The 115,343-nt window shown below is 39.8% G+C and carries 114 protein-coding genes, 2 pseudogenes and 1 riboswitch (2 of these 117 cut by a window edge); of the genes and pseudogenes, 32 read left to right on the top strand and 84 right to left on the bottom strand.

Translation table 11 applies throughout. From position 1 onward, the window contains the following. Positions 1-112: the 3' end of an ATP-grasp domain-containing protein gene (locus tag LBYS11_RS08355; protein WP_103117835.1), read on the top strand. The gene continues 1,100 nt to the left of window position 1, outside the view; 112 of the gene's 1,212 nt are visible here — the last part of the coding sequence; its start codon lies off the left edge, out of view; the stop codon is at positions 110-112. Positions 113-188: 76 nt separating this feature from the next. On the opposite strand, the gene LBYS11_RS08350 is transcribed toward LBYS11_RS08355, so the two are convergent. The 11 genes and pseudogenes from LBYS11_RS08350 to LBYS11_RS08300 form a co-directional block, all read right to left on the bottom strand. Then, entirely contained in the window at positions 189-2,381 is a 2,193-nt protein-coding gene (locus LBYS11_RS08350; protein ID WP_103117834.1) for a YheC/YheD family protein, read from the bottom strand. Positions 2,382-2,460: 79 nt separating this feature from the next. After that, complete coding sequence (locus LBYS11_RS08345; RefSeq protein WP_066037421.1) at positions 2,461-2,892, bottom strand: hypothetical protein; 432 nt, start codon at positions 2,890-2,892, stop codon at positions 2,461-2,463. 149 nt (positions 2,893-3,041) lie between these two features. Beyond that, positions 3,042-3,692 carry an HAD family hydrolase gene (locus LBYS11_RS08340; protein WP_103117833.1) on the bottom strand — a complete coding sequence of 217 codons (651 nt, stop codon included), beginning with the start codon at positions 3,690-3,692 and terminating at the stop codon, positions 3,042-3,044. Positions 3,693-3,912: 220 nt separating this feature from the next. Next, positions 3,913-4,257 (bottom strand): DMT family transporter, encoded by a 345-nt coding sequence (locus tag LBYS11_RS08335; protein WP_103117832.1) that lies wholly within the window; start codon positions 4,255-4,257, stop codon positions 3,913-3,915. 13 nt (positions 4,258-4,270) lie between these two features. Beyond that, complete coding sequence (locus tag LBYS11_RS08330; RefSeq protein ID WP_048390263.1) at positions 4,271-4,594, bottom strand: DMT family transporter; 324 nt, start codon at positions 4,592-4,594, stop codon at positions 4,271-4,273. A gap of 25 nt (positions 4,595-4,619) precedes the next feature. Continuing rightward, positions 4,620-4,837 (bottom strand): annotated as a pseudogene (locus tag LBYS11_RS08325) (helix-turn-helix domain-containing protein). Between the two features lie 11 nt (positions 4,838-4,848). Continuing rightward, the gene (locus LBYS11_RS08320; RefSeq protein ID WP_103117831.1) at positions 4,849-5,487 is read right to left on the bottom strand and encodes a DUF2975 domain-containing protein; all 639 of its coding nucleotides are present in this window, start codon (positions 5,485-5,487) and stop codon (positions 4,849-4,851) included. A gap of 118 nt (positions 5,488-5,605) precedes the next feature. After that, positions 5,606-7,126 carry an osmoprotectant update ABC transporter permease/substrate-binding subunit OpuFB gene (gene opuFB, locus LBYS11_RS08315; RefSeq protein WP_103117830.1) on the bottom strand — a complete coding sequence of 507 codons (1,521 nt, stop codon included), beginning with the start codon at positions 7,124-7,126 and terminating at the stop codon, positions 5,606-5,608. Next, a complete protein-coding gene (locus LBYS11_RS08310) occupies positions 7,116-8,072 on the bottom strand; it encodes an ABC transporter ATP-binding protein (protein WP_103117829.1) in 957 nt (318 codons plus the stop codon). The genes opuFB and LBYS11_RS08310 overlap by 11 nt, the downstream gene beginning before the upstream one ends. A gap of 92 nt (positions 8,073-8,164) precedes the next feature. Next, positions 8,165-9,961, bottom strand: a complete 1,797-nt coding sequence (locus LBYS11_RS08305; RefSeq protein ID WP_103117828.1) for a vWA domain-containing protein — start codon at positions 9,959-9,961, stop codon at positions 8,165-8,167. 3 nt (positions 9,962-9,964) lie between these two features. Beyond that, entirely contained in the window at positions 9,965-11,023 is a 1,059-nt protein-coding gene (locus tag LBYS11_RS08300; protein ID WP_048390252.1) for an AAA family ATPase, read from the bottom strand. A 146-nt stretch (positions 11,024-11,169) separates the two neighbouring features. Here LBYS11_RS08300 and LBYS11_RS08295 point away from each other — a divergent pair, with 146 nt between their 5' ends. The 3 genes from LBYS11_RS08295 to LBYS11_RS08285 all read left to right on the top strand — a co-directional run bounded on the left by LBYS11_RS08295 (position 11,170) and on the right by LBYS11_RS08285 (position 13,970). Next, positions 11,170-12,558: a hypothetical protein gene (locus LBYS11_RS08295; RefSeq protein WP_048390250.1), complete on the top strand. Its 1,389-nt coding sequence runs from the start codon at positions 11,170-11,172 to the stop codon at positions 12,556-12,558. Between the two features lie 130 nt (positions 12,559-12,688). Beyond that, entirely contained in the window at positions 12,689-13,447 is a 759-nt protein-coding gene (locus LBYS11_RS08290) for a glucosaminidase domain-containing protein (RefSeq protein ID WP_048390248.1), read from the top strand. Positions 13,448-13,553: 106 nt separating this feature from the next. Next, the gene (locus LBYS11_RS08285) at positions 13,554-13,970 is read left to right on the top strand and encodes a hypothetical protein (protein WP_103117827.1); all 417 of its coding nucleotides are present in this window, start codon (positions 13,554-13,556) and stop codon (positions 13,968-13,970) included. Between the two features lie 8 nt (positions 13,971-13,978). Here LBYS11_RS08285 and LBYS11_RS08280 read toward each other — a convergent pair whose 3' ends face one another. From LBYS11_RS08280 to LBYS11_RS08225, 12 genes are all read right to left on the bottom strand, one after another. After that, the gene (locus tag LBYS11_RS08280; RefSeq protein WP_103117826.1) at positions 13,979-14,797 is read right to left on the bottom strand and encodes a C40 family peptidase; all 819 of its coding nucleotides are present in this window, start codon (positions 14,795-14,797) and stop codon (positions 13,979-13,981) included. Then, positions 14,766-15,578: a serine hydrolase gene (locus LBYS11_RS08275; protein ID WP_048390242.1), complete on the bottom strand. Its 813-nt coding sequence runs from the start codon at positions 15,576-15,578 to the stop codon at positions 14,766-14,768. Before LBYS11_RS08275 ends, LBYS11_RS08280 begins: the two co-directional genes overlap by 32 nt. 7 nt (positions 15,579-15,585) lie before the next feature. Further along, positions 15,586-16,518, bottom strand: coding sequence for a S66 peptidase family protein (locus tag LBYS11_RS08270; RefSeq protein ID WP_103117825.1), 933 nt, complete (start codon positions 16,516-16,518; stop codon positions 15,586-15,588). Beyond that, positions 16,515-17,462, bottom strand: coding sequence for an ATP-binding cassette domain-containing protein (locus tag LBYS11_RS08265; protein ID WP_103117824.1), 948 nt, complete (start codon positions 17,460-17,462; stop codon positions 16,515-16,517). Before LBYS11_RS08265 ends, LBYS11_RS08270 begins: the two co-directional genes overlap by 4 nt. Further along, positions 17,455-18,528 carry an ABC transporter ATP-binding protein gene (locus LBYS11_RS08260; protein WP_103117823.1) on the bottom strand — a complete coding sequence of 358 codons (1,074 nt, stop codon included), beginning with the start codon at positions 18,526-18,528 and terminating at the stop codon, positions 17,455-17,457. The genes LBYS11_RS08265 and LBYS11_RS08260 overlap by 8 nt, the downstream gene beginning before the upstream one ends. Beyond that, positions 18,521-19,495 (bottom strand): ABC transporter permease, encoded by a 975-nt coding sequence (locus tag LBYS11_RS08255; RefSeq protein WP_103117822.1) that lies wholly within the window; start codon positions 19,493-19,495, stop codon positions 18,521-18,523. Before LBYS11_RS08255 ends, LBYS11_RS08260 begins: the two co-directional genes overlap by 8 nt. Continuing rightward, positions 19,495-20,439 (bottom strand): ABC transporter permease, encoded by a 945-nt coding sequence (locus tag LBYS11_RS08250; protein ID WP_054550857.1) that lies wholly within the window; start codon positions 20,437-20,439, stop codon positions 19,495-19,497. The genes LBYS11_RS08255 and LBYS11_RS08250 overlap by 1 nt, the downstream gene beginning before the upstream one ends. Positions 20,440-20,521: 82 nt before the next feature. After that, positions 20,522-22,351, bottom strand: coding sequence for a peptide ABC transporter substrate-binding protein (locus LBYS11_RS08245; RefSeq protein ID WP_233732590.1), 1,830 nt, complete (start codon positions 22,349-22,351; stop codon positions 20,522-20,524). Positions 22,352-22,648: 297 nt separating this feature from the next. Beyond that, positions 22,649-23,443 (bottom strand): M55 family metallopeptidase, encoded by a 795-nt coding sequence (locus LBYS11_RS08240; protein WP_054550855.1) that lies wholly within the window; start codon positions 23,441-23,443, stop codon positions 22,649-22,651. Then, complete coding sequence (locus LBYS11_RS08235) at positions 23,440-24,171, bottom strand: M15 family metallopeptidase (protein WP_233732580.1); 732 nt, start codon at positions 24,169-24,171, stop codon at positions 23,440-23,442. The genes LBYS11_RS08240 and LBYS11_RS08235 overlap by 4 nt, the downstream gene beginning before the upstream one ends. Before the next feature lie 287 nt (positions 24,172-24,458). Further along, complete coding sequence (locus LBYS11_RS08230; RefSeq protein WP_048390224.1) at positions 24,459-25,517, bottom strand: DmpA family aminopeptidase; 1,059 nt, start codon at positions 25,515-25,517, stop codon at positions 24,459-24,461. Between the two features lies 1 nt (position 25,518). After that, a complete protein-coding gene (locus tag LBYS11_RS08225) occupies positions 25,519-26,217 on the bottom strand; it encodes an aspartate/glutamate racemase family protein (protein WP_103117821.1) in 699 nt (232 codons plus the stop codon). A 224-nt stretch (positions 26,218-26,441) separates the two neighbouring features. Here LBYS11_RS08225 and LBYS11_RS08220 point away from each other — a divergent pair, with 224 nt between their 5' ends. Further along, positions 26,442-27,839: an alanine/glycine:cation symporter family protein gene (locus LBYS11_RS08220; protein WP_048390221.1), complete on the top strand. Its 1,398-nt coding sequence runs from the start codon at positions 26,442-26,444 to the stop codon at positions 27,837-27,839. A 140-nt stretch (positions 27,840-27,979) separates the two neighbouring features. Here the strand turns inward: LBYS11_RS08220 and LBYS11_RS08215 are convergent, their stop codons facing one another. The 3 genes from LBYS11_RS08215 to LBYS11_RS08205 form a co-directional block, all read right to left on the bottom strand. Further along, positions 27,980-29,941, bottom strand: a complete 1,962-nt coding sequence (locus LBYS11_RS08215) for a methyl-accepting chemotaxis protein (RefSeq protein WP_048390218.1) — start codon at positions 29,939-29,941, stop codon at positions 27,980-27,982. Between the two features lie 174 nt (positions 29,942-30,115). Then, positions 30,116-31,795 (bottom strand): methyl-accepting chemotaxis protein, encoded by a 1,680-nt coding sequence (locus LBYS11_RS08210; RefSeq protein WP_054550852.1) that lies wholly within the window; start codon positions 31,793-31,795, stop codon positions 30,116-30,118. Between the two features lie 152 nt (positions 31,796-31,947). Further along, entirely contained in the window at positions 31,948-32,769 is an 822-nt protein-coding gene (locus LBYS11_RS08205; RefSeq protein ID WP_103117820.1) for a hypothetical protein, read from the bottom strand. 101 nt (positions 32,770-32,870) lie between these two features. On the opposite strand from LBYS11_RS08205, the gene LBYS11_RS08200 reads away from it, so the two are divergent. Beyond that, positions 32,871-33,437, top strand: coding sequence for a hypothetical protein (locus tag LBYS11_RS08200; protein ID WP_054550850.1), 567 nt, complete (start codon positions 32,871-32,873; stop codon positions 33,435-33,437). Positions 33,438-33,467: 30 nt separating this feature from the next. On the opposite strand, the gene LBYS11_RS08195 is transcribed toward LBYS11_RS08200, so the two are convergent. The 7 genes from LBYS11_RS08195 to LBYS11_RS08165 form a co-directional block, all read right to left on the bottom strand. Then, on the bottom strand, positions 33,468-34,004 hold the full coding sequence (locus LBYS11_RS08195; RefSeq protein ID WP_103117819.1) for a DUF1572 family protein: 537 nt from the start codon (positions 34,002-34,004) through the stop codon (positions 33,468-33,470). Positions 34,005-34,067: 63 nt separating this feature from the next. Then, positions 34,068-34,949 carry a hypothetical protein gene (locus LBYS11_RS08190; RefSeq protein WP_103117818.1) on the bottom strand — a complete coding sequence of 294 codons (882 nt, stop codon included), beginning with the start codon at positions 34,947-34,949 and terminating at the stop codon, positions 34,068-34,070. Then, positions 34,942-35,457 (bottom strand): RNA polymerase sigma factor, encoded by a 516-nt coding sequence (locus LBYS11_RS08185; RefSeq protein ID WP_081011064.1) that lies wholly within the window; start codon positions 35,455-35,457, stop codon positions 34,942-34,944. The genes LBYS11_RS08190 and LBYS11_RS08185 overlap by 8 nt, the downstream gene beginning before the upstream one ends. 115 nt (positions 35,458-35,572) lie before the next feature. Beyond that, complete coding sequence (locus LBYS11_RS08180) at positions 35,573-36,181, bottom strand: SCO family protein (RefSeq protein WP_103117817.1); 609 nt, start codon at positions 36,179-36,181, stop codon at positions 35,573-35,575. Between the two features lie 104 nt (positions 36,182-36,285). After that, a complete protein-coding gene (locus LBYS11_RS08175; protein WP_004229459.1) occupies positions 36,286-36,408 on the bottom strand; it encodes a YvrJ family protein in 123 nt (40 codons plus the stop codon). A gap of 65 nt (positions 36,409-36,473) precedes the next feature. Further along, the gene (locus tag LBYS11_RS08170; RefSeq protein WP_103117816.1) at positions 36,474-36,698 is read right to left on the bottom strand and encodes a DUF2922 domain-containing protein; all 225 of its coding nucleotides are present in this window, start codon (positions 36,696-36,698) and stop codon (positions 36,474-36,476) included. Positions 36,699-36,712: 14 nt separating this feature from the next. Beyond that, complete coding sequence (locus LBYS11_RS08165; protein WP_004229465.1) at positions 36,713-36,928, bottom strand: DUF1659 domain-containing protein; 216 nt, start codon at positions 36,926-36,928, stop codon at positions 36,713-36,715. 121 nt (positions 36,929-37,049) lie between these two features. Here LBYS11_RS08165 and LBYS11_RS08160 point away from each other — a divergent pair, with 121 nt between their 5' ends. Continuing rightward, positions 37,050-37,478 carry a DUF2621 domain-containing protein gene (locus tag LBYS11_RS08160; protein WP_004229468.1) on the top strand — a complete coding sequence of 143 codons (429 nt, stop codon included), beginning with the start codon at positions 37,050-37,052 and terminating at the stop codon, positions 37,476-37,478. A gap of 612 nt (positions 37,479-38,090) precedes the next feature. Here LBYS11_RS08160 and LBYS11_RS08155 read toward each other — a convergent pair. Genes LBYS11_RS08155 through LBYS11_RS08145 form a run of 3 tightly spaced genes read right to left on the bottom strand, consistent with a single transcriptional unit; the run spans position 38,091 to position 39,742 of the window. Next, a complete protein-coding gene (locus LBYS11_RS08155) occupies positions 38,091-38,585 on the bottom strand; it encodes a CcdC family protein (RefSeq protein ID WP_004229470.1) in 495 nt (164 codons plus the stop codon). A gap of 25 nt (positions 38,586-38,610) precedes the next feature. After that, complete coding sequence (locus LBYS11_RS08150; RefSeq protein WP_004229473.1) at positions 38,611-38,997, bottom strand: response regulator; 387 nt, start codon at positions 38,995-38,997, stop codon at positions 38,611-38,613. Between the two features lie 34 nt (positions 38,998-39,031). Next, positions 39,032-39,742, bottom strand: coding sequence for a cytochrome c biogenesis CcdA family protein (locus LBYS11_RS08145; RefSeq protein ID WP_016995208.1), 711 nt, complete (start codon positions 39,740-39,742; stop codon positions 39,032-39,034). Positions 39,743-40,254: 512 nt separating this feature from the next. On the opposite strand from LBYS11_RS08145, the gene LBYS11_RS08140 reads away from it, so the two are divergent. The 4 genes from LBYS11_RS08140 to LBYS11_RS08125 all read left to right on the top strand — a co-directional run bounded on the left by LBYS11_RS08140 (position 40,255) and on the right by LBYS11_RS08125 (position 44,001). Continuing rightward, the gene (locus tag LBYS11_RS08140; RefSeq protein ID WP_048390198.1) at positions 40,255-40,986 is read left to right on the top strand and encodes a FadR/GntR family transcriptional regulator; all 732 of its coding nucleotides are present in this window, start codon (positions 40,255-40,257) and stop codon (positions 40,984-40,986) included. A gap of 139 nt (positions 40,987-41,125) precedes the next feature. Further along, on the top strand, positions 41,126-41,842 hold the full coding sequence (locus LBYS11_RS08135; RefSeq protein ID WP_103117815.1) for a (Fe-S)-binding protein: 717 nt from the start codon (positions 41,126-41,128) through the stop codon (positions 41,840-41,842). 15 nt (positions 41,843-41,857) lie between these two features. Then, positions 41,858-43,285: a LutB/LldF family L-lactate oxidation iron-sulfur protein gene (locus LBYS11_RS08130; protein WP_103117814.1), complete on the top strand. Its 1,428-nt coding sequence runs from the start codon at positions 41,858-41,860 to the stop codon at positions 43,283-43,285. Further along, positions 43,285-44,001, top strand: coding sequence for a LutC/YkgG family protein (locus LBYS11_RS08125; RefSeq protein ID WP_103117813.1), 717 nt, complete (start codon positions 43,285-43,287; stop codon positions 43,999-44,001). The genes LBYS11_RS08130 and LBYS11_RS08125 overlap by 1 nt, the downstream gene beginning before the upstream one ends. A 36-nt stretch (positions 44,002-44,037) precedes the next feature. On the opposite strand, the gene LBYS11_RS08120 is transcribed toward LBYS11_RS08125, so the two are convergent. Then, positions 44,038-45,069, bottom strand: coding sequence for an MFS transporter (locus LBYS11_RS08120; RefSeq protein WP_233732575.1), 1,032 nt, complete (start codon positions 45,067-45,069; stop codon positions 44,038-44,040). 20 nt (positions 45,070-45,089) lie between these two features. Continuing rightward, the gene (locus tag LBYS11_RS23530; protein WP_233732571.1) at positions 45,090-45,332 is read right to left on the bottom strand and encodes a hypothetical protein; all 243 of its coding nucleotides are present in this window, start codon (positions 45,330-45,332) and stop codon (positions 45,090-45,092) included. A 121-nt stretch (positions 45,333-45,453) separates the two neighbouring features. Between LBYS11_RS23530 and LBYS11_RS08115 the strand changes: the two genes are divergently transcribed. Then, a complete protein-coding gene (locus LBYS11_RS08115; RefSeq protein WP_103117812.1) occupies positions 45,454-46,707 on the top strand; it encodes a helix-turn-helix domain-containing protein in 1,254 nt (417 codons plus the stop codon). Between the two features lie 40 nt (positions 46,708-46,747). Here the strand turns inward: LBYS11_RS08115 and LBYS11_RS08110 are convergent, their stop codons facing one another. Continuing rightward, positions 46,748-48,652, bottom strand: coding sequence for an endonuclease MutS2 (locus tag LBYS11_RS08110; RefSeq protein ID WP_103117811.1), 1,905 nt, complete (start codon positions 48,650-48,652; stop codon positions 46,748-46,750). A 482-nt stretch (positions 48,653-49,134) separates the two neighbouring features. Between LBYS11_RS08110 and LBYS11_RS08105 the strand changes: the two genes are divergently transcribed. Next, complete coding sequence (locus LBYS11_RS08105; protein WP_103117810.1) at positions 49,135-49,326, top strand: hypothetical protein; 192 nt, start codon at positions 49,135-49,137, stop codon at positions 49,324-49,326. A gap of 128 nt (positions 49,327-49,454) precedes the next feature. Here LBYS11_RS08105 and rarD read toward each other — a convergent pair whose 3' ends face one another. The 9 genes from rarD to LBYS11_RS08060 form a co-directional block, all read right to left on the bottom strand. After that, positions 49,455-50,363 (bottom strand): EamA family transporter RarD, encoded by a 909-nt coding sequence (rarD, locus tag LBYS11_RS08100; protein ID WP_048390187.1) that lies wholly within the window; start codon positions 50,361-50,363, stop codon positions 49,455-49,457. Positions 50,364-50,497: 134 nt separating this feature from the next. Then, complete coding sequence (locus tag LBYS11_RS08095; protein WP_048390186.1) at positions 50,498-51,034, bottom strand: hypothetical protein; 537 nt, start codon at positions 51,032-51,034, stop codon at positions 50,498-50,500. Between the two features lie 223 nt (positions 51,035-51,257). Beyond that, positions 51,258-52,427, bottom strand: a complete 1,170-nt coding sequence (locus tag LBYS11_RS08090; RefSeq protein WP_048390185.1) for a toxic anion resistance protein — start codon at positions 52,425-52,427, stop codon at positions 51,258-51,260. 66 nt (positions 52,428-52,493) lie between these two features. Then, positions 52,494-52,745 carry a hypothetical protein gene (locus LBYS11_RS08085; RefSeq protein WP_103117809.1) on the bottom strand — a complete coding sequence of 84 codons (252 nt, stop codon included), beginning with the start codon at positions 52,743-52,745 and terminating at the stop codon, positions 52,494-52,496. 139 nt (positions 52,746-52,884) lie between these two features. Further along, a complete protein-coding gene (locus tag LBYS11_RS08080) occupies positions 52,885-54,105 on the bottom strand; it encodes an ABC transporter permease (protein ID WP_233732565.1) in 1,221 nt (406 codons plus the stop codon). A 7-nt stretch (positions 54,106-54,112) separates the two neighbouring features. Next, positions 54,113-55,018, bottom strand: a complete 906-nt coding sequence (locus tag LBYS11_RS08075) for an ABC transporter ATP-binding protein (RefSeq protein WP_103117808.1) — start codon at positions 55,016-55,018, stop codon at positions 54,113-54,115. Positions 55,019-55,031: 13 nt separating this feature from the next. Further along, positions 55,032-55,562 (bottom strand): DUF2812 domain-containing protein, encoded by a 531-nt coding sequence (locus LBYS11_RS08070; RefSeq protein WP_066037731.1) that lies wholly within the window; start codon positions 55,560-55,562, stop codon positions 55,032-55,034. Between the two features lie 77 nt (positions 55,563-55,639). Further along, complete coding sequence (locus LBYS11_RS08065) at positions 55,640-56,176, bottom strand: DUF2812 domain-containing protein (RefSeq protein ID WP_103117807.1); 537 nt, start codon at positions 56,174-56,176, stop codon at positions 55,640-55,642. A 1-nt stretch (position 56,177) separates the two neighbouring features. Then, positions 56,178-56,492 (bottom strand): PadR family transcriptional regulator, encoded by a 315-nt coding sequence (locus LBYS11_RS08060; protein WP_103117806.1) that lies wholly within the window; start codon positions 56,490-56,492, stop codon positions 56,178-56,180. A 153-nt stretch (positions 56,493-56,645) separates the two neighbouring features. Here LBYS11_RS08060 and LBYS11_RS08055 point away from each other — a divergent pair, with 153 nt between their 5' ends. Together LBYS11_RS08055 and LBYS11_RS08050 are read left to right on the top strand one after the other, a co-directional pair. After that, a complete protein-coding gene (locus LBYS11_RS08055; RefSeq protein ID WP_227744833.1) occupies positions 56,646-57,233 on the top strand; it encodes a TetR/AcrR family transcriptional regulator in 588 nt (195 codons plus the stop codon). Between the two features lie 58 nt (positions 57,234-57,291). Further along, positions 57,292-58,464, top strand: coding sequence for a YhgE/Pip domain-containing protein (locus LBYS11_RS08050; RefSeq protein WP_103117805.1), 1,173 nt, complete (start codon positions 57,292-57,294; stop codon positions 58,462-58,464). Between the two features lie 751 nt (positions 58,465-59,215). On the opposite strand, the gene LBYS11_RS08045 is transcribed toward LBYS11_RS08050, so the two are convergent. Further along, positions 59,216-59,797 (bottom strand): TetR/AcrR family transcriptional regulator, encoded by a 582-nt coding sequence (locus LBYS11_RS08045; protein WP_103117804.1) that lies wholly within the window; start codon positions 59,795-59,797, stop codon positions 59,216-59,218. Between the two features lie 155 nt (positions 59,798-59,952). On the opposite strand from LBYS11_RS08045, the gene LBYS11_RS08040 reads away from it, so the two are divergent. Further along, positions 59,953-60,711, top strand: coding sequence for an SDR family oxidoreductase (locus LBYS11_RS08040; protein WP_048390161.1), 759 nt, complete (start codon positions 59,953-59,955; stop codon positions 60,709-60,711). A gap of 48 nt (positions 60,712-60,759) precedes the next feature. Here the strand turns inward: LBYS11_RS08040 and brnQ are convergent, their stop codons facing one another. Further along, a complete protein-coding gene (brnQ, locus tag LBYS11_RS08035) occupies positions 60,760-62,100 on the bottom strand; it encodes a branched-chain amino acid transport system II carrier protein (protein ID WP_054550837.1) in 1,341 nt (446 codons plus the stop codon). A gap of 166 nt (positions 62,101-62,266) precedes the next feature. Next, positions 62,267-63,019: an alpha/beta hydrolase gene (locus LBYS11_RS08030; protein WP_048390156.1), complete on the bottom strand. Its 753-nt coding sequence runs from the start codon at positions 63,017-63,019 to the stop codon at positions 62,267-62,269. A 284-nt stretch (positions 63,020-63,303) separates the two neighbouring features. Here LBYS11_RS08030 and LBYS11_RS08025 point away from each other — a divergent pair, with 284 nt between their 5' ends. After that, complete coding sequence (locus LBYS11_RS08025; RefSeq protein WP_048390154.1) at positions 63,304-64,185, top strand: LysR family transcriptional regulator; 882 nt, start codon at positions 63,304-63,306, stop codon at positions 64,183-64,185. A 43-nt stretch (positions 64,186-64,228) separates the two neighbouring features. On the opposite strand, the gene LBYS11_RS08020 is transcribed toward LBYS11_RS08025, so the two are convergent. Both LBYS11_RS08020 and LBYS11_RS08015 read right to left on the bottom strand, forming a co-directional pair. Next, entirely contained in the window at positions 64,229-65,017 is a 789-nt protein-coding gene (locus LBYS11_RS08020) for a DUF1835 domain-containing protein (RefSeq protein ID WP_054550835.1), read from the bottom strand. A gap of 12 nt (positions 65,018-65,029) precedes the next feature. Further along, positions 65,030-65,653 carry a LysE family translocator gene (locus tag LBYS11_RS08015; RefSeq protein WP_048390149.1) on the bottom strand — a complete coding sequence of 208 codons (624 nt, stop codon included), beginning with the start codon at positions 65,651-65,653 and terminating at the stop codon, positions 65,030-65,032. Positions 65,654-65,868: 215 nt separating this feature from the next. Here LBYS11_RS08015 and LBYS11_RS08010 point away from each other — a divergent pair, with 215 nt between their 5' ends. The 6 genes and pseudogenes from LBYS11_RS08010 to LBYS11_RS07985 all read left to right on the top strand — a co-directional run bounded on the left by LBYS11_RS08010 (position 65,869) and on the right by LBYS11_RS07985 (position 71,339). After that, entirely contained in the window at positions 65,869-66,252 is a 384-nt protein-coding gene (locus LBYS11_RS08010) for a hypothetical protein (RefSeq protein WP_004229554.1), read from the top strand. A 390-nt stretch (positions 66,253-66,642) separates the two neighbouring features. Continuing rightward, positions 66,643-67,737, top strand: a complete 1,095-nt coding sequence (gene proB / locus LBYS11_RS08005; RefSeq protein WP_048390146.1) for a glutamate 5-kinase — start codon at positions 66,643-66,645, stop codon at positions 67,735-67,737. A 13-nt stretch (positions 67,738-67,750) separates the two neighbouring features. Further along, positions 67,751-69,001 carry a glutamate-5-semialdehyde dehydrogenase gene (locus LBYS11_RS08000; protein ID WP_054550833.1) on the top strand — a complete coding sequence of 417 codons (1,251 nt, stop codon included), beginning with the start codon at positions 67,751-67,753 and terminating at the stop codon, positions 68,999-69,001. A 39-nt stretch (positions 69,002-69,040) separates the two neighbouring features. After that, positions 69,041-69,924, top strand: a pseudogene (locus tag LBYS11_RS07995) (DMT family transporter). Beyond that, complete coding sequence (locus tag LBYS11_RS07990; RefSeq protein ID WP_103117803.1) at positions 69,924-70,886, top strand: carbohydrate kinase family protein; 963 nt, start codon at positions 69,924-69,926, stop codon at positions 70,884-70,886. Before LBYS11_RS07995 ends, LBYS11_RS07990 begins: the two are co-directional and overlap by 1 nt. Positions 70,887-70,949: 63 nt before the next feature. Next, on the top strand, positions 70,950-71,339 hold the full coding sequence (locus LBYS11_RS07985) for an RDD family protein (protein ID WP_048390139.1): 390 nt from the start codon (positions 70,950-70,952) through the stop codon (positions 71,337-71,339). A 121-nt stretch (positions 71,340-71,460) separates the two neighbouring features. Here LBYS11_RS07985 and LBYS11_RS07980 read toward each other — a convergent pair whose 3' ends face one another. Continuing rightward, positions 71,461-72,144, bottom strand: a complete 684-nt coding sequence (locus LBYS11_RS07980; RefSeq protein WP_233732562.1) for a hypothetical protein — start codon at positions 72,142-72,144, stop codon at positions 71,461-71,463. A 94-nt stretch (positions 72,145-72,238) separates the two neighbouring features. Beyond that, the gene (locus LBYS11_RS07975) at positions 72,239-72,670 is read right to left on the bottom strand and encodes a GNAT family N-acetyltransferase (protein WP_103117801.1); all 432 of its coding nucleotides are present in this window, start codon (positions 72,668-72,670) and stop codon (positions 72,239-72,241) included. A 125-nt stretch (positions 72,671-72,795) separates the two neighbouring features. On the opposite strand from LBYS11_RS07975, the gene LBYS11_RS07970 reads away from it, so the two are divergent. After that, positions 72,796-73,248: a MarR family winged helix-turn-helix transcriptional regulator gene (locus LBYS11_RS07970; protein WP_004229576.1), complete on the top strand. Its 453-nt coding sequence runs from the start codon at positions 72,796-72,798 to the stop codon at positions 73,246-73,248. A 43-nt stretch (positions 73,249-73,291) separates the two neighbouring features. Here LBYS11_RS07970 and LBYS11_RS07965 read toward each other — a convergent pair whose 3' ends face one another. After that, positions 73,292-74,647 (bottom strand): aspartate aminotransferase family protein, encoded by a 1,356-nt coding sequence (locus tag LBYS11_RS07965; RefSeq protein WP_048390134.1) that lies wholly within the window; start codon positions 74,645-74,647, stop codon positions 73,292-73,294. Between the two features lie 140 nt (positions 74,648-74,787). On the opposite strand from LBYS11_RS07965, the gene LBYS11_RS07960 reads away from it, so the two are divergent. After that, the gene (locus LBYS11_RS07960) at positions 74,788-76,425 is read left to right on the top strand and encodes a PucR family transcriptional regulator (protein ID WP_004229580.1); all 1,638 of its coding nucleotides are present in this window, start codon (positions 74,788-74,790) and stop codon (positions 76,423-76,425) included. Here LBYS11_RS07960 and LBYS11_RS07955 read toward each other — a convergent pair. From LBYS11_RS07955 to LBYS11_RS07895, 13 genes are all read right to left on the bottom strand, one after another. Continuing rightward, on the bottom strand, positions 76,414-77,241 hold the full coding sequence (locus LBYS11_RS07955) for an ABC transporter permease (RefSeq protein ID WP_103117800.1): 828 nt from the start codon (positions 77,239-77,241) through the stop codon (positions 76,414-76,416). The two genes, LBYS11_RS07960 and LBYS11_RS07955, sit on opposite strands and share 12 nt — an antisense overlap. A 12-nt stretch (positions 77,242-77,253) precedes the next feature. Beyond that, positions 77,254-78,195, bottom strand: coding sequence for an ABC transporter permease (locus tag LBYS11_RS07950; RefSeq protein ID WP_009374228.1), 942 nt, complete (start codon positions 78,193-78,195; stop codon positions 77,254-77,256). A gap of 16 nt (positions 78,196-78,211) precedes the next feature. Then, positions 78,212-79,768, bottom strand: a complete 1,557-nt coding sequence (locus LBYS11_RS07945; protein WP_103117799.1) for an ABC transporter substrate-binding protein — start codon at positions 79,766-79,768, stop codon at positions 78,212-78,214. Between the two features lie 17 nt (positions 79,769-79,785). After that, a complete protein-coding gene (locus tag LBYS11_RS07940) occupies positions 79,786-80,757 on the bottom strand; it encodes a P1 family peptidase (protein WP_103117798.1) in 972 nt (323 codons plus the stop codon). Between the two features lie 3 nt (positions 80,758-80,760). Further along, a complete protein-coding gene (locus LBYS11_RS07935) occupies positions 80,761-81,774 on the bottom strand; it encodes an ABC transporter ATP-binding protein (RefSeq protein WP_066037719.1) in 1,014 nt (337 codons plus the stop codon). Beyond that, positions 81,743-82,777, bottom strand: a complete 1,035-nt coding sequence (locus LBYS11_RS07930; RefSeq protein WP_103117797.1) for an ABC transporter ATP-binding protein — start codon at positions 82,775-82,777, stop codon at positions 81,743-81,745. The genes LBYS11_RS07935 and LBYS11_RS07930 overlap by 32 nt, the downstream gene beginning before the upstream one ends. 15 nt (positions 82,778-82,792) lie before the next feature. Continuing rightward, on the bottom strand, positions 82,793-84,247 hold the full coding sequence (locus tag LBYS11_RS07925; RefSeq protein ID WP_103117796.1) for an aldehyde dehydrogenase family protein: 1,455 nt from the start codon (positions 84,245-84,247) through the stop codon (positions 82,793-82,795). A gap of 10 nt (positions 84,248-84,257) precedes the next feature. After that, the gene (locus LBYS11_RS07920) at positions 84,258-85,004 is read right to left on the bottom strand and encodes an SDR family NAD(P)-dependent oxidoreductase (RefSeq protein WP_054550825.1); all 747 of its coding nucleotides are present in this window, start codon (positions 85,002-85,004) and stop codon (positions 84,258-84,260) included. Position 85,005: 1 nt separating this feature from the next. Then, positions 85,006-86,094: a tartrate dehydrogenase gene (locus tag LBYS11_RS07915; RefSeq protein WP_103117795.1), complete on the bottom strand. Its 1,089-nt coding sequence runs from the start codon at positions 86,092-86,094 to the stop codon at positions 85,006-85,008. Continuing rightward, complete coding sequence (locus LBYS11_RS07910) at positions 86,091-87,323, bottom strand: M20 family metallopeptidase (protein WP_009374236.1); 1,233 nt, start codon at positions 87,321-87,323, stop codon at positions 86,091-86,093. Before LBYS11_RS07910 ends, LBYS11_RS07915 begins: the two co-directional genes overlap by 4 nt. A gap of 502 nt (positions 87,324-87,825) precedes the next feature. After that, positions 87,826-88,953, bottom strand: a complete 1,128-nt coding sequence (locus LBYS11_RS07905; RefSeq protein ID WP_048390119.1) for a conserved virulence factor C family protein — start codon at positions 88,951-88,953, stop codon at positions 87,826-87,828. A 12-nt stretch (positions 88,954-88,965) separates the two neighbouring features. Beyond that, positions 88,966-90,852, bottom strand: a complete 1,887-nt coding sequence (locus tag LBYS11_RS07900) for an ABC-F family ATP-binding cassette domain-containing protein (RefSeq protein ID WP_103117794.1) — start codon at positions 90,850-90,852, stop codon at positions 88,966-88,968. 124 nt (positions 90,853-90,976) lie between these two features. After that, complete coding sequence (locus tag LBYS11_RS07895; protein WP_103117793.1) at positions 90,977-92,440, bottom strand: MocR-like pyridoxine biosynthesis transcription factor PdxR; 1,464 nt, start codon at positions 92,438-92,440, stop codon at positions 90,977-90,979. 110 nt (positions 92,441-92,550) lie between these two features. Here LBYS11_RS07895 and LBYS11_RS07890 point away from each other — a divergent pair, with 110 nt between their 5' ends. Then, the gene (locus LBYS11_RS07890; RefSeq protein WP_233732556.1) at positions 92,551-93,948 is read left to right on the top strand and encodes a pyridoxal phosphate-dependent decarboxylase family protein; all 1,398 of its coding nucleotides are present in this window, start codon (positions 92,551-92,553) and stop codon (positions 93,946-93,948) included. A gap of 193 nt (positions 93,949-94,141) precedes the next feature. Here the strand turns inward: LBYS11_RS07890 and LBYS11_RS07885 are convergent, their stop codons facing one another. From LBYS11_RS07885 to LBYS11_RS07855, 7 genes are all read right to left on the bottom strand, one after another. Then, the gene (locus tag LBYS11_RS07885) at positions 94,142-94,756 is read right to left on the bottom strand and encodes an HD domain-containing protein (RefSeq protein WP_048390115.1); all 615 of its coding nucleotides are present in this window, start codon (positions 94,754-94,756) and stop codon (positions 94,142-94,144) included. A gap of 703 nt (positions 94,757-95,459) precedes the next feature. Then, on the bottom strand, positions 95,460-96,503 hold the full coding sequence (locus LBYS11_RS07880) for an S-methyl thiohydantoin desulfurase domain-containing protein (RefSeq protein ID WP_103117791.1): 1,044 nt from the start codon (positions 96,501-96,503) through the stop codon (positions 95,460-95,462). 16 nt (positions 96,504-96,519) lie between these two features. Beyond that, complete coding sequence (locus tag LBYS11_RS07875) at positions 96,520-98,094, bottom strand: OPT/YSL family transporter (RefSeq protein ID WP_048390111.1); 1,575 nt, start codon at positions 98,092-98,094, stop codon at positions 96,520-96,522. 22 nt (positions 98,095-98,116) lie between these two features. After that, positions 98,117-98,869 carry an IclR family transcriptional regulator gene (locus LBYS11_RS07870; protein WP_054550817.1) on the bottom strand — a complete coding sequence of 251 codons (753 nt, stop codon included), beginning with the start codon at positions 98,867-98,869 and terminating at the stop codon, positions 98,117-98,119. 12 nt (positions 98,870-98,881) lie between these two features. Beyond that, a complete protein-coding gene (locus tag LBYS11_RS07865) occupies positions 98,882-100,561 on the bottom strand; it encodes a hydantoinase B/oxoprolinase family protein (protein WP_103117790.1) in 1,680 nt (559 codons plus the stop codon). A 3-nt stretch (positions 100,562-100,564) separates the two neighbouring features. Beyond that, the gene (locus LBYS11_RS07860) at positions 100,565-102,601 is read right to left on the bottom strand and encodes a hydantoinase/oxoprolinase family protein (RefSeq protein ID WP_103117789.1); all 2,037 of its coding nucleotides are present in this window, start codon (positions 102,599-102,601) and stop codon (positions 100,565-100,567) included. Positions 102,602-103,051: 450 nt separating this feature from the next. Further along, positions 103,052-104,731: a formate--tetrahydrofolate ligase gene (locus LBYS11_RS07855; RefSeq protein ID WP_048390103.1), complete on the bottom strand. Its 1,680-nt coding sequence runs from the start codon at positions 104,729-104,731 to the stop codon at positions 103,052-103,054. A gap of 213 nt (positions 104,732-104,944) precedes the next feature. Here LBYS11_RS07855 and LBYS11_RS07850 point away from each other — a divergent pair, with 213 nt between their 5' ends. Further along, positions 104,945-105,145: a cold-shock protein gene (locus LBYS11_RS07850; RefSeq protein WP_004269397.1), complete on the top strand. Its 201-nt coding sequence runs from the start codon at positions 104,945-104,947 to the stop codon at positions 105,143-105,145. Positions 105,146-105,290: 145 nt separating this feature from the next. Continuing rightward, complete coding sequence (locus tag LBYS11_RS07845) at positions 105,291-105,569, top strand: amphi-Trp domain-containing protein (protein WP_103117788.1); 279 nt, start codon at positions 105,291-105,293, stop codon at positions 105,567-105,569. Positions 105,570-105,941: 372 nt separating this feature from the next. Here the strand turns inward: LBYS11_RS07845 and LBYS11_RS07840 are convergent, their stop codons facing one another. Then, positions 105,942-106,727 (bottom strand): VOC family protein, encoded by a 786-nt coding sequence (locus LBYS11_RS07840; protein WP_048390099.1) that lies wholly within the window; start codon positions 106,725-106,727, stop codon positions 105,942-105,944. A gap of 149 nt (positions 106,728-106,876) precedes the next feature. Between LBYS11_RS07840 and LBYS11_RS07835 the strand changes: the two genes are divergently transcribed. Next, entirely contained in the window at positions 106,877-107,362 is a 486-nt protein-coding gene (locus tag LBYS11_RS07835) for a flavin reductase family protein (protein ID WP_048390098.1), read from the top strand. 90 nt (positions 107,363-107,452) lie between these two features. On the opposite strand, the gene LBYS11_RS07830 is transcribed toward LBYS11_RS07835, so the two are convergent. The 5 genes from LBYS11_RS07830 to LBYS11_RS07810 form a co-directional block, all read right to left on the bottom strand. Beyond that, positions 107,453-107,644, bottom strand: a complete 192-nt coding sequence (locus LBYS11_RS07830) for a YezD family protein (protein WP_036218773.1) — start codon at positions 107,642-107,644, stop codon at positions 107,453-107,455. A gap of 34 nt (positions 107,645-107,678) precedes the next feature. After that, positions 107,679-107,774, bottom strand: a riboswitch (SAM riboswitch). Positions 107,775-107,944: 170 nt separating this feature from the next. Beyond that, entirely contained in the window at positions 107,945-109,039 is a 1,095-nt protein-coding gene (locus LBYS11_RS07825) for a DUF418 domain-containing protein (protein ID WP_103117787.1), read from the bottom strand. After that, on the bottom strand, positions 109,023-109,625 hold the full coding sequence (locus LBYS11_RS07820; RefSeq protein WP_066037708.1) for a TetR/AcrR family transcriptional regulator: 603 nt from the start codon (positions 109,623-109,625) through the stop codon (positions 109,023-109,025). The genes LBYS11_RS07825 and LBYS11_RS07820 overlap by 17 nt, the downstream gene beginning before the upstream one ends. Positions 109,626-109,728: 103 nt before the next feature. Further along, positions 109,729-110,403, bottom strand: a complete 675-nt coding sequence (locus tag LBYS11_RS07815) for a phosphopantothenoylcysteine decarboxylase domain-containing protein (RefSeq protein ID WP_103117786.1) — start codon at positions 110,401-110,403, stop codon at positions 109,729-109,731. A 71-nt stretch (positions 110,404-110,474) separates the two neighbouring features. Next, complete coding sequence (locus LBYS11_RS07810) at positions 110,475-111,356, bottom strand: LysR family transcriptional regulator (protein WP_048390089.1); 882 nt, start codon at positions 111,354-111,356, stop codon at positions 110,475-110,477. Positions 111,357-111,489: 133 nt separating this feature from the next. Here LBYS11_RS07810 and LBYS11_RS07805 point away from each other — a divergent pair, with 133 nt between their 5' ends. Beyond that, positions 111,490-112,389, top strand: a complete 900-nt coding sequence (locus tag LBYS11_RS07805) for a DMT family transporter (protein WP_004269389.1) — start codon at positions 111,490-111,492, stop codon at positions 112,387-112,389. Between the two features lie 134 nt (positions 112,390-112,523). Then, positions 112,524-112,880: a hypothetical protein gene (locus LBYS11_RS07800; RefSeq protein ID WP_048390086.1), complete on the top strand. Its 357-nt coding sequence runs from the start codon at positions 112,524-112,526 to the stop codon at positions 112,878-112,880. Positions 112,881-112,995: 115 nt separating this feature from the next. Here the strand turns inward: LBYS11_RS07800 and LBYS11_RS07795 are convergent, their stop codons facing one another. Further along, entirely contained in the window at positions 112,996-113,433 is a 438-nt protein-coding gene (locus LBYS11_RS07795; protein WP_048390084.1) for a general stress protein, read from the bottom strand. A gap of 190 nt (positions 113,434-113,623) precedes the next feature. After that, positions 113,624-114,064, bottom strand: coding sequence for a Dps family protein (locus tag LBYS11_RS07790; protein WP_054550810.1), 441 nt, complete (start codon positions 114,062-114,064; stop codon positions 113,624-113,626). Between the two features lie 217 nt (positions 114,065-114,281). On the opposite strand from LBYS11_RS07790, the gene pepF reads away from it, so the two are divergent. Beyond that, a protein-coding gene (gene pepF, locus LBYS11_RS07785; RefSeq protein WP_103117785.1) for an oligoendopeptidase F crosses the window boundary here: on the top strand, positions 114,282-115,343 show its 5' portion. Its footprint extends 753 nt past the window's final position; only the first 1,062 of its 1,815 coding nucleotides appear in the window; the start codon lies at positions 114,282-114,284; its stop codon lies beyond the right edge, outside the window.

Raw genomic sequence — 115,343 nt, 5'->3', positions numbered from 1 at the left:
ATCGATGGGTCATCGTTACGCCTATGTCATAGCAGAGGGAGCAACCTTGAAGGAAGCAAGAAATCACGCAATCACTGCAGCGAAGGAAATAAAATTCATTTTGAGAGTTTGAAAAAAATAACCCGAATAATTGCCGCTTGCCAGTGGACAGTTACTCGGGCTTTTTTATCTTCATAAGTCGTAAACAATTATTCTTCTTTAAACGTTTGATCTAAAAACTTCACGGTTTCAAACATATTGGTTTTACTTGCACCCTTCACAAGAATGGTATCATGGGGCTTAATGAGCTTTTCAAGGAGGGCATGCAATTGATCTTTATTAATAAAATGATGTACTCTGGATGGGTCCATGCCCTTCGCGATGGCAGCATTACTCATTTCATCTGTCCTAAAGCCATAGGTAATAAATTCATCGATGCCTATCTCATACACGTACTCTCCAACCTTACGATATTCCTCTTCCCTCAAGACACCAAGTTCTCGCATTTGCCCAATAATGGCTACCTTGCGATTTGTCGCGATATTCTTCAGTACATCGAGCGCAGCACGAACCCCCTGCGGATGAGAGTGTACTGTATCATCAATAACCGTTATATCATCACGGCAATTATAAATCGTTAAACGTCTTGGTGGTTTTTTAAAGTTGAGCCCTGCCTGAATATCAAGTGGACTAAATCCTAAAAGATCAGCCACTGCCACTGCATTCAATGCGTTGTATACATGATGTTCTCCTAAAATAGGAATATATAATTCTATTTCTTGCCCATGCAGCTTCATTTTAAAGGACATGCCGACATCTTTATATTGCAAATCATATGCACGGTAATCCGCTTCTTTTTTAATGCCTACCGTGATGATTTTCCCTTTAAATTGCTGTGTCTCTAAGTATCTTGAATTGTCATCATCTTGATTGACAATGAGTAATCCCTGTTGATCCATGCCGTGAATCAATTCCGATTTTGCCTTGGCAACACCCCTTACATCTCCATCAAAGTTCCCAACATGGGCTAAGCCTATATTCGTTACAATACTAATATTCGGCTGGATGATGCTACAGTGATTGGTAATAATGCCTGGGTAAGCCATACCATACTCTAATACAACGGCCTGATGTGTATCATTGATTTCTTCCTTATGCTTTTTCGTATGCTCCGTCGTATTCCAATAATCCTTTGATTCAAATACATTCCACTTTTTCGATAAGATCGAACCCACAAATGCCTTTGTTGTGGTTTTCCCTGCACTTCCTGTAATCGCAATAATAGGTAGGGTTTTCTTTGCCTCCACCTGCTTCGTTTTTTGTTGGACAATTTTCTTTTTCAGCGGTTTTTGATTTTTGGCAAGATACATCGCATAACGGATGGAATGGATGACCACATCTAATTCCAAGTAAAAGGCAGGAGGACAGCCTGGGCGCCAATTGACCTCATACATCCAAATTTTTTGATTTTGATCTAACCCTACATCAATGCCAATTTCATCAATAACTTCCCCAAATTTCGCCATTTGAATTTCATCCAGATGATGTGCCAGCGCCAGTGAAAAATGCTCAAGCATTCGCCGAATATTATAGGCCTCATCCTTAAACTCCTGCTCCAAAAAAGGATCTAAATAATTGGTATAGCCACCATTATTAATATTCGGTATGATGGAGCCATTCGGTGCAATGCGTGGATACACCGTTGTCACTACCCATTTACCTTCTCCATTTTTTTGAACATGCAGGCGGAAATCATAGACCTGACCAGATTTTGTAACAGATTGAATATACGGCTGCATAATAAAGGTGCCAGACGCAAGTTGCTCCTTTATCAATGCATCCAATTGTGGCTTTGTATAGGTTGTCGTGGTGCTATCCTTTCGCACCTCAAAATATTTGGCTCCCGCCTTCGTTATAAAATAAATACCCTTCCCTTTTCGTCCATCAATTGGCTTAAACACAACTCGTTTATAATAATTAACGAACTTATGAAATAAATCGGCATCCTTTACAATTTCAGAGGGAATCAAATACTGTTCAAATTCCTTCGCTTCCTTTAATCGTTTCATCACATTCCATTTGTTCCCGATTGAATGGGTTGTGAATGGAATCTCCTCTTTTAAACGGTCAATAATCTCCTTCGAGACAGATAATTTCTCAGGGCTTCCTGCATTATAGATAACATCAGGAAAGGGCATTGTTTTCTCTTGCCATTGTCCATTCTCATAGACCTTTGCTCGAATAGAACGTTTGGCAAAGTCCACACTTTTAGGTGTGAAGTAAAAAAATGTTGCGCCTTCAGCTTTCGCAACTGCTGCAAAGGCATAGGACTTGAGCACTGTTGTTGGATCAAGTCGATGATGCAGCATACCAATAATCGTCATAGCTAAACTTCCTTTCATTAGATTCTCTCTCTATTACATTCACTTTGTATCCCTTGCATATAGACAGATGCTCTAGCTTTAGTAGTTTAATATGGTACTACCATTTCGGCTCTATGATAAATTTCCCCTTCAACATGTCTGGCTTTAAGAGCTGAATGGCCGATATACCACTGAGTTCAATAGATTTCTTTGTACTTGTTTTTTCTAACCTCACCACATCTGCAATCGAATTTGTATCGTTTCCTTCATAATCAAAAGCACGCAACAATGATACTGTGCCACGGCAACGCTCTCTATCAACATCCTCAATGCGGAAAAACTCTGTCTCAAACTGTTTCACTGTATCCAATAAGCTTAAATGAGCACCACTATGTGTAATTAAAAAAAATGGAATCGTATCACTCCCGACAATTTTAATAAGTAGCTGACCAAAATATTTAGAATGAAAATTCATCATAATATCCTGAAGATCCTTTAAATCACTTAAAGCTTCACATAAAAAGTGATTTCTTTTCTTATCACTATTCAATTCGTAGCCCCCTCTCTTAGTTTGACTATACGATTTGATCCGTGTAAGTTGCCCTCTCGTTATCATATGTTGCGACAAAAAATATGGCGACTTCTTCCTAAAGAAACTAAAAAAACCTCCACCAATGAGGGGGAGGCTTTTGCAAAAGCTTATGTTGCAAGGAGATCATGTATTGTGTATTGTTCTAATGCAGTAACGGTATGGTGTTTTGTATTGAATGGTAATTGCTTGGTAATCTCGTTCGGAATGACCACTGTATAAAGTCCCGCTGCTACAGCGGCTTGTGCGCCATTCGGTGAATCCTCAATTGCCATGGCCTCATCAGCCTCTACTTCTAATTGTTCAAGCGCCTGCAAGTAAAGCTCTGGATCAGGCTTAACATTTGTCACCGTGTCAGCGCTACAAAAGCAATCAAAGTAATGTCGGATACCCAGCCGATCCATATACACATCAATCCATTGACGACTGGAGCTACTAGCAAGTCCAATCTTCAAACCCGCTTCCTTTGCCTGCTGTAGCAATGTTAAAATACCAGGTCTTAGCGTTTCCGTTTCCATCCATTGTGCATGGCGTTGCTGAATGGATGTTTGAAAAGCCTCCACATCCAGTTGTATGTGATGATGTGTAACAAGATATGTATAGGGATTAAAGGTTTGAAGATTGGTCCCAAGGCACTTAGCATAGGTTGCTAACGATAATTCAACACCATATTGTGCATAGGCATCCTTAAAAACGTTATACCATGCTGTTTCCGTATCAATGATTGTACCGTCAAAATCAAAAATTAGAGCTTTTATCATCAAATTCCCCCATTCTATTGGTTTGCGCTGAACTAAGCCTAGGTTTTGGCAGACCTCTCCATCGATTTTCTAATCCTATCCATTACTTTCGCATCTCTATCCGCCTATCCTAAAGCATCCAACTCTTTTGCAAAGCTATCCATCAATTTGCTAATCCTATCCATCAATTTAGACCCGCTATCCGCTACTTTCGGATCTCTATCCACCTATCCTCACAGATCTAACCCTTTTCCACCACTTCTTCACCTTTATCCCCCTGATTCAACAAGATAACGCCTCCTATAATGAGGACAATACCGATCGCAGAATAAACAGTAAAAATATCGTGCCAAATGACAATGCCTACCAGAACGGTTAAAGCTGTGCCGACACCTGACCAGATAGCGTAGGCCAAGCTTAAAGGCATGGTTTTTAAGCAGAGGGATAGGCTATAAAACGAAATACCATAGCCAATTGCTACCGCCAAGGATGGAACGAGAACAGTAAAGCCGTCTGAGAACTTCAGCATGGTTGTTGCAAAGACCTCGCTTATAATCGATAGTGTTAAAAATAAATAGCCTTTCATCCTGTTCAGCCTCCTAATGACCACCAGCAAGATTGAGTACCACAACACCCAAGATAATGCATAAAATCCCTAATACCTTCTTGCGATTAAATCGTTCCTTATAGAGGACAACTCCCACAATAGCGGTTAACGCTGTCCCTAAACCTGCCCAAATTGCATAGGCTGTGCCAATAGGAATCACTTTTAATGTTAAGGCTAAACAATAAAATGCCGTTCCATAGCCTACTACTACGCCAATTGATGGCCCAATTCGTGTGAAGCCCTCCGTACGCTTGAGCAAGGAACTGGCAAAAACCTCTGCTATGATAGCGAGCATTAAAAAACTAAAAGCCGTCATTCAAAAAATCCTTTCTGCTTTGCTTCTAGATGTCATCTTCTTCCTCTACATACTCCAAAATATCTCCTGGCTGGCAGCCCAAAGCTTTACAAATGGCATTTAATGTAGAAAAACGTACGGCTCTTACTTTGCCTGTTTTTAAATTAGAGAGATTGACAATCGAAACATCTACCCTCTCAGCAAGTTCACTCAGCTGCATTTACGATCCGCTAGCATACGATCTAATCGAATAATTATGGTCATGTTTTCACTTCCTAAGCTGTTGCATCATATTCATCCTGAAGGAATGCACCGTATCGGAAAATATGTGCAAAGGTCCAAATCACCACACCACATAGTAAAAGAGTCCAGTGAATGCCTATAAAATGATAGCTAATCCCCTTGATCAAACCCGTCTCTACAAATCGGGACTCCAATTGGAATTGTTGCATAATCAGATAGACGGTATATGTACGAAATGCATTTACTGTCAAGCTCAATACAATCACACAGTAGGCAATTCTCTCCATTTTTTTACTATTAGCGAGTGAAAATACAATACCTTTTGATAAGTTACTTAATATATTCCTCACTTGTACAATAATCATTAATAAAATAGCTATGTATATTGTAGCAGTAAATAGAAAGGTCATGACATCTTTTTTTGAATAGTGAATGTCCCTTGTCACATTTTCTGCCAGCTTCATTTCCAATCCTTCTAACTGAACGGCAGCGGTCACACTGCCCTTTGCTAATAAATGATTCACTTGTTGCTCTGATACCACCATTGCTCCCACCATAAAAATCGCGAGCATCGTCAAGACAAAAATCATCATCACCATGATGATGGTAAAAGCGGTACGAAGCCCCTTTGTCATCCATCGAAATTCTTTACTTTGAATTGTTTGCCCCATTATCAACCTCTCCCTCCTTTCTCTCTATTATACATCCCCCTTTATCTCTATCAATAACTTTTTAATGTTTATCATTAATAAATTATTGATAAAAATAAACCCTCTAAAGGTAGAGGGTTTATTTTAATAATCCTATCTTTACTAAATATTCTTTTGCTACTTCTGCTGCAAGCTTTCCTTCTACATTCACCTGATAATTCATTTCTCGCATTTCATCATCTATAATGTGATCAGCTAGTTGATTTAACGCTTCTCCAATCTCTGGATAGTCAATCAGCGTTTCTTTCCTTAGTAAAGGCGCTCCCTGGTATGGTGGGAATAATGCTTGATCGTCCTCCAATACACGTAGCTTGTATTGACGAATTTCACTATCCGTTGAATAAGCATCTAGCAAATTAATATCACCTGATTGTATTGCCTGATAGCGAAGCTTTGGCTCCATCGTTGCAAGTGTCGTAAAGGCTATCCCATACCGTTTTTGTATGCCAACATAGCCATCCTCACGGTCATTAAATTCTAATGTAAAGCCTGCTTTCACCTTCTGCTCTATCGGTTTAAGATCAGAGATTTTTTGCAGTTGATAGCTCTCAGCCAGCTCCTCTGATACAGCGAGTGCATACGTATTGTTATAGTTCATGGGGCTTAGCATGACCATATCGAATTGCTCCTGCATCCCCTCTTTTGCCTGAAGATAGACGTCCTCTTGGTTATTATTAATGGCTTCTTCCTTTAAAAACTCCGAAATAGCGGTGCCTGTAAATTCAGGATAAATATCAATGCTGCCCGATTTCAAAGCATTAAATACAAATGAAGTTTTACCAAGCCCTGGCTTTAATGTCACCGTTAAGTCGGTCTCCTGCTCAATTAATAATTTATACATATTGATGAGAATCTCAGGCTCCGCACCAAGCTTTCCTGCAATGACAATTTCATCTTGCTGTTTACTGCTTAGGAGCGGGAAGAAAATCATTACCAGTGCCGCTAAACTAATGAGACTCAACGTCGTTATTGTTTTTTTAAAGGACAGAGATTCTAATTTTTTAAGCGCCACATCAAAAATCAGGGCTAAAATAGCAGCGGGAATGGCTCCTATAAGAATGAGTGCCGTGTTATTTCGGTCAATCCCAAGTAATATAATATCTCCTAAGCCTCCTGCACCAATTAAAGCGGCTAATGTTGCTGTCCCCACAATCAGCACCATTGCTGTCCGAATACCAGCCATCATAACAGGCATAGCAAGTGGTAGCTCAACCTTTACTAAACGCTTTGATCGATTCATTCCCATAGCTAATGCCGCTTCTTTCAGTGATGGGTCAACCTCATTGATGCCCGTGTAGGTGTTTCGTAGAATAGGCAACAGCGCATAGACGACTAACGCAATAATTGCGGGAACTTTCCCAATACCGAATAAAGGGATTAATAAGCCGAGCAACGCTAAGGAAGGAATCGTTTGCAGCACAGCACTGATTCCAATAATACTCTCGGCTATTTTCTTTTTATTGGTTAAATAGATACCTAGGGGAATAGCGATGAGGACAGCAAAAAATAGCGCAATAAAAGAGATTTGGATATGCTCTAGTAATGCAGCCAGCAGCTGTGCCTTCCGTTCCTGAAATACATCTACCACATTAGCCACCATGTACATGCCCTCTTTTCTTAGAATCCGCTGCTAAATAACGAAGCGTGGAAGCTCTTGTCACCATGCCAATGAGCTTGCCATTCTCTTCGACACCTAACACGTCATGCTCGGCTAATTTTTCAAGAATCGTCGGAAATGGGGCATCAACAGGAATGGTATGCCCAAAGTCGTTTGTCACTGTGATTGGCTGTAACACATCATGGATCGTAAACAATTGATCCGACTGCTTACCTCCAATAAACTGTTGGACAAAATCATTTACAGGATTTTGTAGTAATTGCTGTGGAGTGCCTATCTGAACAATTTCGCCATCTTTCATAATACAGAGACGATCTCCTAATTTCAGTGCTTCCTGCATATCATGTGATACAAATACAATGGTTTTCTGGATGGTACGCTGCATCTCTAGTAGATCATCCTGTAGTTTGGTGCGACTAATAGGGTCTAGCGCACTAAAGGGCTCATCCATTAAAATAATTTCTGGGTCAGCTGCCAAGGCACGAACAACGCCAACCCTTTGCTGTTCGCCTCCTGACAGCTCCTTTGGCTTACGCTGACGATATTTCGCTGGCTCCAGACCCACCAACGCTAATAGTTCGTCTACACGCTGATGGATTTTCGTTTTACTCCATTTCTTCAGTTCTGGTACAACCGCAATATTTTCCTCTATTGTCATATGCGGAAATAGGGCGATTTGCTGTAGTACATAGCCAATACTCCAACGCAGCTCATGGATATTATAATCGCTAATTCTTTTATCATTGATCCAGATGGTGCCTGCTGTTAAGGGTATTAATCGATTAATCATCTTCAACAAAGTAGTTTTGCCGCATCCACTAGGGCCAATAATAACAAAGAATTCACCCTTTTTAATTTCTACATTTAGCGCTTTGACAGCTATTTGGTTGTTATCATATTGTTTTGAGACATTGTCAAATGTAATCATCTGTCATCTCCTTTAAAATGTGCTCATGAAATGCGTTCACTTTTTATATTTCACCAACAAAAATCATTTCAAACATTTGTAGATAGCTGCAACTATTTCATTCTAAATACCTCGCCTTTGGGCACAAACGGTAGCTTGGCCCCCTGTGGTAGTACGAAGGCATGCTCTCTTTTAATGGCTAAACGATCACATTGACCATCTGTAATAATCAGGATAGGACCATCCTTGGGAAAATCCTGTGCTTCTTCAAGTAGCTGTATACCAGGCTGTAATATCGTGCCTCCTCTACCTCTTACCTTCACTTTCGTTAGTAGCTCTTCAGGTGCTAGATAGCCTGCGTCATAGGCAACAGCATCACAAAATATAACGCGAACAAAGGGAACATCTCTAGCGATGCTATAGCTCGCTATTGTGCCGAGTGCTTTTCCTAGTAAGAGGCGATCCATGGAGCCTGATGTATCAATAAGGACTGCGAAAGTACGTCCATCTTCCTCACCGCTTTGATGAATCCATCTTGGTCTAGCTATATCAGGTGTCGATGCTTGCCTTCTACTGGGGCGGGTATACGTTCTAACTTTCTCTATCGGTTGAAACATCCGATCAAACCATTTGGCTAATGCCACATCCCAGGCAATAGGAGGCTGTGCTAGGCTACGAATTTCCTCAATGAGCCCTTGTGGCAAATATCCTCTCTCTTGGGTTATATGATAGCTTAACCCTTGACTCAATGCCCTTCTATAAAAAGCATCTAAATCCACGCCAACCTTGCCTTCCCAAAAATCTGGTGGATTCGTTTCGATCATATCTCCTATGCCCTGCCCTCGAAAGGTTCTTAATTTGCGATACATCCTAATATCTGTAACTATACGATCATAAATAGATTCGGCTGAAAGTCCTTTTAATGCTGGATCATATAGCCCGCCAAATGCTGGCATCTCGCCGATTTGCATATCGATGAGCCAGCCATTGATAACATAATCACAAGCAACATTCCATAAGTAAGGATCACGTCCTTGTCTGCGGGTCGCATGGCTTAAACCTGCATGCAGCAATTCGTGTGAAATGAGAAACCGCATTTCCTCATCGGTCATTCCCACCGCCGTATTCAAATAAATTTCCTTTGTTTCAACTGCAATGGCTGCGACCGAAATATCCATTCTTGTGCAAATAAGTGGGTCTTCAATGATCGTAAAATCTGCTGCCAAAGCACCAAATAAGGGATAGGAGCTCATAAACCAAGCCTTTGCGCGCTGTGCTTGTGTTACCCTCGTTGTGCCTCCCAATGTATTTTCTACCCCTCCCGCTACTCGTATGGCACTTTGTACGGCTTTCGATAAACCTTGTGCAAATAATGCAGCGAAATTACTATTCCCTCGATAAAAATAGCCTGTTTGATTTTGTGATATAACAAAGTCCACTTGACCTGGCATTGTACTATAACCTTTCAAATCATCTGGCACACCTTCGCGTAAAAATCTTTCATATAATTTTTCCTCAGAGCTAATGGCCTCAAAAAGAGGATTACTCATTTCCTTTGGTGCTTGACCAAATTTTAGCTCTGCTAAAAATTTTGTTATATAGCAGTCACAGGCAATATTCCACAGCTCCTGCTGCTCTTTTGGTTGATGATGATGTAAGCCTAGGTGTAGCAAGCAATGCGCTATCACATAAGCCCATTCATTTGGCTGACCTTTTTTATCCTGATTCACATAAATAACACCTGCGCTTGTAATGTAAGCCCAATCCTTTTGGGGCATACTTTCGTATTGCATGTAAACAGCATGACATAACGCCTCGAACAGGGGATGTGTGCAGACAATGTCATGCCCTCGTGCGATGGCTTTCTCATTTTTATGCTCCTGCTGTGATGCTTTCTTCTTTTTGGTCATACGCTACCCTTCCTTTTTGGCTACTAAACGCGGTAAATCTCGGATAACCTCCAGCATAAACCAGGCAGGTAATGCTTCACCCTTTTGCTCTGACACAACCATCTGTGCAATTTCTAAGCTGATGGATGATAGGTCCTTGATCAAGTCTTTGGCACGAAAGGCTAATTGTCGTTGATTGCCCTTCAATGTGGTATGCTCGTTCGGAAGCTCCTTCAGTAACTGAGCCCGGAAGGATTGTGCCATGAAATAAAGCAAATCTCTTTCATCAGGTTGATCGGGCCAACGTAATTCTCCTTGAATAATTTTAGCGAGATCATATTTACTTTGCACTTGCTTGATAAAGGCTTTAAATTGACTGGCAGTATGCGCGGACAGGCAACTACTTGCTAATAGATCAATTGTTTGTTCTTGTAAGCTATTGCCATATGCATACAAACAATCACTTAACATATGCCATGAACGAGGCGTGGAGAAGGGTTCTTCTGTTTTCGGTGGTTCGTTCCATAAATGATCGGGACGCATTTGAATATACTCAATCACATATGGATGTATTTCATGTGCATAGGCCCATTCAAGCCAATCTTTATGCGATGCCCTAAGCTGAACATGAACCATCCGATTGATTAATGCGGAGGACATCGGCTTCACAATCGCGTTATCCTGAGCCCGATTGCCTGCACCAATAACAATCGTACCCTCTGGCAATGTAAACTCTCCAATTCTGCGTTCATGAATAAGACTATAAAACGCTTTTTGTACTTCCTGTGAGCAAGCATTTAATTCATCTAAAAAAAGGCAATAAGGTTCATCGCGTGCAATCATTTTGGGTGGACAAAAAACACTGTAGCCATCCTTAATCTGCGGAACACCAATAATATCCTCAGGTGCTAGCTGACTGCCCAATAACGATACACAATGTAGCCCTAATTCACTAGCAAAATTTTCAACAATCGCTGATTTCCCAATGCCAGGTGCTCCCCATATAAAGACTGGTCTTATTGTCGCAACATTCAGTAGAAAATCATATAGCTGTTTTTGTGTCACATTAAAAATTGTATTCAATCAAAACGCCCTTTCAACTCATTGTTTTAAAGGTTAATAATACCATTTTCTATGAAATTAATCTTGTCTCTACCATTCTATGAAATTGACTGCCAATTACTAGCTGTGAGAAAATAATAAAAATTGTAGTAGAGAGGTCGTGACCTATGCATAATGGCTTTCAGTTTTTGGCGATTTCACAACTAGCAAAAAGGTTTCCAGCAGACTCTTGGTGGGCAAAGTTTTACAAGGATTTTAGTGAGGATGATCTAGTAGCGTACTATGAGGGGGATTTAACACTTCCCTCTCTTGATTTGGACTGGGATATGCCATTCCCACAACAGGACAAGACCATTCTCATTTTCATCAATGGTCATCTAACCGTAGACACCCTCTATAATTTAGAGACAGATGGGGCAATTGGGCTGATAGTGATGGGCAATGTACTTTCTAAAAATATAGCTGTAGGTGGTCAGGAAATCTATGTGCACGGGCATCTGACAGTCGAGAATATATTATGTGGCTCCTACAATCATGGCGAAACGATCGTTAATGGCAATCTTCAGGCAGCAATTTTGGTTCAAGATGATGAGTATCGCATCAACGTAAAGGGTCAGAAGTCGATTCCTTGTATCGTAAATATATGGCACGGAGATGGCGTTTTTCAGGAGCTCCCTATCCGTATTGAAGATGTATTAGTAGACGAGATATTTTTACCTGAGGATGAGGATGACATCGGCTTTTCCTTCACTTCACTCGTGGAAATTCTAAAACAAGGGCGTTCTGCACTCACTCAATTTACAAGCGTTCCTCAAAGGACAATAGCAGCTCCTATTTATTTCACGCACCATTCGATCAATGCGGAAAACATACTGAAACTGACTTCATGTATTCTGATGACACCTGACAAACCTTCTTTCGATTTGACGGAACAGGATGTTTATTTTATGATCCAACGCGCACATACCAATGCTGATGGAGATGTACGCAATGATAGTATTTATATATTGACCTCGCAGTGTCATTATTTTATTTGGCTTAATGAGGATCAATCCGTCTCTCTCTTGACAAAAACACTAGATGAAGAAGCTGAATGGTGGGATATTACAGCATCCCCCCAGGAGGATTTAGTGGATTTACAACAGCACTGGCTGATGTTGTTAACCTGCATCAATGTAGCAGAACTTTACTTGCATAGTATCGAGGTGCGAGATGTACAACAAATTCTCCAGCATCCTACGATTCTGGATTTAGACGATGAACATGATGGATTGTGGGATGGTTCCAAATGCTATAGCTTCCGTCAAACCTATTTGGATGATGAAGGCGATAGGATACATGCTCGCATTGAAATTATGACGCCTGATGAAGCGTATTATTTTTATACGCTCGAAAATCAATCCTATGTTGCTCGCCACTATCAGCCTCCTAACGTTTTTGGTCGACAAGAGCTATCTTATTTAAACACGATTCAATGGGAAGCGTCCGAGCGATATTTTGAGAGATTCAAACAATTTATGTCTCAGAATTTTAAGATAGATTTAGGAACTAATTAAGGCAAGAAACGTTCTATTAATGATGAAGTCTATTCAACTATACATCTCTTTCACTCTCTGTAATAATGAGAGATAGCTAAACTTTTAATAGAAGGGAGGGAGATGTGGTCACGACCAACATCCAGCTACAATGAAATACGTGCTAAACTTTTTTAAAGGACTTATGATTGCCGTTGTTGTTATTTGTATTTCGTTTTATATGGTGACACAGTTATTTAATACGACTGAAAGAGAAGAGTCTGTGGTTATTGATGATCGTCCAAGTGTGGAAGAGTTTATCGGTGAGATTGCAGAGACCGCACGAGATCTTGGTGCTGACAATGACTTATATGCATCCGTGATGATTGCTCAGGCGATTCTAGAAAGTGAGCATGGGCAAAGTGGACTTGGCTCTGCCCCTAATTATAATCTTTTTGGAATGAAAGGCAGCTACCAAAATAATTCCGTCACACTCGAAACCACAGAGGATGATGGGTCAGGCAACCTTTCTACCATCATGGCTGACTTCCGCAAATACCCTTCCTATGAAGCATCCATGCAGGATTATGTAAAATTAATGCGTAATGGCGTGTCATGGAATAAAGATTTTTACGCAGGCGTTTTCAAAAGCAACACAACTACCTATACAGATGCGACGAAGTTTTTAACAGGCTCCTATGCAACTGATTCGGCTTACAATGAAAAATTAAATACATTGATCGCAAAATATGACCTTCAGCAATATGATAGCCCTGTAAAAGATAAGAAAACCATCACGGTGGCTGATGGAGATTCACTTATGAAGATTGCCGAAGCCTATAATGTGAAGGTGACATCACTTAAGCAGTGGAATCAGCTTCGAACAGAACGTCTTGAAGCAGGCCAGCAACTTAATATTTATCATTATTAACATAGAACGTCCATGACTCATCAAGGAGTATGGACGTTTTTTCTCATGAAACTAATTCGTTTGTCTAAACGTCTTAGTGTAAAAATACGGAAAGGATAGGAACACAGTGAAGCGTACACAATTGCTCAGTCTTCTCGCCGTTAACCTTATGCTATTGCCATTGATTCAGCTTAGCTACAACCTATATTTCACAACAAAAATAGCAGAGGGTTCCTTTTATCTTATTATTTTCCCTGCTCTTATTATTTTATCGAACCTCTTACTATGTTGTAGTCGGCAAAGAGTAGCAGCTTCTATCCATTGGACCTTTGTCTATGTGGGACAAGGCACCTCTATAGCCTGTTATTTTGTGTGGCATTATGGGCAACTAGAGCCCTATCCAGATATGCCCCCAGGTGAAGCAGTGTTTGATTTATGCATGAGTACATTTTTAATTGGGCTCTGGCAGTTTATCGTGTTAGCACTGATCCATCTCAGTACGTTTATCATCCTCAAGATGGGACTGACCTTTAAAAAAGCTTAACTACTCTTCTATGAGTTATATAAAGTACCTACTGCTAGTATGGTCGTGGCTAAATCCTGTCGATAGAGGGGGTGTTTGGCATCTAGACTATTAATCGTTACTTCATTACCACCTAACGATGAATGGACATACAAATCATCACCCATGTATAGAGCAATATGACCTGGAAAATAGATTAAATCACCCTTCTGCATTCGGGCTTGCTCTATGTTAACGATAGGGAAGCCCTCTACTATTCGGGCATCACGATAAATATAGACACCGTTTAACATATAAGCCATTGAACATAAACCAGAGCAATCAATACCTAGTGGCGATTTGCCACCCCAGCGATAAGGGGCCGTTAAATAGCCGAGCGCTGTGTCCACTACATTTTCTCGGAACTGCTGCTCCGATAATGAATGTGCTGTTATTTTTGGTTGTAGCCATTTTGTTCGAACATACCCTATTTGCCCTGCCACTAGCTGTACAGCTGACCATTCTTCAGGTACTGCATCGTCTGACATGACACGAATGGAAGAGCCTCTAACAAGCGTTAGCAGCTTTGTACTTTGAATACGTGGCTGCTGCAAAACATCTGCAAAGCTTTGACACACTACATACTGTGCATCTTGTTGCCATGTAGATGCAAGTGCTTCCTCTTGCAGTAAGTCTGCCTTCTGACAATAACCCTCGTAACGATAGGCCGTTTGAATAGAAACCCAATCTTCATTGACATCCCTGATGATCTCTACGGTCATCCCATAAAGCACTTCATCGACTAGTTCAGAAGCTTTATCTGGCATGGCATGCAAGCTAGCAATCATGGCTGTAACGATAGCCTTCATCCTTCTCCCCCTTCCGCTTCACCAGCTGGTCATAGACAACTTTTGATAGACGACCAATGAGTTGGCGTGCCTGATCATTGTCCGTTACATTTGTTATAAAAACACCCATACTATAATCGACTGCATTCGTGTAAAATATCCCCACATCATGATCGACTGTATCCAGTCCGCCTGTTTTATGTGCCAGCCTCACATCCTCTACTAGATAGCGCTTTAGAGAGTCATGTATACGCTGACGGCTTAAAATATCAATGACTAGTTTATTGTAGGGAGGCGATAAAAGCTCTTGCTGATAGATTTGCGTATAAAGATGTGCCATATCCCTTGCTGATGTGCGATTATCTATGCCCTTTGCTAGCCGCTCCACATCCATCATTTTTCGCTGTAGCAGTGTGTCCTGTAAACCAATATGCTGAAAATAGACATTCAAATATTCCATGCCAACTACATCGATTAAGACGTTCGTAGCTGTATTATCGCTAGTAATAATCATCCACAATAGCAGATCATAGAAAGTGCTTTGTGTAAGTCTTTGTTCACTAATCACACTAAAATCCACCCAGTCAGTTGGTGAAATCGTGAGCGTAGAATTAAGTGATAATTTGTTTTTCTCTATATATGAGAGCAAGGCTAACAGAATCGGCACTTTGATTAAACTTGCACTTGAAAATGAAGTCTCTAGCTGATGACTGATGAGCAACTGATTCGTTGTTAGATTTTTAATAAACAAATGTACGTTGTAGGGCGATTCTTGAATAAGTGTAGTAATTCTCTGCTCCATAGACCACCTATCCAACTACATGGATACGCTGATTGTCCGCATCCATCTTGACGCTTCTTCCTAAAGGAAGCGACATCGTTGGTAAACAATGACCACATGCCAAATCTGCAATCATAGGCTTCCCTAAAGGCACTAGAATTTCTTGAAAAATAGTTTGTAATGATAAGCTATGAGCTGGCTTTTCGGGATTTTCAGGTTCGCAATTTGTCCAAGCGCCCAATAAAATGCCTGCCACATCATCTAGCTTTCCTGCCAGTTTTAATTGTGTCAGCATACGATCCACCCGTTGCTCCGTTTCATCGATATCTTCTAAAAACAGAATTTTACCTCGTGTATCAATTTCATAGGGTGTGCCAAGTGAAGCTGTCACTAATGTTAAATTGCCACCGATGAGTTGACCTGAAGCACTCCCAGGAACCAGTGTAGACATGGGCTGGTGAGAGGGATTTTTTAAGTAATACGCCTTTCTTTCATTCTCCATAATCAGCTGAATGAACGACTGCCAAGTATAGTCATCCATCTCCTGTCTAATAAATTCTGTGGATGGCATCGGCGTATGATAGGTTACAAAGCCACATAGCTGATTAAAAGCTATATGTAGAGCGGTCACATCACTATAGCCAGCAAATACTTTTGGATTGGCACTTATCAAGTCAAAGTCTAATTGGGCTAAAATTTTCGTCGCACCATAGCCCCCACGTATACAAAAAATACCATCAATCATTGGATCATCAAACATACGATGAACATCTGCTACCCGTAAATCATCTGTGCCTGCTAAATAGCCATGTCTTGCGTGACAGGTCTCCCCAACGACCACATTGAGCCCTAGCTTTTCGATACTAGCAATAGCAGGTTGCAGCTTTTCGGGTGGCGTTGCTCCAGAAGCACTAATAAGACCAATTGTGTCACCCTTTTTCAATGCCTTTGGACAAATCATATCTTTTCCTCCCTTTTCAGTGAAGTACGATAATGGGCAAGTTCCTCTTCATTGGCTAAAATAAAATGACCTTCCTCTATTTCAACAAATGAGGGGGGATTTTCCTCATAGCGATGCTGTGACGGATCATACACTTCTACAACTTTCTCCCGCTCTTTATAGGGATTCGGCTCTGGTACTGCTGATAATAAAGCCCTTGTATAAGGATGCAGCGGATGAGCGAAAAGCTTTTCTGTTTCCGCTAGCTCCACAATCTTCCCCTTATAAATGACTGCCGTACGATCCGTAATAAAACGGACAATCGATAAATCATGGGCAATAAATAAATACGTTAAATGATTTCGCTGTTGAAGGCTTGCTAATAAATTTAATACTTGCGCTCGAATGGATACGTCTAAGGCGGATATTGGCTCATCTGCAATGACAAACTCTGGCTCCATCACTAACGCACGAGCAATGCCAATACGTTGGCGTTGACCTCCTGAAAACTCATGCGGAAAGCGGCTTGAGAACTCTGGAAGTAGCCCAACGTTCAATAACGCATCGCACACCTTTTGTTGTCGATCTGCCTCATCTTTATATTTTTTCGAAGGGTATAAGCCCTCTGAGACAATATAATCTACTTTTGCTCGTTCATTCAGAGATGCCATAGGGTCCTGGAATATCATTTGGATTTTTTGCGTAATTTCTCTATCCCAATCTTTCGGGATTTTCCCCTGAATACTTTTACCATGGTACAAAATTTGTCCCTCTGTGACCTCATTGATGCGCATAATCGCTCGACCAATCGTTGTCTTCCCTGAACCTGACTCACCTACAATGCCAAATGTTTCGCCTTTAAAAATTTGAAAGCTGACATCATCAATGGCTGTAAACTTATTTTTTCCTTTGCCAAAAACAACAGATAAATTTTTTACTTCTACAAGCACCTCTTTATCAGTCATTCGCATACTGCCTCCCCTCTGCAAAAAATGCTTGTAAGGCTGCTGGAGGCTCTACCTTTGGTGCAAGTGGGTCTAATAACCATGTACGAGCATAGTGGGTATCACTGACCTGAAAAAAAGGTGGCCGCTCGATAAAGTCAATTTTCAATGCATATGGATTGCGTGGGGCAAAGGCATCTCCCTTTATTTCCTGAAAAAGATTCGGAGGTGTGCCCTTGATGGAATACAATTGTTCCCCTTTTGAGCCAAGCTGTGGTAAAGAGGAAATAAGCGCCCACGTATAAGGATGCTTACTATGAAAGAAAATTTCATGTGTTTCCCCAACTTCGATGACATCGCCCGCGTACATCACGGCAATACGGTCAGCCACTTTTGCGACTACGCCTAAATCGTGCGTAATATAGACGATTGTTAAGCCGTATTTTTGCTGAAGACTTTTCAAGAGCTGTAAAATTTGTGCCTGAATGGTTACATCCAAAGCTGTCGTGGGCTCATCACATATTAAAATATTCGGCTTACACGCAATGGCAATCGCAATAACGATGCGTTGGCGCATCCCTCCTGAAAATTCATGCGGGTATTGCTTATAGCGCTTTTGCACATCGGTAATGCCGACATCTGTTAACAGTTTTAGTGTTTCTGCATAGGCTTCCTTACCTCTTAAGCCTTGATGCATAACCACACATTCTTCAATTTGCTTTCCAATGGTTTTGAGCGGGTTTAACGATGTCATCGGATCCTGTGTCACCATCGCTATTTCCTTACCACGAATCCCTAGCCATTCTTGCTCTGTTGTGAACTTTCCTAAATCCTGTGCATTGTAGATAATTTGCCCCTGCTTAATACGACCATTTTTATCGAGCAAGCCCATAATGGATTTCATCAGCACGGATTTACCCGAACCTGATTCACCCACAATGGCTAAGCTCTCTCCCTTGTAAAGGTCGAGTGAAATACCGCGAATCGCTGTTAAAATTCGACCACGTAGCGTAAACTGAATCACTAAATTTTGGATGCCTAATATGCTTGATTTTTTCACTGTCACTCGCTTCCTCTCCTTATACATGGTTTTTCGGATCTGCTGCATCTGCAAAGGAATTACCAATAATATAAAATGCGATCGTAATAACGCTTAGCACAATACTCGGGAAAATAAGCTGATACCGTAGATCTGGTGACATCATAAGGACACGTCCTTCATTAATTAAATTTCCTAAGGATGGCTCACTGATCGGAAGCCCTAAGCCAATATACGTCAAAAAGACTTCGGCCCCAATTGCAAAGGGTATCGCTAAGCTCATGCGGAGCATAATGACAGAAATTAAATAAGGTAATAGATTTTTTAGGATAATACGATAATCAGGTGTGCCTAAGCACTTCGAGGCTAGATTGTATTCACGGTCACGCAAAATAACAATTTGATTGCGGATAAACCTCGCCATTTCCACCCATCCCGTAATACACATGGCAATAATAATGGTTGAAATACTTGGCCGTAAGATATAGGACATTAAAATGAGCACAATGGTTGTGGGGATATTATCGACAACATTATAAAGCTGTGTAATAGGCGCTTCTAATTTCCGTGAAAAGCCCCATAGCGTGCCAATTGTAATGCCCACCACTGCCTCCACTAAGGCGACAACACAGCCAATAAAAAGTGAGGTTCTCGTCCCCGCCCAAATACGAGACCATAAATCCTGACCGATTGAATTCGTGCCAAACCAAAATTCTGCACTAGGTGCAATATTACGTGCCTGCATCCCTGTTTGTTCATCCAAGTAAATTTCAGTTGGTGATTTTTGCGCAGGTAAATAGGGCTGTAGAATCGTAAAGCCAACAATGATGATCACCCCAACTAATAAAAAAACGGCCAGTCGATTTTTCAAAAAGGATTGCCATGTAGACCGCCAATAAGAATAATTTGAATAGCCCGTTTCCTCCGCATGTCTTGCGTCCACTTCGGCAAATTCAAATAAGGTTTCACGTGATTTATTGGAAATATTATTGATTTCATCTGTATACATCCCCATTAACGCACACCCCCTCCCTTGCCTAATTTAATACGAGGGTCGACAAGTGCCATGGCAATATCCCCTAAAATAAGGCCAATGATACCAAGGGAAGAGAACACTAACACTAGGCCTTGCACAATCGTATTATCCTGTCGCTGAATAGCATCCACAAGTAAGCCCCCCATCCCTGGAATGGAATACAACGACTCTATATAAATCGAGCCTGTAATCGTAAACAGAATTGTTGCAGGTAAATATTGTGCCATGGGAATAAAGGCATTACGTAATACATGTTTGAACATCAGTGTCCGCTCCTTTACGCCCTTTGCCCTAGCCAGCTTAATATAGTCCTTGTTCAGTTCATCCACCATATAGCGTCGCATCCACATCGCGTAGGAGGCAGTTGGAGCCAATGCCATTGACGTAAGTGGAAGAATCCAAGTAATCGGCCTGTATTCATCAAACAGCATCGGTAATTGAAAGAGTTCTGTAATATACATTTGAATAACTAAGTAATAAACCGCTGCAGGGACTGCAACAACAAATACGATATAGCCTGTCCCAAGTCGATCCAGCCAACGTCCCTTACGATAGGCCATCATTATTCCTAGCGGCACACCAATCAGGAGTGATATAGCGACTGCTCCTAAACCAAAGAGCAGAGAATACGTGATTTTATCTGCAATAATCGTCACTACTGGGACATCGGTACGATAAGTCACTGATTTACCCAAATCCCCCTGCAGTAAATTCTTGTAAAAATTACCCAATTGGACAAGGATTGGGTCTCGCAAGCCGAGATTTGTTAAGTAAATTTCCTGCTGAGCAGGTGACATTTTATCAGCTGCCGCTCCTAAATAGCCTTCCTCTGGCATTAGCCGTAATAATGAAAAGACAATGGTGATGATAATAAAAAGGGTTAAAACGGATTGTAAGAGTCGTTTTCCTATATACTGCAACATCGCGCCATCCTCCTTTGTCAAAAAGACGAAAGGAGATGCCGACTATTCTTTTCGGTATCTCCTTTTCATCTACGAAATTCTACTACTTTTCAGCATTGGCTAGTGCTTCCGCACGTTCTTGTTCCCACTCGGCAAGTGCTTTTTTAAATTCTTCATTACTCATTGGCTTTTCTAGCACTTGCTGGCCTTTAAATTTCTCTGCCGTTACACCAAATGGCGAATATTGCGCCTCGAATGGATTTAATTTAGATGCCATATAGCCACTACCACCAACTGAATATGGAATAACAAAGGCTTCCTCAATTAAAAACGCTTCTGCCTTCGCAAATAGCTCATAGCGTTTGGCTGTGTCAATTGTTTCTTTCGCTTGATCCACAAGATTTTGATAAGTTGTTTTACCATTCGCCTCTTTATAGCCCTCTGCTAATTCTGGTTTATTATAGGTACCATCGACTGTGAAAGGATCTGTATACGTTGATGGATCTGCATAATCAGGACCCCAGTTCGCCTCTAAGAGCGCAAATTTACCAGGACGACGTACCTCTGATAAGAAGCCTGTGGATGGACCAGCCTCTACGATAATGTCGACATAATCTGTCCCTAGTAGTTTTTCCATTTGCTGCTCGACTACTTGAGAGCGATTAGCCCAATCTGGCATACCAGCGTTATAAGGCATTAAAACCTTTACAGGGAATGTGGCCTTACCTGCTAACGCTGTTTTTGCCTTTTCTTTATACTCTAGGGCCAGCTCTTTATTGAAGGAATCCTCATTGGAAATGGATGTAAGTGGTGCTAGTTGTGTATAATCCACTCCTTCCACATCAACAAAGTTTTTCGGTGTAATGGTATTGCTCAGCAAATCTGCTGGATTATAAGGCTCAACCGTTAGCATCGCGGAGACACGGTCAAGCGCATGGAATAAGGATTTGCGGAAATCTTTATTATTGACGGCGATTTTCCAGTTATCAGGTTCGTATTGTGCGTCAAATTGTGGGTTGAAGTTGAGTGTATAAAAGTAGGTATAGAAGTTATTTTGTGTTTGACGAACCTGAGATTTTTTCTTTTCATCTTTAAACCATTCATCAATGATAGAGGTCGGGATACTAGCCGAATCGATTTCGCCACGTAAAAAGAGCTCAGGCGCCACAGTTGCCGCTTCTTTATTGTATTTATAGCGAATACGGTCAATCAGCACCTTGTCTTTATCCCAGTACGTTTCATTTTTCACAAGAACGCGTTCATTTTGTGGCTCAAATTTATCTAAAATATAGGCACCGTTATAGAGGAAGTTTTCACGTGTTGTGCCAAAATCCTCTCCCTTTTCCGCAATGAACTTGCCATTCACAGGGAAGAAACAAACATAATTCAACATAGAAAGAAAATAAGGTGTCGGCGCCTCTAAAGTATATTCTACTGTATGTTCATCTAGCGCCTTTATGCCTACCTCCTTGAAATCGTTCATCTCGCCATTATAGAAGGCTTCCCCATTTTTCACCACCGTCGCAATCCAAGCTGTCGACGATTCATTTTTAGCATCAAGCACATAGTGTAAGCCATCCACAAAGTCTTGTGCCACAACATCTGCATATTCCTTGCCCTCATGTGTCACCCATTTTGCGTCATCACGCAACTTGAATGTCCACACCGTAGCATCCTCATTCGCAGACCACTCTTTCGCTAATCCTGGCTGGACCACCCCATAGTTGTCATATTCAATGAGCCCATCCACCATATTCGCAGCTACCGCAAATTCATTTGTTTCTGACGTCTTTAAATAATTTAACGTTTTAATTTCCCCTGAATACACCACTCGATATTCCGATGCTTTTTCACTCGCTGACTTGTCATTACAGGCTACACAAAATAATACGACCAGACATACGAACAGCAACCAATATTTTCTCACAAGCATCCCCCTAGTCATCTTTTTATAATGAAAATCCTATTGGTAGGATGGATTGCATCTTCAATAGGATCATTCAAACATAAGCTAGGTCTGTCTAAATCGACCATCTATCGATGAAATGAACAACGGTACATACTCATTGTCACAGTTATGAGATTAAATTTTTGGTTCTATCAACTATCAAACCACTCAGACAGCGTGTCCCACTGCTTTTTGAGCGGGTCCACCACTTTTTTGATCACTTCTCACCTTTCATGAATTAGAATCCTCACTTGATATAAAAGCTCTCACTAAACCTTTCCATCATGTTAAAAATTGCAGGACACGCAGCACCTCATAAAAATCATGGGTCATGAACTCCACGGTATTATGCGGTTTGAATTTGGCATTTGGATAAAATGAATTACGATAGGCTCGTGTATGATCACGATAAATAAGCTCTACCCTAAAGTGTTCTGGCAACGTTACCTGTAATGCGGTACGAGGAACCTTCATAGAAGACTCTACCAGTCGCTTGGTTTCCATGATAGTTAGTTGTGGACTGACACTAATCGTCGCATTGCCGATTCCTTCCTTAGTAGCAAATGTGACAATGTGTTCGTTTACGGATTGAATCTCTTCTGTCAACCCCACATCCCCACTCACAAAGGACACAGGAACACCGTGTAAGGCTGCTGCATAGGTATTGATCAGAAATTCACTCGCATATTCGCCATTGATTTTGACATCCGCGTATGTGCAAAGTGTATGGGCTAGTGGGTTACGCTCACTGCCACCCTTGCTGTGATAGCCGATAAAAATAGCACGATCGAAGCTTTTATCGAGACCCGCTACCATACACATAGGGTCGTATGTCCAGCCACGGATAACTTTACAGTTGATTGGTAAATTGGAAATGTCTAGATTGCGGGCTGAATCATGTGCGTCCTTTACTAAAATTTCGGTTGCGCCCCCCGCTATCGCTCCTTCAATGGCAGCTTCTACTTCACGTGTCATTTGTCTTTGGAAAAACTGATAGTCAGGTGCGTTTAACTCGGTCTCACTCCACGAAGTTGTACCTGTAATCCCTTCAATATCTGCACTAATATAAACTTTCATAGAAATCGAAACTCCTTTACATGGTGATTTTGAATTGTTGCGTGTACTGCTCCGTAATGCGCTGCCTGTGCTTGAACACGTCTAGCCCATGCCACATTGCCATAATCATAATGCCACCATTCCTCCGCATAGTTCGTAAATCCAGCAAGTGTCATACAGTTATACAGCAAACGTCGGTACTGACAGGCAAGCGGATTTTCATGCGTATGTTGTTCAAAATAACGGGTCGCGGATTTTTCATTCATTTCATCAAACGCTGTCCCAAGATCGAGGGCTTTACCATGAACATCAGCCAGTGTTACATCGATGGCACCCCCTGTTAAATGGGGGGCTAAATGGGCTGCATCTTTACTTGGAAATGCTACATATTTTTTGGTCGCCTGCACAATCTCTTGTGATGTTAACTGCGGCATCCTTTTTGCTAATTGCTGAGAAAAATGGCTAAACAAATGCTGCTGTACTTGAAATGGACGATAGCCATCATAAAGTAATAAGCAATACTCTTGAGGTAATAATGTTAACACCTGTTGCAAATGCTCATAGACTCCTTCTCTTACATGTATAACTCGTAAACTATTAGAAATCTGTTGCTGATAGTAGATGGGTTCCATAAATATCCTAGGATGAGCACCTGTAAGCTGGATAAGCGGCTCATTGTTTTCACAGACAACTGGTGATGGCGAGGGGCTTCCATTTAGAGAGGGTGCTATCGGTTGAAAAAGGTTCATAATAACAGAACCCTCCTTTAAATAGTTAGATAATTCAGTTTTTTAAGTTGAATGTTATCATATCTCTCTACCATTGACTAGATAAAAAAAGAATAATTACAAAATAATGGATATATTCTTACAATGATACATATTCCAGCAATTGACGGGTCGAAAAACCACTTATATCCTCTAATTAAGGATTTTATTCATCTTATAGCTCGCTCATGCTAAAAAATTAACGAAACCTGTTTGGTGGCCTAAAAAAAGCCATTGAAACACAATTGCTGTTTCAATAGCCTTTTCTTTTATGCCTGTTGAAAGGAGTAAGCTTGTACTGTATGTCCATTGCGGCCAGTTGTTGTCTTAGCTTGGGATAATGAATTTAGTATCGCTTCCTCTGTCGCTTCCGCTGCGGCTGTAAACAGTTGATTCATGATGGGATGATCCTCACGAAGCTGAGTTCTAGTCTCAATAAGCTGATCAGCGGTATGAGGAATACAATGTGCCGTCGTGAAGCCAATCACAATATCGCCACTACCATGTGAAAAATGACTGCCTGTCCGTCCCAAACCGATACCACAGCGTTTAATGACACGTGTTAATTGTCGATTACTTAGCGGGGCATCTGTCGCAAGGACAATGATAATGGAGCCATCTGTTGGTGATAGAGTAGATTGGTTTTGCATAGTTGAGACTTTGTAATGCTCAGCTAAAAACTCCCTGTCTTGTCCAAAGTTACTAAGAACTAGGCAGCCTACTGTATAGTTCACTTCATTTGATTCTACTTTGACGATGCGAGAGGAAGAACCAATTCCTCCTTTGTAGCCGAAACACATCATCCCTTTTCCTGCACCAACAGCGCCTTCCTGTGCCGTCTTTGTAGAGGCTTGGCGAATGGCTTCTATGGCATGCGCAGGTGTTACTGGACAAGCTCGAATCGAATTAAGATAACTATCATTACACTCGCCCACAACGAGATTAATGGTTCCTGTTGTCAGTCCAATGTCTTCATTCCTATCAAGCATATAGCTTAATGTACCTTGTGTCACAGCGGGTACGCCAAAAGTATTGGTTAACATAATGGGCGATTCCAGTACACCTAGTTCATTCACTTGCACAAGTCCCGTTGTTTTCCCAAAGCCATTTAGTACATAGCTTGCCGCTGTTACCTTTTGCTGAAATACATTGCCTCCATGCGGTAAAATAGCTGTAACGCCTGTACACGCATAGGCCCCATTCTGATCTAATGGCTCATCCAATGTCACATGCCCCACTTGAACTCCTTCTACATCGGTGATGCAGTTTTTCTGACCAACTGGTAACACACCAATTTCAATGCCCAATTGTCTTACTTTTCCCTGCATATTATGCATCCTCCTGAATCGCCATTAACACAGCAGCCTGTGCATGGATAGCCGTTGTATCAAACACAGGAATGCTGACATCCTCCTGCTGAATCAGTAAGCCGATTTCCGTACAGCCCAAAATTACCCCTTGCGCCCCCGCATGTACAAGCTCCTCGATCACTTGGCTATAGTACCTTTTAGATGCTGGTACAATGGTACCAAGACACAATTCATCGTAAATAATTCGGTTTACTTCCATTCGGTCGTTGCTGTCAGGCACAATCACCTCTATGGCAAAGCTTTCTACCCTTGCCTTATAAAACGCTTGCTCCATTGTGTACTTTGTGCCAAGAAGCGCTATTTTCTGTAACCCCGCTTCTTTGATTTGCTTAGCTGTGGCATCCGCAATATGTAAAATAGGGATGGTTATAGCAGACTCGATAACATCAATGACCTTATGCATTGTATTGGTACAAATGATGACTAGGTCTGCGCCTGCCCGCTCAAGTGCTTGTGCAGCTTGAGCTAGAACCTCACCTGCTTTGTCCCACTCCCCGCTAGCTTGAAAATGCTCAATTTGCTGGAAATCTACACTAAACAAAATACATTTCGCAGAGTGTAGGCCCCCTAGCCTATGTTTAACCTGTTCATTGATAAGTCTGTAATATTCAGCAGATGACTCCCAGCTCATCCCACCGATTAAGCCGATTGTTTTCATGTCTACATCACTCCTTTTTCTATTATTATACGCCTCCCTCACACAAAAATAAGAGAATTTTCCAAAAATAATATATAAGGATTGGAAAATAGTAGATAAAATGAGTTTTCTCAATTAATAAATTATAAATATCAAAATTTTAGTATAATTCATTATTTTAGAAAAGTTGATTTTTAATAAAAAAACAGTGTAGACTAAAGCGTATTGTGAAAGGAGGACAACTTATGGAATGGATCTCAACAATAGTTGACAGTGGAAATAATATTTTATGGACATATATCCTCATTATCTTACTTTTAGCAGCAGGACTATATTTTTCATTCGGTACGAAGTTTGTACAAATTCGTCTTTTTCCAGAAATGTTTCGTTTAATTGTAGAAAAAAGAGAGGGCGATTCGGGGGTTTCTCCGTTCCAAGCCTTTACCATTAGTGCTGCTTCACGTGTCGGCACAGGAAATATTACAGGGGTAGCCTTAGCCATTGGTGTAGGCGGTCCTGGTGCAGTATTTTGGATGTGGATAATCGCGATTTTAGGGATGGCCACTGCCTTCATTGAAAGTACCTTAGCACAGGTCTATAAAGTGAAGGATGGCGATACATTCCGTGGTGGGCCCGCCTACTATATGGAGAAAGCATTAGGTCAGCGAAAGCTTGGCATTATTTTTAGTATTCTATTAACATTAAGCTTTGGCTTTATTTTTAATGCTGTGCAATCTAACACAATTGCCACTTCAGTAGGCGAAGCCTTCGATGTAAATCCAAAGATAATCGGGGCTATACTTGTCATTTTAACTGGATTAATTATTTTTGGTGGTGTCCATCGAATTGTAAAGGTGACACAAGTTCTTGTTCCAGTTATGGCCATCTTCTATTTACTTGTAGCTCTTTTTGTAGTGGTGACTAATTTATCGGAAATCCCACATGTTTTTTCATTAATTTTCACTCATGCATTTGGCCTACAGGAAGCTGCTGGTGGCGCAATTGGGGCAGCAATCATGCAGGGCGTACGTCGCGGTTTATTTTCCAATGAAGCAGGGATGGGGAGTGTACCGAATGCTGCTGCGACTGCTAATACTTCGCATCCTGCTAAACAAGGACTTGTACAAAGCTTAGGTGTCTTTTTTGATACGATTATGATTTGTACAGCCACTGCCTTTATCATTATTTTAGCGGGCTTATATGATAAAGGTGAGAGTGATGGTATTATTTTGACGCAAAATTCTTTAGCTGTTCATGTTGGTGATTGGGCTCCTTATTTTATTGCCATCTCCATCATTTTCTTCGCTTTTAGTTCGATTATTGGTAATTATTATTATGGTGAATCCAATATTGAATTTATGGATGCCCATAAAGCTTGGATGTTTTGCTATCGAATTTTAGTGTTAGTTATGGTCATGTTCGGCTCCATCGCACAGGTACAGCTTGTATGGAATCTCGCTGACCTCTTTATGGGGCTGATGGCGCTTATCAATATCGCCATCATTATGATGCTCGGTAAAATTGCCTTCCTCGTGCTAGACGACTTTACTGAGCAACGTAGAGCAGGAAAAAATCCTGTCTTCTATGCAAAATCAATCCCAACCTTAAAAAATACAGACTGTTGGGAAGAAGAAGATCGATAAAATACTGAACGCCACTTCTAAAATTAGAGTGGCGTTTTTTCGATATTTAAATAAATGGTAATTTTATAAAAAACGGTTACTTTGCTCTACTAGTAATCAACACTTAACGCCACCCCAAAATTTTGGAGTGGCGTTGTGCTTTAATATTTAAACTGACTAATCAGTAGCTTTAATTCATCCGCCATATGTGCGAGTGCTTGCGCAGAGGCATTGATTTCCTCCATTGAGGCTAATTGTTCCTCTGTTGATGCCGCTACATCCTCAGACGCCGCTGCATTGCCTTTCGCGGAGAATGCCAAATCTTCTGTTACTGCCGCTACCTCTTGAACACCTGCAGACATCTGTTCAGAGGCTGAGGAGACCTCCTCCATTTTAGGGGTAATCTCATTCATACTTGTCATAATGACTTGGAATTTTGCAATGGCTTCATCGGAAATATGCAATCCACTTTGCACATCCTCTGTAACCTTCGCCATAATACTGACAGATTGCTCCGTTTCTTGCTGAATCCCTCGGATAAGCTCAAATATTTGTTTAGCTGATTCCTGTGATTGCTCTGCAAGCTTACGCACTTCGTCTGCCACGACTGCAAAGCCTTTCCCATGCTCTCCTGCTCTCGCTGCTTCGATAGCTGCATTTAAAGCTAGTAAATTTGTTTGATCTGCAATGCTTGTAATCACATCTAAAATGGATGTAATTTGCTGAGAGCGTTCATGCAATGTCTGGATTTTCGCATTGGAGTCTGCTACGGATAAATGAATGGATTGCATTTGATTTTTTGTATTTTGAACAGCTTGTCCGCCTTCATCCGCCTGTAATGTCGCATGCTGTGAAAGGTCCGTCACAGCGGAGGAGATTTCAGCAATATGCAGAATGGCAGTAGAAAGCTCATGTAAAGAAGCTGCATTTTTATTGGCACTAATCGTTTGAGAATCAGCACTTGTTGCAACATCCTGAATGGAAATCGCCACTTTTTCTGTTGCAATGCTTGTCTGATTGGCATTGGCAGTTAGCTCTTCTGCTGAAGAAGCAACCTCCTCTGCATTTTGTTCAATTTTTTGTATTAGTGTCCGTAAGCTTTCTTGCATATCATTAAAGGCTTGTCCTAATTGGCCAATCTCATCTTTTGACGTAATCGTTACCATTTCCGTGAGATCCCCTTTGCTGATCGTAACCGCACTATCCTTTAAGGCTTTAATTGGTTTAATGACAGCCCTCATTACAAAATAAAAAATGATGGAACTGATGATAATTGCTGCTATGAGGACTAGAATCGTATGGTATAAAATCGAGGAAGCAGACTCATCAATTTCTTCAGCAAAAATCGTTCCTGTTATTTTCCAATTTGTCAGTTCATTTGTCGTATAGAATAATAGACGATCATCACCATTAAAGACATATTCATACGTACCTGATGGACTTTCGTACATTTTATCAAGGAAACTTTCTTTCAGTTCTCCTCCCGCTTCAAGTGTAGGATGTGAAATGACCATCTTGTCTTCTCCAAAAATTGAAGGATACCCATTTTTTCCGATTCGAATTGAATCAGCAATTTTTTGAAGATCGGTTAATTTAATATCGATTGCCACAACTCCAGCATGATCCTTCGTCTGCTTAGCAACTGTTACCACCATATCACCCGTCCCCGCATCCTTGTAAGGGTTGGTGATTAAGGTTTCACCTTTTAAAGCTGTCGCCTCTTTATACCAATCTCGATCTAATGGATTATAGTCTGCACCATTCAATTTTGGCTCCTGTGTAAATCGACCGTCATTCATGCCAATATAAACACTCAATACATCTGCATTAAGCTTTGTATATTGCTGAAATTTAGCCACAATCGAAGCTTGTGCTTCTTCATATTGACGCGCATCTATTTCACTACTAAATACATTGATGTCACTCATTTTCTCACTAATTGTTTTGTCAATGAGCTTATTTAAAATGCCTACACTTTCATTGGCACTAAATAAAATTTCTTCTTCAATCGAGTCTTTTGCAGATAAATAAGACAAACTCCCAACAGATATGACAGGGATAAGTAATACTAGCGCGAATAGCGTATAAAGCTTGCCCTTAAAACTGCTAAATAGTTTCTTCATATATCAATCTCCTTTTGATTTTTTCTAAACCTCTCCCTCTCTTTATCTGCTTAACATTTCTCCCAAAGCTTTTATCGGACGAAAAAAATTTTTTCTAACATTTTTACGATTTTCATATTATTCAGGCTTTACCGACAAATAAAACCCCTGTAACTAGACAGGGGTCAATTGAATTTAGTATTTAAACGATTGAATGGATTCTTGCAGGTCTATTGCCATCTTTGCTAGATGGGTAGAGGCTGCTGCTACCTCCTCCATAGCTGCATTTTGTTCCTCTGAAGAGGCTGCAACACTTTGCACATGATGGCTTGATTTTACCGACACTTCACTCATATAGTCCATTTCCTGCACTAACTTTTCAATATCTTGATGAATTGCTTGAATGGCTGCCGTTACTAGCTCGGTCTGTGCTTGTACATCATTAATGGCATCATCAATTTGTATAAAGTTATCCCTTGCCACATTAACCTTTTCACGACCTACATGGACAGAATCATTACTATTAACCATATCTTCCTCGATAATCCTCGTGCTATCTGTAATTTGGGCCACTACTTTTTCAATATCGACTGCAGCAAGATTTGACTCATCTGCTAGCTTGCGGACTTCCTCTGCCACTACCGCAAAGCCTTTCCCATGCTCCCCGCTCCTTGCGGCTTCAATAGAGGCATTGATTGCTAGTAAATTGGTCTGTGTCGCTATACTCTTAATGACATTTACTGCTGATACAATCGCCGCTGTATTGTCATCTAAATCTTGTACACGTGTATTTAGCTCACTTGTGTTAGTAGAGATTTCATTCATTTGCGCTGTAACATCATGTACCGAAGAACGACCTGTTTGTGCCATATTTTTCGTGTTGACTGTTGCTTGATTCACGCTTTGTATGCTTGTAGAAATATCATTCATTTTCTTCAAGATATGGGCAGATAAATTTCGTACATCACTTGTTAATGTATCCTGCTGATCAATACCTTGTGCAATATCATGAATAGATTCTGTTACCACCTCTGTCGCCTGTGTAACCTCCATGCTACTTGCTGTTAGCTGTTCGGATGTTGCGGCAACTTGCTCAGAGGAGTTTCCGACTTGTTTCATCATCAGTCGAAGCTTTTCTGACATACTATTGAAGGAATCGGCTAAGTGTGCAAACTCATCCTTGGTTTTAAATTGTAAATGCGTATGCAAATTCCCTTCCGAAAACTTATCCATTTCAACTACTGTTTGTTGAATATTTTTTGCGATTCGTCTACCAAATAGTGTTGCAATGATAATGCTTATAAGTAGAGAAATAGCCACTAGAATCATAATTTCCAGGCCACTTCTTTCTCCTTTTTGCTTGGTAGCCTCAATATGAGCCTGCATATCTTCTTGCTGAGCTGTTGCCATCGTTTTTCCAAAGACAACCAATTTCTGAGAGCCCTCACCTAAAATCGGTAAAGCTATTTGTTGTGCTTGCTGATGATCCCCTCGCTGATAAAGAGGCACAATCTGCCCATCTATAGCCTTTTCCCAGTCGTCAAGCTGCGATAAAAATTGATCAAAATCTTGATTACTATCGCCTACTTCTTGAAGTCGATTAATCGACGTATGTAAGGTATTTCGGATTTCATGATGATTGTTGAGCATTTCTTCCTTGCCATATAACATATACCCACGAATAGCCGCATTCGCTCGTACGGTTTGGAACGAGATATCTTGATATAAATGGATTAATTCCGTATTGTCTTCGATTTCTGCTAATGTCTGATTATTATTATTCAAGTAGTACATAGCAATCCCTGATATAAGCAGTAAAAAGATGAGGACAATACCAAAAGCAAATTGCAATTTCCGTTCCACAGTTAGTCTCATATGATTCCCTCTATTCTTCTATAATCCACTTGAGTATAGCCTACCTAAACCTATTAGCCTATAAAATCTATGCTCCTCCTCCTAAACTATCGCTAAAATTTAACAATAATGAGAATTTCGCATCTAATCTATTGACAATAATATCCACTATTTTACTGGTTGAAATAGGAAGTAATCATTTGGAAACCATAGAGATAACACCAAAAGAGCGGAAGAAGTAGGAGCATTTTCAGAAAATGACCTCTTTTTTCTAAAAACTCTCGAATGCCTGAAGTCAGAATCATCGCACTCAGTAGTAGTAAGCTATGTTGAGCCCCATAAATCTGCATAGAGAATGTGATGACCAAGGGCAGGATGGCTGGATAAATAGAATCTGCTAGTGATCTTTTTTCCCTCGTATTGGAGGGAATGCTTTCTTTCTCTGTGGATTTAGCGGCTATTAGTTTCTTTACAAGCATATAGACAAGACCAAAAAATAAAATTGTATAAACAATAAATAATAGCCACGACATTTTGCTTTTCTCATTTAACAAATGAAAATAATCCTCAGCTTCTTGTGCTTGCAGTACATAATACAATCCTGTTTTTTGATCCATTAGGAAGAATCGTTCATCCTCGACTATTACTTTCAAGGCCGTTTCCTTGCCATTATGGAAGTGTATGTATAAATCACTTACTGCTTCATGGTCTGCTGGTCGACTGCTAAGATCCTTTTTAGTTTGTAAAACTTGCTGAAGGCGATCTGTATCTTTCACCTCATAGCGGTCGACGTAGAATACTTGCTTTAATGGATATAAATATTGCTCTTTGCCATTACTTCCAGACAAATACCAAGCCTCTTTAATTGATTGAATGGGAGTATGCAGCGGCACTAGCTCCTCCCGCTGCCTTTCATTGTAAATGAAGAGTAGTAGTGTGCTTATACTTAGAACAATGCCCAGAATAAGTGTATGAATATAACCACTCTTGTACACTTTATCACCTCCTTTACCACTTTACATTTATAGTAATTATTGTCATATACGATTTACTACTCTAATAAGTTTCAGCTATACTTAAATAGAGGTGATGATGTATGAGTAGACCAGAATTATACGTACATTTAGTAGTTGGTCCTGACTGTGATTTTGAATCCATGGCCATTCGAGCAGCACTGGAATCCTTTGGTGCAGGAGTGACACTCGATTTAATTGGCAGACCAAATGATTTAATTGATATTTTATCTGGAAATGATCTTCCTCACAAAATGGATTATTTGCTATTAAACTTTCACGGCGATGAGGGGCGATTTTGTCTGCCTGAGCTAGGAGAAGAGGTATATGAAGAAAATGAACCAAGGAGTATCTATTTTGAACCTCAAGATGTCTTAACCTATTGTCAGCTACAGGGTGTCAAGGTCATTGCGGCAGGCTGTACATTAGGCTGGCAGCAGCTAGCGACAGCCTTTTTAGAGAGTGGCTGTCATTCCTACCTAGCACCTGATGATTATATTGAGGGTAATGCTAATCTCATGTTTCTAATTCACTTTTTCTATGAGATAATCACAAATCATAGAAGTCAGCAGGAGGCATTTGAACTCGCTCAAGCGACCGACCTAGAAACAGCCTTATACAAGCTCTATTTAGCAGAAAAAAGATCGTAGCACCTACTACTTGGCTACGATCTTTCTTTTTTAGCGTTGATGTTTATCTAGCATGGCTTCAGTAAAAGCTTGTGACTGTCCTTTAGGAATACTGAGTGTTTGCCAATCAGAGCCCTTTACCAATTTGGCGATATAAATGATTTGACCGACGTGCTGTGCATAGTGTGCCATTTGTCTTTCAATAGCATCAATGACTGCTAGCCGCTCCCCTCTAATCGTGACATGTCCCTGTAAATCGGATTCTGTTAAACTCGCCAAGGCCTCTAATAACACTTGCCACCCCTTGTCCCAAGCTGAGATGATTGCTTCTTTGGTGTGAAGACTATCCTCAAACTCATCATCTCGATTTCTCGTTGGCTTTTCTCCATCTGTCGTTAAAAAATCTGACCAGCGGGAAACCATATTTCCACTTATATGCTTTACAATCACTGCAATACTATTGGATTCTTCATTGTATGCCCAGTGCAATTGTGCCTCTTCCATTTGGGCAAGTGTTTTATCCCCTAGCTCTTTCACACTTTGAAATCTTTTCTGAACAACTTGTAAATAGGTTTGTGCAATTGTCATAGTCGAACCTCCATCCCCTCTTTTCTATCATTCTATTATAGCTCAATTGAAATGTCTCATGACTTATTCGCCAAGAATAAAATCTCTTGCAAGGATCGCCATTTTTTCTTGAACCTCCTGTGGATCTCCATCAAGTTGATACCCGATATGATAAACATAGCCGTTATAGTAAGAATAAAACTCATTGGCTCTAGTAGTCATTTGAAAGATTCGCTTATCCGTCTCATCATAATTATAATAAGTATATACATAACCTCGTTCTGGTGACATCTCCAGATAAAACAGGGGATTCATAAAATTTAAGCCTATATTCGAAACTTTCATCCCTAAAGATTCTTCCATATTTTTAGACTTCACATAGCTCGCTAAGGGATTATACTTTACATTTGTCACGGTAAAATTAATAAATTGTAAATCCACCCCAGTGGAGGATTTTTCTTTATAGCTAAATTGAAATTGCGTTTGTTGGCTACCATCCTCCATTTTTGCTGAAATTGCATAGACCTCATGTATATTTGGTTGAAATGGTAAATTTTCAGGATCAGTGAGATGAACGACATCCTCCAGTGATGTTGCTACTGATTGCATCGCCTCTAAACCTTGAAGTGGTGCATAATATTGGATATGTTTTGCCTGACTTAAATAATTAGCAAGTGGAAGAAAATTACTGTATGCTGTGGCTTTTCCCTCCACTTCTGTTTGAAATAAATCCGTGAATGTAGGTGTTTCTCCTTCATCCTGTGTAGCCAACTCGCCCATCGGTTTTGCAGCTTGCCAGGCAATGAATAATAAAATAGAGCAGGTAATCATTATCGTAACGGCACGATATGTCCATCTTGGCTTGGGCATAACAGGCTCTTGCTGAATTTGTTGTCGAACCTTATGAATAATGGCTTCCTTATGTGCTGAAACATCTTGTAGTACCTGCATTGTATGCTTATCCATGGAAAAGCACCTCCCATTCAATATGTTGTAACTCTATTTTTAATAGCTCCTTTCCTTTCTTTAAACGTGATTTCACAGTACCTTCAGGAATCGCAAGTAGCTCCGCAATCTCTTTAATCGTCATCTCCTCCAAGTAAAAATAGACAATTGCTTCTCGTGGTTTGAGAGGTAAGCTTAAAATGGCATCATCTAACAGTGCTTGTTCATCTTGACGAATCAGTGTGTCCGGCAATGTTGATTTTTGTTTAGTAAAAAATTTATGCTGAAATGTTATTTTTCTGTATGCCCAGCTTTTTAAATAATCTTTGCATTTATTGATTGTCATGCGGGCTAAGTATGCCTTCATCTCTCCTCGTTCCTCATATTGTTTTTGATGATAGAACTTAATAAACACATCCTGTACAATATCCTCGGCTATTTGTAAATCCTTTGTATAGTAATAAGCAATTCGAAACAATTGCTCCGTATGTATAGCCATTAACTGCTCGAAATTTTCATGATCAGACACGCCCTCATCCTCCTTCTACACTATAAACGACTCACAACCAGAAAAAGATTATTTTTCCAGATAGAAAAATACATAAAAAAACCGCCTCAACCATTTGAGACGGTTTACTGTTACTTTATAAATTTTCATCAATATATGTTTCGATATCAGAAGCTATCGTATCTATCGGTACATCTTCAATGTTTTCAGCATAGCCATTATACATTTTGACGAGGACACCATCTTTATCGACTAAGAAAAATTGATTGCCATGAATGACTTGGTCACTGTTAGGGTCGTTTTTCACTAAAATCTTTGTATTTTTCACCGCAAATTGTTCGATATATTTCTGTGAATACCCTGTAAGAAGGTTCCATTTAGATTCATCTGGAACATTGTATTTACTAAGATAATCCGCTAACACATCTGGCTGATCAACATCAGGATCTACTGAAAAGGCAACAATGTTATAGTCCTCTACGCCTTTTTTCTGAAGCTTTTCTTGGACTTGTGCCATGTTTAATGACATGGGCGGGCAGATGGACACACAGTTTGTAAAAATATACATACCAATCCAAGGCTTACCTTTTAAGCTTTTAAGCGAAACCGTTTCACCACGTTGATTAACATGTTCAAAATCGGGTATTTCTAGACTATAATCTGCTTTAAATTTTAAGTTTCCACATGCGCCTAGCACAGATGCACAGGCTAACAGCAGCACTAGCCCTATTAATTTACGTTTCATGTCAACACTCTCCCTAACCTACACTATCCCCATCCTAACGTAGGTTGTAAGCGTTGACAAGAACTTCTAAGTGACAGCTTTCGTACATCTTTGTGAAATCCATTTCATTTTAATGAAACGAGTGCAGCATGAATCGCATCAAGCTTTACTTCGACGCGGTGCAATAAATAAAATGACACTAAAATCGGAAAACCGATATCGGATATCATGTTCAACCACTGTTCCATCCTTCTCCTCCTCTCTCACGTTAAAAATGGTCTTTGCACTTCTCGTAGCAAAGACCATTGTTGAATTATTCTGTTACTACTTCAAATTCTGTGACTTGACGATCTACAATACGAGCTCCCTTGATGGCTGACATTGCACCACCTTGCCCAGTAAAAACATTTTTAGCCATAATCGTTGCCATTGCCTGCTGAATGTCAGTCACCGTGATATTCGGCTTCGGTGCATCAATCGAAAGGGTTGTCGTTTTCCCATCAGTTGTGGCAAATTGCAATTCTAGAACTTGTGTCATTCTGTGATCCCTCCTTAAGATAAATCGTGTGTTTCCTGTTTCGCAATGCCAGCCAGTGATTGTGATGAAAGACTAGCAATAGCATAAGCAACAGCTAACAAATCGTCCGCGCTATGTGTGTTGTTAATATTTCGATACGATTTCGTGGTGAACGTAGGTTCATTGTTCTCATCGTAGCCATCCACATACTTGAGACGCAGTGTAGCATTTACAAAGTTAACATTAGCCATGTAGCATCACCTCCCTTCTGCACACTATATAAAGGCGAATTGCTAAAAAAGGGACATTAAGGATGAATTTTTTTTCGGAAGCTTTTATAATAGAGTGAGAGAAGGCAAAGAGGTGAACGATTTGTTACAAGGTTGGTTTTTATGGTTTATTTTATTTTGGGTTGTCGTCCTCATTTCATTGATGGCTATTGGCGGATTCTTCATGTTCCGCAAATTTTTAAAGGCACTCCCAAAGCAGGATGGAAAATCAGATTTAGATTGGCAAGAATATTATTTAGATAAAACCGTTCACTTGTGGGGACAAGCTGAAAAAGAATTACTCTATGAACTCGTAAGCCCCGTCCCTGAGCTTTTTAGACAAGTGGCGAAGGAAAAAATTGCAGGAAAAATTGGCGAGCTCGCATTAGAAGAAAAAGCAGCTGCCATTAACAATGACCTCATTATTCGCGGCTATATCCAAGCAACACCAAAACGCGATCACAAATTTTTACGCAAAAAATTAGAGCAAATGCAAATTGACATCTCCCCCTATGAACATCTATTCGAATGAGTAAACGCTGCACAAATCTTTGTGCAGCGTTTTTACTTAGCTATGGGATTATTGTCCTAAGAAGCTATCCTGCACTTTCCTAGCTTTATCCTCTTTTTTTGGACCTCTATCCGCGCTTTGCTACTCTATCCTCTACTTTTGAGATTTTATCCGCTACTTTTATGAGGCTATCCTGCACTTTGCTAGCTTTATCCTCTCCATTTGGACTTCTAACCGCGCTTTGCTGCTCTATCCTCTACTTTTGAGTTTTTATCCGCTACTTTTATGAAGCTATTCTGCACTTTTCTAGCTTTATCCTCTTTAGTTGGACTTCTAACCGCGCTTTGCTGCTCTATCCTCTACTTTTGAGGTTCTATCCGTCACTTTTATGAAGCTATCCTGCACTTTTCTAGCTTTATCCTCTTTATTTGGACCTCTATCCATGCTTTACTGCTCTATCCTCTACTTTTGAGATTTTATCCGCTACTTTTAAGATGCTATCCCTTACTTTGCTAGCTTTATCCTCTTTATTTGGACTTCTATCCATGCTTTGCTGCTTTTTCCGTCACTTTTATGAGACTATCCAGTTCCTCCAGCGCTTAAATGCATAAAAAAACTACACTAGCTTCAGCACTAGTGTAGTTTTGGAATTGTTTTTTTGACCCGTTTAAACTGGATAAGCATTGCGATACGCCAAGGTACTAACATGGCAAAGGCTAATATCCAGAACATACCTGCTAATTCACCGACATCGATGGAGCTACTTAAAATCATTTTCGCCACCACTCGGAATATTAACAATCCGATTAATATAAAAGCGAATGCTTTTGAACGTTTTAAATAAATATCTCGACCCTTTACTTCAAATTTAGAAGTAGCAATTAATATTGTCGAGAATACCATTCCTACAGCTGCCGCCTCTAAGATTTGCATCGGTGGTACACGGAATTGCTCGAATAAAAACATCAGTGCACCTGAGGACATCGCTATTGGTGGAATAATAATTTTCTTCTCATTTGTCGGCATTTTGGAAGCTCTCATTCGTATGACCATCACAAAGCTCCCCATAAGAATGGCCATAATGGTCGACCCTATAACATAATAGTGAGAAGGGATGCTGCTTAACATAAAAAAATCCTCCTCTAATGTCTAATTAACAATTTTGTCCAAGTAATTGATCAGCAACAGCCTTTAATCGTTCTGGCTCGAAAGGCTTTGTAATAAAATCCTTTGCCCCACTCTCAATCGCTTCTACGATTAATTTTTGCTGCCCTAATGCTGTTACCATAATGATTTTTGCATCTGGAAATTCTGGGATGATTTTTTTTACGGCTGCAATACCTGTCATAACGGGCATCGTTACATCCATTGTGACTAAATCTGGTTGTAACTCACGATACATCGCCACAGCTTCCTTACCATTTACTGCCTTACCGACTACCTCATAGCCCCATTCTGTAAACATATTACTGATTGCAACACGCATAAATAGCGTATCATCTACTACTAAAACTGTAGGCACATGTTCATCTCCCTCCACGTTAAAGTTCGGTATGCCTCTTTAGTTTAACAAATTAAAACCCTGTAAATCCACCGAAAATAGGCTGTAAAACGCGTGTAATATACGTTAAGCCATCAAAGAATAATAAAATCCCAACGGCAATCATGATGTAACCGCCGATTTTTACAATTTTCTGGCTGTGTGTACGAATCCAAGTCATTCGTGAAATGAAGAAAGATAGCACGAAGAATGGAATGGCGAATCCTAAATAATACGCAAACATATAGCTAAAGCCCGCACCTGGGTTTGTACTTGCTAACATGATAATCGATGCAAGGATTGGTCCTGTACATGGTGTCCAGCCTGCCGCAAAGGCAATACCAATTAAGACAGACCCAAAATAGCCAGATGGTCTATTTTTAAATTGGAACTTTCGATCCTTCATTAAGAAGTCTATCTGCAATAATCCCACAATCATTAAACCGAATACGACGATTAAAATAGCCCCAACCTGTCGTAATAATGTTTGATAATTTAGGAAGAATTCTGCTGCATATGAAGCACTTAGTCCAATAATGATAAAGATAATGGAAAAGCCTAGTAAAAAGAATAGTGTGTGGAAAATGGCACGTTTTTGTAGCATACCTTTTTCTGATTTTAGCTCATCTAATGTCATACCCGTTATGTACGATAAAAATGCTGGATATAGTGGAAGAGTACATGGTGAAATAAAACTTAAGAACCCTGCACCAAAAGCTAAAAATACGTTAATATCAGATCCCATATTTTTTATTCGCTCCTTACAGTTACTGCATCCATCGTACCAAAAAACAAAATAAAAAGCGCCCTTCTAGTTTGTGAACGTTTCATGGCAAAATGATGAGATTTCTGAGAAGTCCCACCAAGCTACTTCTGCATTATGCGCTCCTGTTGATTTTCTGTCAACAAAATCCGCCATTCTTCTCCCTTTTTCAAAAAGAATATAGCTAATTTTTCTACCTTTTTCTTGACAGTGTCGATTACTTGTCATTAATGTTGAAAGAAGCTTTTGTTTTTCATAGACACTATCACGCCCATGTTATAGTAAGAAACTATTTATTTTATACTCATCTTTTAAATCATCTGGAAATACAGTCATCTGATGACCTTATTATATGTTTATATGTTTCATTATTTTTTCTTTAAATTTCGACAGTCCTCTACTCTACACAAAGTGTTCATGGTAAACCATGAGTAAATGACTTATTTTCATGTATAATGATGATAGCAAATGAGCGAAAAAAAGAGGTGTAGCCCTTGGAATTAAGAAAGATTAGACCAAAAAAGATCTATGAAGAAGTATCCGAAATCTTGCATGAAAAAATACGAGCTGGTGTCCTAAAGCCAGGTGATCGGCTTGACTCAGTTGAGCAGCTTGCCGAGCAATTACAAGTGAGTCGTTCCGCTGTACGGGAGGCATTATCTGCATTAAAAGCAATGGGATTGATTGAAATCAAACAAGGCTCTGGAACGTTTGTCAAAAGTGTGCCAGCCCATCAGCTTGACTTTCCTTTATCCACCGCTATGTTAACGAATAAACAGGATATTGCTCATTTACTAGAAGTGCGCAAAATTATCGAAGTGGGAGCGGCAGGACGTGCAGCCCTCCAACGTACAGATCAGGATATTCAGGCAATGGTACAAATTTTAGAGGATATGAAGCAGGCACATGGTGATGGCGAGCTTGGTGAAAAAGCAGATTATCAATTTCATGCAGCTATTTCCAATGCCTCTCAAAACCCCCTACTCACTACAATTTTAGATCAAATTTCTGGTTTAATGATCGAAACGATGAAAGAGACACGGCGAATTTGGTTGTATTCACAAAAAACAACGAGCGAACAATTATATGATGAACATATGCAGATTTTCCTCGCGATTAAACAGCAAAACGAAGAGCTAGCCAAACATGCAATGGCATCTCATTTAAGCAACGTTGAAAAAGTGCTATTACAATATTTCGAAACAACAGAATCCAATTCACACTAAAAACTACCTAGTACAAGCTAGGTAGTTTTTCTTTTCTGAAAATTCATAAAAAAACGTTTTCACTTTTTCAAATTTGTTGTAAGATTAAATTATTGACAAGTCATCAGATGACCAGTTGTTTACAAAAGGAGCGATGAATATGAAAGTCACACTATTCGCCACTTGCTTAGTGGATATGTTTCAAGGGGATGTGGGAAAAGCAGTTGTTGAAGTATTAGAAAGACTTGGCTGTGACATCGACTTTCCAGAGGATCAAATTTGCTGTGGACAGCCTGCTTACAATAGCGGCTATGTCGAAGAATCGAAAAATGCGATGAAAAAAATGATCACAGCCTTTGAGCATGCTGAATATGTAGTCTCTCCCTCTGGTTCCTGCGCTTATATGTTGAAGGAATATCCAGAAGTTTTTAAAGGAGACCCCCTATGGGAGTCAAAAGCGCAAGCATTAGCAGCTAAAACCTATGAATTCACAGAATTTATTGTCAACGTATTAAAGATAGAAGATGTTGGAGCGTATCTAGAAGGTAAAGCTACTTATCATACGTCATGCCATATGACAAGATTACTTGGTGTAACAGAGGCACCCTTCCAATTATTAAAGAACGTCAAGGGCTTGCATTATGTGGATCTCCCTGGTAAGGATCGATGCTGCGGATTTGGTGGTACATTTTCAGTTAAAATGGGCAATATTTCTGGAGAAATGGTCAATGAAAAAGTACTGAATGTGGAAGAAACAGGCGCTGACATTTTGATAGGAGCTGACGCAGGCTGCTTATTGAATATCGGTGGCCGCATTCAACGTCAGGGTAAGCCAATTAAAGTGATGCATATTGCAGAAGTGTTAAATTGCCGATAAAAGGGGGAAATAAACATGGCCATGAAAACAAGTGATGATCGGTTTCAACAACGTGTCACGAAAGAGCTAGATAATCAGTTTATGCGTCGTGCGGTTTCGAGTGCCCAAGAACGCTTTCAAACACGTCGCCTTCAACAAGCAGAGGAATTAGGACATTGGGAAGAATGGCGTTCTCATGGAGAGGAAATTCGCAAGCATGTTTTAGCAAATCTTGATTATTACCTTTATCAATTAAGTGAAAATGTTGCCAAACGAGGTGGGCATGTGTTCTTTGCGCAAACTGCACAGGAAGCAACCGACTATATTCAAAGCATTGCTAAAAAGAAAAATGCAGCAAAAATTGTGAAATCCAAATCAATGGTAACAGAAGAAATTAACTTAAATACAGCTTTAGAAGCGCTTGGTTGTGAAGTGATTGAGACAGACCTAGGTGAATATATTTTGCAGGTGGCAGATCACGAGCCCCCTTCGCATATTGTGGCGCCAGCCTTGCATAAAAATAAGGAGCAAATTCGAGATGTTTTTAAGGAAAAACAAGGCTACAGTCAAACAGAAAAACCAGAGGAACTTGCCCTTTATGTACGTGAAAAATTAAGACAGGAATATTTAACAGCCGATATTGGTATTACAGGCTGTAATTTTGCTATTGCTGAAAGTGGATCGATTACACTCGTTACGAATGAGGGCAATGCTGATTTAGTAACAGCGCTACCAAAAACACAAATCACAGTTATGGGAATGGAAAGAATAGTTCCTACATTTAAAGAAATGGAGGTCCTTGTTAGTTTATTAACAAGAAGTGCTGTCGGTCAAAAGCTAACGAGCTATATTACAACGTTAACAGGCGTAAAGGACGAAGAGGATACGGATGGACCAGAGGAATTTCATTTAGTTATTGTTGATAATGGACGCTCGGCTATTTTAGGTAGTGAATTCCAGCCTATTTTACAATGCATTCGCTGTGCTGCCTGTGTTAATGCTTGCCCTGTCTATCGTCATGTTGGTGGGCATACGTATGGCTCTATCTACTCTGGACCTGTAGGTGTTGTGCTCTCTCCACTTTTAGGAGGCTACGATGATTTTAAAGAACTGCCCTATGCTTCTACATTGTGTGGTGCTTGTACAGATGCATGCCCTGTTAAAATTCCATTACATCAGCTCATTCATCGCCATCGTCAGGTCATTGTTGAAAATGAGGGTAAGGCACCTATCTCTGAAAAGCTTTTAATGAAGGCATTTGGTCTAGGGGCTTCCTCCCCTACCCTTTATAAAATGGCGACAAAAATGGCTGCACCTGCCATGTCTCCATTTACCAAAAACAAGACTATTTCTAAAGGGCCAGGCCCATTAAAAGCATGGACTGAGGCAAGGGATTTCCCTGCACCAAGTAAAGACAGCTTTAGAGACTGGATGAAGCATCGTACAAAAGGAGGCGGGCAATAATGACTGGTATGATTCAGCATCGAGAAACCTTTTTAGCAAATATTGCGAAGCAGCTCGGACGTTCGCCTAAGACAGAACTACCACGACCAACTTGGCAGTATCAGCCACAAGATCGTGTGCTCAAAGATGCGACAAAGGATGAATTGGTGGAAATATTAATTAAACAGTGTGCCAACATCCATACCAATATTGTCATTTCTAATACTGCCACACTTCCAGAGGATTTACAGGACGTTGTTGACAAGTATGGAGGTCAGTCTGTTATTACATGGAAGGATAAACGGTTCCAGGACTACGGATTATCTGCACTTATGAACGAACAATGGCCACAAGCCAATATTCAGCTTTATGAATGGGATTCACAGCAACCTGAGGAAAATATCCGTCAAGCTGAAAAAGCAAATATTGGCGTGACAATTAGTGAAATGACGTTAGCAGAATCGGGGACTGCCGTGCTTTTTAGTAGCAAAGATAGAGGGAGAAGCATTAGCTTTTTACCTGAAAAGTCGATCATTATCATTCCTAAAAGTACAATTGTGCCTCGTATGACACAGGCAGCTCGTTGGATTAGTGAAAAAATCCGTCAGGGTGAAAAAATTGCTTCCTGTATCAACTTTGTTACGGGACCAAGTAACTCAGCCGATATCGAAATGATTCTTATCGTTGGTGTCCATGGCCCTATTCAAGCAACCTATATTGTTATTGATGATCAGTAAAAGAACAGGCATGCATTTCACCGCATGCCTGTTCTTTTAAGTTGTTGTGTTCGCAACACCTTCTGGGAGAGCTGCTTTTTCATAATACTCTGGATGTGCCTCTTTTAAAATAGATGAGCGCAGCATCACAAGTGAAATGATAATAATAATGACACTCGTTACTGGTAAAATAATAGTTGCTGGTAATGTATCATATAACATGCCATAGACTACCATACCAATCGGCATCATGGACATCGCCATCGTCTCCATTAGCCCAAAAACACGCCCACGGTACTCTTCCGCAATGATTTTTTGCATATACACCCCGATGGGCATATTTATCCCCATTTCGAAAATTGCGAAAATAAAGTAAATGATGAGATAGAAGATCACAATAGCTATATAGGAAAAATCAGTAACTAAAGGGATGACTGCTAAGCCAACACTTCCCGCCAATAGTAATAAGCTGATTTTCGAAAAGCGTAAAGGTACCTTTACTTCAGATCTTGTTGCGAAATAAAGGGATGCTAAGAGCATACCTAATGCACCAGACGCTTCAATAAAGCCAAAGTGTGTGGATTCTACTTTTAGCAATTCAATAATGATGTACGTTCCTCCAACAGCGATGGCAGAAAAGAATAGGTTGATCCACAATGCTACCCACATAATGGTCTTAATGACGTTACGTTGCTTGATATAATGAAAACCACTTTTCAGCCCTTCCCACATCTTTTCTTTTTTCGTATCTTCCCCTCTTGTACTATAAAGGTTAAAATCCATTGTTGCCTCTAAACAAAAGGCAATCGCATAGGCCACCATATTCACCATTAAAAATACATCCATATTAAAAAATCCATACATCATACCACCAATGACTGGTCCTCCAATTGCAGCTACGGACATTGACATTTGGTTAAATGACATCGCACGTTGTAATCTCTCTGGATTGACAAGTGTGGCAATTGCTGATGAAAACGTTACACCAGAAAAGGCTGAGCAAATAGTATTAAAAACAGTAGCTATGTATATAGCATAAACGGACATTCCTACTGTTTCTGTATAAAGCAGTAATCCCCCTACTGTCAAAATGGTTCCTGCCTGTGCTATTAATATTGTGCGTTTTTTGAAAAATTATCTGCGACATAGCCTGCTAAGGGTGCCACAAGTGCGCGGGGTAATACTGAACAAATCATATTGGTAGCGAAGCTCATTGCCGACCCAGTCATCGCTAAAATATACAAGCTAATACCGAATGCCATGACGTTTGCACCCAACATGGCAATCATTTTACTCGCCGTGAACGTCCATAAGTGATAGGTCGCCTTTTTTAATTTTTCCGCTTCATTCATCTAAATCCCTCCATTATTTAACTAAATTAAAAAGTTTAATTATGTTAAACAAAATATACCACAGCTTCCTCTTTTCATGCAAGCAAAAGTTTAATATAATTAAACAAAAGGAGGCGAGGCAGTGGACTCTTTAGGCACACGAATTCGCAAATTAAGGAAAGAACAAAAATTAACATTAGAGGCACTTGCCGGTGATCGTCTAACTAAAGGAATGTTAAGCCAAATAGAAAATGATAAGGCTAAGCCTTCTATGGAAAGCCTTGACTATATTGCTGAACGTTTAGGTGTAAAAGCTAGTGAATTACTGGAAGAAGTAACCCCATCCTCCATACGCCAGCTATTAGAGCAGGTGGAAAGTTTATTTGCAGAAGTAAAACGTGGTGATGCTCATCATCATCAAGAAATTGTCGATTTAATTAAGCCGTCTGTGGAGGGCCTGCCTCAAAGTTATGAAGCTGGCCGTTTATTGTATATTTACGCAGATGCCCAGTATGAAGCTGGATTAACAACATGGGAAGTCCCGCTTCAGCAAGCCCGCACTATTTTTAAGGAAATTAATTTACTCAGCCATTGGTTCAAAACCTTTATCCTCGAGATGGCTATTTTAGCAGCAAAACGTCAATATACATTGGCGTACGATCGTATCTTACAGGCAAAGGAAATTATCGAACAAGAGGACTATCAGCTCGATTCTCGTGATGCCTTATTAATGACTTATTATACAAGTATTTTCCAACTTGCAATTGGTGAGCATGAGGAAGGGAAAAAATTAATTCAAGAGACGATTGCCAATGCTCATAAAAACCAACTGTTCTATCAGATTGATAATATGTACAGAATTGGTGCCTATTGTGCCATGATTGATCGTGATTTTGAACAAACCAATCATATGTTTATGAAACTGGAGCAATATCAGGCATTTGCTGAACGTGTTGAGGTTGATGCTTTTATTTTTGTATTGAAGGCACATTATTGTAATAATTACAGCAATAATTATGAGCAGGCTCTGATGGAAATAGAACGTTTTTATCAGCTTAGACACGATGATTATTTAGACAAGCTAGATCCAAACTTTTACTATGCTGAAAAAGGAAAATCCTTATATTTACTTGGACAATATGAGGAGGCGAAGGCTGCATTCGAACAGTATAAACACAGACCGATCTATATTAATCATCCATATGATATTTTAAGCTTAAATGAATGCTTTTCCTATAAAGCCCTTTGCTATGCACATTTTGGTGAGCTAACAACAGCCTATGAAATTGCGAAAATGGCCTATACAGATTCACTGGATTTAGTGGATTTGCCCTATAAACGAAAAATTGAGGAAGTCTATCGAACGATTAAGGCACAGATTGATTCCATAACTTAATTAGTAAAGGGATTGCACGAGGCTGTGCAATCCCTTGTTTTTATTGCTGACGATCACTCTTTATTTGTTTATGGATCTTGCGTAACGCTTTTTTCGACCCACGTTCGATATCGTGCTGAAGCTTCCGATCCTGATAGTCTACAAATAATGTCTCTAAATCATAGCCTTCAGGGTATAACTCTGTTGCAGGTAATTCAAGGGCAAGCCGCTTTACATTCATCTCTAGTATTTGCCCCTGATAGAATACGCTGACATTATTGTACGGATTCATTTCTTCATATACCAATCCCACATCATCATAGTCCAATAATTTCACACGATCCCCCTTTGCAAATGTATAAGCTGCTGCCAAGCTTTTTTTCTCTTCTTTAGGCTTTCGAATTTTACTGTCCTGAACGATCGTCAGTTGATATTGTTTATTATTTATATAATCCTTTGCTCTTTGTAAAACACCTTCGCGGACATTCATTTTTTTAGAAATCCATAAGGCATTGCTTTCTCCAGAGGTGCCGATGAGTAATTGGTACAAAGGCTCTAATGTATCAGCATGGAAGCGCATTGCCGCATTCATAAAATCAGGATGCATTTCAGAAAATCGTTTAATTTCACCATAATGTGTAGTTGCCACAGTTATACAGCCCATTTGATAAAATTCTTCTAATATCGCAATGGCTAGTGCAGCTCCTTCATTTGGCTCTGTTCCACTGCCAATTTCATCAAACAGTAAGAGTGTATGATTATTAGCAGCTCTCATAATATCGGAAAGATTTTTCATATGAGAAGAAAACGTACTAAGTGCATTCTCTATACTTTGATTATCGCCAATATCAACAAAGATATGATCAAATACAGCCATTTCCGTTCCTTCGTCCGCTACAATATGGAAGCCCGACATCGTAGCTAATGTTAAAAGGCCAATGGTTTTCAACACAACTGTTTTCCCACCAGCGTTTGGACCTGTAATAATTAAGCTACGGTAGTCTTTCGCGATGGAAAATTGAAGGGGTACCGCATTTCCTGGTAGTAATGGATGCTTACCATTGATTAGTTGAATATAACCGTAATCATTTATACGTGGCTCCCTACCACCAATTTGTCTACTGAACTTCGCTTTGGCAAAAACCATATCGTATTGACTAATCAACTCCATGTTAATGGTGATGGCATGAAGATGTTCCATCAATAGCCCTGATAAAGAAGCTAAAATCTGATATTCCTCCACGGCTTCCTCAGCCTTTAAGGTAGCTAATTCTACATTTAATTTAGCGACAACACTTGGCTCCATAAAAACGGTTGCCCCTTTTGAGGAAATTTCAACGACCGTACCCTGTACATGATTTTTATAGGTCGCCTTAATCGGAATCGTATAGCGATCATCCTTTTGACTAATAAAAAATTCCTGAATATACGGTTTATTGGCACTGTTATTTAAAAATTTCGTTAAACGTTCTTTAATTTTTTCCTCTGTCGTTTCCATATGATGTCGGATGCGTTTTAATTCACGACTAGCAGCCGAATCTACACGATTGGCTTTGATCGCAAAATTAATTTCCTCCTCCACGCTTTTAAATTCAGCCATAGAATGAGCGTAAGAGGAAAGAACAGGCGCAAAAAATGCCTTATCTAACATAAATTTTTTGATATTGCGGCAGCCTCGTAAAAAATCAGAGATACTCACTAGCTCACTGGGATCTAGAAGCATTCCCTTTTCAAGCTTTGTCATAATATGCTCAATATTCGATACCCCTAAAAACGGAACATGCCCCTCTGCATCCAATATTGCACGAGCTTCTGTTGTTTCATTCAACCGATTTTTTACCACTGTTAAGTTTGAGCTTGGCATTAATTTATCTAAAAGCTGTTTTCCTAACCCGCTGACACAATAGGATTTAACGATGTCCTTTAATTCATGATATTGTAATTTTTCAAGTGTAGTATTATTCATTTCTTTTTGCTCCTCATTGTAATGTTTTATCATACATGAAGATACCTACCCAATAATAGATAGCAATGATGGTTTAAACAAAATAAAAAAGCTGTGAGGAATCCCCACAGCTCTATCTTTAAAAGGCGCGTTTTCCTGGCATCACAAATAAAACTTCAGCTAATTGAAGTTTCTATCCTATCTGCCACGCTTAATAAAGTATTGTAGGTATCTACATAGGTTGTTGAAATAGATCCATGACAAAATAAGGGGTGTTCATAACATGTATCCCCTGCTGTCGTCATCGCCACTATTTCATTCAATTTTTACCTAGTTAGAACCTACCGCACTCACAAAAAGCACCTCTCATTAATTGATCATTGTTATCTAATTATTGACATTTTACTATATGCTAACAGGAAAGTAAAGGTACCTACCTTCAAAAGGTTTTCTCCTATTTTGTCGAATCTATCAAAAAGACTCTATTTGGAGGGAGTACCCAAATGCAACAAAAGACTCCCCATTGCCTGTTTACCTTCATTTTCTTATTTATTTTTATAATCCCTACAGCCTCTGCCACATCAACTGTGAGTGGTGAAATAAACGCTAGGGGCTTTCATTATGCAGTCTTGCATTTAGCGCAATATAAAGCAGCGGTGAATGAGTTATTCATTGTTAGCCTCATCGATCTTTAAGATACGATTAAACAAAATAGAAGACAATCTAGCAGCCTAATCCGATAAGGAATAAAAAAGTTTTGTGTATTCCATAGCGAAGTGGTAAAAGTTACAAAAAAAGACCTGTAGAAAAATCTACAAGTCTTTTACGAAACTGATTTATGATGGGCTTTTCTTGTTTCTATAATTTTCGAACCAGAAAATAAAAGTAAAGCAGCCCAAATAATGCTGAATGCAAGGAGCTCAACCTGACTAAATGGCTCTTTGTACAGCACGATGCCTAAAATCAAGACAATCGTTGGCGATACATATTGGATAAACCCTAGTAAATATAAAGGAATATTTTGTGCCCCCTTCGCAAATAAAATAAGCGGGACGGCTGTTACTAAACCACTAAAGATCATCAAAATATCTGTTTTAACATCGACATGTAAAAACGAGGCTTGATGTGTAGCAAAAAGATAGACATAATAGCCTAATGCAAAGGGTAAAATCAATAACGTTTCAATGGCTAGGCCTCTTGTAGCATCCAGTGTAATTTTCTTTTTCAGCACACCATAAATAGCAAAAGATAGCGCAATCAATAAAGCTACCCAAGGTACTGAGCCGTAATTGATCGTTAAAATAATCACCGCAATAAAAGCAATTCCTGTTGCTACCCATTGTGCACGACTCAGCGATTCTTTAAAGAAAATCACCCCGAAAATTACAGACAATAGCGGATTAATATAATAACCTAAGCTCGTTTCAATGAGATGATTATGCGTCACTGCCCAAATATATAAATACCAGTTCATTGAAATGACAAAGGATGCACCCGCAAGCTGCCAGAAATGCTTTTGATGTGACCATAAATATTTTAAATCTGCTACGAGATCCTGACGCATTCGAAATACGAGTACTGCCAGCACCGTAAAGACAAAGGACCAAATGACACGGGATAATAAAATCTCCATACTTGGTACATGCTCAAGTAATTTCCAATATAGAGGGAATGCTCCCCAAAAGGCATAGGCAAAAAAGGCTGCCAAAACTCCTTTTTTCTCATTTGACATGATATTAACGCTCCTACTCTTACTGAAATCGGTTAACGATTTCCTATAATCTTAAACTAGTTAAAGAATAGACTCATTATAGGACTTTGAGTAGCTGCTGTAAATGCCAAATTTCTAGTTCCTTTTATAAGCTGTTAACCTTTTTGTTCCGACTCTAGCTCAGAAATATACTTGCGTACAGTACTATAGCTAATCTCTGGATTGATTTGGCGCTTGATGCGAATATGGATTTCTTTAATTCCAACCCCTTGCTCACGCATATCTCGAATCATCGACTTCAAGGGCCCCGTCAATGACTCTCTTGACATCGCTGTATATTTACTTAGTTCAATGAGAAGGTCTGTATTTTGTTGACGGAGCACCTTCATCTCCTCCACCACACAATTATATTCAGTGACCTTTTTCTGCAAGACCGTGTTTTGCTGCTTTAACTTTTGTAGATCCTCTGTTAGCTGTGCATTTTGTTTTTTTAGCATTTTTCGTTCTCGTTCTAAACCATTTTGCTTGTTATCTAAATCCTTATACATAGCATTATATAACTCTTCCATATGCAAAAGCTCTAGATAGCGACTTTGCGGTACAATCATTAAGCTATCTGTCGTGTATAGAGCAAGCGTTCCATCTTTAAACGGCTCATACGACAATGTAGAGGGATTTATTTTATTTGCCATTTATTTTTTCACTCCTCCACGAATAATTACATGTAATCGAATACCTTTGTGTAGCATCTTTCCGCTTCCTTTTCTATTTGATAATCATTCTCATTTAACATTATCATAATCACTATTTTGCTTTTTGTCAAAGATCATTTCCCTTGTGTGGAAGGAGCCTCTATCTGCCTACCCTTTCCATAAAAAAAGCCTCTTGCAACAATAGCTGCAAGAAGCTTTAGCCTTACATTTTTTTCAGTTTCTCATACTCCAATTGCAAACGCTCAATACGTTTACGACCTTCTTCACGGTTTCTTGCTGTTTCTGCTTGAATTTGCTTTGTTTCTTGAATACCAGCCATAATTGTTTGCCATGTTGTTTCAATGGTTTCGATTTTAATGCTTGGGCTACCAGCTTGACGAGCAATATTCACACTGTTCTTACTAATATTTTCTGCATTACGCACAAGCATTTCATTCGTACGGCGATCTAGTTCCACCATAGAATCAGAAATCAACTTTTGACGCTTTAATGTCACTGCGTGAATAAGCCCCTGCTTAAAGATCGGAATCGTTGTGACAAAGGCAGAATTAATCTTGGCAATTAGATGATTGTTCCCTTGCTGCATTAAGCGAATTTGTGGTGCTGATTGGAATGATACTTGTTGTGCCATTTCTAAATCATAGCGACGTTGCTCTAATAATTCCACAGCGCGAAGCATTGTTTCATATTCCATAGCTGCCAATTGATCACCACTTTGAGCCTTTTGTTCAAGTGCTGGTAAAGACGCACGAACCTCTTCTGTTTTCACTTCAATAGCTGCAACAAATTTACTTAATGATTGGAAGTAGTTTAAGTTTTGATCATACAAATTTTCAAGGTCAATGGTATTACGCTTCATTTCCCCTTCATATTTTTGGATTTCACGGTAAATGACATCCACTTCTTTATTCATGCTGTCATACTTAGATAAGAACCTTTCCAATTGCTCTTTTCCTTTGTTAAAGAGCTTGGAGATGAAACCGCCCTTTTTCTCTTCCGCAAAATCCTGTGGATCAAATTTATCCATAATTTTATTCAGGTTATTTAAAAGCACACTCGATTCTTCCAGCTTACTAGCTTTCATCGTTGCGAGCATTTTATCAGAAAAGGTTGAAATGCCACTTGCCGTTTCTTTACCGAGCTCTAGCATGGCAATTTGATCTTTGACATCAATTTTTTGTGCAAGTGTATGAACCTCTGGATCCTGCTTTAACATTAGCTGGTTTTGAGCGATTTGTGATAGTTCCTGCTCAGATACAAGTACTGGCTTTTGCTCAGCCGTTTGCTGTAAAAGTGGATTTGGCTGTAATAAAGGATTTTCTGAAGCGAATGGGTCCTTGGATTTTAAAAGATCATTGTTGAATTCAGACATATGTTTACCCCCTGCAATTTATCTCTACTAATTACTTACGATTACCATGTAAAAAAGTTTCATTTTCTATAGGATGAAAAAATACGAATCTGCTATACAATAGCCATTCTGGTGTACCTTATATTGCAAACTATATTGATTAGGGTGAGCATTATCAACAAAAATTTCCACTTCAGTGCAATAGTGAAGAATTTCTGCTATTTCTTTAGCGCACAGCTGTTGAAGCTTTTGAAAGAGCTGCGCTTTTTCTTCGATTGTTGCTAAACGCTGATTTGATGATCGGTCAAGAATTGCCTCCACCTCTGATTTAGCTAACATCATCTCATCCCCTTTTATAAATTATAGCTTCTTTCTAGCCAAAATTCGACTGATTCCGTAAATTCCTTTACATTGTTTGCTAACAATGGCACCATGACACCAAAAAAGCAGCTACATTATCCATGTAGCTGCCATTATGTTATGTTGTTACCTTTAATACCGTTTTAATTTTTTGAATGACGCCGCCAGAGCTATATGTCAATACACTACGTTTATAGAACGATAAACTGAATAGGTATACGACAACAATCGTTACGACTAAAATTCCTAAAGAAAGTAATGGTACAATGCCACCGATATCTGTAGCGCCAATACGCATTGGCATGATCATTCCAGAAGTTAGTGGGATATAAGAGAATATTTTAATGATAATTGTATCTGGATTCCCCATGCCTGTCAGCATAACATAGAAGCCAATAATCGTAATAATCATCGCAGGCATTAATACTTGACCCGCCTCTTCTACTTTCGATACTAAAGAGCCAAATAATGCACCGATAATAAGATAAAGGATAACTGTTAACAGTAGGAATACGATAGCATAGATGACATAGCCAACGGACAATTCCTTGACAATGCTAGCAGCTGCATCCCAAACCATTCCACCTTTGATAAACTTCGCATAGATAAGGAACACAATCGCAATAATACCCATCTGTGTTAAAGCGAGCAATAAAACTCCAGCAATTTTTGCTTTAAAATGTGTCCCAGGTTTGACACTAACTAACAGCATTTCCATTGCGCGTGAGCCTTTTTCAGAGGCTATTTCAGTCGTAATCATCGATAGGAAAGTAGAAATAAAGAAATAGATTAAAATCCCTACCGCATAGGAAACTACTAGCCCTGATTGCTTTTCTTCTTCACTTTTTCCACCTGTTGATGCCTCATTTAAGTTTTTCGTTGAAATTGTTGTTTGAGCTGCCATGATTTGTGCCGCTTGCTCAGGTGAAAGCGATAATTGTTGTACGGCATAGTGTTGTCCTGCATATTGTAATAAGGATGATAATGTAGATTGATCGTTTAATTTCAGTGGTGTAAACGTAGCAATTTCAGCATGTAATTGACCATTTTGGTCGTTAATCGTCACAATCGCATCCAGCTTGCCGTCCTTTACTCTTTTTTCAAGGGTCGATACATCTTGCTCATCTTGAATAAAATTCATATCTCCATTCGAGACAAAAATACCACTTAGATCAGCAGAGGTTTTATTAATAATCGCGATTTGCTGTGCTTCATCATCACCTGTGAATAATTCCTTAATTTCTGACCAGAAGACAGCCACTGACATGACAATTACATATAAACAAGTCATTAAGATAAAGGATTTTGATTTAATTTTAGCTTTATATAATTGCTTCATTAATAAACTAAACTTCGACAACATGGCCACCTACCTTATCTTTAAAGATTTCATCTAACGATAAATAATCTAAGCTGAATTTTTCAATATACTTCCCATTGGATAGCTGCTCAAAGATACCTTGAGCAAAGCTTTCGTCCACTAATGTAAGCACTGTTTGCTCCTTCTCTACACGCACATCCTTGACACCCTCAAGTGCCAATAATTGTGTTGTTGACCAATCCGTACGGACAGCAAGCTTTGTTTTACCATATTGTTTCTTTAAATCTAGTAAGCTTCCAGAAAATAAAGAAACACCTCGTTTTAATAAACACAAATGATCACAAAGCTCCTCGACATTGTCCATTTGGTGACTGGAGAACAAAATCGTCGTGCCTTGCTCTTTCAATAGTAAAATAGCATCCTTTAGTAAATCTTTATTGACGGGATCTAGCCCACTGAACGGCTCATCTAAAATTAAAAACGCAGGTTTATGGATAAAGCTTGCAATTAGCTGTACCTTTTGCTGATTCCCCTTTGACAGTGTTTCTGCCTTATCCTTGCGTTTTTCCTCCAGTTCAAAGCGTTGAATCCAAAAATCTATTTCCTTTTTCAGCTCTGCTCGTTTCATGCCACGTAGCTCACCAAAAAAGTAAAGCTGCTCCTCTACCTTCATTGATGGGAAAATACCACGCTCCTCTGGTAAATAACCAAGGACATCTCGGTTAATGGCATTAACTGGCTGCCCATCCCAAGTAATCGTCCCCGCTGTCGTCTCCTGTAAATCTAAAATCATTCGGAATGTCGTTGTTTTTCCTGCACCATTTTGACCAATTAGACCGAAAATTTCCCCTTTTTCAATGGTAAAATTTAAATCATCTACAGCTGTAAAATCCTTGTACTTCTTTGTGACCTGCTGTAACTGTAATGTCATGTTGTCTTCCTCCTTATCCTTCAAATATATGTAAGTCTTGTTTCAAGCCCTTTTTACGATTTTCATTTTTTACTATAGGAATGAATAGCAGTAAGGCGACAATCAAATTCATGCACCCCACACTTGTATTCATAGATCCTACAACGAATTCCCGTAAACCTAGCGATAGATTATAAATACCAATGATTAAATTTAACAGTAGTACGAATATAAAAATGCGATTCATGGATTTAATATAGTTTATTTTCGAGGAAGCATCTGAAAATATCTCAAAAGGGCCCTCCGATTTTGGTTTTCGATAATAGGCCCACCCACCAAACTTAGACACACACTCGATATGCATTTCGTCTAGAAACTCAAAATAATCCTTCGACTTTCTATTGATAAATTCATTTCGATAAATATATTGACCTGGTGTCCCTTTTTCAAAAACAAAGTAGCCTACTACTGTCTTTTTAAGATTCCACCCCCGATCTGCCATGTCATTGACCCATCGTTCTTCCTTTTCGTAATCAATAAAAAAACGATACATTCTTTTTTTCATTTTGCATCACTCCTACTATAAAATCATGCTTCCTTTTTCATTATTTTCTGATTTCCCGGAAAATAATAGACGCTTCGTTAATCCGAAAATACATTTAATTCTCTCTTTAATCGATTACGTATACGCATAAGCTTATAGAATGGGAGGGCAAATACTACAACAACCACAAGATTCAGCGTATTTAACGCAAAACCAACCCAGTCTGTTGTTTGCTCCGAAAAATCGCCAATTAAACCGATCAGTCCAATGAACAAATTAAGTAGAATAAGAGAAAGCAGGATCCTCATCTTTTTTGACAGGTTACCAATTTTCGTTTTTTTATCTGTATACAGCTCAAATGGACCTTCCTGTGCTGCTTTTCTAAAAAATACAAAATTTCCAGAGCGGTCTACTTGTTCAATGTCAGAGGATTTGAGAAATTCGAGAAATTCCTCTTCATAGTGCGTACCGAATCGCTCTAATTCATCATGGCGATAAATATAGCTGTTTGGTTCTCCACGCTCAAACGTAAAACGAATCCATGTAAATTTTTTTAAGTGCCAGCCCTGACTAGCCATGTCATTGACCCACTTCTCTATTGCATAGGGATTAATCATCAATCGATATTTATGCATATTATTCAACTCCTCTCGTTATACGGATACCATTGTCAAAAAGTTCCCTTAATCGTAAAATTTCATATTCCACCACTGTTTTTCCAATTTCAGTAATAATATATTCTTTCTTTCTGCCATCTCCATCAAGTGCCTCTATCCATCCTCGTTCCAACAATGTTTTAATCGCACCATATATGGTTCCGGCCCCTAAGCGCACTCTTCCATTGCTCATTTCTTCCACCAATTGCATAATGCCATAGCCATGCCTCGCCTCATATAATGCTAATAAAATATAATAAACGCCCTCTGTTAATGGCGGATGCTCCTGTGTCATACAAATCCTCCTTTATATCGTCTATCAATATATCGCCAGTCGATATATTCAAAATATATCAGCAGTCGATATAATTGTCAACGCTCATTCACAGTGTTGCAGATCCTCGTACACTATGCTAGGATGTAAGTAATTACTTGCATGGAAGGAAGTATGTTCTTGACAACGAAAGGAACTGCGCAACGAATTATCGAAGCTGCTCTACAATTGATTAGTGAAAAAGGCTATACAGCTGCAACTACCAAAACCATTGCAGAATTAGCAGGTGTCAATGAGGTCACTCTTTTTCGTCACTTTGGCAACAAACGTGGTTTATTAAAAGCCATTATTGAGCAATTTTCTTATTACCCTCTTCTACAGCAGGAGATCAATCAAAATGTAACGTGGGAATTAGAAAAGGATTTATTAAATTTCTCACTGAAGCATTTTCATTTTTTAATGTCGATTAAAGATTTTGTCATGATCGGCTTTAAGGAATCTATTCAATTTCCTGAAATTAGTGAGGAAATCGCCAATCTCCCGCTCCTCATAAAAAAGGAGCTCATTCACTATTTTCAAGAGATGCATCAACAAGGAAAAATAAGAGAAGTTGATTTTGAAGCAGCAGCGTTATCGCTTATAGCTTTGAATTTTGGTCATTTTATGTCACGTGCTCGACTTGGAACTATCGTGTCTGACTTACCAACTGAAGAACTTTTACAAACTAGTGTTGCTATTTTTTCTAGGGGACTCGTTTCCTAGAAAAAATTTTTCGAATCAATGCAAGTAAGTACTTACTTAATTTTAGGGGGAATAAAAAATGACAGGTTTACAAGCACTATTGCGAGTTCGTGAAACCTATATCGGCATTGTTGCAACCATTGCCTTCCAATTAATATTCTTTACAATTTGGATGACTGCCTATGATGGTGTCAATGAAAGAGCGGAACAGTTAAGCATTGGTATTGTTGTGGAAGATTCTGTAATGGGTCAACAGGTAGCACAGAACATCAAAGGCTCCATCCCCTTTGCAATGGAGGACTATTCTTCGATGAAGGAAGCTGAGCGCGCATTAAACGAACGACAAATTAATATGATTATGCAAATTCCATCCGATTTTACAAATAAAATTCAAGCAGGGAAAGAGGCTGAAATTATTTATGCGATTAATCAAGCCAATGCAAGTGTAGCGAAAAATATGATGGAGGGTGTAGCAAAGCAATTAACAGAAGAAATCAATCAAGCCCTCTATCCAATGCAACAAAATCAAGCGGTTGCAGTCTTTGCTCAACAATTTGCTCAGCTTCCTTTCGAGCAACACACTGCTCAACAAATTACCACTTCTGTCAAAACGACTGTAATGAATGTCAAAGACCATGCCGTCGATGGTACGATTGTAAAAACCAATGATGTAAAGGGATTTGCTGCAAACTTTGTCCCACTTATGGTCATCATCTCCTCCTTTGTGGGAGCGATGGTTATGATTATGCAACACCAACAAGCAGCACAGCTCGTTCAAGACAGCCTATCAAAATGGCAATTGTTTCTCGCACGACAGCTACTCAATGTGGGCGTAGCCTTTACATTGCCATTCATAACAATTGGTTTGATGCACCTTTTTAATATCAATAGTCAAGAAAGCCTGTTGTCGATTTATCTCTTCCAATCTGTAATGTATCTTGCTTTCCTTAGCTTGGCCCAAGTATTTGTAATTGCCTTTGGGAATATGGGGATGATATTTAATATTTGTGCTCTCTCACTCCAATTAGTAACATCAGGTGTACTTGTTCCAAAAACCATGCTATCTGAAGGATACAAACAGGTCGCTGCCATGCTACCTGCCTCGTATGGAGCAGATGGCTACTACACAATCATCTTTGGTGGTAGTTCTGATAATCTCCTGCAAAACAGTAGCTCATTGGCCATCATCATCTTTGTGACACTAGCCATCGCTACGTTGATCGTCACATTTAAGCCAGCTCCAGTCCGATGATTTAATAGAAAAGAGAAGGTCTACAAGTTGATGTAGACCTTCTCTTTGAGTGGTTATTCGCTACTCTTTCTCTTCTATCCTTCACTTTGAGCTGGCTATCCGCTACTTTTCCTATACTATCCTTCAAATCGGGCGTCCTATCCACTGCTTCTTACTCTATCCTTCAAATTGAGCGTTCTATCCGCTACTTTTTCTCTTCTATCCTTCAATTCGGGCGTCCTATCCAATGCTTCTTACTCTATCCTTCAAATTGAGCGTTCTATCCGCTACTTCTCTCTCTATCCTTCAAATTGGGCATTCTATCCGCCACTTTTTCTCTTCTATCCTTCAATTCTGGCATTCTATCCGTCACTTCTTACTCTATCCTTCAAATTGAGCGTTCTATCCGCTACTTTTCCTATACTATCCTTCAATTTTGGCGTCCTATCCGTCACTTCTCTCTCTATCCTTCAAATTGAGCGTTCTATCCGCCACTTTTTCTCTTCTATCCTTCAATTCTGGCGTCCTATCCACTGATTCTTACTCTATCCTTCAAATTGGGCATTCTATCCGCCACTTTTTCTCTTCTATCCTTCAATTCTGGCGTTCTATCCGTCACTTCTCTCTCTATCCTTCAAATTGAGCGTTCTATCCGCTACTTTTCCTATACTATCCTTCAATTTTGGCGTCCTATCCGTCACTTCTCTCTCTATCCTTAAAAGTGAGCGTTCTATCCGCTACTTTTTCTCTTCTATCCTTCAATTCAAGCGTTCTATCCCCCACTCCTCACATTCTTTAAAATAGCTGCTAGCTGTTGATTTAACATGGTCACGCTATCGCTGAAATCGCCGCGATACCATTGGATGATGAGTCCGATGATGGCGTTTGCTTGATAGGCACTATAATAGTCGATCGAGATATGATCCTCCATTTGATGTATGTGCTGTGTGGTAATATCGCGTTTTAGCAGGGAATAAATCCCATCAAATAGCATGTAATAGTAGGTCAGCGGGACATTTTTAGAAAAGACGATACGGTAAAACATTTTAAAGCGTTCAATATGATGAAAAATACGGATAGTATTGGGATCTAATTGATTTGTATCCAATGTCGTGACGGCACGATAGGGTTCTTTATAGGATTGATATAAATCCTCCATTATCTCCTGAAAATATTCTTCAAAGAGCCCCTCTTTTTGCTCGTAGTGTAAATAGAAGGTTCCTCTATTGACCTTTGCTTCTCTACAAATTTCAGCAATGGAGATTTGCTCCAATGGTTTTTGGCTAAGCAAGGTCAATAAAGCATCGTGGAGAGCTTGCTTCGTTTTAATAATCCGTAAATCCGTAGTGCGCAATTTTTTCAACTCCTTAATAAACAGATTGTCCAAATGTGTTGATTACTCAACACATCCCGTTTTTTTGCATATTGAAATCGCTTTCATCTTTATTATATGATTTTAATGAACAGATGTTCAATAAGTAAAGAAATTACTATGAGGAGGTCTTTGAGATGAGATTAGAAGGTAAAGTAGCCATTGTGACAGGTGCAGCTTCAGGTATGGGGAAAGCCATTGCAGAAGGATATGCAAAAGAAGGCGCTAAGGTTGCCGTTTCAGACTTAAATTTAGAGGGTGCCCAAGCGGTTGTGGAAGGTATTCAAGCTGCAGGAGGAACAGCATTTGCCATTCAAACCAATGTCGCATCAACAGAAGACTTACAACGCTTATTTGATGAAACAAAAACGAATTATGGTCAATTAGATATATTAGTCAACAATGCAGGTATTATGGATGGTATGGAGCCAGTTGGAGAAATTTCTGATGAACGATGGGAAAAAGTATTTGCAGTGAATACAACAGCTGTTATGCGCTCTATGCGTATGGCTACCGAAATTTTCCTTGCACAAGGTCATGGTGTCTTTGTCAATAATATTTCTGCAGGTGGCTTATATGGTGCACGGGCTGGGGCTGCTTATACAGCTTCAAAACATGCGGTAGTTGGTTTAACAAAAAATACAGCCTTTATGTATGCTGATAAAAATATTCGCTGTAATGGTATTGCTCCAGGAGCAGTGATGACCAATATCGCCTCTTCTATGACAAATATGAGCCAAACAGGTGCTGCACGACAAGCATTAGGACTATCCATCAATCCGCGGGCTGGTCAGCCAGAAGAAATCGCTCAATTAGCGATCTTCCTAGGCTCAGATGAGGCTAGCTTTGTGAATGGACAAGTTATTGCTGTTGATGGTGGCTGGACAGCTTACTAATCCATAAGGAAACACGCACAGAGACATTTTCTGTGCGTGTTTCTTTCATTATATAACTTTTCGAGACGGAATCATGCTTCCAATTACTGCCCCTATTAACGCTGGCAGTATCCATCCTAAGCCAATATCATAAAAAGGTAGCATCGCAGAATAGTATTTCTCTACTGCATCCAATATACCTAACTTCGCATCTGGCACACTTTCTACCAGAGCTTTATAGCCATCAATCAGGCTAATGAAAAATGTAAAAATCATCGCTATGGCATACACTGTTTGCTTATTCTTAAAGAAGGATGAGCTTAGAGCGAGCAAGATTAGGACGATTGCTAATGGATATAAGAACATTAAAACTGGAATAGCATATTTGATAATATTGTTTAAACCAAAATTCGCAATCGTAAAGGATACAGCACACAACAGAAACACAAACCATTTGTAACTAATTTTTGGAAATACCTCATGGAAAAACTCACTACAAGATGTAATTAAGCCGATACTTGTTTTTAAGCAAGCGAGAACGATGATGACCGCCAATAAAATAGCTCCAAATGAGCCGAAATAATGATCGGCCACTGCCGCAAAGATTAAACCACCATTATCAAAAGTCCCGACAGCATTAATACTGGAAGCGCCCATATATGTTATGAGACCATAAATCAGCGTCATTAAAGCCATCGCAAAAATACCTGATGTCCATGTAGCCTTGGCAATTTCCTTACGATCTGTAATCCCTGCACTTTTAATTGCATTAATGACAACAATCCCGAAGGCTAGTGAGGCAAGGGCGTCCATCGTATTATAGCCTTCTTTAAAGCCTGTCATAAAGGCGGCATCCATATATTCACCAATTGGCTGCTGGAAATGGCCCATTGGCTTCGTAATGCTTGTAATAATTAAAATAAATAAAACAACTAAAAATGCAGGCGTTAAATATTTACCGATATAATCCATTATTTTCGCTGGATTTAAAGAAAAATAGTAGACAATGGCAAAAAATATAAAGCTAAATACAGCAAGTAGCAGTGTTGCATGCTGTGCTTGAATATATGGCTCAAACCCTACTACAAAAGGTACAGTTGCTGTACGTGGGATGGCAAAGAATGGTCCGATTGTTAAGTACAGTGCCAATGAAAAAATAATACCAAATATAGGATGAACACGATTGGCTAGATCACGTAAACCATTACTACCTGATAAGCCAATTGCCAAAATTCCGAGGAATGGTAAGCCGATAGCAGTCACTAAAAATCCGATTAATCCAAACCAAAAATTAGTCCCAGCAAATTGACCCATTTGAATAGGAAAAATTAGGTTCCCTGCTCCAAAATACAGTCCAAATAACATGGTACCAATGACTGCGTAAGTTGAAAAAGGTATTTTTTGTTGCATAATTGATGTGCTCCTTAGAAGTTTTAGACTATAGCAAATTATTTTAATCGAATGATTTTTCACTACAATTTCATCATGTTATCAAGCATTTATTATAATTACAATAGTTTTTTCGTTTATCCAGTGAGATTCAACAAAAAAAGAGCTGTCTACTGACAGCCCCTTCTTAGTTTGCAACTGACCATTCAATATGATCTAAAAATTTATAAACATCTTCATACACTTTATCGCGTTCTTTGTCCAATGTAATAATGTGGCCAGAGTTTTCATACCAAATGATTTCTTTGTCGTCTGTTTCCACAGTATTTAAAATAAAAGGTGCGCTTTCTTGATATAGGTCATCATCTAGTGAGCCTTGTAACACAAGAGTTGGTGCTTTGATCGTTGATAATTCTTCACGCGTTTCTGTTGTTAAACGTGTTACGCCGTCCAATGAATCCTTCGGTGAAATACGTAATTCATGTAATTCTGAAATAATTTGATCTTTTGATTTATTTTCAAAGTGTTTATATAAACGAGCATAGTGGTACAAACGTGTAAATAAGCCTTTTGAATTATCACGTGTAATCGGTGCACACATCGCTACACATGCTTTTACTGGGAATGTCTCTGCGACCTTTAACGAAAAGACGCCTCCAAGTGAAATCCCAACAACAGCGATTTCTTCATAGCCTTTCTTTTGTAGGAAGTTATAACCTTCTACTACATCGTTCCACCAATCTTCTGGTTTTGTTTCTAATAATGCTTCTGGTTCTACGCCATGCCCACTATAAATTGGTGCATGCACAGTGTAACCTCGTTGAGATAAAAATTCTCCTAGCTTTTTCACATCTTTTGTGCTACCTGTGAATCCATGCAGTAATAGTACGGCTTTTTTGCCTCCCTCGATTGTTAGAGGTTGTGGCTTTGTTAACTTCATTTTATGATATCCCCTTCACGGAAATTAATAATTGTGTATTTTATGTGTCTATCTTATCACCCTTTATTCATAATGTACAATTTATAGTTTTTATCAAATCAATGTTTATTGTGCATGAATGATGTCAACTTAACGGCTGTACTATCACACTTTCTGCTACTTAACTTTTCCTTTCTGCTAAATAATTGCAACGTCCTTTTAAAAATTTTTTGTTACCTATACTTCCCGTCTGTTTCCCGTTATAATGCAGATAACTTAAAAATCACAAGAAAAGAGGTGAAAAAATGGAGTGGCAACAATTAGAATATTTTGTAACCGTTGCAAAGTTAGAGCATATGACACGGGCTGCCGAAGCATTAGCGATTTCACAGCCAGCACTTAGTCGTTCAATTTCAAAGCTGGAGGAAGAATTAGGTGTACCGCTTTTCGACAGACAAGGGCGCTCGATTATGCTAAACCGATATGGAGAGCTATTTTTATATCGTGTCCAGCGCATGCGTAAAGAATATGAAAAGGCTGTTTTAGAATTACAGGAGCTTAATAATCCAGAACTTGGAGATGTATCACTCGGTTTTTTACATACACTTGGAACGAGTATTGTACCCGACTTGATTCGTGCCTTCCGTCAAAAACATCCCCATATCCGTTTTCATTTCACACAAAACTACTCCCATTCACAGTTAAAACAATTACTGGCAGGTGAGTTAGACTTGTGCCTACTAGCCGCGATCGATACAGAGCCGCCAGTTTGTTGGAAGGAATTATGGCGAGATGAGCTCTTTATAATGGTCCCAATTGACCATCCATTAGCCCATCGTAAAAGCATCAAAATGAAAGAATTGGAGCATGAAAGTTTTGTCTTAATGAAAAAAGGCTATGCATTACGCCGCTCAGCTGATCGCTTATTAAATGCTGCGGGCATTAAGCCTAAAATTTCTTATGAAGGTGATGAAGTATCGACAATCGCTGGATTTGTTGGTGCGGGGCTTGGCGTTTCCTTACTACCCGATGATGAGGATTTAAACCCCAAAAAAATCGTTAAAATCCATGTTGAGGATATGGTATGTGAACGAATTATCGGCATGGCTTGGATAGAAAATCGTTATTTATCGCCATCTGCACGTCAGTTTAAACAATTTGTCTTTGATTTTTATGACAATAAATAATATAAAAAAGATCAAGGCTTTGGCAGCCCTGATCTTTTTTATGCTACAGTAATTTAACCTGATAGGAAAAAATGTCATTTGTATCGCCTTTCATTGCAAATACTCCCTGTTCGACGAGCGTCAGTAAGCGATACTCTACAAAATCATTTCCTACATAATGGACAAATGTTTCAAATGTCTGTGCCAAAATATGCGTAGGCATTAGCCACTCTTCATTTTGCTGTAAATGCAAATTTTTTGCACTGGCGATAATGTATGCATCCATTGCATCTTCCTCTACATGCAATAGTTCACTTTTCCATAACCGTAATGTACTTGGCTGTTCTTTGATGTTTTCCCATTCCTTAGCGAGTTGCTGACATTCTTGCACAGAGAATCGTTTTGCACTAGGGCGAAGCTTCATTAGCATTTCCGAGGAAAGCTCGCCTGTATGGCGAATGTCTAAATTGGGGTGAATACTCTTCAGATTCTCCGTTGCATCAATACCATACACCATACTGCATTTATGAATTAACTCACTCATCACATAGCGCAGTCCTATCTGTTCATGCGTATTGTGACTATACCAAATCCACACATCCACATCACAAGGTAAATTAGCGATTTTTTTCCTCCAGTTTTCATACATCTCATCATACAATTGCTGGTCATCATCATCTAAAATATGCGTGGCTAACCAAGTTTTACGTTCTTCAAAGTTTTGAAGAGGTCCAATCGAGAGATCATCATGGACACTTAGAACTGATTCACTTCGCTGCAAACGATGTTGACGAATTGCAAGTTTCATAGAACCCTGCGTTGCTAAGCTAAAGGTAATATGTAAAATAGCCATGTCCATTCCTCCCTACTGTTTGCTGATGGCAATCTGTATCCCGATAAATGTGAATAGAATACCTTGAACTGTATTTAGTCGTTTAGCAATCGCAGGTTTACCAATAATGACTTGTCTAACTTTCCCTGCAAATATACTAAACAATGAAAATAATACAAGCGCTTGTATTAAAAATACAATACCCAAAATAAGCATTTGAAACGCCACATGTCCTTGCGATGGATTAACAAACTGTGGTAACAGCGCTAGGAAAAATAACGATACTTTTGGATTTAAAATATTCATTAATATTCCTTTTTTATATAATTTAATATAGGCTTGCGTATTTTGCTGTTGCAACGTAAAAGGGTCTCCTTTAGCACGAAATGATTGCCAAGCTAAATATAATAAATACGCTGCTCCTGCAAATTTGACGATGGTAAAAATAATGGTCGATTGATAAATTATCGCAGAAATACCAAGTACTGCTGCACTAATATGAACAAGTAGCCCTGTACACAATCCAAGAGATGTGGCAATACCCGCTTTTTTATCTTGTGTAATACTTTGGGCAAGCACAAATAAATTATCGGGCCCTGGCATAATGGTTAAAATCATCGCAGCCCCTAAAAACGCAAATAACGTTGAGATGTCCAAAACTTTCCCTTCCTTCAACTTCTTTTAAAAAACTATATACATTATACTACATGACGTTGTTCTCACTAGATGTAAGTTTATGACTTTATCCAAAACTTTTTTTAAATTTTGGTTTCACAATTTATGCTCGCTCAAGCGATACTTTTCTTCCCTAATCCATTATAATAGTAGAAACTCATGATAAACCAGATAACTTCCATAAGAGGTGATTGATAATGGCAGTAAGTGATATTGTCACGCAATATGAGGATGAGCATGGACAGGTTTACTATAAAATGAAATCCCATGACATTGAGGTAAAGGCCACACAAAACGCAGGCTTAGCACCTGTCATCACGTATTGGATGGCTGACAAAGAGATTACAGATTCCATTCGAAATTTACGCTTCAGTCCACGTGCCCCATCTAGCTATATACAAGATTACGAAGAATTTCAAGCAATGCTTTATGCGAAAGAGCAACGGGCCATTAACCAGCTGTATGAACAAATGAGCATTAAACCCAAAAATATGTCTTCGGGGAAACAAGTCATTTGGAGTTTCTTTGTCATTGTACTGGCTATGCTTCCCCTTTTCATTGCGATTTGGTGGTTTAAATAATTGAATAAGCGACCTCTTTAGCGTTTTAGCGCATCCCTTTCTTAATTTATCAAAACTTTCAAGTAATTTATCCATTCAGCTTGACAGACTTATAGAAGTAGTGCATCCTTTAGTCAATAGATGAGAAAACGAACGAAGACCAGTAGTTAGCCACTGCTTGAAAAGAGAGCGATGCCCATCGGCTGAAAGGCATTGTACAAGAAAGACTAATGAAACCTACTTCGTGAAACGTCCTAGCCAAACTAGGCGCAGTCTCGAGCGTTATGAGAAAAGTGGAATGTCGCATGATATTCAATGTAGGTGGTACCACGGAAGGCAAGTCTTTTCGTCCTAATTTTTAGGATGAAAAGGCTTTTTTTATCTTGATTCAGCAATGATGGAGGTAGTGAGATGGAGAGAAAAAGAATTGTTGTTAAGATTGGTAGTAGCTCTTTAACGAATGTGAAGGGTGAAATCGATAAAGTTCGCTTAATGGACCATGTGCAGGCAATCGCCGAGTTGAAGAAATTGGGTCATGAAGTGTTGCTTGTCTCGTCAGGTGCTGTAGCGGCGGGTTTTAAACAACTAGGCTACCCTGCTCGCCCTGTGACAGTGAAAGGAAAGCAGGCAGCTGCTGCTGTAGGACAGAGCCTACTTATTCAAACGTACAGTGCCTTATTTAGTATTTACGATATCATGCCTGCACAGATATTATTGACACGAACAGATTTTTCTAAAAAAGAATGCTATAAAAATGCCTATGCGACTTTCGAGGAATTGTTAGAACGATCCATGCTACCGATTATTAATGAAAACGATACAGTGTCAATTAGTGAATTAACCTTTGGAGATAACGATATGCTTTCAGCACTCGTCAGTGGACTTGTCCACGCAGATCAGCTCATCATTTTAACAGATATCAATGGCCTTTATAATGCCAATCCCAATAAAAACCCTCAGGCAGAGCGCATTGATCGATTAGCAGCTATTACAGATGATCTACTAAGCTTTGCGGATGGTACAGGATCAAAGGTTGGCACAGGTGGCATGGCCTCCAAGCTTCTGGCTGCACGAACAGCGCTACGTGCAGGGGTGAAGGTATTTATCGGAACAGGTCATGGTGCACAGAAGCTCGTCGATATTTTAGCAGGACATGGTGATGGCACTTATGTGGAGCATGACGAGCTTGCTGTGTTAACAAATCATAAACAGTGGATTGCACTTACGGAAATTTCTGGTAAAATTTTTATAGATAGTGGTGCTGAACAGGCTTTAATGAATAATGGGAAAAGTCTATTACCTGCTGGCGTCTATCGTGTAGAAGGTGATTTTGTAAATGGTGATGTTGTTGAAGTCTATAGCGAGAAGGACTTACTAGGACGCGGCGAAGTACTGTACTCATCCCAAGAGCTTATCTCTGCCATGGGAAAACGGACTGATACATTGCTGAAAAGCCCTATTGAGGTAATTCACCGAGACAAATGGCTGAAAATTCAAACGAATTAAGGAGGAATGACAAATGACAAGTGAAATTCAAGAAAAAGGACAACGCGCAAAAGCCGCAAGCTACATGTTAAATATTAAAACAACCTGCGAGAAAAATGAGGCACTGAAAAAAATTGCAGAACAGCTATTAATCGATCAACCTGACATCATGGCTGAAAATGCAAAGGATTTGGCACAGGGTGAGCAGCAAGGTATTCCTGCGTCTACGTTAGATCGCATCATGCTCAATGAAGAACGGATTGCGGCAATGGCCGATGCCATTCATTTACTCATCTCCTTAAACGATCCAGTAGGTACAATTGTTGAACGCATTGAAAAAGACAATGGGCTGCGCATTGAAAAACGAATTGTGCCACTTGGTGTTATTGGTATGATCTATGAAGCTCGACCAAATGTCACGATCGATGCAGCAACACTTTCCCTAAAAACGGGCAATGCAGTTATTTTGCGTGGAAGCTCCTCTGCTAAGTTTTCTAATATGGCTCTTGTTGCAAGTATTCATCGCGCGCTTGCTAAAACATCCATCCCTACAGATGCTGTTCAATTAATTGAGGATACAAGCCGCGAAACAGCCAAAGAACTCTTCCATTTAAAAGAGTACTTAGATGTGCTCATTCCTCGCGGTGGCAAAGCCCTGATCGATTTAGTTGTCAATGAAGCGACTGTTCCTGTACTGGAAACAGGTGCAGGCAACTGTCACATTTACGTGGATGAAATGGCGGATTACATAAAAGCAGAAAAAATCTGTCTGAATGCTAAAACACAGCGTCCTTCTGTTTGTAATGCAGCAGAAAGCTTACTCATTCATCCTACTTGGTTTCAAGAACATGGCGTCCAGCTTTTAACGTCCCTTCATCATGCAGGTGTAGCCATCATCGGTGATGAGCAAGTATGTCAGCAATTTGCAGCTGCCCTTCCAGCTACGGCGGAAGATTATGCGACAGAGTTCCTTGATTTAAAAATAAGCGTTAAATTGGTGGAAAATGTCTATGAAGCGATTGAGCATATTCAATACTTTGGCACAAATCATTCTGAGGCCATCATTACAGAAGATCAATTAACCGCCGAGACGTTCTTAAACAATGTTGATGCAGCAGCAGTGTATCATAATGCCTCCACCCGCTTCACAGACGGCTTTGAATTTGGCTATGGTGCAGAAATCGGTATTAGTACACAAAAGCTACATGCCCGTGGACCAATGGGCTTGCCTGCATTAACATCAACAAAATATGTTATTCATGGCAACGGCCAAATTCGTGAATAGTTCTTATAGTTTCATAAAATAATAGAAGGAAGGTTTCGTATGAACATCTCAGCAATCATTAAACTAACAGTCTCCATGGCACTGTTTGGTTCCATCGGCTTTTTTACCGTTCACACTGGTGTTCCCGCTACAGAGCTTGTCTTTGTTAGATGCATTTGCGCAACCCTCTTTCTAGGTGGTATGTGGCTCATCACTGGTGGACATAAAACAGAGGTATGGGATAAGAAAGAAATTTTTCAAACGCTTATTTGCGGTGTCTTTATTGTGTTAAACTGGGTATTTTTATTTAAAGCCTTTGAGGAAATGTCCATTTCAATTGCCATTTCCATCTATAATTTAGCCCCCATATTTGTGTTAATTTTAGGCGCTATCTTTTTGAAGGAAAAAATGACCATTCAGGCACTTGTCGCAACAATCACTTGCTTTATCGGTAGTATTTTTATCATCGGTCTCAATAATTTTGTGTCGTTCTCAGAATTTATGCAATCTGGCTTTATCTGGGCATTACTGTCAGCAGTATTTTATGCCCTTACAATGCTAACAAGCAAAACCATCACGAAGCTTAGCTCGTATGCGTTAACCTATATTCAAACAACAGTTGGAATCGTGATACTACTGCCTTTTATCGACTTCTCGCTGTTTGATGGATTAACGTCAACCAATTGGTTTTATATACTCGGCACAGGCTTTATTCATACAGGATTTGTTTACTATTTATTTTTGATAGTATTCGTAGCCTGTCTACGATTCTTGTCTCTGTATTGGTTTTTGTCGACCCTGTTGTCGCCATTTTACTGGATATGCTATTGCTTGATTTTATGCCAAGCTTTACGCAAACGATGGGGATCCTTCTCATTTTCGCTGGTATTTTTTATACCATTTATGTTCCTAAGAAAAAGCGACTACCACAGGAGGTCTCATAATGGGCAAGCTCTTCACAATTGGAGAATTATTAGTTGACTTTACACCGACACAGCAGCACGGCTCCCTAGCCAACATTGAGCATTTTACTAAACATGCAGGAGGAGCACCTGCCAATGTAGCCGCTGTCTGTGCAAAGCTAGGACAGCAGGCGGCCCTTCTTACACAAGTCGGTCAGGATGCCTTTGGTGACTTCCTAATCAAAACGTTGCAGCAAGCAGGTGTAGATACACAGTTTATTCGTCAATCAACGGATGGTGAAACAAGTCTTGCCTTTGTTTCATTAAATGAACATGGCGAACGAGATTTTCAATTTTTTCGCCGACATGCTGCAGATCTCTTATACAAACAGGAATACCTCCCCTCGCAGCTATTAACAGCGCACGATATCGTTCACTTTTGCTCTGTTAATCTTGTAGAGAGTCCTATGAAACAAGCACATCTTGCCCTTATTGAACAGGCACATCAAGCAGGAAGCCTTATATCCTTCGATCCGAATGTGCGCCTTCCTTTATGGCAGGATAAGACGGCGTGTTGTGAAACCATTCTAGCCTTTTTACCAAAAGCCCATATTGTCAAGCTTTCAGAGGAAGAACTGTTGTTTTTAACAACTCTAGAAGATGAACAGGAAGCTGTTCAAACGTTATTCAAGGGATATGTAGAAGTTATTATCATTACACATGGTGCTGCTGGGGCTGCCTTATATACGAAAAAGCATCATATGAAGGCTCCTGCTAACAAGGTACAAACCGTTGATACAACTGGGGCTGGTGATGCTTTTATTGGCGCGATTTTAAGTCAATTTCTTCATCATCAACTAACAGTAGATCAAGTGGTAGCTCATTGTGAACAGTATGCAATGTCTCTGCTATCTTTTGCAAACGGATATGCGGGCATTTCAACAACAAAGCATGGGGCAATTCCATCCTATCCTGTACTTTCATTAGATATGAATCTAGGATAAATCGAAACTTTTTGTCCTTATTGTTCGTATGTACTAGTGACAGGTCATTAAAGGAGGGCTTATATGGAATCGATGACAAAAAAACGCACAGCTGCATTTTTAATCGATACAGCTGTTTCAACAGCTGTCACGTTTGGGGTTGAATACTTCCTACGAAAAAAAGTAAAAAATGAGGCTGTTCATGCACTCGTTACGCCAACCGTGGTATTGTGGGCGCTAGAATATGCACAACTCCGTAAAAACGGACAAACGATTGGCTACAAAGCAATGGGATTGACACTCGAAAATGAAGATGGTCGTCCATTATCAGAATGTCAAATTATTAAACGCATGGCTTATCGAGACACTATCAGTACGTTCGATTATCTAAAAGATCGCCAAGCCTTCGAGCAGCAGCATGGTCAACGTCTTCCTCATGATAGCTTTGCAGGTACGGTTGTAAAGAAAAAATAAAGGAAAGCTGCCTTATCGTTTGGGCAGCTTTCTTTAATTGGAGCATTTTGCTAAAGTGTTAATCTTCCTGATCGCCTAACCATTACAGAAAGTAGCATGGAATTCTCTTTAGAGAAGTATGCTAATCTTTGGAAATAAACTGCTGTATATCATTCGATAAAATCGCGTTTTCTGACGGAAACCAAAAATAAGTAGTACCATCAAATTGTATGCCATATTGAAAAGCAATGGCATCGTCTGTATAAAGGAGTACATCATAACGGTTCGTATCCCCGTTTGGCTCAAAGGATGGGGCTGGTTTACTATTGACTAAAATTGCCTTTATATCTGCCATGTCAGACTGGTTTGTATAGCTAGCCGTTTTCCGATTGCCTTCTTCCGTAGATGAGTAGAATTCTATTTTCTTCACTTCTTCTAATGGAACCTGATCAAAATTCCGTCGCGGCGGAGCTTCAGCTCTTATCATATAAATTCGATAGCCATTAATAACCGACTGATCCTCTACCGCAATGGCATCGTCAAGACCCTTTATCGCATAAAGCTTTGTTCCCTTCTCATGGAATGCTGCATCGCCATCCTTAAAGCGATAGGAAGTTCTTTTGATATGATCTGCCACTTTAAAATCAACTTCCCCTATTTCCTTATCAATGAATGAACGATCGGCTAACGCTACTTCATATACAGCTTCATATTGCTTACCATCCCATTTGATTAAATCAACCCATTCGATGATGACTTGACTACCGCAAGCAGTCAGTAACAACAAACACATGAAACAAAGGCATATCCATTTCTTCAACAACATCCCCCCTTTCAGCAGTAGACCCAAGCAACGATTAAAAAGTTACAAAGTATGACGCTAAGTCTGGCATGTTCTATAATCGTGTGAATTTCGTCTGTTACCAGTATTTTTTCATTAAAATATGGGGGATGCCACAATCCATAAATTCTTCACCTTCACGCTGATAGCCTAATTTTTCATAAAAGCCTTCTGCATAGGACTGAGCATTTAATTTTGCTTTTGTTAGCCCTTTATCTCGAGCAATTTGCTCTAGGCCCACAATAACTTCCTTACCAAGGCCATATTTGCGGTATTCTTCTAATATACAAATACGCTCCAATTTGCCATAGTCCTCTAAAACTCGAAGTCTCCCTGTTCCAACAGGTTGCTCATTGTAATACACCAAAATATGATCGCATGGAGCATCCAGTGCATCAAATTCATCATATTCTTCTTCCTCAGGGACTTGCTGCTCTTCAATAAAAACGCTTCGTCTAAAATCAAACGCTGTTTGTAATTCTGCTTCAGTTGTCACTTTTTTTATAGTCATTACTATTCCTCCTAGTTTCTCCTGCCTTATCATCTTCTCTAGGTGCAATTTCACTTTGAAGATGATAGTATTAGTATAGAATGATTTTTATTGCAATTACAACAAAAATCTCAGGAGGATCGAACATGAAAGAAATCTTACGTGAAATAGGTGCCATAGCACGGGCATTAGACTCGATAAGCAATATTGAATTCAAGGAATTGGATTTGACAAAGGGGCAATATTTATATGTCATCCGTATTTGTGAACATCCAGGTATTATTCAAGAGAAAGTCGCAGAGCTATTGAAGGTAGACCGTACAACGGCTTCACGAGCTATTCAAAAATTGGAGACCAAAGGCTTTATTGAAAAACGAATTGAACAAGGTAATAAGAAAAATAAATTACTTTTTCCTACAGCTAAAAGCATGGACATCTACCCTTTTTTAAAACGGGAGGGCGAATATTCCAATGCTCGTGCGCTTGAGGGGTTTTCTAATGAGGAGATTAACTGCATTCACAGTCTTCTAACACGTGTGTTGCATAACATCGAAATTGACTGGGAAGAGGTGAAGAAAGGGCATAAACGACAGTATTAAAGGCGATTCCTCGTGTTTTTCGCACATTTGGAATCGCCTTAGGCTAGACATTGGCTGCAAATACTCGTTTTAATACAGCAACCATAAAATCAAAGTCCTCGTCTGTACAGCACAGCGGCGGACTTAACGTAATGATATTATTGAAGCCTTCAACTGTATCACCATTTCTTCCAATAATTAAGCCATTTGCTTGACAATCAGCCATGATTTTCGCGATTAGCTCAGGCTTAGCAGGTGTTTGAGATTGTTTATCTTCGACCAGCTCGATGCCAATGAGTAACCCAAGCCCACGAATATCGCCAACGAAAGGCAGCTCTAATAGGTCTTGCAAATCATGTAGGAATTGAATACCCAAATCTCTTGCTCGCTGCACAAGTCCTTCCTCCTCCATGATTTTTATATTTTCTAAAGCCACTGCACAAGCTGCTGGATTGCCCCCAAACGTATTGATATGGCGAAAATGACTATAGCCGTCCGTCTCTTTAAATTTTTCATAAATGTCTTTCCGTATAGCTGTAATGGATAGTGGTAGGTAGGCACTCGTTAATCCTTTCGCCATGGTAATGACATCTGGTCGAATATCAAAATGCTGATGGCCAAATAGCTTACCTGTCCGTCCAAAGCCACAAATGACTTCATCCATGATGAGTAATACTCCATGCTTTCTACAAATGCGCTCGACTTCTTTGACATAAGTTGGATGTGGAATAAGCACTCCACCACCCGTGATGAGTGGCTCCATAATGACAGCCGCAATGGTTTCTTTTTGCTCCCAAATAATTTTTTCTTCCATTTCTCGGGCAAGTGCTAGGCTGTATGCCTCAATTGACTGCCCTTTTGGACGACGATAGTGATCAGGTGGAGCAACATGTAAGAAGCCCGGTGTCAGCGGCTCGTACTTAAATTTACGTAATGCCTGACCTGTAGCTGCTAATGCCCCAAGTGAACTGCCATGATAGCCCCGATAACGAGCAATGATTTTGTAGCGGTTCCCTTCCCCATTTTGTTGATGGTATTGACGTATTAACTTAAACGCTACTTCATTCGCATCTGAGCCACTAGTGGAATAAAACATCATATAGTCATCCTCAAGTAAGCTGTTTATTTTTTCAGCGAGCCTGATGGCAGGTTCATGGCTTTGTGTTAAAGGAGCATAGCAAAGCTTTTTTAGCTGCTCATAGGCAACCCTAGCAAGACGCTCACGCCCATACCCTACATTCACTGCCCATAAGCCTGACATGCCATCTAAAAAGCGATTGCCTAAACTATCTGTAATCCATGCCCCTTCTCCCTGCTCAATAATGGGAGGTGCTTTGTCGTTATAGATAGACATGTGATGCCAAATGTTTTCATGATCTTTTTGCTGTAAAGTATGTGTAAACTGATCGTTTCGCTCCATATCATGACCTCCAATCGTGTATCATCGGTGTCTTTTTGTCTATCACCATTTTCCCTATTAAGCTAGTTAATATTGAAATTTTCTGATTTCTCTAACATAATGAAATAGACATTGTACATTCGAAGGGCAGGTGCTAATTGATGTCGAAACATCCTCTACTCGTACGTGATGTCCTCAAGCGCAAGCATTTTGAATCGGCGAAGCTTATTGCAGGGCAGCACGGCCTAGATCGCCAAGTATTGTGGACACATATATTAGAAATTAAAGATTTTGAAACCTTAATCAATGGTGGTGAATTAATTTTAACCACGGGTGTCGGTTTACAGCTAGAACGAGAAACACAAATAGCCTACTTACAAAACCTTATTCGTAATGAGGCAGCTGGTCTTTGTATAGAAATTGGCGACTATTTTGACCATGTTCCCGTAGAATTGATTGCCATGGCAAATGCCCATCATTTCCCTATCATCATCTTTGAAGAAATTGTACGATTTATTGATATTACGCAAGATTTGCACACGTACATAATTAATCAACACCAGCAGGCACTTACACAGCTAGATACACTATCCAAAACTTTTATGGAATTATCATTAATGCCAAATGGTATTTTAAAAATATTACAAGTGCTCCATCAAGATACAAATGCTCCCTTTCTATTTGTTTCAGAAGATACAAAAAGCTTTTATTATCCTATGGAGGCTAAAAAATACTTACGTGTCATGGAGGAGCATTGTCAGCAGTTAGAACTACAAGAGCCCTTGCACCTTCTATCCTTGGGTAAAGACCATTTTGTCATTATTCCTGTTAATGGACTTGGACAAGTGTGGGGCTATTTATGTATGCATTCTGAACTGCCAAAGCAGAGTGATTACACCTTGTTAAATCTTGAACGAGCAACTATGTCGATTGCCCATATTTTAATGCGTAACCGCATGCTTCAGGAGCGACAGCAAAGCCGGGAAGATGAATTCATACTAGCCTTAATTCAAGGTCAGCCAGTAGATATTCAATACTACCAAAGCTATTTACCAATCGAAAGTCGTAATTTATTTTACCGAGTCGTCGTGTTCAATCTACATGATGAAGCCAATACTGTACCTGAAGAAGAATGGCAGGAAATCCAGCTACAAAATGCCATGTATGTTCGTTCGATTCTGAAAAAGCTTGGATTTTTCCCTACTGTTTCAGTAAGACAGCACGAGATAATTATTTTAGCCTTTTTCATTGCCGCAGATTATATGAAAGACAATCGCGACGCTTTTGATCAAGCAATTTCACAAATCATTGCAAGAAAAGCAGCACAATTTTTTGAGCAACTTACCCTTAGCTGTGGTATTAGCAATGTCTATCAAACGATCGAAAGTGTTCATCTGGGCTATAAGGAAGCCAAATCAGCCATCCAAATGCAGCATCATCAATTGACGAGCTCCATCTATTATAAAGATTTAGGTGTTTATCGATTGTTATTACAGCAGGATCAAACAGCTCTCCTACAATTTGTAAAAGATTATTTACAGGAAATTTTAGTATTAGATCAAAAAAGTAGCCATGATTTATTTCAAACATTAGCTGTTTATCTGTCCTGTAATGGAGCTAAAAATGATACAGCAGAACAGCTGTTTATTGTCCGTCAAACACTTTACAAACGAATAGAACGCTTAGAAAGTATACTAGGTGCTGATTTTTTACAAGCTCCCCATCGCCTCAATATTGAGATGGCTGTTAAGGCATATGAACTGTTGCAAAAGACAGCACCTGATCTATTACGATTTTGAACGCGGGTCCATAAAATCTCGTAAAGCATTACTGAGCATATATAAGCCTAAAACAAGAATCGTAATGGCTCCTCCAGGGGCATACGTATACCAAGGGGCACCGATTAAATAGGCTTGTGAATCTTTTAACATTCTGCCCCAGCTAGGGTTTGGTGGCTGTACCCCAAGCCCTAAATAGCTTAGTGCTGCCTCGGCTAACATGGCTGTTGCAAAAGTCACGGTTGCTGCCACAATAATTTGCGACGAAATGTTTGGCAAAATATGACGAAACATGATGCTATAAGGCTTAACACCAATTAATTTCGCTGCCAGCACATATTCCGAGTCACGTTGTTGCACAAAGCCACTGCGGGCAATCCTCGCAATAGCAGGTATCGCGATAATCCCCAGCGCTATCGCAGTATTCGTTATTCCTGGGCCGAATACTGCTACAAGCATTAATGCTAAGATGATTCCTGGAAAGGCCATTAAAGCGTCCATCGTACGCATAAATATTTCATCGATCCAGCCACCAACATAGCCTGCAATTCCGCCTATGAGAATACCAAATATCGTTCCAATCGCAACCGTTAATAGACCCACGGCAAAGGCTGTTTGTGTCCCCTTCATAATGCGACTAAAAATATCTCGCCCAAATTCATCTGTTCCAAACATATAGGCACCACCTGGACCACGCAATTTTTCAGGTATATTCATCGCGTTGACATCATGGGGTGTATAAAAAAAGCTAACAATCATGACGAGCAGAAAGCCAACAATGACGAGGAGACCAATGACTAAATTGATTTTTTTAGTATAGCGCTGTAATTGTTTCATGGTAGTCACCTCTTAACGTAATCGAATTCTAGGGTCCAACACAGAATATAAAACATCGACGATAAAATTAATCATGACGACAGCTACTGTAATATACATAACGATCCCTTGTACGAGTGGAAAATCACGATTACTGATAGCCGTAATCAATAACTGACCAATCCCTGGCAATGAAAACACCTGCTCCACAATAATCGTTCCTGCCACAACCTCCGCCATAATCAACCCAAAAACCGTCAATATCGGAATCATGGAATTTTTCAAAACATGCTTATACATTACATTTTGTTCAGACATCCCTTTACTGCGTATCGTACGGACATAATCGAGCTGGACCTGCTCCAAAATGGCTGTACGAACATAACGAAAATTCACCGCAATTTGTGGAATCGCAATCGTTAAGGCTGGAAGTATTAGGGTACTGAGCGCCCCTGCTACACTTTGTGTCCAAGGTATATAGCCACTTATTTTAAAGAAGCTGAACTGTAGGCCAATGTAAAGAATAAGCATCATCCCTAGCCAAAAGGAAGGCACTGCCATACCGATCTGGGTTACAGTCGATAATGACACATCACTTAATTTATTTTGTCTTCTTGCTGCAAACATCCCTAAAGGTAATGAGATGATTAAGACAATGATAAGGGTGAGTCCTGCTAATGACATGGTGACAGGAAGTCGATCAAATAGTAATTCTTTTACTGGCATGGAAAATCGAATGGAATTCCCTAATTGCCCTGTCAATAAGCCCTTCATCCAATCCACATATTGTTCATAAAGAGGACGATCCAAGCCAAGCTCAGATCGTAAATTTTCAATTTGAGTGGGATCCGCCTCTGTTCCTAGCATTGTGCGAACTGGATCACCAGGTAAAATTTGAAAAACACCAAATGTAATAATGGATACTAGAAGGATGGTTGTTATTAACAGGATGATTCGACGTAGGATATACATCATAAGCACTCATCCCTTTCTAGTTTGAAAACTTGACCTCTGACATATCGTGGAACCAGAATGGATAGCTCTTGAGCCCCGTCACCTGTTTGTCAGATCCCCAAACGATTTGATAATCCGCAATATACACTGCTGTTGCCTGCTCAGCTAATATTTCCTGTGCACGATGATAGTACTCTATTTGCTTGGCTTGGTCGGTTTCCTTTAAAACATCAGCCATAATTTTGTCGTATTCTTCATTTTTAAATAAGAAGAAGTTTTCACTATCGTTTGTAGAAATGTAATCATTCAACACTTCAAAAGCAGATGCACGACCTGTTAAGTCAATCGTTGTCATTGCATAGTCACGACCAAAGTAAACGCGATCTAGCCAAATTCCCCATTCCACTACTTCAATTTCTACATCAATTCCGATCTCTTGTAGATTAGCTACGACAATTTGTGCAATATTTGAGTAAATATCATTGTGTGAAGACACTGTAATTTTTGTTTTAAAGCCATCCGGATATCCTGCTTCTGCTAATAACGCCTTCGCTTTTTCCACATCTCGCTCATACATGCTTTCTAAGCCCTTCTTTTGGAAATCGCCCATCGCTGGACTCATATTAGAGCCAAGTGGCACAGCATAGCCTGCAAACACAGAGTCAATAATATCGGCTTTACTAATTGCGTAATTGATTGCTTGACGAACCTTCACATTGTCAAATGGTGCCTTTGTTTCGTTAAATGTAACAATAAGAGAAGAGTTATTATTTTGGTGTGATAAATTATAGCTTCCCTCTACCTCGCTTACACGGTGCCAAGGAACACTCGTTAAATCAACTTCGTTTGCCATTAAGCTCATAATGGCTGCCTGATCATCTGATTGGAAGGCAAAGGTTACTTTATTCAAATAAGGTAATCCTTCTTGCCAATACTGTTCATTTTTCTTAAGCTCTAAATTTGTACCTGGTGCATATTTCACAAAGGCAAATGGACCTGTACCAATTGGATTTTCATTATGCTTCCCATCATTGCTCTTTGGAATAATAGCTGATTGTCTGCCTGTTAATGAATACAAGAAATTTGAATTTGGCTCTTTTAGCTTAATCACAAATGTACTTGCATCAGGCGCCTCTGTAGATGCTACATTATCAAAGCTATTGGACATTTTTTCCCCACCATTTTTCCCCATTAAACGGTCAAAGGAATATTGAATATCCTCCATCGTTAAATCATCACCATTATGAAACTTCACACCTTGGCGAATTTTAAACGTATAGGTTAAGCCGTTCTCAGAAATTTCATAGCTTTCAGCAAGTCCCTCCTTTAAGGAGCCATCCGTTTCAGGAGCCATTAGCCCCTCAAAGATATTTAGAATCATTTGATAAGAAATGGACGCTGTAGCTTTATGTGGATCTAAAAAATCTGGATCATCATTCACACGTACAACAATTTCCTGTGGAGCATCTGTTGCCGCTTGACCATCTGTAGTACCTGAAGTAGTCGTCGTTTTCTCTCCATCACTTGAACACGCTGCCATAACGATTGCCATTAACACTGTTAGTAGTATCAATCCGCTTTTTTTCCATTGCATGGCTGTTCCCCCTTTTTCTAAGTGCTTGACTTTTGAATGCTTGTATAACTCTCAACATCCGCCAATCGTTCAGCGGCTTTAATACCAGCCAGAATTGCTTCCTCCATCACCTTTGTCGCTAGCTGGCCTAAATAATCAAGTGCATAGGATTGATCCCCTGTACCAAGCACAAAAATCGTATCGCCATCCAGCATCGTATGAACAGGATAAATCGTGCGTGCTAAGGCATTTTGCGTAAGCTGCGCAATCTTTTTAGCCTCAGCCTTCGTTAGCTTGGCATTCATTGCCACAACACCAATGGTTGTATTAGTTCCCGCTAAAGCCTCTGATTGTGCATGTTGCTCTAAATAGGCACAGCAATCCACCCATTGACCAGAATGCGTATCTCTTGCTCCAGCTAAAATTTTCCTCGTTGTAGGGTCCTTGACATCTCCAACTGCATTGACAGCCACGATAGCACCTGCTACAAGACCATCTTTTCCCGCATAGGAAGCACTACCAAGCCCACCCTTCATTGCAAATTCTGGACCAGCTAATTTGCCTACAGTTGCTCCGTAGCCCGCGCCTACATTGCCATTTGGAAATGAGCCAACTTGTGCCGCTTGTGCCGCTTCATAGCCCATTAGTGCTGTAGGTCGTGCATGTGGATCACCGATAAACAAGTCAAAGAGTACAGCACTTGGTACAATCGGTATTTTCGCTACTCCTGCATCTACCCCAATCCCTTGCTCCTCTAAAAATTGCATGACGCCTGTAGCAGCATCTAACCCAAACGCACTACCCCCAGCTAAACAAATAGCATGAACTCGGTCAATTTCATTGATGGGATCTAACGCATCTGTTTCACGAGTACCTGGTGCAGAGCCTCGAACATCCACTCCACAAACTGCTCCGTTTTCCACTACTAGCACCGTACAGCCTGTGATGCCCTCCTTGTTCTCGCGATGTCCTACCTTAACACCTGGCACATCCGTTATATTGCCAAACATTCTTCACACCTCACTTTTTAAATAATTATAATTTTCTGATTTTTTATCATATAAAAAACAGGCTACTCGTTGATGATCATTTTCATTGTGAAGCTTCGGTCTCTCCTGATGGCATCTTTCCATCACATGCGGGCAACGTGTATGAAAGACACAGCCAACAGGTGGATTCATCGGACTTGGTAACTCGCCCTGTAAAAGTATTTCTTGCTTAGGCTCATCAAAATTAACAACTGGTATTGCAGATAGTAATGCTTGTGTATAGGGATGCAACGGATTGGCATATAGCTCCTTCTTTGTCCCAATCTCCACTACTCTACCTAAATACAGCACTGCCACACGGTCACTAATATGCTTCACAACGCTTAAATCATGTGAGATAAATAAATAGGTTAATTGAAATTCATCCTGTAAATCCATCATGAGATTGAGCACTTGCGATTGCACCGACACATCCAATGCTGAAACGGGCTCATCGGCTATAATGAATTCTGGATGAATCGCTAATGCCCGTGCAATCCCAATACGCTGCCGCTGCCCACCAGAAAATTCATGTGGAAATTTATGCATGGCATCCTCAGGTAGCCCTACCTTTTGTAATAGCTCCTTCACACGCTCTTTGCGTTGCTCCTTCGTCAAGGTTAATTGTAGCTTCATCGGCTCTTCGATTATAGAACCGATTCGCATCCGAGGATTGAGAGAGGCAAAGGGATCTTGAAAAATCATTTGCATTTGATTGCGGTAACTTTGTAGCTTATTCCCCTTTAAATGCTGGATGGGTTGTCCTTTATATAGCACTTCGCCTGCTGTTGGTTCAACGAGCTTTAAAATTGTTCGCCCAAAGGTGGATTTTCCTGAGCCTGATTCACCAACAATTCCAAGTGTTTCCCCTCTATAAATCTCAATCGAAATATCATCAACCGCTTTTATGACCTTTTTCTCTTCCTTCATCGATTTACGCTTCACAGGAAAGTAGGCTTTTAAATGATTAATTTCCAGCAAAACTTCTTTCTCTGTCATGAGCCAGCTCTCCTTTCTCCGTGAATAAATGACAGCGTACCTTATGTGCCTCCTGAATGTGATGAACAGCAGGTTGCTCCTGATGACAATGTGCCAGCGCATGGGGACAGCGTGGCGCAAAGCGACAGCCGTCAGGTAATGCATACGCAGGTGGCACAGTACCAGGAATCGATGGTAGCCTTTTGACATCTGTTTCAAGGCTTGGCATCGTCTTTAAAAGCGCTGTGGTATAAGGATGCTGTGGATTTAAAAAGAGCTCTCTTACTGGAGCCTCCTCGACAATCTGTCCCGCATACATCACCATAACGCGGTCAGCTGTCTCTGCAACAACGCTCATATCATGGGTAATGAATAAAATGGCTGATCGATGCTCTTCCTTCATTTTTAGCATCAGCTTTAAAATCTGTGCCTGAACCGTGACATCAAGTGCAGTAGTTGGCTCATCCGCAATCAATAGCTGCGGATTATTCGACATTGCGATGGCAATCATAACTCGTTGTCGCATCCCGCCTGAGAGTTGGTGAGGATATTCAGCGATGACCTTTTCTGCATTCGCAATCCCGACTTCTTTTAATAGCTGTAGCGCTTTATTCCATGCCTCTTTTTTCGATACCCTTTGGTGTCTTCGTATGCCTTCAATCATTTGATTGCCAATCGTAAAAACGGGATCTAAAGAGGTCATGGGCTCTTGAAAAATCATACTAATTTCATTGCCTCGTATACGGCTCATTTCTTTATTTTTATAGGTAAGTAGATTTTTACCGTTTAAAGTGATAGAACCTGACGTAATTTCTCCTGGAGGTATAGGCAGCAACCGCATAATGGCTAAGGATGTAATACTTTTGCCACTTCCCGATTCACCAACCAGTGCAACGGTTTCTCCTTTATGAATAGTAAAATTCACATCTTCCACAACTTTTGCCTCTTTGCCATTTTTTAAATGGAATTTAATTGATAAGTGATTGACCTCTAAAAGCACATCTTTGTCTTTTGGCTGTTCCATATGCGTCCCTCCATCTCAGTGTTGATTAGGTGGTGCATAGCGTATAGCGATATTTTTCATTTGCGTATAGTTTCGCAGTGCAACAAAGCCCTTCTCTCGACCAATTCCGCTTTTTTTATAGCCTCCAAATGGCATTTGAATGCCTCCAGCAGCTCCATAATTATTGACAAATACTTGTCCCGCCTGCACACGACTTGCCACATAGTGAGCCGTATCGATATTTTGTGACCAAATGCCCGCCACTAGGCCATAGTCCGTACTATTGGCTAATGCGATGGCCTCCTCTACAGTCGAAAATGTCAAGACGGTTAACACTGGACCGAAAATTTCCTCCTGAGCTAATGGATCATTTGGACCAACACCATCAAGTATAGTTGGCTGAACATAAAAGCCGTTCTCATAGCCTGCCAATGTCAATGGTTCCCCACCCGTCACAACATAGCCATCTACCTTTGCTTGCTGTAATAATGCAGTGATTTTTGTATATTGTTGTTCATTCAGTAACGGTCCCATCTCCATATCTGCCTCACCTGGTCCTACTTGGATCACTTGGAACCTTTGGGCTAATCGGGAAATAAAGGACTCTTTTATTCGTTCCTCAATGAGTAAACGTGCCCCTGCTGAACAAGTTTGACCAGCATTTTGAATAATCGCACGTACGACTCCCTCTAATGCCTGCTCCATGTTAGCATCCGCAAAAACAATATTAGGAGATTTACCACCAAGCTCTAATGTCACAGGCACAACATTTTCAGCAGCCGCCTTCATCACCGCAATTCCTGTAGGAACAGAACCTGTAAACGTAATATGATTAATATCGGGATGTGAAGTTAAATAAGGACCAACTTCTCGTCCCAAGCCCGTAATATGCTGGAAAATCCCTTTCGGCAGCTTATCGGCGAACCATTCTGCAATGGCATGTGTTGTTAGCGGTGTATCCTCCGCACTTTTCACAATGACTGCATTACCAGTTGCTATAGCGGCTGCTACACTTCTTGCCGTAATTTGAATCGGATAATTCCATGGCACAATATGTACCGTAATGCCCACTGGCTCTAGCACTACTGCATTTAAAAGCCCATCCTCAATCGGAATTGTATCTCCCATCACCTTATCCGCTGCACCACCATAAAATTCAAAATAGCGTGCCGCTGCTTCAATATCTGCTCTTGCCTGTGATAAGGGCTTTCCTACATCCCGACATTCTAGCAAACTCCATTCCTCTGCATGCTTACGAATATAATGAGCAAATTCGATCAATAACTGCCCACGTTCATAGGCTTTCCATTGACGCCAGTCCTCACGTTCAAAGGCTACACGGGCTGCACGTACTGCCTCTTCTACATGTTCTTTACTCGCGTTGCTAATTTGTGCAATCACTTCACCCGTTGAGGGATTCTTAACATCGAGGTATGCCTGAGCATCACCGTGAACCCACTCACCATCTATCAACATAGGAATTTTTTTCATTGTACCCCTCCTATAATCCACGGCCACCATCTACATGTAATGTCGTTCCTGTGACCATACTTGCTGCATCTGAGAGTAAATAACTAACAGCTCCTGCTATATCTGCTGGCTTCACTAATCGTCCTAATGGCACAGATTGCACAAAGACACTTTGCTTCGTCTGCTCTACGTCTGCACCCTGTGCGGCAAATTGACCAAGCATTTGTGTGTCTGCTGGTCCTGGATGAATCGTATTAACCCGAATTTGACTAGATGCTAGTTCAATTGCTAGTCCTCTCGTAAAGCTCTCTGCTGCACCCTTCGATGCAATATAAGCCTGTAAGCCCGGTCTTGGTCGCACTGCTGAAATCGAGGCAATTGTAATAATAGAACCCCTTTGCTGCTTTTTCATAAAAGGGACAACTGCCTTTGTCGTGATAAATAAACTTTTCACATTAACATCCATTAAACGATTCCATTCATCCATTGTGACCTCTTCAATCGGCGTAGCTGACTGGGCAATTCCCAGTGCATTAACAAGACCATCTATTCTGCCATACTTATCAAAAACCTGCTGGCAGATGTCTTGCACACGTTCCTCCTGTAACACATTGACTTCAAAGCATTGAAGGGCATCCTGTGCAATATCTGATAAGGCATCTATGGATAGATCAAGTCCAATAACTCGATTGCCCAGCTTTAATTGCTCGTGAATAATGGCCTTTCCCATACCGCCTCCCGCACCAGTAACCACAATCACCTTTTGCTCAACTGCCATGCTAAACACCTCCTGCTGTTAAAGTTCTATTAATAATTTCCTGACAAATCGCATCGCCCATTTGTGCTGTTGTCGCTTGTCCACCAATATCTGCTGTTTTCACAACGCCTTCCTGCAGCACAGCTGTAATGGCTTTAACAATGAGCTGTTCTAAATCTGGTCTGCCTTGATGGCCAAGCAGTAAGGCAAGCGACCAAATTTGAGCGATTGGATTGGCAATGCCCTTGCCTGCAATATCTGGTGCTGAGCCATGAACAGGCTCAAACATCGATGGAAAATCCTTTTCGGGGTTCAGGTTGGCTGATGGAGATAGACCAAGTCCTCCTACAATAGCAGAGCCTAAATCGGATAAAATATCGCCAAACAAATTGGACGCTACCACCACTTCAAAATTCTGTGGTCGTTCTACGAAATAGGCGACGAGTGCATCGATATAAATGGATTCAAGCTGTAGTGCTGGTGAACTTTGCTTCACCGTTTTGCTTGTATGCTCGTCCCAGAATTTCATCGAATGAATAATGGCATTCGATTTTGTCGCACTTGTTATTTTGGTTTTACCGTGTTGCTTCGCATAATCGCAGGCAGCATGGACAATTTTTTCAATCCCAATGCGCGTCATGATTGTATTTTGAATCGTCATTTCCTGCGGCTGCTGTTGGTACAGTCTACCACCGCTGTCCGAATATTCACCCTCTGCATTTTCACGGAAGATCACAAAGTCAATTTTTTTGCCGTTAGCCAAGGGCGACGCTATCCCAGGTAGTGATTTAATAGGACGGAAATTCACATATTGCTGGAAATGCTTTCGAATGGGCATAATTAATTCCCAAACGGTAACATCATCAGGCACACGAGCATCGCCAATAGCCCCAAATAAAATCGCATCATATGTTTGAAGTGTTGCCAGTGCATCATTAGGCATCATACAGCCATGCTGCACGTAGTAATCGGAGCTCCAAGGAAAGATGGTTGTTTCAATTTGTAAGGAGCTATGTTGTTCTTGCAAACAATTTAAAACTTTTAACGCTTCCTGCATAACCTCTTTTCCTATGCCATCTCCTGGTATTACTGCTATTTTGATAGCTGTCATTGTGCATCACCCGCCAAAAATTTTAATGCTGCTAAACGGTAAATGGCCGTTGTTTCTGCCAATTCTTCAATGTCCACATACTCATTGATTTGATGGGGAATTTCTCGATCTCCTGCTCCAACCGTTACAATGGGAATACCATGCACATGAAGAAACGTACCATCTGTCGCGCCTGGAACACCATTATATTTTGGTTCCTTCTCTGTTACCTCTGCCACAGCCTCATATATTGCCTGTACAACAGGGTCTTCCTTCGCTGTTGCTGTTGCAGGTCGGTTATCAAGAACCGTCAGTTCTACTTTGAAATCAGGATCATCTGCTTGTAATCGTTTAATAATCGCTTCAATCTTGCCCAGTAGTTCATCATGGTCCTGCGCAGGCACCGTGCGAATATCGAGTGTTGTCATACAGTGATCAGGAATGACATTGATTTGTGCATCTCCCTTTACAGGCGCTCGTAAAATCGTTGGTGTAATAGATGGCCAATTCAGCATTGGATCACGCCCTAATCGTGCTTGCTCCTCTTTTTCCAATTTTTCAAGCTCTACGATGAAACGTGCCATACGCCAGTTAGGATTGATGCCACTCCACGAAATCGCACCATGCGCCATTTTACCGAAAATATCTACCTGTAAACGAATAGCCCCGCGCTGTGCAATACACACATTATTTTCCTGTGGCTCACAGATAATCGCACCATCCACACCATCGGCCCAGCCATTTTTAATAAAATGCTTAATGCCTAGCATAAGCCCTTCTTCATCACATGGAATACATAAAATAATTTTGCCCGTAAACGCCTCTTGATCTAGTAGCAATGACTGACAAGCTGTAATCATACAAGCCAGATTCCCTTTTGTATCATTCGTTCCCCTGCCATACATACGCCCATCTACAATTTCTGCTCCAAATGGATCATAGGCCCAAGCCTCTCGATTGCCCTCTGTCACCACATCCGTATGTCCTTCGAAAAGTAATGTTTTCCCGGGCTTGCCCGAATCAATAATACCAATGACATTTGGTCGCCCTGGCACAACCTCCTCGATATGCGTCTCGATGCCAATATCTCGTAAATACGCCGCTACAAAAGTTGCCACCTCTTGCTCATTGCCCTTCGGATCGTTCTCACGGTAAACGCTTTCAATGCGCACGAGCTTCTGTGTTAAGGCGATGACCGTCTCACGATCTCGCACATACGATTTTGTTGTCTTTAAACTAGTTACTGTCATGCAAAGGACCCCCTATTTTTAAAGAATATTCTGAATTTATGTTATTTTAACATTGTCCTTTCTCTATGAAACTAGACAATATGTTAATGATTCAAAGAACGCCTTTAACTTTTTGTTTAGCAATAAATCACTAGAAAACAACATTTTTTTCTGTTTTACACGGTTTTTCGATCAATTCATCGAATGCAAGAGAGTATTGTTTTTGATTTTCAGGTGGTTAGATAATTATAGTTTGGAAGAGGGAACACTTTTTTGAGCGGGATTTCTTTAATTTGGAGAAAGGGTTTTTGGTTCTGTGGAGCGACCTTCATCTCTTTTTAGAGCGGGTATCCGCTTCTTTGAAACGATTCACCCTTTTTAAGAGTGGGTCCACACTTCTTTGGAGTGGTTCGCTCCTCTTGGAGAGGACCTATCACCATTCAGAAGCACCTTACCCATTTATTAGGGCGAATGCCAACCATTACAAAATAGAAAAAAACCAGCATTTGCTGGTTTTTCCTGATTATTGTTGACGGGATTCGGTCATTTGCTTCCAAACCGAGCCTTTTGCTTCCTCTCCTTGTTCGATACGGGCAATGGCCATTTTCACTTGTAGCTTCACTTCGAATTCTTTGTCATCTTCGGCAGCCTTCAATGCTGGTAAGGACTGTTCTGTGCCGACCTCATATAAATACATGGCTGCGCGCCAGCGAACCAATTTGTTTTTGTCCTGTAAGGCTTGCAGCATGGCTTCTTCAAATTCTACAAAGCCAAGGTCACTCATGCAGTCACCTGCTGTTCGACGTACAGCTGCACTTTTATCTTGTAGGGCTCTTTCTAAATAAGGGACAACTGCCACATCCTCAATCATGCCTAAGTACACCGTCGCTAGTCGACGGATAGACATTTGTTCATCCTGTAAGGCTAAATCTAATAGCGGTAGATCGTCTAGCTCAGGATCAGCCATTTGATCGAGCAGTTGGAAGCGTTTCTCCCATTCAGGTTGCTTGAACTGTTCTACTGTCACTTTAAGTTTGTCCGTTTTCACAGCGGCTTTTTCACCATCATTATTGATAGCTGTGACAATTTCTGCTAAACGGTCTGCAGAATAAGTGACATCAATCTCCTGTTTGATTGTTTCAGCAATTTCCTCAAGCTCACCGTAGCGAACCCCATAATCAATCCACTTACGTTGGAAAATATAGTTTTCATCTACTGCTGACTCAATAATTTGATTAAAAGCATCGACAAAACGGTCTCCGCAGCTAATACGATATTCACGTTGGTTATCAAAAACTTTTACTTGTAAAGGCACCTGCTTGTAAAATTGTACATGGACATAAACCTCTCCATAAAATTCATTGGCCACAACCGTTTCTTCTTGTGTTTGGACATCTTCCCCTAACACTTGACGAATACTTGCTAGAATGCCTTCCCATGCATATTTAGCATTGCGCTCAACAGCAAAGAAATCGGCTACATGGTAAACGCCCTTTACTCCCTCAATCGCTAAAATAGCAGCCGCCTCGCCTGTTGCTTCGTCTTTATTATCCTTTGTAAAATTATAGCTCTTCCCGAATGGTAGCTCTGTATCAACAACAATCTTCATAGAATTGGGACTTGGCGTCGGTTCAATGGTAATAATCTTCATGTCTATCGCTCCTTATCCGTTAACTATTTCATCTAAATACGACCATCTTTCAATTAGATGCTCATACTGTGCATTTAGCTCATCCAACTTTGCTGTTAATTCCTGTAGCTTGGTAAAATCTGAGCCTGCATTGGCGATTCCTTCTTCGGTCTCCATAATAGCAGTTTCTGTTTTCTCTATCTCGTCTGCAATCGTTTCCCATTCTTTTTGCTCTTTAAACGATAGCTTTTTTTTGTCTGATTTTGGCTTTTCTGATTTTGGCTTTTCTACTTTTGACGTTTCTACTTTGACAGTAGCTGTCTGCTCACGTTTCTCCAGATACTCACTGTATAGATCCAGTGTTTCCTCTACTTGTCCCTGACCATCTAGTATCCATAGCTTTTTCGCAATACGGTCGAGGAAGAAACGATCATGGGAAATCGTGATAACCACGCCTGGGAAATGCTCGATGAAATCCTCTAGCACACCTAATGTTTCAATATCTAAATCATTCGTTGGCTCGTCCAATAATAAGACGTTTGGTTGCTCCATCAATAAACGTAATAAATGAAGACGCTTGCGCTCACCGCCCGATAATTTTCCAATTGGAGTACCATGAGCATGCAACGGGAATAAAAAGCGCTCCAGCATTTGAGCAGCTGAGTAACGGACACCCTCTGCATCGGTAATATCATTTGAAGCCTCACGTATATATTCAATCATGCGCTCATTTTCATTCATTTTCGGCAATGTTTGCTTGAAATGTGCCAGCTTGACCGTTGACCCAACAAGAATTTCACCTTGATCGGGTGTCAGCTCTCCTGCTAGCATGTTCAACAAAGTTGATTTTCCTACACCGTTCGCGCCGATAATGCCAATTCGATCACCTTGCTGTAGTAGAAATGAGAAGTTTTCAAGGATTTTTTGCTGGCCAAAGGCTTTCGAAATTTTCTCAGCCTCCAGCACTTTACGTCCAAGACGTGTTGTCGCAAGTCCCATATCCAAGGAAACATCTTCTGTTTTGCGTTCTAGGTTTTCTTCTAGCTTTTCAAAGCGTTGAATACGAGCCTTTTGCTTAGTTGAACGCGCCTTCGCACCACGACGTATCCATTTTAATTCTGAACGATAACGATTGCGATCCTTCTGTGCAGAAGCAGCTTGCATCTCCTCACGAATAGCTCGAGCCTCTAAATAATCACCGTAATTCCCTGTATGACGATACAAGGTTTGATTTGCTAACTCGTAAATATGTGTTGATAATTCATCTAAGAAATAACGATCGTGGGTGATGAAAATCACTGCACCCTTTAATCGTAAGACCATCTCTTGAAGCCATTCTGTAGACTGTACATCTAAATGGTTGGTGGGCTCATCCAATAAGTAAAGATCCGCTGGTTCAATTAACACCTTCGCTAATGCAACACGTTTTTGCTGACCGCCTGATAGCGTTAGTACCTCTTTTTCAAAAGTTTCAATCCCAAGCTTTGTTAAGGCCGTCTTTGCAAGGGCATTGACATCCCATGCCTGCTCTTCATCCATGCGCTGTTGCAGACTAAATAACGTCTTTTGTAAACTTTCGGATGTTGGGTTACTTGCTAGTGCAGCAACCGTTTCCTCATATTGACGATTCAGCTGTAAAATGGGCGAATCGCCTGAAAAGACAGCTTGTAAAACTGTTTCACCTGCCTGAAATGTAGGCTCCTGTGGTAAATAAGCGACACGGTATTTATTCGGACGATCTACTGTCATCGAATCCGCTTCCATGTCCCCAGCTAAAATGGATAACAGGGTTGATTTTCCCGTTCCATTTATGCCGATTAAGCCTGCCCGCTCTCCCTCATAAATGGTAAATTCAATATTTTGAAAAAGCGTTTTATCGCCCACTGTTTTGGTTAAATTTTGTACAATTAAATGACTCATTCCACTATTCCATCTCTTTCATGTTAGGTATTGTTCATGCCCACACGATTTTTATGTAGACGATTATTGATATCCACTATTCATCATAACACCAAACCGCAGGTAAACAAAGAACAACAAACTATCAACGAACTGGTGGCATGTCCTGTAAATAGGATTCCATAAGCTGACAAAGCTTGATGATTCCTTGTGTTAAGTCGTGGGGTTCAGGATAAGAGTAACTAATTCTTAGATGGTGATATTGTGGCTCTCCTGGATAACAAGCTGAGCTTGGTAAAAAGGTAATTTGGTCTTGTTGAGCCTTCCATAACAGCTCATCCGTATTGCCATTACTAGGTAAAGACACCCAAATATTAAGTCCACCTTTTGGTTCGATCCACGTAACGCCCTTTGGTGCATGCTTATTCAACAATGCAATCGTTTGATCTCTTCTTATCTCAAGCGCAATGCGCAGTTTTTCTAAATGGGCATGCATTCGGTCTGAACGTAAAAATGGAATCAGTGCCTTTTGTGTTAATAAGGGATTACCCGAATCGGCACTGGATTTGGCAGATAAAAGTCGTTGATGAACGGTACCTTTTGAAAGGATAGCGCCGATTCTACAGCTTGGGGCCAACGTCTTACTAAAGCCTTTTAAATAAATAACATGACCACTTGTATCTAAAGCTTTCAGAGGTGGTGGTGGTGGGTTATCGTCAAAATAAATTTCATTCCATGAATCGTCCTCTACAATAAGAAAGCCATATTGTTGGGCAAGATCCAGTAATTCTCTCCTTCTTGCTTTAGTTAAAACTGTGCCTGTAGGATTATGGAAGGTAGGATTTGTATAAATAAGCTTTGGCTGTTTGCTTAGGCAGAGTGTCGCTAGAAGAGCTGTCTGCATTCCTTCCTCGTCTACTGGTATGGGAATAATGTGGGCCCCACGATTTCTAAAGACATCGATTGCTGCTGTATATGTAGGAGCTTCGGTAATGACAATATCTCCAGGTCCAATAAATGTTTTAGCCACTATATCTATACCTTGTTGTACACCGTTTGTCACAATAATTTCCTGTGGTGTTGTGGCAATATTACTATATGTTTTGACATAGTCTCGGATTGCCTTTCGTGCATCTTCATCCCCCTGTACCGATCCATAACGAGCCACAATCTGAGGATCTGCCTGTAATATCGCCACAATTTCATTCACCAAATAAACAGAGGGTAATAATCCAGGGTGGATGGTGGCACTGGAGAATTTCATCGCATATTCCATTCTTTTATTTAACATAGATTGTGAACGTTGAATGTAATCAGGAATGGTTAGTTGCCAATTATAATCACTACGGCTCTCATTTGTGCTTCTTTGTTCTTTGTTTCGAACAAACGCCCCCTTGCCATGTATCACTTCAATATAACCATTTCTTTCTAATAAGGCATATGCCTTACTGACCGTGACAGGGCTCACTTGATTTTCTTTTGAAAAGCTCCGAATAGAAGGTAATTGGCTCCCTTCCTGTAAAAATTCTGACCTTATTTTTTCTGCAAGGATAGTTGAAATTTGATCAATTAAAGATTGATCAGACTGACGATTCAGCTTTATTTCCATTGGACCTCCAACTGTTATAGTCTTCATTTGACTGTTATATATATCACTATATAGTGTAGAGGCAGAAATAGCTAAGTTAAAATGAAGGGAAATGATGACACATGATGAACATGAAGCAAGATCAGGAAAAAATAAAAACGCTTTTAATGGATGTAGTTGACCATGCAGCCAATTTTTTTACTAATCTGGAGCATAGAGCTGTAACGAACCATTCCTCTAGCCTTCCTACTCCGACACTTCCAGAAGTGGGTGAGGGTGCTCAGGCAACACTTCAATATTTTACAAAGCAATTTGCTGAAGGCTTAAATAGTAGTGTAGGCTCAAGATACTTGGGTTTTGTCACAGGTGGATCTACCCCTGCTTCGATTGTCGGAGATTGGTTAGTAAGTGTTTACGATCAAAATTTATCCCATTCTAAGGGCTCTATTGCAGGTTCAATGGAGCTTGCGACAATTGACATGCTAAAGGAGTTATTGCTATTAAGCGATGATTATCGAGGAACATTTGTCAGTGGGGCTACGATGGCTAATTTTGTAGGACTTGCTCAAGCAAGGGAATGGATTGCACAATACTATGGAAAAAACACTGCTCTGGATGGTCTATATGGTATCCCTCCAATAAAGATTGTTAGCGGAACGCCCCACTCAAGTATAATCAAAGCAACCTCTATGCTTGGCATGGGAAGAAATTCCATTCACACTATGCTATGCCTAGAACAGCGAGAAGCCATTGACATCACAAAATTACAGCAGTTTCTTGAAGAAAACCTACATGAACCTTGTATAGTTGTAGCAAATGCGGGAACTGTCAATACGGTTGACTTTGATGATTTGCAAGCAATTGGCGAGCTAAAAAAGCGATACCCTTTCTGGCTTCATATCGATGCGGCCTTTGGTGGCTTTGCAGCCTGTTCACCAAAGTATCGTCACTTTGTTGAGGGCATGAATTATGCAGATTCTATTACAATTGACGCACATAAATGGCTGAACGTCCCTTATGATGCCGCTATGCAATTTACCCGTCATCAATCGTTGCAAGCAACCGTTTTTCAAAATAATGCTGCCTATCTTGGTAGTTCCCTTGAAAATCCAGATTTCTGTGATCTTACACCTGAAAATTCACGTCGTTTTCGTGCGCTACCTGCTTGGTTTTCTTTACAGGCCTATGGTAAATTGGGCTACCAACAATTAATAGAAGAAAATGTATTACTCGCACAACAGCTTGGTCAAAAAATAGATGACAGTCCCTACTTTACATTGCTAGCACCTGTTCGACTGAATATCGTGTGCTTCGCCGTCAATCATGAGGCACTGACAGCTGAAATGCACCAACAATTTTTAACAACTTTAAATCAACAAGGCCAAGTATACATGACGCCAACTGTCTACAAAGGTACGCCAGCTATTCGCGCGGCTTTCAGTAATTGGCGTACTTCCCAAGCAGACCTGGCAATCATTTGGGAAGCATTAACAACAGCGATATCCTCCTATTTTAATGAATCTATCTAAGCTATTAAAAGGTAATGGAGTAACACATGATGAAGGATTCCTCATTTGTGCGTCTCCAATAATTCACTACAAAACTAAAATGCTACTTGCCATAGGAAATGCACGCTTCATTATTTTTGTACTACGAAGACCATAGCCGAATGAAGCACAAAAACCGCCCTTCAAATTGAAAAGGCGGTTTTTGTGCTATGTGCTATTGACCGATTTCGTGCTGGAGTTGCTTTAAAAAACTTTCCATAAATTGATGACGTTCAAGTGCCATTTGCTTGCCCTTTTCCGTCACCATTAAATCTTTTAGCAGTAATAATTTCTCATAAAAATGAGTAACAGACGCGGTATTGTTTTGACGATATTCTGACTCTGACATATTTGTGCGTGCTTCTTCTTCCTTATCATAAAGCTTGCGACCTTTTGCGCCACCATAAGCAAATGTTCTGGCAATGCCAATAGCACCAATTGCATCTAAACGATCTGCATCTCGGACGATTTTTGCTTCCAATGATGTTGCTTCTAGCTCATTCCCACCATTAAATGACACTTGAGCAATGCAATCTCGAATATGCCGCTTTTTACCCTCACTAACAGGTAATTCCGCAATAAGCTGTTCTTCCTTTTCCTTGCTATCGGTATACTTTTTGTCACTGACATCATGTAAAAGTACCGCTATTTTCACAACTTCTTCATCTGCTGTTGGCTCGCTATGTAGGATAGCTAATGCATTTTGATAGACACGTTCAATATGTTGAAAATCATGACTAGCATCAAATTGATCATATATTTCACGTACTTTATTCATTAAATGATTCATAGTCTTCACTCATTCCTTTCCTACAAAATTATACTGTATTTTATTACATAAGAGGTAATCTAGAAAAATTAAAAATCAAATCCATTTCAATTGACTAATTTTTCAGAATATTGTATGATAAACGTACAGAACAGCTATTTGTTCTGTACCTCATATTTTTCAGCAATGTACAACAGCTGTGTGTTTAACAGATTTAACATTAACTTCAGCGGGCTTACAATTGAATAACCTGTTTAAAAGATGACGTGCGTATTGAAAACCTATCATCTAAACAAATAAAAGTGAACACTTTCCCTTAGAAATTCTTTGTTTAACCCGCATAGCCAAATGTACATGCCGAAAATGTGAACAACAAGTTAGTTTGTTGCATGACCAAAAGGATTTCGCCAGTTGTAGCAGAAGTGCATTGTTTTTTCATTACTGGTTGTTACCTTCTTCTAGTCAATACCTTGATTATGTATGAACGTAGCTCCTCCCTTTAATGAAAATCGTACACGATAATTGCTTACAGCTTGTGAATACCACGTTCGATGAGTTGTGCAAATCAGTAAGAAATTCATTTAAGCCATCAATGTATGAAGTGAAAAAGGAAGTAGGAACGATTGTGATAAAATGTATTACCATCCCGCTGAAGGACAAATAAAAGCTGCCCATCTTACATTCAAGTAGATGATGGCAGCTTTTACTGTTTTATTTTCTTACTTTATAGAACGCCTTTGATCACTTCATCAATTTCCCGCAATAGTGCTTCGTTTTGCATGGTTGTACTTAATTTTAAGTTAGATTGGTCTACATGAATCACTGCAACATGCATTCCTTCCTCAATACTTGCACTTGGAACTGGCATCATTTTCTCTGTATCGAACGTCATAATGAGGTCTGGGAATTTGGATTGTACCTGCCCTTCCTTCGATAATGTCATATATTCATTCCAGAACGTCAGATGGTAATCACCCACTGATAATTCCCCTACATCGAAGCCATTTTCCTTTGTTAACGAATAATTTGTGACAGCGCCTGATACAATGTGCACGCCATTCAAATACTGCAACACATGGGCTAGCTTTTCTTCAAAGGTTTGCCCATTTAAGAAGCAATAGCCAAGCTCTATAGCCATGGTAATCGCATTTGGTGCGCCATGTTTTTGTAAATAGTCAATCGTCACAGGATTTCGAGTGACCCCGACTAGCCCGCCTGCTAAAATAGAAGCTTGGCGTGCTGTCTTTGCGGTGCTGTGTAAATTCCCTTCCACAAAGCCTTGGACGGCGAAGTCACCTTTTCCTCCTGCATAAAATTGTACGGATTGATATTCTTGTTGTTCATGGAGATTTAAAGAACCCATGATTCCCGTTGGATGTGCTCGTCCATTACAGGGAGCATCCACAACAGGTACATGTAATAAGACTGACTGCAACCAGCCATTGATCGTCGTGATGGCACCATTTTCATTGGTAATGATGCCCTTTAGACGTTGATTGATATAGTTGTTCATACTACGATAGCTCCAACAAAGCTGTTCATTTGAAATATATTGATCGGCCGCTGATGGCGCACCTACCATTGCCACACAGGCAACTAAATCTTCTTGGTCTAATTCGGTAATATCAACCATTTGAGGTTCGCCTACTGCAAAGATTTCCTCCACTAGCTTGAGTCCTTCCTCTAGGAGACCACCGCCGCCTCCGCCAAGGATTGCTCCTCCGTAAACGGCAGCAATCCCATCCTCATACGATAATCCTTTCGCCATTCAGCATGACTCCTTTCTATTTCCCTATTTTTAGAATGGAAGAGAAGAAGCTATATAGCGCATCTCCAGCGATGACACCTGCTGCAAAGACCGTCATTTCAGATTCTCTCTTACCTTTCGTCACATATGTGAAAATAACACGAAGTATGATACCCACTAATACAGCCCAGCCAGCAATTGGATTGACAAGTAATAAACCTGTTGCGAATAAGATACCCATTTGACGTTTTGAACCACCAATTAGCTGAATTAATGCACCTGGAATCGCCCAAATCATTAATTGTTTCGCTACATCGCCTGTAACGCCTGATTGAATTGTTGCTGCATACACATGGTTAACAGGTGCTACTAAATCCTGTGCAAAATAAGATTTATAGGATAGCAATACTACAACTGCGGAAATTGCAAAAGCTAGCATACCAGCAATCAATTGTTGCTTGCGACCTTCTTTTTCTAATGCAACATCACTACCATTACCACGTAAAATGAAACCAGTTTTTAAGTCATAGCCCATATCCGCAAATGCTACCCCTGTAGCAGCACTATACCCTGCTAGTAATGCAAGTGCTGGAGCTGGGAAACCAATTAAAATACCAACAATCAGTGTAATAAATGCCACTGCAAATGCAGGGAACCAACCCGCATGCATCGCTGCGATACCTACAATTAGCTCATGGACAAATGCAGCAATCGTTGCAAAGATGATGAATCCTATTAACATACCGAAAGACATGTGTGAAATAATACCGCCTAAAATAGCGATTAATAGAGCAATGGCTAAATATGCTATAAACCCAACACCAAATGCTTGTCGAATTTCTTTTGCATCTTTTGAATAGCTTAACTCTTCTGACTTTTTAGCCGACTTTTTATTCAATAAGGCAAAAGCTACTTGGAAAAGTGCTACAATCCCAGCACCAATCATAACGCCATGTGGAATATAGTAAGCATTTAAGTCAACATTAAATAATTGAACAGAATAGCCTCTTAATAAAAGCCCAATCCCAAACATCGTCAGTGCCCAAATATTACCGATGAACGCTACCCCAAAAGCTGACATTGGAATTTTCAAAACAGATCCCACGATACCAATTAACACACCACCAATTAATACCTTTGCATTCTTACCGCCTTTATCGCCCGCCTTAATGGCTTCAGCTGTTGCAATCCCTGGTGGCCAAGTACCTGCTGCTGGGAAAATCTTTGTATCGAAAAATTTATATAATAATAAAGCATCAACAAACATCGCTAAAATAACACCGATAAACAATGGTAATACTAAATTTTCATAGCCTAATACATATGGAATACCAATTGGCAACATTAAACTACTTGCTGCACTGAACGTTGCTGCCGAAATGGCAGTTTGAATAATATTTTGTCTGTGTACAGATTTAAAGGCAATTAGCTTGCCAATCGGTATTCTTCCAAGAATCATCGCAAATATTGCCCCAACGATTGATGTATTGGCAGAAATCCCTAAAGTCGTAATTAGCTGTATCCCAATAATTGCCCCCACAACAGATGTTAAGACGATCATTAGTAGAGTTACAGGCTCTAAAGCCCTTGGATGTAATACTTTATTATTCATAGTGTCAGCTCCCCTATTGTTGTTATAATTTTGAAATGTGTGATTGTATTTGCTGAGCTACTTTCACTAACTGTTCAAGCATATTTTTCTCCCTTTGATCATCTAAATCATATACTAACCCAGAAATTGTAAGAGATGCAGTGATTTCCTTTTTATAGTTAAATAACGGTACACTAATGCCAAATGCATGTTCATTATACTCCCCGATGGTAACACACCAGTTGTTTTGGCGAATTTGTTGCAGCTCTTCCTTTAATGACGCTAGGAAAGAAACCTGCTCTTCCTTCGATTGTTCCTCATGAAAGAAGGCCATTAATTCCAGTTGCCTGTCCTCGTCTAAATAAGCAAACATGACCTTACAGGAAGCACCGATGTAAAGGGGTGTCTTTGTTCCTAAAGACACCGCATACTTTACATTTTTATTGCTTTCGGCTATTTTCGTTGTGACACCGTATTCATTGTCCATATAAGTAAGAAATACTGATTCATTGATTTCACTGGCAAGATTTTGCATCAATTCATAAATGGTCGAGTGAGGGTCTTTTGAATTCGATAACACATCATAAAAAAGGTACATTTTATAACCTAATTTATATTTTTTCGTGTGTTCATCCTGTATTAAATAACCCGCTTCTGTAAATGTATTAATGGTTCTTTGCACGACACTTGTCGGCAGTTTCATCATGCGTGAAATTTCACGAACACCTAATGCATTTTCTGTCGTTGCAAAGCATTCTAGTATATCCAATGAGTTTTTTAATGTCTTGACAGTCATCTATTTCTCCCTTTAAGCGTTTTGATAACCGTATCGCTCTTTCGCTACATCTACAGAAATATATTCATTTAATAGATCACGTTCAATGGCCTCTGAGCTTCGTTCGTGTGGAGAACCATAACCACCGCCAGTAGCAGTCACAAGCTCAATACGGTCGCCTTTTTGCAATTCATAATTGGCAAGTACGCCCACTGGTCCAATTTTCGTTCCATCCTTTTTATGAATGATTAAATAGTTGTGAGAGCCTTCTCCACCACCATTTAAGCCGAATGGCGCGAATTGATGTCTACCTAAGTTCACAGAAACCTTTTGACCATCATGATTGACTGTATAAACGCGACGAACACCTAAGCCACCTCTGAATTGACCAGCACCAGCACCGTCACAATTTAAGCTATATTCATCAATTTGAATACCGTATTTTGTTTCTGCAATTTCAACTGGAAGATTATATGTTTCACCATCTCCCATACAGTATTGCCCGCTTTGCCCATCCTCATCATTCGCCGCTCCCCAGCCACCAACAGATGGCTCAACAATTAGGAATGACTCATCATTTTCAGGATTTTTCCCAGTGAGAATAAACGTACAAACAGATTGTAAATGCCCTGCCGATAAGCGTTCTGGTAAATGCGGCGCAAGAGCTTTCCAAATTAGATCAGCTGCCCCAATACGTGCCTCAAAATTCATAGACACGGGATGTGGGCGTTTAGCTGAAACAATCGAATTGTCATCTGTGATAATCGTTAAGCGTTTAAAGACACCTTCGTTAATTACGTCAATATCGCCAAGTAATGCTAGGAACATAACGCGCACACTTGCCATTAAACCAAACTGAGAACAGTTCATTGGCACATTGACTGCAGGATGTGAGCCTCTGAAGTCACAAATAAACGCCTCATCACTAATTGTGACTTTCACTTTTATTGGATAAGGTCCACCCTTTAATGGGTCCCCTTCAATAAAGTCCTCCGCATAAAATTCACCTTTAGGTAGGTGTTGAAGCTCATACTCTACAATTTTCTCACCCTTGTCCAATAATTTTTGAATGGACAATTTCACCGATTCCGCACCAAACTTCTGACAAAGCTCTGCGATCCGTTTTTCACCTGTTTTTAAGGCGGCTACTTGTGCAAACATATCACCGATTGAAAGCTCTGGTAAACGAACATTCGTAGAAATGATTTCATAGACTGCATCGTTTAACTCACCTTGATGATAAAGTTTGACACCTGGTAGCTGTAAACCTTCCTGATAGATTTCATTAGAATTACTTGTAAACGAACCAGGGTCCATGCCCCCTACCTCTGTCCAGTGTGCTTTATTGGCAGAGTACGCAATAATTTCACCGTTGTAGAAAATTGGGAGAACTAAGCCCACATCCGATAAATGCGAGCCACCTCCAACATAAGGGTCATTGATAATAATGACATCACCTTCATGTAGTTTTTTCCCATTATCAAACTTCTCTATTACACGCTGTACCATTGGACTTAACATCCCAATAAAGCTCGTTACACCGTTTCCTTGACTAATTAAATTACCCTTGGCATCTGTTAAACCACAAGCATAGTCTAATACTTCATAGATTACTGGACTCATAGAAGAGCGTGCTAGAGCTATAAACATCTCATCGCCTATAGCTAGCAATGAATCTTGAATAATTTCTACTGCAAAAACATCTTTTTTCATGTTTTATTTCCCCTCCATCTCTACTATCAAATTGCCGTATTTATCAATTTCAATTGATTGATTATTATTGATTACGACCGTAGATGTTGGATTTTCCACAATTGCAGGACCTGTAATGACATAGCCAGGTACTAATTTTTGTTGGTCATAGACATTGACCTCTACCCAACCTGTTCCCTTCACATATAAATTGCGTTGTGCCTTGATACATGTAGAATTGTCGATATGAGAGAAGTCTAGCTCTTTAAATTGAACCGCCTCATCTTTCCCGTAGATTGTAAGATGTAAGTTGACTAACTCAATTGGTGTAGCTGGTAAATCAAAAGAAAACTCTTGTTTATGTTTGATATGGAAGGCTTCTGCTAATGCAAGTAGCCCCTCTTCATCAAGCGTAATAGCTGATGCATTTAATTTAACGGCATGCTCTTGACCTTTGTAGCGTAAATCATAATTAATTTCAAAATAATAATGATCCTTTGATAATGGTGCATCTGCATAGGCATTAGCAATGACTTGATCAATATTTTCTTGAATAGCCGCAAGATGGTCTTTGTCAAAGTTCATTAAACTTGTTTGAATGTAATCTTGTCGATATTCGGTCATCATCATTCCTAATGCTGAGAAGACGGATGAGCCATAAGGAATAATGACTTTTTTCATACCAAGCTCTTCTGCTAAATTAATCGCATGTAGTGGACCACCGCCACCAAATGCCACCATTGTAAAGTCTTCAGGATCATAGCCTTTACGAATAGAGATCAGCTTCAGTGCATTTAACATATTGGAGTTTGCAATATCTAAAATACCCTGTGCTGCTTCTTCTGCTGACACATTAAATGGTTTCGCAATTGCTTCAACAAGAGCCTCCTCCACTTTGTCAATGGATACTGGGTTATCAAAGTTTTCTAAGGATAATCTTCCTAAATAAACATTGGCATCTGTAATTGTTGGCTGTGTATTCCCTAAGCCATATGCTACAGGCCCTGGCTTTGCCCCAGCAGAATCTGGTCCAACCTTTAATGAGCCAAACTGATCTACACGTGCGATAGAGCCACCACCATTTCCGATTTCCACAATATCCACTACAGGTGTTTTAATTGGATAGCCCGCAAATTTTTCATTTCTTTCAATATAGTAATCTGTTGTGACATTGACTTTGCCATCTGTAATAAGCGAACATTTTGCTGTCGTCCCACCAACATCAAAAGCTATGATATTCGATTCATTTAAAAGTTGGCCTAATTTAGCTGCCCCAAACATCCCTGCTACAGGTCCAGATTCAACGAGGTTGATTGGTAGCTCCATTGCTTTATCAAAGCTTGTAGTCCCGCCATTCGATTGCATAATTTTTAAATGGTCTGTAATGCCAATTGTGCTTAATTTCTCTTTTAGACTTTTTAAGTAGGCATGTGCAATTGGCTTTACATAAGAATTAAGGACTGTTGTGTTTGTTCTTTCATACTCACGGTATTCTTTAATCGTTTCACTTGAAAGTGTGATATATACTTCCGGCCAAATTTTTAAAATGGCTTCTTTTAACTGTTGTTCATGAATTGGATTTTTATAGCCGTGTATTAAGGAAATGGCAATCGCCTCAACACCTAACTCCTTAAATTTATAAACGATCTCGTCAACTTCCTCGGTATTAAGCGCTTTCATAATATTTCCTTTAAAATCAATTCGCTCATCAATTTCTTGACGTAAATAACGCTCTACAAATGGTTCTGGCTTTTTATATTTAAAGTTATATAAGTCTGGCCGATTTCCACGAGCAATTTCTATAACATCACGGAAACCCTTTGTTGTAATTAACCCAACTACGCCCCCTTTTCTTTCCGTTAATGTATTGATGATAACCGTCGATCCGTGAATAAATGATTCAATGAAAGAATCTTCCGTTACATGTCGTCCTAATACATTTAATATGCCATCCTCAAAGTGACCAGGTGTCGTATGTCCCTTATCAAAATGAAGATTTCCTTTTTCATCTGTGAAAACTAGGTCAGTAAAAGTACCGCCAATATCTGTTGCGATTTTCAAGACTTCATCCCTCCGTGTTCCTATTATCGGTACAGTGTTCCGAATTAGAATTAAATAAATTATATTTAAAAGAAAAAGAAAATTCAATGTATTTTTTAAATAAAAATTCATTTGACAATTGTCCTTCGTTGTAAAAACCCGCTCTATCTTTCCAATATCAGAGAACTATTAATAAAAAATACCAAACACATTTATATAAGGAAAGTTCTCGTGATTTTTGTGCAACATAAAAAAGATCCTAGTTTTCACTAGAATCTTAAAATCGTTTTAAAAAAATTAATTTTTATGAATTTTTACTCAAGAGGTGGATGAAGGAATCATCCGAAATTTTACTTTTATACCATATTTGCATTGTAGATAGACGATGAATTGGGTCACCTCCTACGAACCATGTTTACCCATTATCAATAAAAAAGCTGCCCATTTAAGTAGGCAGCTTTTAATATTCTGTTAAAACAATCCTACCGCATGTCCTTCGTTATCGACATTCATGCGTAGCGCAGCTGGTGCTTTTGGAAGTCCTGGCATTGTCATAATATCGCCAGTTAGACAAACTAAGAAGCCTGCACCAAGCTTTGGAATAACTTCGCGAATTGTGATGGTAAAGCCTTCTGGACGACCAAGTAAACTTGGTTGGTCTGATAAAGAATACTGGGTTTTCGCCATACAAATTGGAAGGGAGTCCCAACCAAATTTTTCGATTTGGGCAATTTGTTTTTTGGCTTGGTCTGTAAATTGTACATCTTTCCCGCCATATACCTTTTGCACAATCGTACGTACCTTTTCTTCAATTGACTCTGTTACATCATATAAAGGAGAGAAGTTGTTTTCTTCCTCTAGCACAGCTAGTACTTGCTCAGCTAAGGCTAGACCACCTTTACCGCCCTCTTCCCAGACATTCGTACGAGCAATGCGAACATGATTTTCTTGACACCAGTTCAGAACGGCTTCTAGCTCAGCCTCTGTGTCCGTGATAAAACGATTTAAGGCAATAATTGGTTCAACGCCAAATGTACGAACTGTATCTACATGTTTAGCTAAGTTTTCAATTCCTTGTAGGAGTGCTTCCACATTTTCACCTACAAGCGCTGTTTTCGGTACACCACCATGCATTTTTAATGCACGAATTGTCGCTACAATGACAACTGCGCTTGGTTTAAAGCCTCCCTTACGAGCTTTAATGTTCATGAATTTTTCAGCACCTAAATCAGAGCCGAAGCCCGCTTCTGTCACCACAATATCAGCTAGCTTACGAGCGGTTTGTGTCGCCATAATAGAATTACAGCCGTGGGCAATATTCGCAAATGGACCACCATGGATAATAGCAGGTGTTCCCTCTAATGTTTGAACTAGGTTTGGCTTAAAGGCATCTTTTAATAATAGTGTTAAGGCACCCTCTACCTGTAAATCACGCACAAAGACAGGCTCACGCTCGAAAGTATAGCCAATCACAATACTAGCGATGCGCTCACGTAAATCCTCAATGCTTGTGGCTAAACAGAATACTGCCATAATTTCAGAGGCAACCGTAATATCAAAGCCATCCTCACGCGGCATGCCTTGAACAGGACCACCTAATCCCACCACTACCTTACGAAGGGCACGATCATTTAAGTCCATGACACGCTTCCAAATAATGCGTCGTGGATCAATGTTAAGTGTATTACCTTGGTGGATATGATTATCAATAAATGCGGATAAAGCATTGTTAGCTGTTGTAATCGCATGAAGGTCGCCAGTAAAATGTAAATTAATATCCTCCATTGGTATAACTTGTGCGTAACCTCCGCCAGTTGCGCCACCTTTTACGCCCATAACTGGACCTAATGATGGTTCACGTAATGCGACCATCACCTTCTTATCTAATTGATGAAGGGCATCTGCTAGTCCAACAGTCACAGTCGACTTTCCTTCACCAGCTGGGGTTGGACTTATAGCTGATACTAATACTACCTTTGCATCCTCGCCCTGAGCAGTAATTTTTAATGGGTCGATCTTTGCTTTGTAGCGTCCATACTGCTCAAGAGCATCCTCTGGAATACCCGCAGCATTGGCAATTTCCGTAATAGGTTTGATCACTGCTTGACTAGCGATTTCTAAATCTGATAATGGTTGATTTTTCGTTGTCATTTGGCATCCTACTTTCTATGTTGTTCATTTCCATTATAGTCTTAATTGTGAAAAAAAAGAAAGCCAGATATGCAAGCATTTCGTCAATCAATTGACTTATTTGTTCAATTCCTGTATGTTCTAAGAGAAAATGCAATTTTTTCACATTTTCTCAATGAGTGCACCATTTATTTAACTTTATTTTACATTCAAGCGCATTGGAGGCGAATGCTTATGCAACAGGGGATCGTAAAGTGGTTCAATAATGAAAAAGGTTATGGCTTTATTGAATGTGATGATGGCGAAGATGTATTTGTTCATTTTACGGGCATCCAGGAGGAAGGCTTCCGTACACTTGAAGAAGGTCAAAAGGTTTCATTTGATGTTGTGGAAGGCAATCGTGGACCCCAAGCATCAAATGTTGTAAAACTATAAGCGTAATGGGACTATCCGTGTAGTTCCAGATTAGCAGCGGATTAGGAAATGCATCGTTTCCTTCATCCGCTTTTTGTATTGTTTTATAAGCTGAATGCCCCCTCCATGTTATAATAGAAGTAACAAGACGTAAGGAGGGATTTCGATGCAAAAACAAAATAAACCCATGACTGAAGTTATTTTGAAGCATAAAGAACGACAAAGTGTAGCAGAATTTGCAGCAACACTGGAAACGTTTGCAAAAAAGCTTAAAGAAAATGGTGAATTCACTTTTGTTCAAGACACAGAGCCAACAGTTGTCAGCCCAAGTGAACAGCTCAAAATCGAATACTCCTATACAAAAAAGGGCGACAAGCATTCATTTGAAATTGAATTTGATTGGTATACAGGTACAGAAACACCGAGAAAAATGACAATTGAATAATAATTGGCAACGAAAATCCACTTCTCTGATGAAGTGGATTTTTCCATATTGTTGAATTAAAGATCATGTCACTAGCTAAAACTTTCTAGCAAGGTGAGGAGGTGATTTCGCTCCAGGGTCTCCTCTGTAACGCTAAATCCACAGGAAAGCAAGTAGCCAGCATCAGAAATTCTATTGATGGTTTTGTTTTTCAATACTTATGTAAAAAGGCGGAAGCAAAAGTGTTTCAGCCCATAAAAATACCGAGCTATCCACTAAAACGCTTACGAAGTGTTTCGGAATAGTTCGGTTTTTCTAGTTATCATGTTTGTTAATTTAAAGATTATTCAGCTTTATGAAGGTCCCAGTTAGTTATGGCCCAGCCTTTTCTCATTATCGATTTATCCAATAAAAAGCACCAGGGCAAACTAAAGTTTCCTTTGTTCGTTTAGGATCCTTTAATGTCACACCAAATGGTCCCTCTTTGACATGACCAAGTGTCATTGTCATCGCGCTCTCTTCCTCATAGAAATCTAAGCGCATATTCGGTAGCTGTAGTGACAAATACTGCTCATATTGCGTAGGCACTGGTAGCTGTAACACCTCTTGCCACAGCTTAACTGTTGCCTGCATGTCCTTGACGTAGAATTGGACGGATTCCATCGTTATAGCCTGTTTGACATCAATGGCACCACTTGCCTTTAATTGAACCAAACGCTCTTCATCTTCCTCCGCCCATTCAATCAAAAATGGAAAATCAATTGGCAGATCTGGCTTACCAAAATGCAGTAGCTTCCATTCTACCACAGTGCCATCTGGTCTTGTTCTGCTACATGCATCTGGTCCATATACTTCATAGCCCAATGCTCGCAAGCGTCGACCCTCTTCCTCAATATTTTTTGTGCGCAGAGCAATTCGAGAAAATCCCTGGCGCTCTTGATCACGTTTAAACGTATAATGTAGGGAATATGGGTATTGTGCCGCTTGCTCAAATAAATCACGATCATAGATAGCAATTTGTTCAATATAGCTTAAGCCAAAGTAGCTTAACGTATTATAAGTCCCCCACATCGTGTGCTGCCCACCATTCACTGTATGGACATTTCGTTTATTGAAGAAAACCTTTATATTTTCTGGTGATTCCACTTGATGAACCAAATGATCAAAATATAAAGTCATGGCCATTCCCCTTTCTTTCCCCATTACCTTTACCTGTATGTTTGATTAGTTTAAAATTTACTCAAGAAAAGGAGTTACTAGTAGGATATGAAAAAAAGTTTCGTTTACCTACAAACTCCGTTCACTAATTTCATAAAGAGGTGATTTGAATGACAGATTTAGTAGCTGCTTTTAAATTGGCATTAGGTAATTATCCTACAGGCGTAACAGTTGTCACGACATGTCATGACACAAAACCGATTGGCTTAACCGTCAATTCCTTTGCATCTGTTTCAATCGACCCGCTCCTTATTTTGTGGTCACTCGATAAAAAATCTCAGCTCCATCCTTATTTCACGACTGCGCCAAATTTTGCGGTCAATATTTTAGCGAGTGATCAAGAGCATTTATGTACACTATTTGCCAGTAAAATCCCTGATCGCTTTGCACAAGCAAAATGGTCAACTTCCTCTTTAGGACTACCGATTTTACATGATACAGCAGCTAATTTACAATGTAAAACATTTCAGCAAATCGATGCTGGCGACCATACCATTTTTATTGGGCAGGTCGTAGACATTACAAATGCTCAAAAAGAGCCTTTGCTTTATCATCGCCGTCATATCGGTCCCATACCAAAAAGCTTTTATAGCTAGCCTTTACACAAAAAAAGGGCCACTTGTAAGCACAGGAAATCCTTCATGCTTATAGGTGGCCGTTTGACATAAGTTCTACTGAAATCATTGTTATTTTTTCTGCGGAAATCTCTGCTTTTCAAGCCTATTAATTTGCACAATCACACCATCTTGAATCGTAATATGCACTTCACCAAATTCAAGATTTTGAATCGCCTTCGCAATTGCCTCTAGTTTCTTATCATCTACTTTTACTGACTGAGCCATACGATACACCCCTTCTTTTTTATCCTTATTGTTCATAAAGAGGCCAACGCATCAAACTGATTGATAGCCCCTCCTATCTCTCAGACACCATCTGTTGGATTTGGCACCTGTTGTTCGGTTGCCGAGGCTTCATTGGGCCAAGTCCCTCCACCTCTCTTGATAAGAGTACTGCGTTTCTTGAAAATAATTCTATAATTCTGCTATAGGAATGTCAATACAAAATATTAGAAAACCTAGTTGAATACTATGCAATATGTCGTTTAGATTAAAAGACTCCCTAAACCTAAAGTATTTTATGCCTAGTCAGTGAGAAATAGATGGCAATCCATTAATTTATTACAAGCTCCATTTCCTCATCATGAATTCAAGTGGGCCTCGATGATGTTTAGTCCTCCACCATACAGAAACAACGACACATCCCAAAAAATAACAGCAGGCATACAGCATGGAAAAAGCAAGTGTTTGGTTCTCCAGCTTTTGGCAAATAATTAGTATTCCAATGCCTATAACAACATGGCCAACATAATGCGTTAAAGACATTTGTCCTGTTAATATGAAAGACTGAATAACTTTATTTTTACATGTCTCTACAAGATAGATGGAGCCAACAATGATGACAATAGCCGAAGCCGAATTAGATAGGACATACATCATATTCGGGGGAATCGGTCCTGTATCAAATAAATACAATGCACTCTCTACATCTAATAAATGAATGGTTGTCATCTTAATGAATAACGTTGAACAAGTCTCAGTCATGATGACTAACAATAAACCTATCACCAGTAATTTTTTTCTTAATGTATGATTTGTTAAATCTAATGTGCCCATTACCATACCTATCAGAAAGAAGCAAATCCAGGGGAATAGTGGATGATAGCCATTAAACATCAAATTTCTTATAAATCCTGCTGGTGTCCAAAAATCAAGATACTCTAGTAGCACATATGTTGGATGCCAACCAGCAAGGTAACTAAATTGAATTTGAAGCCATTGTGAAAGGATAAGGATGGCACCGATTATGAAGATCATCATTTTCTTGGATTGGGCAATCAACCAAGCAGCAACAAACATATACACGCCATAATAATGTAAGATATCTCCTGTCCAGCCGATTGCATATAATATTATCCCTATCGTAAATAACAAAAGCGCCCTCTTCCACAAAGTAAGTCGATTTTGACGAAGAAGGATTGGGTCCTTACTCTCTCTAGCCTGACGAGTCATTAAGGCTGTCCCTATTCCTGCTAGCATGACAAATACGGCCGAAGCACGTCCCTCGAAAAGATGTTGGAAGGCAATTAACCATGTTGAACCATTCGTTGTAGAACCTGTTATGACGCCAAAATTGACAATGAACATGCCAAGCATGGCGAGAGCTCTTGCAAAATCAAGACCTTCAATGCGCCGATCATCATTTCTTTTTGTCATCTTTGCCCCCTTGGATAACGCTATGTACAGCCTCCTTCCAAATAGCCCTATAGTTCAATTGGTTGCCTGTTAACATGAAATTACCGATATTATCATAGACGAGGGCTAGCATCTGTGCCTTCGCTTCTATATGTGGAGTATCCTCTAGCACGCCTAGCTGTACGCCATATCGTAGGATAGCAACAAAGCTCGTTAAAAAGCTGGTTTCTAGCTCTACTAATTGTCTTTTATAGTTTTCATCGCGGGCCGCTAATAGTACATATTGATTAAATATTTTATTAAAATAAGGGTCCTTGTCCTGTGCCTCAATAGATTTATAGCCTAGCTTAAGTAATTCCTCCTTAAAATTAGCAGAAGAAAGCTCTTTATAATCCACAGCGACATCATGTTGAATTTCTTTATACAATTCATCAAATATGAAAGCGATTAATTGATCTTTTGATTGAAAATAATAGTAAATGGCTGGTTTTGAAATACCGACCTCTGTAGCAATCATTGCTAAGCTTGTTTTTTCAAATCCATTTTCCGCAAACATCCCATAAGCAATTTCTATAATTTTGTGAAAAGTTTGTTCTTTATTTCCCATTATTACCCTCCTTTTTTTACCGACCGTTAAGTAAATATTATAGGATGCTAACCTTTTAGACAAGAAAAAACTGTGTAGAAATATTTCTCTACACAGTTCACATTTATTGATTTTGTAAATACATCATTAAAGCTTCTGCTGTTTTTTGCTTGCCCATTACTTTAAGAGGCTGTCCATCGGCAGGTACAATCCAATGAGGTTCATCCCCCCCATATAAAGACTGAGAGCTATTTGCTACCATAAATTGTGCATTGGCTGTTTCCATACGCCGTCTGGCACGAGCTAACAAGAATTCCTCATCATTCGTTGCTTCGAGCTTAAAGCCTACTAACGTTACATTCGGTTGCCATCCCTTAATTTGACCTAATACTTTTGGTGCTTTTTTAAAATGAATAATAGGTGGTTCGTCAGAAGGCATTTTCCCCGTTTCCTCCATTAAATTACCTGATTGATCATATACTTTGTCAATGACCCAATCAGAGCCCGCAGCCGCCATAATAACGATATCGACATGTTGTTGTTGAACTGCATGACGTACCTTTTGTCCTAAATCCTCTATGCCTTCAAATTGTATCAATGTCATATCATTTTGGTTTTCTGGGAGCTGTGCAAAGTAACCATGCATGTATACTACGTTAGCGCCAGCAGCCAGCGCCGCCTCTGCTAAATAACACCCCATTGTGCCTTTTGATAAATTCGTATGACCTCGTACACGATCCCATTTTTCAAGTGTTCCCCCACTTGTAATGAGTACGGTTTTGCCCTGTAATGTCCCCATACACTCACCTATTTTCTGAAATATATACAAATACTATTTTAACGTAATGTAAGGATAGGCTTCAATAGCCACTATTTTAGGGAGCTGTTTTGTTCTTTTAGCCAAGCACTTAATATCTCTGCAAATTTCTTTGTGACGGGCGAAGCATGGTGTTTCATGGCAATACCAATCGTTCGGTAGCCACCTTGCTTTAATGGAATCGCCCTCAATGTTGGCGGTAAATTTTGAATAACCAACTGAGGTAAAATACTGATCCCTAAATGATGAGAAATCATGGAAAGAATCCCTACCTCCTCGGAAAGCTCAAAGCGGATATTCGGCTTAACATGATATTGCTCTAATAGCACCTTGACATCATTTGTCCCTTTATAGGAAGTCATAATAAATGGCATATCCTCTAAATCTACGATATCAATTTCTGTCTTATCAAACAATGGACTTTTATCCGAAACAATACATAATAATGGGTCTTGTTGGAGCTCAGTGAACTGATATTGCTCTGACTTTTGACCATTCAAAAATCCTGCTTCTACTTCACCACTTAAAAGCCATTGTTCAATTTCATAGTAATCTCCCTCTCGTAACTCCACCTGTATCCCTGGAAATTGATTATCCATAATCCGAACAATTTCTGGCATCCAATTTGAAGAAATACTCGATATCACACCAATTCGAACCTTACCTCGTGTCACGCCATGAATGTGAGCTGCTTCCTGTTGCAATAATTCCTGAGCATCCAAAACCTGACGCATTGCCCTTAGCATTGTTTGTCCCTCACTCGTTAATGTCACACCCACACGACTTCGATGAATGAGCGCAAAGCCAAACTCTTTTTCTAAACTCGACACGGCATGACTCACAGCAGATTGTGTTAACCCTAGCGCATCAGCTGCTTTTGTAAAGCTTGCCACCTCTGCCACCTTTGTTAAAATCTCATATTTCACTAAGCTCATCCGCAATCCCTCTATATACATGAATTTTTTTAATCCTATTCATTATAAACATTCGTTTTACTAATCACAACACAAGATATATAGTAATTTTTAGTATAAAACTGTTTTAGTACACAGATGGTAGGTGAACATAATGAGTATCCAAGGAAAAGCAAATGTATTGATGGTTATTGTCACAATGTTTTGGGGGCTCTCTTATACCTTTATGGTCATGGGGCTAGAAACGTTGGCAGTTTATAATGTGGTGGCATTACGTTGTATCATCGCATTTTTCGTAGCAGGACTTATTTTTTACAAACGGATGATCAAAGTAAATGGTAAAACATTAAAATATGCGGCTATTCAAGGATTTTTATTATTCATTGTGTTCGCGTTAAGTTTATTTGGTTTACAATCTACTTCTGTTTCAAATGCTGGCTTCATCTTGAGCCTAACGGTCGTGTTAGTGCCGATTTTCAGCAGCTTTATTGAAAAAAAATTACCTTCTCGAGCAGTTAGCTTTGCAATCATTTGTACCATGATTGGTATTACCGTCTTAACAGCACACGGCTCATTCACATTCCATAAAGGTGATTTATTAGTAGCAATTGCTGCGTTATGTTATTCAATTTATTTACTTTTAAATAGCTCATTCACACGAAATGTAGAGTCCATTTCATACGGAATTTATCAGCTTGGCTTTGCTGGTATTTATGCACTTGTGTTAACCTTTCTATTCGAAACACCAACAATGCCAAATTCAGCAATATCCTGGATTGCTATTTTAGGGCTTGGCATCATCTGTAGTGCGTTTTGCTTTGTTGGTCAAACTGTTGCACAACAGTATACTTCTGCTACACATACAGGTCTTATATTCTCCTTAGAACCAATTTTTGCCGCTATGTTTGCCATGATGTTTATCGGAGAAGGCATAACAATGAAATTAATGATTGGTGGCAGCTTCATTCTTATAGGGAATTTAGTAGCACAATTAGAGCATTTCCATGTATTACGTTTTATGAAAAAGGATGCACAGGAAAAAGTCATACAATAATATAGTGCATATGAATAAAAGAGGAAGCTGAGAGTTATTTCTCAAGCTTCCTTTTACTATGTATTGAATTTATAGCACGATTACATGTAAAATAGTATAATTTTTACAGGTACGAAAATAAAGGAGATTCATACATGCAAATTCAAACCTTACATACGTCATATTATTTACCAACCAAGGATAATCAACCAATTCATACACAAAACCTACTGGATTTAATGAGACATGTCGGTGGCCGTGAAGAGGAAGACGAAAAAAAGAACAAATCGAAAATTGAGGTCAGATACGAAAATGGCTATGTACGTCAATACCTTGTCAAACCAACAGGACAAAGGGTTCTCCTAATGGAAACCAAACAAAGCCTTGATATTAGAGAATCTACTAATTTACAAGACCTGCTTTCGCAACCTTTTAAAAAGAAAACAAGTGATCCTATTCTTTCAATACTAAATGCGAAAAATAACATTTCTAAATATAAAGATGGCATTTAAAAAATAGCCCTTCTTTTCAAGACATGCTAGATAAAATAATAGACAAAGTCGAAACAATCGACTTTGTCTATATTCAAACTAGCGAGAAATAGTCATATCTCGTTAGTTTGATTCATTATAAAAATCTTCTATATTGCTCTGCCTCTGCCATACGCTGCTGATTTCTTAAACGCTCCTCTTGCTCTTCAGCAGTCTCTGGATATGTTTGGAGTGTATCGACATCATCCTCATGTTCTGCATATAAGACAATACTTCCCTGTTCTACAAGATGCGCATAGTAAGCGATTTGTCCCTCTGACAGATTAAATCGTTTTAAACCCTCTGTAACGGCTGAGTCGCCTGTAAACCAAGATTTAAATTGATCTACCCAATTTCCAGCCTCATGCGTTTGCACATCGGCATCCCATTTTACATCCTCAAACTGTTGGGGATCTCTCGCAATAATATGAATATCGTCTTGGTGATAACCTTCCATTCGCATATTCTCTAAAATGTGAAGCATTTCATCCCTTGTATGGGCCACCTCAATTTTTGGATTTTGTTCATTCATCATGTTCAATTCCTCCTATGTTGTATGGCTTACTAGGTAATTACCCGCACTACACACAAACAAACCCAATTTACTAAACTGTAATAATTGTTAAATTGCCTTAAACTACGTTGCTGATTTGACATAATAAGTTCAGGGCAGAAAAAAAGCATGCTGGAGAGAATTTCTTCTTCAGCATGCAAATTGTCAATTTTTACTTGTCAAGAAAGGCCTTTAACATCCATGTATGCTTTTCAAGAGACTGATACATGGCATTGAGTAAATCCTCTGTACGGTCGTCTCCTTCTTCTGCGGCTAGCTCCATTGTAGAATTTAAAGCTTTCATCAGCTTTTGGAAATCTGAGATTGTCGTTGCAACCATGTCCTCTGTCGTTTCTTCACCTGTTGCTTCATCTACATAGGATAGCTCTAGATGCTCTTTTAATGTTGCCACTGGCTTGCCATCCTTTGATAAAATACGCTCTGCTATTTCATCTAAATTCAATGTTGTTTCATTATATAGCTCTTCAAATTTTGCATGCAGTGTAAAGAAGGCTGGACCTGTGACATACCAATGATAATTGTGTAGCTTTGTATAAAGCACAGACCACGTCGCCACTAGCTTATTTAATTGTTTGTTTAAGTTTTGTGTCATAATCAATTTCTCCTCCAATATGTCTTGTTCTAGCCATTAGTATGAGTAATAAAAGATGTTGGCTATACACTCATTGTTCCCGACCGACAATATTTCAAACATCCTTCATGAGAAACGATTTAGAGTAAGAATATTTCAACTATTCTATGAAATTATTTCACTTTCCGAAATAGTTTCGTTATAATGAAATCACTTATATGTAAAGGGGTGTCCATAAATGAAAGTTTTACCATTACGAAAAGATGTTGCAGTAGAGGAAACTTGGGATTTAACAGATTTATTGAGCAATGAGGCTGATTTTGAACCTACCTTAGCACAATTAGTGGAAGATGCACTTAGCTTCGAGCAACAATACAAAGGTACGATTACAAATGCACAAAAAGTAATCGACGTGTTAACAGCCTTTGAAGAGCTACAAAAAAAGTTTGTTCCGATTGGCACATATGCAAGCTTAAATCTTGAGACAGATCGCACAAATGATGTAGCACAAATGCGTGCGGCAAAGTTTGGTACAGCTATAGGAAAAGTCAGCAGTGCACTATCCTTCGTGCGCAGCGAGTTACTGGCATTGGATGAAGCTGTTTTACAAGAAGCAGCGACATTAAGCCCTCTTTACAAACGATATCTAGAGGAATTATTAAAACGAAAACCACACCAGCTCCATCCTGAAGTGGAAAAAGCGCTGGCAGCCTTCAGTGCCACATTTGACGCGCCATATAAAACGTACAATACGACAAAATTAGTGGACATGGATTTTGGCGAATTTGAAGCCAATGGCGAAAAGCATCCTCTTAGCTTTGTGCTGTACGAAAATGACTGGGAGTTTGAAGCAAATACAGATGTACGCCGTGCTGCCTTTCAAGCTTTTTCAAGCAAGCTACGCGATTACCAGCATACAACGGCACAAGTATATAACACACATATTCAACAAGAAAAAACAATGGCTGACCTAAGAGGCTTTAATTCTGTCATTGATTATTTATTATTTGATCAAGATGTCGATCGTTCGCTCTATAATCGTCAAATTGATTTAATTACAAAAGAGCTTGCCCCGCATATGCGTCGCTATGCAACGTTAATTCAAAAAGCCAACGGAATCGACCAAATGACATTTGCAGATTTAAAAATTGCGCTGGATCCTGAGTATGATCCAAGATTATCAATGGCTGAGGCAAAAGAATATGTTGAAAAGGCATTAGCCGTTATGGGTGAAGACTATAATCAATTAATGGAGAGAGCCTTTAATGAACGCTGGATTGACTATGCGCCAAACAAAGGA

Origin of the sequence: Lysinibacillus sp. YS11 (assembly GCF_002896375.1) — a bacterium.
Lineage (GTDB): Bacteria > Bacillota > Bacilli > Bacillales_A > Planococcaceae > Lysinibacillus > Lysinibacillus capsici.
Note: the sequence above shows the minus strand (reverse complement) of the source record. Positions and strands in the feature narration are given on the sequence as shown.

Excerpts from the sequence above, each read along its gene's own strand:
- LBYS11_RS08350 (WP_103117834.1), bottom strand. The coding sequence starts at position 2,381 with ATGAAAGGAAGTTTAGCTATGACGATTATTGGTATGCTGCATCATCGA.
- LBYS11_RS08340 (WP_103117833.1), bottom strand. The coding sequence starts at position 3,692 with ATGATAAAAGCTCTAATTTTTGATTTTGACGGTACAATCATTGATACG.
- LBYS11_RS08335 (WP_103117832.1), bottom strand. The coding sequence starts at position 4,257 with ATGAAAGGCTATTTATTTTTAACACTATCGATTATAAGCGAGGTCTTT.
- LBYS11_RS08330 (WP_048390263.1), bottom strand. The coding sequence starts at position 4,594 with ATGACGGCTTTTAGTTTTTTAATGCTCGCTATCATAGCAGAGGTTTTT.
- LBYS11_RS08320 (WP_103117831.1), bottom strand. The coding sequence starts at position 5,487 with ATGGGGCAAACAATTCAAAGTAAAGAATTTCGATGGATGACAAAGGGG.
- opuFB (WP_103117830.1), bottom strand. The coding sequence starts at position 7,126 with ATGGTGGCTAATGTGGTAGATGTATTTCAGGAACGGAAGGCACAGCTG.
- LBYS11_RS08310 (WP_103117829.1), bottom strand. The coding sequence starts at position 8,072 with ATGATTACATTTGACAATGTCTCAAAACAATATGATAACAACCAAATA.
- LBYS11_RS08305 (WP_103117828.1), bottom strand. The coding sequence starts at position 9,961 with ATGACCAAAAAGAAGAAAGCATCACAGCAGGAGCATAAAAATGAGAAA.
- LBYS11_RS08295 (WP_048390250.1), top strand. The coding sequence starts at position 11,170 with ATGCATAATGGCTTTCAGTTTTTGGCGATTTCACAACTAGCAAAAAGG.
- LBYS11_RS08290 (WP_048390248.1), top strand. The coding sequence starts at position 12,689 with ATGAAATACGTGCTAAACTTTTTTAAAGGACTTATGATTGCCGTTGTT.
- LBYS11_RS08280 (WP_103117826.1), bottom strand. The coding sequence starts at position 14,797 with ATGAAGGCTATCGTTACAGCCATGATTGCTAGCTTGCATGCCATGCCA.
- LBYS11_RS08275 (WP_048390242.1), bottom strand. The coding sequence starts at position 15,578 with ATGGAGCAGAGAATTACTACACTTATTCAAGAATCGCCCTACAACGTA.
- LBYS11_RS08270 (WP_103117825.1), bottom strand. The coding sequence starts at position 16,518 with ATGATTTGTCCAAAGGCATTGAAAAAGGGTGACACAATTGGTCTTATT.
- LBYS11_RS08265 (WP_103117824.1), bottom strand. The coding sequence starts at position 17,462 with ATGACTGATAAAGAGGTGCTTGTAGAAGTAAAAAATTTATCTGTTGTT.
- LBYS11_RS08260 (WP_103117823.1), bottom strand. The coding sequence starts at position 18,528 with ATGTATAAGGAGAGGAAGCGAGTGACAGTGAAAAAATCAAGCATATTA.
- LBYS11_RS08255 (WP_103117822.1), bottom strand. The coding sequence starts at position 19,495 with ATGGGGATGTATACAGATGAAATCAATAATATTTCCAATAAATCACGT.
- LBYS11_RS08250 (WP_054550857.1), bottom strand. The coding sequence starts at position 20,439 with ATGTTGCAGTATATAGGAAAACGACTCTTACAATCCGTTTTAACCCTT.
- LBYS11_RS08245 (WP_233732590.1), bottom strand. The coding sequence starts at position 22,351 with ATGCTTGTGAGAAAATATTGGTTGCTGTTCGTATGTCTGGTCGTATTA.
- LBYS11_RS08240 (WP_054550855.1), bottom strand. The coding sequence starts at position 23,443 with ATGAAAGTTTATATTAGTGCAGATATTGAAGGGATTACAGGTACAACT.
- LBYS11_RS08235 (WP_233732580.1), bottom strand. The coding sequence starts at position 24,171 with ATGAACCTTTTTCAACCGATAGCACCCTCTCTAAATGGAAGCCCCTCG.
- LBYS11_RS08230 (WP_048390224.1), bottom strand. The coding sequence starts at position 25,517 with ATGCAGGGAAAAGTAAGACAATTGGGCATTGAAATTGGTGTGTTACCA.
- LBYS11_RS08225 (WP_103117821.1), bottom strand. The coding sequence starts at position 26,217 with ATGAAAACAATCGGCTTAATCGGTGGGATGAGCTGGGAGTCATCTGCT.
- LBYS11_RS08220 (WP_048390221.1), top strand. The coding sequence starts at position 26,442 with ATGGAATGGATCTCAACAATAGTTGACAGTGGAAATAATATTTTATGG.
- LBYS11_RS08215 (WP_048390218.1), bottom strand. The coding sequence starts at position 29,941 with ATGAAGAAACTATTTAGCAGTTTTAAGGGCAAGCTTTATACGCTATTC.
- LBYS11_RS08210 (WP_054550852.1), bottom strand. The coding sequence starts at position 31,795 with ATGAGACTAACTGTGGAACGGAAATTGCAATTTGCTTTTGGTATTGTC.
- LBYS11_RS08200 (WP_054550850.1), top strand. The coding sequence starts at position 32,871 with ATGAGTAGACCAGAATTATACGTACATTTAGTAGTTGGTCCTGACTGT.
- LBYS11_RS08195 (WP_103117819.1), bottom strand. The coding sequence starts at position 34,004 with ATGACAATTGCACAAACCTATTTACAAGTTGTTCAGAAAAGATTTCAA.
- LBYS11_RS08190 (WP_103117818.1), bottom strand. The coding sequence starts at position 34,949 with ATGGATAAGCATACAATGCAGGTACTACAAGATGTTTCAGCACATAAG.
- LBYS11_RS08180 (WP_103117817.1), bottom strand. The coding sequence starts at position 36,181 with ATGAAACGTAAATTAATAGGGCTAGTGCTGCTGTTAGCCTGTGCATCT.
- LBYS11_RS08175 (WP_004229459.1), bottom strand. The coding sequence starts at position 36,408 with ATGGAACAGTGGTTGAACATGATATCCGATATCGGTTTTCCGATTTTA.
- LBYS11_RS08170 (WP_103117816.1), bottom strand. The coding sequence starts at position 36,698 with ATGACACAAGTTCTAGAATTGCAATTTGCCACAACTGATGGGAAAACG.
- LBYS11_RS08165 (WP_004229465.1), bottom strand. The coding sequence starts at position 36,928 with ATGGCTAATGTTAACTTTGTAAATGCTACACTGCGTCTCAAGTATGTG.
- LBYS11_RS08155 (WP_004229470.1), bottom strand. The coding sequence starts at position 38,585 with ATGTTAAGCAGCATCCCTTCTCACTATTATGTTATAGGGTCGACCATT.
- LBYS11_RS08145 (WP_016995208.1), bottom strand. The coding sequence starts at position 39,742 with ATGGGATCTGATATTAACGTATTTTTAGCTTTTGGTGCAGGGTTCTTA.
- LBYS11_RS08135 (WP_103117815.1), top strand. The coding sequence starts at position 41,126 with ATGAAAGTCACACTATTCGCCACTTGCTTAGTGGATATGTTTCAAGGG.
- LBYS11_RS08130 (WP_103117814.1), top strand. The coding sequence starts at position 41,858 with ATGGCCATGAAAACAAGTGATGATCGGTTTCAACAACGTGTCACGAAA.
- LBYS11_RS08125 (WP_103117813.1), top strand. The coding sequence starts at position 43,285 with ATGACTGGTATGATTCAGCATCGAGAAACCTTTTTAGCAAATATTGCG.
- LBYS11_RS23530 (WP_233732571.1), bottom strand. The coding sequence starts at position 45,332 with ATGAATGAAGCGGAAAAATTAAAAAAGGCGACCTATCACTTATGGACG.
- LBYS11_RS08110 (WP_103117811.1), bottom strand. The coding sequence starts at position 48,652 with ATGAATAATACTACACTTGAAAAATTACAATATCATGAATTAAAGGAC.
- LBYS11_RS08105 (WP_103117810.1), top strand. The coding sequence starts at position 49,135 with ATGCAACAAAAGACTCCCCATTGCCTGTTTACCTTCATTTTCTTATTT.
- rarD (WP_048390187.1), bottom strand. The coding sequence starts at position 50,363 with ATGTCAAATGAGAAAAAAGGAGTTTTGGCAGCCTTTTTTGCCTATGCC.
- LBYS11_RS08095 (WP_048390186.1), bottom strand. The coding sequence starts at position 51,034 with ATGGCAAATAAAATAAATCCCTCTACATTGTCGTATGAGCCGTTTAAA.
- LBYS11_RS08090 (WP_048390185.1), bottom strand. The coding sequence starts at position 52,427 with ATGTCTGAATTCAACAATGATCTTTTAAAATCCAAGGACCCATTCGCT.
- LBYS11_RS08085 (WP_103117809.1), bottom strand. The coding sequence starts at position 52,745 with ATGTTAGCTAAATCAGAGGTGGAGGCAATTCTTGACCGATCATCAAAT.
- LBYS11_RS08080 (WP_233732565.1), bottom strand. The coding sequence starts at position 54,105 with ATGAAGCAATTATATAAAGCTAAAATTAAATCAAAATCCTTTATCTTA.
- LBYS11_RS08075 (WP_103117808.1), bottom strand. The coding sequence starts at position 55,018 with ATGACATTACAGTTACAGCAGGTCACAAAGAAGTACAAGGATTTTACA.
- LBYS11_RS08070 (WP_066037731.1), bottom strand. The coding sequence starts at position 55,562 with ATGAAAAAAAGAATGTATCGTTTTTTTATTGATTACGAAAAGGAAGAA.
- LBYS11_RS08065 (WP_103117807.1), bottom strand. The coding sequence starts at position 56,176 with ATGCATAAATATCGATTGATGATTAATCCCTATGCAATAGAGAAGTGG.
- LBYS11_RS08060 (WP_103117806.1), bottom strand. The coding sequence starts at position 56,492 with ATGACACAGGAGCATCCGCCATTAACAGAGGGCGTTTATTATATTTTA.
- LBYS11_RS08055 (WP_227744833.1), top strand. The coding sequence starts at position 56,646 with ATGTTCTTGACAACGAAAGGAACTGCGCAACGAATTATCGAAGCTGCT.
- LBYS11_RS08050 (WP_103117805.1), top strand. The coding sequence starts at position 57,292 with ATGACAGGTTTACAAGCACTATTGCGAGTTCGTGAAACCTATATCGGC.
- LBYS11_RS08040 (WP_048390161.1), top strand. The coding sequence starts at position 59,953 with ATGAGATTAGAAGGTAAAGTAGCCATTGTGACAGGTGCAGCTTCAGGT.
- brnQ (WP_054550837.1), bottom strand. The coding sequence starts at position 62,100 with ATGCAACAAAAAATACCTTTTTCAACTTACGCAGTCATTGGTACCATG.
- LBYS11_RS08030 (WP_048390156.1), bottom strand. The coding sequence starts at position 63,019 with ATGAAGTTAACAAAGCCACAACCTCTAACAATCGAGGGAGGCAAAAAA.
- LBYS11_RS08025 (WP_048390154.1), top strand. The coding sequence starts at position 63,304 with ATGGAGTGGCAACAATTAGAATATTTTGTAACCGTTGCAAAGTTAGAG.
- LBYS11_RS08020 (WP_054550835.1), bottom strand. The coding sequence starts at position 65,017 with ATGGCTATTTTACATATTACCTTTAGCTTAGCAACGCAGGGTTCTATG.
- LBYS11_RS08010 (WP_004229554.1), top strand. The coding sequence starts at position 65,869 with ATGGCAGTAAGTGATATTGTCACGCAATATGAGGATGAGCATGGACAG.
- proB (WP_048390146.1), top strand. The coding sequence starts at position 66,643 with ATGGAGAGAAAAAGAATTGTTGTTAAGATTGGTAGTAGCTCTTTAACG.
- LBYS11_RS08000 (WP_054550833.1), top strand. The coding sequence starts at position 67,751 with ATGACAAGTGAAATTCAAGAAAAAGGACAACGCGCAAAAGCCGCAAGC.
- LBYS11_RS07990 (WP_103117803.1), top strand. The coding sequence starts at position 69,924 with ATGGGCAAGCTCTTCACAATTGGAGAATTATTAGTTGACTTTACACCG.
- LBYS11_RS07985 (WP_048390139.1), top strand. The coding sequence starts at position 70,950 with ATGGAATCGATGACAAAAAAACGCACAGCTGCATTTTTAATCGATACA.
- LBYS11_RS07980 (WP_233732562.1), bottom strand. The coding sequence starts at position 72,144 with ATGTTGTTGAAGAAATGGATATGCCTTTGTTTCATGTGTTTGTTGTTA.
- LBYS11_RS07975 (WP_103117801.1), bottom strand. The coding sequence starts at position 72,670 with ATGACTATAAAAAAAGTGACAACTGAAGCAGAATTACAAACAGCGTTT.
- LBYS11_RS07970 (WP_004229576.1), top strand. The coding sequence starts at position 72,796 with ATGAAAGAAATCTTACGTGAAATAGGTGCCATAGCACGGGCATTAGAC.
- LBYS11_RS07965 (WP_048390134.1), bottom strand. The coding sequence starts at position 74,647 with ATGGAGCGAAACGATCAGTTTACACATACTTTACAGCAAAAAGATCAT.
- LBYS11_RS07960 (WP_004229580.1), top strand. The coding sequence starts at position 74,788 with ATGTCGAAACATCCTCTACTCGTACGTGATGTCCTCAAGCGCAAGCAT.
- LBYS11_RS07955 (WP_103117800.1), bottom strand. The coding sequence starts at position 77,241 with ATGAAACAATTACAGCGCTATACTAAAAAAATCAATTTAGTCATTGGT.
- LBYS11_RS07950 (WP_009374228.1), bottom strand. The coding sequence starts at position 78,195 with ATGATGTATATCCTACGTCGAATCATCCTGTTAATAACAACCATCCTT.
- LBYS11_RS07945 (WP_103117799.1), bottom strand. The coding sequence starts at position 79,768 with ATGCAATGGAAAAAAAGCGGATTGATACTACTAACAGTGTTAATGGCA.
- LBYS11_RS07940 (WP_103117798.1), bottom strand. The coding sequence starts at position 80,757 with ATGTTTGGCAATATAACGGATGTGCCAGGTGTTAAGGTAGGACATCGC.
- LBYS11_RS07935 (WP_066037719.1), bottom strand. The coding sequence starts at position 81,774 with ATGACAGAGAAAGAAGTTTTGCTGGAAATTAATCATTTAAAAGCCTAC.
- LBYS11_RS07930 (WP_103117797.1), bottom strand. The coding sequence starts at position 82,777 with ATGGAACAGCCAAAAGACAAAGATGTGCTTTTAGAGGTCAATCACTTA.
- LBYS11_RS07925 (WP_103117796.1), bottom strand. The coding sequence starts at position 84,247 with ATGAAAAAAATTCCTATGTTGATAGATGGTGAGTGGGTTCACGGTGAT.
- LBYS11_RS07920 (WP_054550825.1), bottom strand. The coding sequence starts at position 85,004 with ATGGCAGTTGAGCAAAAGGTGATTGTGGTTACTGGTGCGGGAGGCGGT.
- LBYS11_RS07915 (WP_103117795.1), bottom strand. The coding sequence starts at position 86,094 with ATGACAGCTATCAAAATAGCAGTAATACCAGGAGATGGCATAGGAAAA.
- LBYS11_RS07910 (WP_009374236.1), bottom strand. The coding sequence starts at position 87,323 with ATGACAGTAACTAGTTTAAAGACAACAAAATCGTATGTGCGAGATCGT.
- LBYS11_RS07905 (WP_048390119.1), bottom strand. The coding sequence starts at position 88,953 with ATGAAGATTATTACCATTGAACCGACGCCAAGTCCCAATTCTATGAAG.
- LBYS11_RS07900 (WP_103117794.1), bottom strand. The coding sequence starts at position 90,852 with ATGAGTCATTTAATTGTACAAAATTTAACCAAAACAGTGGGCGATAAA.
- LBYS11_RS07895 (WP_103117793.1), bottom strand. The coding sequence starts at position 92,440 with ATGGAAATAAAGCTGAATCGTCAGTCTGATCAATCTTTAATTGATCAA.
- LBYS11_RS07890 (WP_233732556.1), top strand. The coding sequence starts at position 92,551 with ATGAAGCAAGATCAGGAAAAAATAAAAACGCTTTTAATGGATGTAGTT.
- LBYS11_RS07885 (WP_048390115.1), bottom strand. The coding sequence starts at position 94,756 with ATGAATCATTTAATGAATAAAGTACGTGAAATATATGATCAATTTGAT.
- LBYS11_RS07880 (WP_103117791.1), bottom strand. The coding sequence starts at position 96,503 with ATGGCGAAAGGATTATCGTATGAGGATGGGATTGCTGCCGTTTACGGA.
- LBYS11_RS07875 (WP_048390111.1), bottom strand. The coding sequence starts at position 98,094 with ATGAATAATAAAGTATTACATCCAAGGGCTTTAGAGCCTGTAACTCTA.
- LBYS11_RS07870 (WP_054550817.1), bottom strand. The coding sequence starts at position 98,869 with ATGACTGTCAAGACATTAAAAAACTCATTGGATATACTAGAATGCTTT.
- LBYS11_RS07865 (WP_103117790.1), bottom strand. The coding sequence starts at position 100,561 with ATGAAAAAAGATGTTTTTGCAGTAGAAATTATTCAAGATTCATTGCTA.
- LBYS11_RS07855 (WP_048390103.1), bottom strand. The coding sequence starts at position 104,731 with ATGACAACGAAAAATCAACCATTATCAGATTTAGAAATCGCTAGTCAA.
- LBYS11_RS07850 (WP_004269397.1), top strand. The coding sequence starts at position 104,945 with ATGCAACAGGGGATCGTAAAGTGGTTCAATAATGAAAAAGGTTATGGC.
- LBYS11_RS07845 (WP_103117788.1), top strand. The coding sequence starts at position 105,291 with ATGCAAAAACAAAATAAACCCATGACTGAAGTTATTTTGAAGCATAAA.
- LBYS11_RS07840 (WP_048390099.1), bottom strand. The coding sequence starts at position 106,727 with ATGACTTTATATTTTGATCATTTGGTTCATCAAGTGGAATCACCAGAA.
- LBYS11_RS07835 (WP_048390098.1), top strand. The coding sequence starts at position 106,877 with ATGACAGATTTAGTAGCTGCTTTTAAATTGGCATTAGGTAATTATCCT.
- LBYS11_RS07830 (WP_036218773.1), bottom strand. The coding sequence starts at position 107,644 with ATGAACAATAAGGATAAAAAAGAAGGGGTGTATCGTATGGCTCAGTCA.
- LBYS11_RS07825 (WP_103117787.1), bottom strand. The coding sequence starts at position 109,039 with ATGACAAAAAGAAATGATGATCGGCGCATTGAAGGTCTTGATTTTGCA.
- LBYS11_RS07820 (WP_066037708.1), bottom strand. The coding sequence starts at position 109,625 with ATGGGAAATAAAGAACAAACTTTTCACAAAATTATAGAAATTGCTTAT.
- LBYS11_RS07815 (WP_103117786.1), bottom strand. The coding sequence starts at position 110,403 with ATGGGGACATTACAGGGCAAAACCGTACTCATTACAAGTGGGGGAACA.
- LBYS11_RS07810 (WP_048390089.1), bottom strand. The coding sequence starts at position 111,356 with ATGAGCTTAGTGAAATATGAGATTTTAACAAAGGTGGCAGAGGTGGCA.
- LBYS11_RS07805 (WP_004269389.1), top strand. The coding sequence starts at position 111,490 with ATGAGTATCCAAGGAAAAGCAAATGTATTGATGGTTATTGTCACAATG.
- LBYS11_RS07800 (WP_048390086.1), top strand. The coding sequence starts at position 112,524 with ATGCAAATTCAAACCTTACATACGTCATATTATTTACCAACCAAGGAT.
- LBYS11_RS07795 (WP_048390084.1), bottom strand. The coding sequence starts at position 113,433 with ATGATGAATGAACAAAATCCAAAAATTGAGGTGGCCCATACAAGGGAT.
- LBYS11_RS07790 (WP_054550810.1), bottom strand. The coding sequence starts at position 114,064 with ATGACACAAAACTTAAACAAACAATTAAATAAGCTAGTGGCGACGTGG.